Source organism: Variovorax beijingensis, from assembly GCF_007828835.1.
In the GTDB taxonomy this organism is placed as follows: domain Bacteria; phylum Pseudomonadota; class Gammaproteobacteria; order Burkholderiales; family Burkholderiaceae_C; genus Variovorax; species Variovorax beijingensis_A.
Genome location: NZ_VIVL01000003.1, coordinates 55,727 through 169,697, shown reverse-complemented (window position 1 = coordinate 169,697; position 113,971 = coordinate 55,727). Strand labels below are relative to the sequence as shown.

At 66.9% G+C, this 113,971-nt stretch carries 99 protein-coding genes and 2 riboswitches (2 of these 101 cut by a window edge); of the genes, 54 read left to right on the top strand and 45 right to left on the bottom strand.

The annotated features are described in order from the left end of the window. From FB547_RS11400 to FB547_RS11385, 4 genes are all read right to left on the bottom strand, one after another. Positions 1-590, bottom strand: the 5' portion of a protein-coding gene (locus FB547_RS11400; RefSeq protein ID WP_145742294.1) for an MFS transporter. 781 nt of this gene lie to the left of the window's left edge; the window shows 590 of its 1,371 coding nt (coding positions 1-590); the start codon lies at positions 588-590; the stop codon falls past the left edge of the window. A 105-nt stretch (positions 591-695) separates the two neighbouring features. Next, positions 696-1,388: a thioredoxin family protein gene (locus FB547_RS11395; RefSeq protein WP_186454149.1), complete on the bottom strand. Its 693-nt coding sequence runs from the start codon at positions 1,386-1,388 to the stop codon at positions 696-698. 93 nt (positions 1,389-1,481) lie between these two features. Next, positions 1,482-3,695, bottom strand: a complete 2,214-nt coding sequence (locus FB547_RS11390; protein WP_186454148.1) for a protein-disulfide reductase DsbD family protein — start codon at positions 3,693-3,695, stop codon at positions 1,482-1,484. Between the two features lie 52 nt (positions 3,696-3,747). Continuing rightward, complete coding sequence (locus FB547_RS11385) at positions 3,748-4,497, bottom strand: alanyl-tRNA editing protein (protein ID WP_145742290.1); 750 nt, start codon at positions 4,495-4,497, stop codon at positions 3,748-3,750. 162 nt (positions 4,498-4,659) lie between these two features. Here FB547_RS11385 and FB547_RS11380 point away from each other — a divergent pair, with 162 nt between their 5' ends. Next, entirely contained in the window at positions 4,660-6,015 is a 1,356-nt protein-coding gene (locus FB547_RS11380; protein ID WP_145742288.1) for a PQQ-dependent sugar dehydrogenase, read from the top strand. 10 nt (positions 6,016-6,025) lie between these two features. Here the strand turns inward: FB547_RS11380 and FB547_RS11375 are convergent, their stop codons facing one another. Both FB547_RS11375 and FB547_RS11370 read right to left on the bottom strand, forming a co-directional pair. Next, the gene (locus FB547_RS11375; RefSeq protein ID WP_145742286.1) at positions 6,026-6,592 is read right to left on the bottom strand and encodes a GNAT family N-acetyltransferase; all 567 of its coding nucleotides are present in this window, start codon (positions 6,590-6,592) and stop codon (positions 6,026-6,028) included. A 14-nt stretch (positions 6,593-6,606) separates the two neighbouring features. Beyond that, positions 6,607-7,617: a zinc-binding alcohol dehydrogenase family protein gene (locus FB547_RS11370; RefSeq protein ID WP_145742284.1), complete on the bottom strand. Its 1,011-nt coding sequence runs from the start codon at positions 7,615-7,617 to the stop codon at positions 6,607-6,609. 98 nt (positions 7,618-7,715) lie between these two features. Between FB547_RS11370 and FB547_RS11365 the strand changes: the two genes are divergently transcribed. Beyond that, positions 7,716-8,633: a LysR family transcriptional regulator gene (locus tag FB547_RS11365; RefSeq protein WP_145742283.1), complete on the top strand. Its 918-nt coding sequence runs from the start codon at positions 7,716-7,718 to the stop codon at positions 8,631-8,633. On the opposite strand, the gene FB547_RS11360 is transcribed toward FB547_RS11365, so the two are convergent. The 5 genes from FB547_RS11360 to pgaA form a co-directional block, all read right to left on the bottom strand. Then, positions 8,617-9,414: an SDR family oxidoreductase gene (locus tag FB547_RS11360; RefSeq protein ID WP_145742281.1), complete on the bottom strand. Its 798-nt coding sequence runs from the start codon at positions 9,412-9,414 to the stop codon at positions 8,617-8,619. The two genes, FB547_RS11365 and FB547_RS11360, sit on opposite strands and share 17 nt — an antisense overlap. A gap of 82 nt (positions 9,415-9,496) precedes the next feature. Then, positions 9,497-10,048, bottom strand: a complete 552-nt coding sequence (locus FB547_RS11355; RefSeq protein WP_145742279.1) for a PgaD family protein — start codon at positions 10,046-10,048, stop codon at positions 9,497-9,499. Continuing rightward, the gene (pgaC, locus tag FB547_RS11350; RefSeq protein ID WP_145742277.1) at positions 10,032-11,315 is read right to left on the bottom strand and encodes a poly-beta-1,6-N-acetyl-D-glucosamine synthase; all 1,284 of its coding nucleotides are present in this window, start codon (positions 11,313-11,315) and stop codon (positions 10,032-10,034) included. The genes FB547_RS11355 and pgaC overlap by 17 nt, the downstream gene beginning before the upstream one ends. After that, positions 11,312-13,351, bottom strand: a complete 2,040-nt coding sequence (pgaB, locus tag FB547_RS11345) for a poly-beta-1,6-N-acetyl-D-glucosamine N-deacetylase PgaB (protein WP_145742275.1) — start codon at positions 13,349-13,351, stop codon at positions 11,312-11,314. The genes pgaC and pgaB overlap by 4 nt, the downstream gene beginning before the upstream one ends. Next, positions 13,351-15,675, bottom strand: a complete 2,325-nt coding sequence (gene pgaA / locus FB547_RS11340) for a poly-beta-1,6 N-acetyl-D-glucosamine export porin PgaA (protein WP_186454147.1) — start codon at positions 15,673-15,675, stop codon at positions 13,351-13,353. The genes pgaB and pgaA overlap by 1 nt, the downstream gene beginning before the upstream one ends. Positions 15,676-16,015: 340 nt before the next feature. On the opposite strand from pgaA, the gene FB547_RS11335 reads away from it, so the two are divergent. Then, complete coding sequence (locus FB547_RS11335; protein ID WP_145742271.1) at positions 16,016-16,843, top strand: creatininase family protein; 828 nt, start codon at positions 16,016-16,018, stop codon at positions 16,841-16,843. Positions 16,844-16,846: 3 nt separating this feature from the next. Here the strand turns inward: FB547_RS11335 and FB547_RS11330 are convergent, their stop codons facing one another. The 10 genes from FB547_RS11330 to FB547_RS11285 all read right to left on the bottom strand — a co-directional run bounded on the left by FB547_RS11330 (position 16,847) and on the right by FB547_RS11285 (position 24,959). Then, on the bottom strand, positions 16,847-17,824 hold the full coding sequence (locus FB547_RS11330; RefSeq protein ID WP_145742269.1) for a threonine dehydratase: 978 nt from the start codon (positions 17,822-17,824) through the stop codon (positions 16,847-16,849). Between the two features lie 13 nt (positions 17,825-17,837). Then, positions 17,838-18,470 (bottom strand): LysE family translocator, encoded by a 633-nt coding sequence (locus FB547_RS11325; protein ID WP_145742268.1) that lies wholly within the window; start codon positions 18,468-18,470, stop codon positions 17,838-17,840. 1 nt (position 18,471) lies between these two features. After that, the gene (locus tag FB547_RS11320; RefSeq protein WP_145742265.1) at positions 18,472-19,164 is read right to left on the bottom strand and encodes a VOC family protein; all 693 of its coding nucleotides are present in this window, start codon (positions 19,162-19,164) and stop codon (positions 18,472-18,474) included. 11 nt (positions 19,165-19,175) lie between these two features. Then, a complete protein-coding gene (locus FB547_RS11315) occupies positions 19,176-20,102 on the bottom strand; it encodes a PhzF family phenazine biosynthesis protein (protein ID WP_186454146.1) in 927 nt (308 codons plus the stop codon). Positions 20,103-20,107: 5 nt separating this feature from the next. Then, positions 20,108-20,749 carry a glutathione S-transferase family protein gene (locus tag FB547_RS11310; protein ID WP_145742261.1) on the bottom strand — a complete coding sequence of 214 codons (642 nt, stop codon included), beginning with the start codon at positions 20,747-20,749 and terminating at the stop codon, positions 20,108-20,110. Positions 20,750-20,756: 7 nt separating this feature from the next. Then, positions 20,757-21,428, bottom strand: coding sequence for a LysE family translocator (locus tag FB547_RS11305; protein ID WP_145742259.1), 672 nt, complete (start codon positions 21,426-21,428; stop codon positions 20,757-20,759). A 24-nt stretch (positions 21,429-21,452) separates the two neighbouring features. Further along, positions 21,453-22,085 carry a DJ-1/PfpI family protein gene (locus FB547_RS11300; protein WP_145742257.1) on the bottom strand — a complete coding sequence of 211 codons (633 nt, stop codon included), beginning with the start codon at positions 22,083-22,085 and terminating at the stop codon, positions 21,453-21,455. 23 nt (positions 22,086-22,108) lie between these two features. Next, positions 22,109-23,311: a PLP-dependent aminotransferase family protein gene (locus FB547_RS11295; RefSeq protein WP_145742255.1), complete on the bottom strand. Its 1,203-nt coding sequence runs from the start codon at positions 23,309-23,311 to the stop codon at positions 22,109-22,111. A gap of 30 nt (positions 23,312-23,341) precedes the next feature. After that, positions 23,342-24,298 carry a DMT family transporter gene (locus FB547_RS11290; protein ID WP_145742253.1) on the bottom strand — a complete coding sequence of 319 codons (957 nt, stop codon included), beginning with the start codon at positions 24,296-24,298 and terminating at the stop codon, positions 23,342-23,344. Between the two features lie 61 nt (positions 24,299-24,359). Beyond that, positions 24,360-24,959, bottom strand: a complete 600-nt coding sequence (locus FB547_RS11285) for a LysE family translocator (RefSeq protein WP_145742251.1) — start codon at positions 24,957-24,959, stop codon at positions 24,360-24,362. Between the two features lie 103 nt (positions 24,960-25,062). On the opposite strand from FB547_RS11285, the gene FB547_RS11280 reads away from it, so the two are divergent. The 3 genes from FB547_RS11280 to FB547_RS11270 all read left to right on the top strand — a co-directional run bounded on the left by FB547_RS11280 (position 25,063) and on the right by FB547_RS11270 (position 28,641). Further along, positions 25,063-26,478: a PLP-dependent aminotransferase family protein gene (locus FB547_RS11280; protein ID WP_145742249.1), complete on the top strand. Its 1,416-nt coding sequence runs from the start codon at positions 25,063-25,065 to the stop codon at positions 26,476-26,478. Positions 26,479-26,568: 90 nt separating this feature from the next. Then, on the top strand, positions 26,569-27,315 hold the full coding sequence (locus FB547_RS11275) for a PhaM family polyhydroxyalkanoate granule multifunctional regulatory protein (RefSeq protein ID WP_145742247.1): 747 nt from the start codon (positions 26,569-26,571) through the stop codon (positions 27,313-27,315). 45 nt (positions 27,316-27,360) lie between these two features. After that, positions 27,361-28,641, top strand: a complete 1,281-nt coding sequence (locus tag FB547_RS11270; protein ID WP_145742245.1) for an FIST N-terminal domain-containing protein — start codon at positions 27,361-27,363, stop codon at positions 28,639-28,641. 18 nt (positions 28,642-28,659) lie between these two features. On the opposite strand, the gene FB547_RS11265 is transcribed toward FB547_RS11270, so the two are convergent. After that, positions 28,660-29,961 carry a D-amino acid dehydrogenase gene (locus FB547_RS11265; RefSeq protein ID WP_145742243.1) on the bottom strand — a complete coding sequence of 434 codons (1,302 nt, stop codon included), beginning with the start codon at positions 29,959-29,961 and terminating at the stop codon, positions 28,660-28,662. A 91-nt stretch (positions 29,962-30,052) separates the two neighbouring features. Next, positions 30,053-30,159: riboswitch (glycine riboswitch) on the bottom strand. Positions 30,160-30,166: 7 nt separating this feature from the next. Then, positions 30,167-30,264, bottom strand: a riboswitch (glycine riboswitch). A gap of 116 nt (positions 30,265-30,380) precedes the next feature. Here FB547_RS11265 and rfbB point away from each other — a divergent pair. The 4 genes from rfbB to rfbC are packed head-to-tail and all read left to right on the top strand — an operon-like array spanning position 30,381 to position 33,842. Beyond that, a complete protein-coding gene (gene rfbB, locus FB547_RS11260) occupies positions 30,381-31,463 on the top strand; it encodes a dTDP-glucose 4,6-dehydratase (protein ID WP_145742241.1) in 1,083 nt (360 codons plus the stop codon). Beyond that, entirely contained in the window at positions 31,460-32,350 is an 891-nt protein-coding gene (rfbD, locus tag FB547_RS11255; RefSeq protein ID WP_145742239.1) for a dTDP-4-dehydrorhamnose reductase, read from the top strand. The genes rfbB and rfbD overlap by 4 nt, the downstream gene beginning before the upstream one ends. Before the next feature lie 44 nt (positions 32,351-32,394). Continuing rightward, entirely contained in the window at positions 32,395-33,297 is a 903-nt protein-coding gene (gene rfbA / locus FB547_RS11250; protein ID WP_145742237.1) for a glucose-1-phosphate thymidylyltransferase RfbA, read from the top strand. Beyond that, positions 33,294-33,842: a dTDP-4-dehydrorhamnose 3,5-epimerase gene (gene rfbC / locus FB547_RS11245; RefSeq protein WP_145742235.1), complete on the top strand. Its 549-nt coding sequence runs from the start codon at positions 33,294-33,296 to the stop codon at positions 33,840-33,842. Before rfbA ends, rfbC begins: the two co-directional genes overlap by 4 nt. On the opposite strand, the gene FB547_RS11240 is transcribed toward rfbC, so the two are convergent. The 7 genes from FB547_RS11240 to FB547_RS11210 form a co-directional block, all read right to left on the bottom strand. After that, positions 33,835-34,722, bottom strand: coding sequence for a GDP-mannose 4,6-dehydratase (locus FB547_RS11240; RefSeq protein WP_145742233.1), 888 nt, complete (start codon positions 34,720-34,722; stop codon positions 33,835-33,837). The genes rfbC and FB547_RS11240 overlap by 8 nt on opposite strands. Further along, positions 34,719-35,759: a GDP-mannose 4,6-dehydratase gene (gene gmd / locus FB547_RS11235; protein WP_145742968.1), complete on the bottom strand. Its 1,041-nt coding sequence runs from the start codon at positions 35,757-35,759 to the stop codon at positions 34,719-34,721. Before gmd ends, FB547_RS11240 begins: the two co-directional genes overlap by 4 nt. A 144-nt stretch (positions 35,760-35,903) precedes the next feature. Then, on the bottom strand, positions 35,904-38,993 hold the full coding sequence (locus FB547_RS11230; RefSeq protein WP_145742231.1) for a glycosyltransferase: 3,090 nt from the start codon (positions 38,991-38,993) through the stop codon (positions 35,904-35,906). Continuing rightward, positions 38,993-40,360 (bottom strand): FkbM family methyltransferase, encoded by a 1,368-nt coding sequence (locus FB547_RS11225; RefSeq protein ID WP_145742229.1) that lies wholly within the window; start codon positions 40,358-40,360, stop codon positions 38,993-38,995. Before FB547_RS11225 ends, FB547_RS11230 begins: the two co-directional genes overlap by 1 nt. A 74-nt stretch (positions 40,361-40,434) precedes the next feature. After that, positions 40,435-41,559: a glycosyltransferase family 4 protein gene (locus tag FB547_RS11220; RefSeq protein WP_145742227.1), complete on the bottom strand. Its 1,125-nt coding sequence runs from the start codon at positions 41,557-41,559 to the stop codon at positions 40,435-40,437. Beyond that, on the bottom strand, positions 41,556-43,802 hold the full coding sequence (locus FB547_RS11215; RefSeq protein ID WP_145742225.1) for a glycosyltransferase: 2,247 nt from the start codon (positions 43,800-43,802) through the stop codon (positions 41,556-41,558). The genes FB547_RS11220 and FB547_RS11215 overlap by 4 nt, the downstream gene beginning before the upstream one ends. Further along, a complete protein-coding gene (locus FB547_RS11210; protein WP_145742223.1) occupies positions 43,799-44,638 on the bottom strand; it encodes a hypothetical protein in 840 nt (279 codons plus the stop codon). Before FB547_RS11210 ends, FB547_RS11215 begins: the two co-directional genes overlap by 4 nt. A gap of 477 nt (positions 44,639-45,115) precedes the next feature. Between FB547_RS11210 and FB547_RS11205 the strand changes: the two genes are divergently transcribed. Continuing rightward, a complete protein-coding gene (locus tag FB547_RS11205) occupies positions 45,116-47,086 on the top strand; it encodes a glycosyltransferase family 4 protein (RefSeq protein ID WP_261380263.1) in 1,971 nt (656 codons plus the stop codon). A gap of 9 nt (positions 47,087-47,095) precedes the next feature. Here FB547_RS11205 and FB547_RS11200 read toward each other — a convergent pair whose 3' ends face one another. From FB547_RS11200 to FB547_RS11190, 3 genes are read right to left on the bottom strand one after another with little or no spacing between them, the layout of a single operon-like run. Further along, entirely contained in the window at positions 47,096-47,797 is a 702-nt protein-coding gene (locus FB547_RS11200; RefSeq protein WP_012745917.1) for an ABC transporter ATP-binding protein, read from the bottom strand. Between the two features lie 3 nt (positions 47,798-47,800). After that, positions 47,801-48,604 (bottom strand): ABC transporter permease, encoded by an 804-nt coding sequence (locus FB547_RS11195; protein ID WP_145742219.1) that lies wholly within the window; start codon positions 48,602-48,604, stop codon positions 47,801-47,803. Beyond that, positions 48,601-50,019 carry a mannose-1-phosphate guanylyltransferase/mannose-6-phosphate isomerase gene (locus FB547_RS11190; protein WP_145742217.1) on the bottom strand — a complete coding sequence of 473 codons (1,419 nt, stop codon included), beginning with the start codon at positions 50,017-50,019 and terminating at the stop codon, positions 48,601-48,603. Before FB547_RS11190 ends, FB547_RS11195 begins: the two co-directional genes overlap by 4 nt. A gap of 163 nt (positions 50,020-50,182) precedes the next feature. Between FB547_RS11190 and FB547_RS11185 the strand changes: the two genes are divergently transcribed. The 3 genes from FB547_RS11185 to FB547_RS11175 are packed head-to-tail and all read left to right on the top strand — an operon-like array spanning position 50,183 to position 54,016. Continuing rightward, positions 50,183-51,925 carry a glycosyltransferase family 2 protein gene (locus FB547_RS11185; protein WP_261380262.1) on the top strand — a complete coding sequence of 581 codons (1,743 nt, stop codon included), beginning with the start codon at positions 50,183-50,185 and terminating at the stop codon, positions 51,923-51,925. Continuing rightward, positions 51,922-52,926 (top strand): glycosyltransferase family 2 protein, encoded by a 1,005-nt coding sequence (locus FB547_RS11180; protein ID WP_145742215.1) that lies wholly within the window; start codon positions 51,922-51,924, stop codon positions 52,924-52,926. The genes FB547_RS11185 and FB547_RS11180 overlap by 4 nt, the downstream gene beginning before the upstream one ends. Before the next feature lie 31 nt (positions 52,927-52,957). Beyond that, a complete protein-coding gene (locus tag FB547_RS11175) occupies positions 52,958-54,016 on the top strand; it encodes a glycosyltransferase family 2 protein (protein WP_145742213.1) in 1,059 nt (352 codons plus the stop codon). Between the two features lie 3 nt (positions 54,017-54,019). On the opposite strand, the gene FB547_RS11170 is transcribed toward FB547_RS11175, so the two are convergent. Both FB547_RS11170 and FB547_RS11165 read right to left on the bottom strand, forming a co-directional pair. Beyond that, complete coding sequence (locus FB547_RS11170; RefSeq protein WP_145742211.1) at positions 54,020-56,071, bottom strand: acyltransferase family protein; 2,052 nt, start codon at positions 56,069-56,071, stop codon at positions 54,020-54,022. A gap of 85 nt (positions 56,072-56,156) precedes the next feature. Further along, positions 56,157-56,915, bottom strand: coding sequence for a glycosyltransferase family 2 protein (locus tag FB547_RS11165; protein ID WP_145742209.1), 759 nt, complete (start codon positions 56,913-56,915; stop codon positions 56,157-56,159). 45 nt (positions 56,916-56,960) lie between these two features. Here FB547_RS11165 and FB547_RS11160 point away from each other — a divergent pair, with 45 nt between their 5' ends. Both FB547_RS11160 and argB read left to right on the top strand, forming a co-directional pair. Continuing rightward, positions 56,961-58,058: a glycosyltransferase family 4 protein gene (locus FB547_RS11160; protein WP_145742207.1), complete on the top strand. Its 1,098-nt coding sequence runs from the start codon at positions 56,961-56,963 to the stop codon at positions 58,056-58,058. Between the two features lie 64 nt (positions 58,059-58,122). Next, a complete protein-coding gene (gene argB, locus FB547_RS11155) occupies positions 58,123-59,016 on the top strand; it encodes an acetylglutamate kinase (protein ID WP_145742205.1) in 894 nt (297 codons plus the stop codon). A 10-nt stretch (positions 59,017-59,026) separates the two neighbouring features. Here argB and FB547_RS11150 read toward each other — a convergent pair whose 3' ends face one another. The 3 genes from FB547_RS11150 to galE all read right to left on the bottom strand — a co-directional run bounded on the left by FB547_RS11150 (position 59,027) and on the right by galE (position 66,563). Then, on the bottom strand, positions 59,027-63,454 hold the full coding sequence (locus FB547_RS11150) for a class I SAM-dependent methyltransferase (protein WP_145742203.1): 4,428 nt from the start codon (positions 63,452-63,454) through the stop codon (positions 59,027-59,029). 63 nt (positions 63,455-63,517) lie between these two features. Continuing rightward, positions 63,518-65,152, bottom strand: coding sequence for a glycosyltransferase family 2 protein (locus FB547_RS11145; RefSeq protein WP_261380261.1), 1,635 nt, complete (start codon positions 65,150-65,152; stop codon positions 63,518-63,520). Between the two features lie 373 nt (positions 65,153-65,525). Further along, complete coding sequence (gene galE / locus FB547_RS11140) at positions 65,526-66,563, bottom strand: UDP-glucose 4-epimerase GalE (RefSeq protein WP_145742198.1); 1,038 nt, start codon at positions 66,561-66,563, stop codon at positions 65,526-65,528. Positions 66,564-66,684: 121 nt separating this feature from the next. Between galE and slmA the strand changes: the two genes are divergently transcribed. The 5 genes from slmA to FB547_RS11115 all read left to right on the top strand — a co-directional run bounded on the left by slmA (position 66,685) and on the right by FB547_RS11115 (position 71,412). Then, positions 66,685-67,338 (top strand): nucleoid occlusion factor SlmA, encoded by a 654-nt coding sequence (gene slmA / locus FB547_RS11135; protein ID WP_145742197.1) that lies wholly within the window; start codon positions 66,685-66,687, stop codon positions 67,336-67,338. A 97-nt stretch (positions 67,339-67,435) separates the two neighbouring features. Beyond that, entirely contained in the window at positions 67,436-68,959 is a 1,524-nt protein-coding gene (locus tag FB547_RS11130) for a catalase (RefSeq protein WP_145742195.1), read from the top strand. A gap of 149 nt (positions 68,960-69,108) precedes the next feature. Beyond that, a complete protein-coding gene (locus FB547_RS11125; protein ID WP_145742193.1) occupies positions 69,109-69,711 on the top strand; it encodes a DUF1326 domain-containing protein in 603 nt (200 codons plus the stop codon). Then, positions 69,708-70,532 (top strand): DUF2182 domain-containing protein, encoded by an 825-nt coding sequence (locus tag FB547_RS11120; protein ID WP_145742191.1) that lies wholly within the window; start codon positions 69,708-69,710, stop codon positions 70,530-70,532. Before FB547_RS11125 ends, FB547_RS11120 begins: the two co-directional genes overlap by 4 nt. Next, positions 70,525-71,412: a DMT family transporter gene (locus tag FB547_RS11115; protein ID WP_145742189.1), complete on the top strand. Its 888-nt coding sequence runs from the start codon at positions 70,525-70,527 to the stop codon at positions 71,410-71,412. The genes FB547_RS11120 and FB547_RS11115 overlap by 8 nt, the downstream gene beginning before the upstream one ends. Before the next feature lie 16 nt (positions 71,413-71,428). Here the strand turns inward: FB547_RS11115 and FB547_RS11110 are convergent, their stop codons facing one another. The 6 genes from FB547_RS11110 to FB547_RS11085 are packed head-to-tail and all read right to left on the bottom strand — an operon-like array spanning position 71,429 to position 77,788. Next, entirely contained in the window at positions 71,429-72,487 is a 1,059-nt protein-coding gene (locus FB547_RS11110; RefSeq protein WP_145742187.1) for a malate/lactate/ureidoglycolate dehydrogenase, read from the bottom strand. A 7-nt stretch (positions 72,488-72,494) separates the two neighbouring features. Next, entirely contained in the window at positions 72,495-74,021 is a 1,527-nt protein-coding gene (locus FB547_RS11105) for a UxaA family hydrolase (RefSeq protein ID WP_145742185.1), read from the bottom strand. A gap of 25 nt (positions 74,022-74,046) precedes the next feature. Further along, positions 74,047-75,441: a TRAP transporter large permease gene (locus FB547_RS11100; protein WP_145742183.1), complete on the bottom strand. Its 1,395-nt coding sequence runs from the start codon at positions 75,439-75,441 to the stop codon at positions 74,047-74,049. Positions 75,442-75,459: 18 nt separating this feature from the next. Beyond that, positions 75,460-76,017: a TRAP transporter small permease gene (locus FB547_RS11095; protein ID WP_145742182.1), complete on the bottom strand. Its 558-nt coding sequence runs from the start codon at positions 76,015-76,017 to the stop codon at positions 75,460-75,462. Positions 76,018-76,032: 15 nt separating this feature from the next. Beyond that, positions 76,033-77,028, bottom strand: a complete 996-nt coding sequence (locus FB547_RS11090; protein WP_145742180.1) for a sialic acid TRAP transporter substrate-binding protein SiaP — start codon at positions 77,026-77,028, stop codon at positions 76,033-76,035. 46 nt (positions 77,029-77,074) lie between these two features. Continuing rightward, positions 77,075-77,788, bottom strand: coding sequence for a FadR/GntR family transcriptional regulator (locus FB547_RS11085; RefSeq protein ID WP_145742179.1), 714 nt, complete (start codon positions 77,786-77,788; stop codon positions 77,075-77,077). A 139-nt stretch (positions 77,789-77,927) separates the two neighbouring features. On the opposite strand from FB547_RS11085, the gene FB547_RS11080 reads away from it, so the two are divergent. The 19 genes from FB547_RS11080 (at position 77,928) to FB547_RS10985 (ending at position 97,759) form a co-directional block, all read left to right on the top strand. Next, the gene (locus FB547_RS11080; protein WP_145742177.1) at positions 77,928-78,662 is read left to right on the top strand and encodes an SDR family oxidoreductase; all 735 of its coding nucleotides are present in this window, start codon (positions 77,928-77,930) and stop codon (positions 78,660-78,662) included. Next, a complete protein-coding gene (locus tag FB547_RS11075; protein WP_145742175.1) occupies positions 78,659-79,405 on the top strand; it encodes an SDR family NAD(P)-dependent oxidoreductase in 747 nt (248 codons plus the stop codon). Before FB547_RS11080 ends, FB547_RS11075 begins: the two co-directional genes overlap by 4 nt. Before the next feature lie 29 nt (positions 79,406-79,434). Beyond that, positions 79,435-80,283 (top strand): fumarylacetoacetate hydrolase family protein, encoded by an 849-nt coding sequence (locus FB547_RS11070; RefSeq protein ID WP_145742173.1) that lies wholly within the window; start codon positions 79,435-79,437, stop codon positions 80,281-80,283. A gap of 132 nt (positions 80,284-80,415) precedes the next feature. Next, positions 80,416-81,198 carry a GntR family transcriptional regulator gene (locus FB547_RS11065; protein WP_145742171.1) on the top strand — a complete coding sequence of 261 codons (783 nt, stop codon included), beginning with the start codon at positions 80,416-80,418 and terminating at the stop codon, positions 81,196-81,198. Between the two features lie 19 nt (positions 81,199-81,217). Next, entirely contained in the window at positions 81,218-82,420 is a 1,203-nt protein-coding gene (locus FB547_RS11060; RefSeq protein ID WP_145742170.1) for an ABC transporter substrate-binding protein, read from the top strand. Positions 82,421-82,709: 289 nt separating this feature from the next. Further along, a complete protein-coding gene (locus tag FB547_RS11050) occupies positions 82,710-83,582 on the top strand; it encodes a branched-chain amino acid ABC transporter permease (protein WP_145742167.1) in 873 nt (290 codons plus the stop codon). Next, positions 83,579-84,559: a branched-chain amino acid ABC transporter permease gene (locus tag FB547_RS11045; RefSeq protein ID WP_145742165.1), complete on the top strand. Its 981-nt coding sequence runs from the start codon at positions 83,579-83,581 to the stop codon at positions 84,557-84,559. The genes FB547_RS11050 and FB547_RS11045 overlap by 4 nt, the downstream gene beginning before the upstream one ends. Next, entirely contained in the window at positions 84,552-85,313 is a 762-nt protein-coding gene (locus FB547_RS11040) for an ABC transporter ATP-binding protein (RefSeq protein WP_145742164.1), read from the top strand. The genes FB547_RS11045 and FB547_RS11040 overlap by 8 nt, the downstream gene beginning before the upstream one ends. Next, positions 85,310-86,020 carry an ABC transporter ATP-binding protein gene (locus FB547_RS11035; RefSeq protein WP_145742162.1) on the top strand — a complete coding sequence of 237 codons (711 nt, stop codon included), beginning with the start codon at positions 85,310-85,312 and terminating at the stop codon, positions 86,018-86,020. Before FB547_RS11040 ends, FB547_RS11035 begins: the two co-directional genes overlap by 4 nt. Before the next feature lie 33 nt (positions 86,021-86,053). Further along, the gene (locus FB547_RS11030; protein ID WP_145742160.1) at positions 86,054-87,019 is read left to right on the top strand and encodes a tripartite tricarboxylate transporter substrate binding protein; all 966 of its coding nucleotides are present in this window, start codon (positions 86,054-86,056) and stop codon (positions 87,017-87,019) included. Beyond that, positions 87,016-88,305 (top strand): 3-isopropylmalate dehydratase large subunit, encoded by a 1,290-nt coding sequence (locus FB547_RS11025; protein ID WP_145742158.1) that lies wholly within the window; start codon positions 87,016-87,018, stop codon positions 88,303-88,305. Before FB547_RS11030 ends, FB547_RS11025 begins: the two co-directional genes overlap by 4 nt. Further along, positions 88,302-88,826, top strand: a complete 525-nt coding sequence (locus tag FB547_RS11020; RefSeq protein ID WP_145742157.1) for a 3-isopropylmalate dehydratase — start codon at positions 88,302-88,304, stop codon at positions 88,824-88,826. Before FB547_RS11025 ends, FB547_RS11020 begins: the two co-directional genes overlap by 4 nt. Further along, entirely contained in the window at positions 88,813-90,156 is a 1,344-nt protein-coding gene (locus FB547_RS11015) for an MmgE/PrpD family protein (protein ID WP_145742155.1), read from the top strand. Before FB547_RS11020 ends, FB547_RS11015 begins: the two co-directional genes overlap by 14 nt. Positions 90,157-90,186: 30 nt before the next feature. Further along, positions 90,187-91,155: a Bug family tripartite tricarboxylate transporter substrate binding protein gene (locus FB547_RS11010; RefSeq protein ID WP_145742153.1), complete on the top strand. Its 969-nt coding sequence runs from the start codon at positions 90,187-90,189 to the stop codon at positions 91,153-91,155. 2 nt (positions 91,156-91,157) lie between these two features. Further along, entirely contained in the window at positions 91,158-92,843 is a 1,686-nt protein-coding gene (locus FB547_RS11005; RefSeq protein WP_145742151.1) for a hydantoinase B/oxoprolinase family protein, read from the top strand. Further along, complete coding sequence (locus FB547_RS11000) at positions 92,840-94,894, top strand: hydantoinase/oxoprolinase family protein (protein WP_145742149.1); 2,055 nt, start codon at positions 92,840-92,842, stop codon at positions 94,892-94,894. The genes FB547_RS11005 and FB547_RS11000 overlap by 4 nt, the downstream gene beginning before the upstream one ends. Next, on the top strand, positions 94,891-95,487 hold the full coding sequence (locus FB547_RS10995; protein ID WP_145742147.1) for a cysteine hydrolase family protein: 597 nt from the start codon (positions 94,891-94,893) through the stop codon (positions 95,485-95,487). Before FB547_RS11000 ends, FB547_RS10995 begins: the two co-directional genes overlap by 4 nt. Next, entirely contained in the window at positions 95,484-96,899 is a 1,416-nt protein-coding gene (locus tag FB547_RS10990; RefSeq protein ID WP_145742145.1) for an FAD-dependent oxidoreductase, read from the top strand. Before FB547_RS10995 ends, FB547_RS10990 begins: the two co-directional genes overlap by 4 nt. Then, a complete protein-coding gene (locus tag FB547_RS10985; RefSeq protein WP_145742143.1) occupies positions 96,896-97,759 on the top strand; it encodes an oxaloacetate decarboxylase in 864 nt (287 codons plus the stop codon). The genes FB547_RS10990 and FB547_RS10985 overlap by 4 nt, the downstream gene beginning before the upstream one ends. Positions 97,760-97,768: 9 nt before the next feature. On the opposite strand, the gene FB547_RS10980 is transcribed toward FB547_RS10985, so the two are convergent. Next, positions 97,769-98,656 (bottom strand): substrate binding domain-containing protein, encoded by an 888-nt coding sequence (locus FB547_RS10980; RefSeq protein WP_145742141.1) that lies wholly within the window; start codon positions 98,654-98,656, stop codon positions 97,769-97,771. Between the two features lie 130 nt (positions 98,657-98,786). Here FB547_RS10980 and FB547_RS10975 point away from each other — a divergent pair, with 130 nt between their 5' ends. The 13 genes from FB547_RS10975 to FB547_RS10915 all read left to right on the top strand — a co-directional run bounded on the left by FB547_RS10975 (position 98,787) and on the right by FB547_RS10915 (position 112,316). Next, on the top strand, positions 98,787-99,545 hold the full coding sequence (locus FB547_RS10975) for an SDR family oxidoreductase (RefSeq protein ID WP_145742139.1): 759 nt from the start codon (positions 98,787-98,789) through the stop codon (positions 99,543-99,545). 131 nt (positions 99,546-99,676) lie between these two features. Next, positions 99,677-100,375, top strand: coding sequence for a TetR/AcrR family transcriptional regulator (locus FB547_RS10970; RefSeq protein ID WP_145742137.1), 699 nt, complete (start codon positions 99,677-99,679; stop codon positions 100,373-100,375). A gap of 58 nt (positions 100,376-100,433) precedes the next feature. Further along, a complete protein-coding gene (locus tag FB547_RS10965) occupies positions 100,434-102,230 on the top strand; it encodes an acyl-CoA dehydrogenase C-terminal domain-containing protein (protein ID WP_145742136.1) in 1,797 nt (598 codons plus the stop codon). A 40-nt stretch (positions 102,231-102,270) separates the two neighbouring features. Next, a complete protein-coding gene (locus FB547_RS10960) occupies positions 102,271-102,705 on the top strand; it encodes a DUF2147 domain-containing protein (protein WP_145742134.1) in 435 nt (144 codons plus the stop codon). Positions 102,706-102,741: 36 nt separating this feature from the next. Then, positions 102,742-105,141: a 3-hydroxyacyl-CoA dehydrogenase/enoyl-CoA hydratase family protein gene (locus FB547_RS10955; RefSeq protein ID WP_145742133.1), complete on the top strand. Its 2,400-nt coding sequence runs from the start codon at positions 102,742-102,744 to the stop codon at positions 105,139-105,141. A gap of 118 nt (positions 105,142-105,259) precedes the next feature. Continuing rightward, positions 105,260-105,619, top strand: coding sequence for an endonuclease domain-containing protein (locus FB547_RS10950; protein ID WP_261380260.1), 360 nt, complete (start codon positions 105,260-105,262; stop codon positions 105,617-105,619). After that, positions 105,616-106,812 (top strand): acetyl-CoA C-acyltransferase, encoded by a 1,197-nt coding sequence (locus FB547_RS10945; RefSeq protein ID WP_145742129.1) that lies wholly within the window; start codon positions 105,616-105,618, stop codon positions 106,810-106,812. The genes FB547_RS10950 and FB547_RS10945 overlap by 4 nt, the downstream gene beginning before the upstream one ends. 18 nt (positions 106,813-106,830) lie before the next feature. Then, positions 106,831-107,736 (top strand): alpha/beta fold hydrolase, encoded by a 906-nt coding sequence (locus FB547_RS10940; RefSeq protein ID WP_145742128.1) that lies wholly within the window; start codon positions 106,831-106,833, stop codon positions 107,734-107,736. A gap of 32 nt (positions 107,737-107,768) precedes the next feature. Then, positions 107,769-108,602: an acyl-CoA thioesterase gene (locus tag FB547_RS10935; protein WP_145742126.1), complete on the top strand. Its 834-nt coding sequence runs from the start codon at positions 107,769-107,771 to the stop codon at positions 108,600-108,602. Between the two features lie 6 nt (positions 108,603-108,608). Continuing rightward, entirely contained in the window at positions 108,609-109,358 is a 750-nt protein-coding gene (locus FB547_RS10930) for an SDR family oxidoreductase (protein WP_145742124.1), read from the top strand. Between the two features lie 256 nt (positions 109,359-109,614). Next, complete coding sequence (locus tag FB547_RS10925; RefSeq protein ID WP_145742122.1) at positions 109,615-110,208, top strand: 2-hydroxychromene-2-carboxylate isomerase; 594 nt, start codon at positions 109,615-109,617, stop codon at positions 110,206-110,208. A 41-nt stretch (positions 110,209-110,249) separates the two neighbouring features. Further along, positions 110,250-111,014 (top strand): enoyl-CoA hydratase, encoded by a 765-nt coding sequence (locus FB547_RS10920; RefSeq protein ID WP_124959754.1) that lies wholly within the window; start codon positions 110,250-110,252, stop codon positions 111,012-111,014. Positions 111,015-111,209: 195 nt separating this feature from the next. Further along, positions 111,210-112,316 (top strand): ABC transporter substrate-binding protein, encoded by a 1,107-nt coding sequence (locus FB547_RS10915; protein ID WP_145742964.1) that lies wholly within the window; start codon positions 111,210-111,212, stop codon positions 112,314-112,316. 6 nt (positions 112,317-112,322) lie between these two features. Here the strand turns inward: FB547_RS10915 and FB547_RS10910 are convergent, their stop codons facing one another. Next, positions 112,323-112,748, bottom strand: coding sequence for an acyl-CoA thioesterase (locus FB547_RS10910; RefSeq protein ID WP_145742120.1), 426 nt, complete (start codon positions 112,746-112,748; stop codon positions 112,323-112,325). A gap of 42 nt (positions 112,749-112,790) precedes the next feature. Between FB547_RS10910 and FB547_RS10905 the strand changes: the two genes are divergently transcribed. Beyond that, positions 112,791-113,971, top strand: the 5' portion of a protein-coding gene (locus FB547_RS10905) for an ABCB family ABC transporter ATP-binding protein/permease (protein ID WP_145742962.1). It continues 655 nt past the right edge of the window; the window shows 1,181 of its 1,836 coding nt (coding positions 1-1,181); the start codon lies at positions 112,791-112,793; the stop codon falls past the right edge of the window.

The following is a 113,971-nucleotide window of genomic DNA, read 5'->3' as shown; positions in this document are numbered from 1 at the left end:
AGCCAGTAGCCGAGCGCGGCCGCCACGATGATCGCCACCTGCTGGCTGGCCGACTGCCAGCTCACGTAGAAGCCCTTGCGCCCCGGCGTGGCCATCTCCGACAGATAGACCGAAACGCCGCCCAGCTCCACGCCGGCCGAGAAACCCTGCAGCAGCCGCCCGACCAGCACCAGCAGCGGCGCCGCGAAGCCGATGGTGGCGTAGGCCGGCACGCAGGCGATGAGCAGCGTGCCCACTGCCATCAGCGCGAGCGTGGCGATCAGGCCCTTGCGGCGGCCCACGCGGTCGACGTACGCGCCGAGGAAGATCGCGCCCAGCGGCCGCATCAGGAAGCCCGCGCCGAAGGTCATGAAGGTCAGCATCAGCGAGGCGAATTCGTTGCCCGCCGGGAAGAAGGCCTTCGAGATCTGCGTGGCGTAGAAGCCGAACAGGAAGAAGTCGAACATCTCCATGAAATTGCCGCCCGTCACGCGCAGCACGGTGGCGAATTTCGAGGAGGAGGAAGAAGAGGCGCTGGAAGAAGCGGTGCCTGAAGCGGCGCGGTCGGCGGCCGCGGCCGATGGTTGCGCGGCGGATTGCGCAGGATTCATCTCGTTGTCCCCTTGGGCGGTGTCGTTCACCCGAGGGTAGGCCGGGGTTCCCGACCACCGCCTGACCGCGCGAGTCAGGTACCTGTCACTGCCCGTGGGGCGTCGTCAGCTCTTGTACTTCACCGAGCAGCCGTAGGGCCGCGTCGAGGCCGTCGAGATCGGCTTGCCGCCGAAGGCCTCGCCGAGCGCCTGGTTCACGTAGTTGGTCGCGCTCTTGATGTCGTCCGGCCGCGCCGAGGCGATGCTGTCGATGCCGCCGGCATACACCAGCATGCCCTTGGGATCGATGATGAAGATGTGCGGCGTGGTGCGCGCGCCGTAGGCCTGGCCGATCACGCCGTCCTCGTCCATCAGCACCGCGGTGGGCGCGGCCTTCTGCGACTTCATCCAGGCGTCGAGCGCGGCGGGCTGCAGGTAGTCGCTGGCCGCGCGCTCGGTGGAATTGACCGACAGCCAGACCACGCCCTGGGCGGTGGCGGCCTTCTGCGTGGCGGGCATGTTGCCGCTGTTGTAGTGCTTGCGCACGAAGGGGCAGCCCGGGTTGGTCCACTCGAGCACCACGAACTTGCCGGCAAAGTCGGACAGCTTGTGCTTGGCGCCGCTGGTGTCCACCGCAACGAAGTCGGGCGCCTGCTGGCCCACGGCGGGCGCGGCGAAGGCATGGTTGCCCATCAGGAAGGTGGCGCCCAGCGCCACGGCGGCCGCCACCACGGCGCGGCGCGAGGCGCGGCTGAGGGCCGCGCGGGCGTGGCGCGCGGCACGAATGGAACGCGAGTCGGACGATGGCGAAAGTGTCATGGCCAGCTGGAACTCCAAAAGAAAAAACGAACAACGGCGACAGCTTAGGCCGCTTTGCTCATGTGGATGTGACAACCCATGTCACGCCGGGGGTCAAAGCGCGGCGAGCGCGGCGCGCACCTCGTCCTTGCCCAGGATCTCGGTCAGCACGACCGGCGCCTTGCCGGGCGCCTGCAGCACATACAGCGGCACGCCGCTGCGTCCGAGCGCGGTCAAGGCGGCGGTGATGGCGGGGTCACGGCGCGTCCAGTCGGCGCGCAGCATCGCGACCTTCCTGCGGTCGAAATCGGCCAGCACCTCGGCATCCGCCAGGGTGGCCTTCTTGTTGTACTGGCAGGTCACGCACCAGGCGGCCGTGAAGTCGATGAACACCGGCTGCCCGGCGCCCGTGAGCTCGGCCACGCGCTCGGCCGACCAGGGCTGCCAGCGCTGCCCCGCGGTGGCCGCCATCTTGGCCGGCTCCACCGTCTGCAGCACGTTGCGTCCGATGGCCGCGGCCAGCACCGCGGTGAAGGCGACCATCAGCGTGGCAATGACCAGCCGCGTGCGGCCGCGCAGCGTCAGTGCCCAGACGATGGCGGCCATGCACACCAGCAGCGCGAGCAGCGTGCCCGCGCCGTCGATGCCGCTTTGCTGGCCCAGCACCCAGACCAGCCAGGCCACGGTGGCGAACATCGGGAACGCCAGCAGCCGGCGCAGCGTGTTCATCCAGGGGCCGGGCCTGGGCAGCAGCAGCGCCACGGCCGGGATGAAGCCCGCGATCAGGTACGGCAGCGCCAGGCCCAGGCCCAGCGCGGCGAACAGCAGCAGCGCCTGGGTGGCCGGAAGCCCGATGGCAAAGCCGAGCGAAACGCCCATGAACGGCGCGGTGCAGGGCGAGGCGATCACCACCGCCAGCACGCCCGAGAGAAAGTCGTTGGCAATCGGATGCCGGGCCTGGGCCGAGCACAGCGACAGGGGCGCCGCGCGGCCGAACTCGAACATGCCCGCCAGGTTGAGCCCGATCAGCGTGAACAGCGCCGCCAGCGCTGCCACCACGGCCGGCGATTGCAGCTGGAAGCCCCAGCCGAGCTGGGCGCCGGCCGCGCGCAGCGCCAGCATCGCGCCGCCCAGCGCGAGCACCGAGAGCATCACGCCGGCGGTGTAGGCCAGGCCCGCGGTGCGGTGCGCGCGGTGGTTGCCGGCCTGCCGCGCGAAGCCCAGCACCTTGATCGCGAGGATCGGGAAGACGCAGGGCATGAGGTTCAGCAGCAGCCCTCCGAGCAGCGCACCGAGCAGCGCGGCCATCAGCGTGACCGTGGGTTGCGGCGGCAGTTCCGCAGAGGTCGATGAAGGAGCGGCGGCCGCATTGGCGGCAAGGGCCGCCTGCAGCGCGGGCGACACCTCCGCGCGCGGCGCAGCAGCGGCCGGCCAGCTGCCGCTGACGGGTGCCTCGACGCGCCAGGCCATGGGCTGGCCCGGCTGCCGGTCGGATTCGGCCAGCGCCACCACCAGCGGCAGGGTCGTCGGGCTGGCGCTGCGCTGGTCGGCCAGCGGCAGCGTGGCGGTCCAGGTGCCGCCTTGCCAGCTTTGCGTCCAGTCCTTGCCGGATTCGGCGGCAGTACGGATCAGCTCGGGCGTTTCGGGGAAGAAGCCCAGGGTCTTGCCGTGGATCGAGGCGGGCAGGCCTTCCAGCCGCACCTGCAGCGTGTTGCCGCTGACCTCGACGGCGCCCGGCTTGCCCAGCGGCTGCGGCTGCGCGGCCTGCGCCGCGTCGAACTCGGCCTTGTGCAGCGCGGTCGAGCCCTGCAGCGGCAGCGCCAGGGTGAATTCGCCTTCCTCGGGAATGCATTCCTTGCGGCACACCAGCCAACTGGCCTTGAGCCGGACGTCGAGCGCCGATGCGCCGGCGCCCAGCGCCAGCGGCGGCTTGAAGTTGCTCGACACCTCGAGCGGCACCGGCAGCAGCACCGTGCCTTCGTAGCCGTAGTTGGCGAGGTTGCCGACCGGGATCTTGCGCGGCACCGGCCAGGCGATCTCGCCGGCCGCCACGCCGCTCGGCAGCGTCCAGTTCAGCTCGGTGGGCAGGCCGGAATCGCCGGCATTCTTCCAGTAGGTGTGCCACTCGGGCTGGTGGGTGATCTGCAGCCCGACCCAGACCGGTGCGCCCGGCGCAACGCCCTCGGGCGCATGCGCCACCAGTTCGGCGCGCACGTGGGGGGTGGTGACCACCGCGCCCGGTTTTGATGCCAATTGGGCCGCAGCCGGCATGCAGGCTGCGGCGGCTGCTACCAGAAACGTAGCGATGTGAAAACGGGAAAAGATCATGCCGTCAGTCGGAGCAGGGGAGCGGTGCGAAGTTCCGGTCGATTGCGCGGGCTCAGGCGGCCCAGCCCAGCACCACGCGGCGGCTGTTGGCGCTCTTTTTCTCGATCTTGGTGACCATCACCGCGCCGATCTCGGCGGTGTTCGCAACATGCGTGCCGCCGCAGGGCTGGAAGTCGATCTGCGCCTCGCCTTCGCCGCCGATGCGGATGGTGCGCACCGTGCCCGTACCGCGCGGCGGCTGCACGCTCATGCTCTTGACCAGCGCGGGATTCGCGTCGAGCTCCTCGTCGGTGATGGCGCCCACGATCAGCGGATGCGCGGCTTCCACCAGCCGCGCGAGGCCGGCCGTCAGCGCTTCCTTGTCGAGCGGATCGGTCATGTGGAAGTCGATGCGCGCGTAGTCGGGCGTGATCGAGCAGCCGTTCACCGGCACCGGCACCAGGTGGCACAGCAGGTGGCTCGCGGTGTGGAAGCGCATCAGCCGGTGGCGGCGCTCCCAGTCGAGGCGCGCGGTCACTGCGGCGCCGGGTTCGAGCGCGGCCAGCAGTTCGGCCTGGCCCGGCGCGGGCACATGGACGACTTCCTGCGTGGGCTGGCCTTCCTCGTTCTTCGCCTTGCGGGTGTCGGCAATGACGATTTCGCGGCCGTCGGCCAGTGCCAGCACGCCGGTGTCGCCGGCCTGCCCGCCCCCCAGCGGATAGAACACCGTGCGGTCCAGCACGATGCCGGTATCGTCGATGCGCAGGATGCGGGCTTCGCAGGTGCGCAGGTAGGCGTCGGCGCGGAACAGGTCGTCGGTCATGCGGCCGATGGTAGCGGCGATGCGTGAATGGGGCGCGCCCACGCCCAAAAGCGCCCATGGCCGACAGCCCATGCGGGCACCGTCCTCATGATTTGCCGAAGAAACGGCGATGAAACGCCGAAAGAAAGGCGGCCCCTGCGCCGCAGCAACCAAGGAGCGCGAATGAAGATACCGAGCATCGCCATTTCCCCGCTGGCGGCGATGGCCGCCGTGGCTGCAGCGCTGGCGCTGGCCGGCTGCGGCGAAACCGCCAAGCTGGCGCCCGAGGCCACCATCGGGCCGCGCCCGCAACTGGCCGAACCCCACAAGACGCTGATTCCCACCGTCAACGTGGCTGCGGCGGTCGGCTGGACCGACACGGCCGCCCCCAAGCCCGCCCCGGGCCTGCGCGTGAACGCGCTGGCACGCGGGCTGGACCATCCGCGCTGGGTCTACACGCTGCCCAACGGCGACGTGCTGGTGGCCGAAAGCAACAAGCCGCCCAAGCCCGAAGGCAGCGACGGCGCCGGCGGCCTGATGGGCAAGATCCGCAACTGGGTCATGGGCAAGGTCATGGGCCGCGCCGGGGCCAACGTGCCCAGCGCCAACCGGATCACGCTGCTGCGCGATGCCGACGGAGACGGCGCGGCCGAGGTGCGGCAGGTGTTCCTGTCGAACCTGAGCTCGCCGTTCGGCATGGCGCTGGTGGGCAACGAACTGTTCATCGCCAACGCGGACGCGCTCGTCAAGGTGCCCTACACCGAGGGCCAGACCACGATCGGCGCAACGCCCACCGTCGTCACGCCGCTGCCCGCGGGCATCAACCACCACTGGACCAAGAACGTGATCGCCAATCCCGAGGGCACCAAGCTCTACGTCACGGTCGGCTCCAACAGCAACATCGGCGAAAACGGGATGGCCGCCGAAGAAGGCCGCGCCGCCATCTGGGAAGTGGACGTGAAGAGCGGCCAGAAACGCCTGTTCGCGGGCGGCCTGCGCAACCCCAACGGCATGGCCTGGCACCCGGAGGCCAAGGCGCTGTGGACCGTGGTCAATGAGCGCGACGAGATCGGCAGCGACCTGGTGCCCGACTACCTGACCTCGGTGAAGGACGGCGCCTTCTATGGCTGGCCCTGGAGCTACTACGGCAGCAAGGTGGATGCGCGCGTCACGCCGCAGAACCCCGAAATGGTGGCCAAGGCCATCGCGCCGGACTATGCGCTCGGCGCCCACGTCGCGGCGCTGGGCCTGGTGTTTTCGGACGGCCGCGGCATGCCGCCCCAGTTCGCGAGCGGCGCCTTCATCGGCGAGCATGGCTCCTGGAACCGCAAGCCGAAGTCGGGCTACAAGGTGGTGTTCGTGCCGTTCGCCGGCGGCAAGCCAAGCGGGCCGCCGGTCGACGTGCTGACCGGCTTCCTCTCGGCCGACGAAAAGGCGCACGGCCGCCCGGTGGGCGTGGCGCTCGACAAGAGCGGCGCGCTGCTGGTGGCCGACGACGTGGGCAACGTGGTCTGGCGCGTGTCGGCGCAGGCGAAGTAGCGCGCGGCCTTCATCGTTGTTGCGGCCGCGCGATGCGATAGAGCCGGTGCCGCCGCAACGCATGCCCCTCGGGCACGGCCGGGTGATCGAAGGCGCCCTCCAGGTCCTCGCGCATGCCCAGGCGCTCCATCACCGCCGCCGAGCGGTGGTTGCCGAGCGCCGTGAACGCCACGATCTCTTCGAATCCCAGCCGCTCGAAACCCATCTGCAAGGCGGCGCGCGCGGCCTCGGTCGCCAGCCCCTGGCCCCACCATTGGCGGGCGAAGCGCCAACCGACCTCGACGCAGGGCGAAAAGGGCAGCGCGGCCAGCGGCACGTTGAGGCCCGTGAAGCCCGCGAACTCGCCCGATGCCTTGTGCTCCACGGCCCAGAGGCCCCAGCCCTGCTCGGCGATGCGGGCGCTGATGCGCGCGGCCAGCGCATCGCTGTCGGCCCGCGTGGGCACCGGCAGCAGGAATTCCATCACCTGCGGATCGGCCGCGAGCGCGGCAAATGGCGCGAGATCGCTCTCGCGCCATTGCCGCAGCCGAAGGCGCGGGGTTTCGAATTCGATCGGGGGCTGGATGCTGTCGGCCATGCGGCCGATTGTGCTCAGAACCCCGCGAGCACCACCTTGCCCTGCGCCTTGCCGCTCTCGATCAGCGCATGCGCCTTCCTGAGGTTGGCGGCGTTGATGGTTCCGAAGCTGGCGTTCGCGGTGGTGCGGATGCGCCCCGCATCGACCAGCGCCGCCACCTCGGCCAGCAGCGCGCCCTGCTCGGCGATGTCCGGCGTTTCGAAGCGCGAGCGCGCGAACATCATTTCCCAGTGCAGCGAGATGCACTTGGTCTTGAGCGGCATGGCGTCGAGCGCCGGCAGGTCGTCGATCACCGCGAGCTGGCCCTGGGGCTTCAGGCTTTCGATGATCTGCGCATAGTGCTGGCCGGTCTGCGTGAGGCTCGCGACCATGTCGACCTCGCCGATGCCCGCGGCCTGGAGTTCGGCCGCGAGCGGCTTCGAGTGGTCGATGACCGCGTGGGCGCCGAGCGCGAGGCACCAGGCCCGCGTCTCGGCGCGCGAGGCCGTGGCCACCACGCGCAATTGCGTGAGCTGGCGCGCGAGCTGGATCAGGATCGAGCCCACGCCGCCGGCCCCGCCGGTGACCAGCAGCGTCTGGCCCGCGCCGCCGTTCTTCGGCACCTGGAGGCGGTCGAACAGCAACTCGTAGGCGGTGATGGTGGTCAGCGGCAGCGCCGCGGCCTGCGCATCGTCGAGGCTCGTGGGCGCGAGCGCCGCGATGCGCTCGTCCACCGCATGCAGTTCCGCATTGGCACCGGGCCGCACGATCGAGCCGGCGTAGTACACGCGGTCACCCACCTTGAAGTTCTTCACGCCGGCGCCGACGGCCTCGACCGTGCCCGCGGCATCCCAGCCCAGCACCTTGGCCTGGCCGGCTTCGGGCGCCATGTTCCTGCGCACCTTGGTGTCGACCGGGTTGACCGAGATGGCCTTCACGCGCACCAGCAGGTCGCGCGGGCCGGCCACGGGGGCGGGCAATTCGATGTCCTGCAGCGACTCGGGGTTGTCGATGGGCAGGGGCTGGTAGTAGCCGATGGCTTTCATGGGGAGGACCTTTCCTTTGTGTGTTTCCCGGACGATGGCTCGACTGTAGGATGGCAACCAAGAATTGATAAGACCGACTCGATGAGCAACACTTTCAAATGAAGATTGAAAATCTCTCGGACCTCCAGGTGCTGGTGCAGACCGCGCGCGGCGGCACGCTCACGGCCGCGGCCCATGCGTTGGGCATGACGCCGGCGGCGGCCAGCGCCACGCTCAAGCGGCTGGAAACGCAGCTCGGCGCCCGGCTCTTCGAGCGCTCGACCCGCGCCATGCGCCTGACCTCGCAGGGCCAGACGCTGCTCGACTACGCCGTACGCGCCTTCGAGCTGCTCGCCGAAGGCGAGTCGCTGGTCACGGCCGAGCGCGGCGAGCTGGTCGGCACCTTGCGCGTGGCCGCCCCCTCGGACCTCACGCGCAGCACGCTGCTGCCCTGGTTCGACGAATTCCTGGCGCTGCATCCGGGCGTGCAGCTGTCGCTGTCCGTCGGCGACCGGCTGCTCGACGTGACGCGCGACGAGGTCGACGTGGCGCTGCGCTACGGCGCGCTGGCCGATTCGCGGCTGGTGGCGCGGCCGTTCGCGCTGACCCATCCGCTGCTCACCGCATCGCCAGACTACCTGCGCCGCCACCCCGCGCCAAAGACGCCGCAGGACCTGGTGCATCACAACTGCCTCACCTTCGATCGCGGCGGGCGCCGCCATCGCACCTGGCGCTTCGCGCAGAACGGGCAGTGGACCGAAGTGCGCGTGAAGGGCGACCGCAGCGTGGACGACGCCTCGCTTGCGCGCGAGTGGGCGGTGGCCGGCCGCGGCATCACGTTGAAGTCCGCGCTCGACGTGCGCAACGACATCAGCACCGGCCGGCTGGTGCACCTGCTGCCCGAATGGGACACCGAGCCCTATCCGCTGCACGCCCTGCTGCCGAGCGGGCGCTTCGTGCCCGCGCGCGTGCGGGCGCTGGTGGATTTCCTGGCGCTGAAGTTCGAGGCGCTGACGGCCGTCAGATCATCGGCGTGACCGCGCCGTCCATCGCGACGATCGCGCCCGTCACATAGCTTGCCCTCGGCGAGGCCAGGAACACGACCGTGTTGGCAATTTCCTGCGGCGTGGCGATGCGCCCGAGCGGCAGGCGCGCCGTGGCGCGCTGCAGTGCCTCGTCGCTGCCGATGCCCTGCAGCTTCGCGTCCGCCTTCAGGCCTTCCTGCAGCCGCTCGGTCAGCGTGAGGCCGGGGTTCACCGCGTTCACGCGCACGCCCTTGGCCGCATAGGCCGCGGCCATGCCGGCGCTCACCAGCATCAGCGCCGCATTGGCCGCGCCGCCGGCCATGTGCACCGGGCTCGCCACCTTGCCGCCCTGGCCGATCACGTTGACGATCGCGCCGCGGCCGCGCCGGCCCATGCGCTTGACCACCGGATCGATCATGTGGATGTAGGTGAAGTACTTGGCATCCATCGCGTCGTGCCAGGCGGCGGCATCCAGCTCGTCGGGCGGCGTGCGGCGCGCGGCGCCGGCCGAATTGACCAGCACGTCGACCGGGCCGAAGGCCTGCTCGGCCGCATCGAGCGCGGCCACGGCGCTGGCCGGATCCTTGAGGTCGGCCGCATGCACCGAGACCCGGCCCCCGGCCTGCGCGAACGCTTCGGCCAGCGTCTTGCGGCCCCGCTCCAGGTTCTGCAGGTCGCGCGACACGAGGCTCACGCGCGCGCCCTCCTGCAGGAAACCCAGCGCGCAGGCCAGGCCGATGCCCTTGCTGCCGCCGGTGATGAGAACGTGCTGGTCCTGGAGCTGGAGATCCATTGAAAAATCCTTGAAGGGTTGCTGCGAACCCGGGCGATTGAATCACCGACGCGAAACCCCTGCAGCGATGCGGCCGTACCGGTCAGCGCGCGGCGGCGGCCGTTTGCAGCGCGGACTCCGGCAGGCCGCGGGCCGCGTCCTCGGCATGGCGCAGCTGACCGTCGCGGTCGTGGTGCACCAGCAATTGGCGGGCGCGCTGCCAGGTGGACAGGCGCGCCGGCGGCACCGCGATGTAGGAGGCCAGCGCGAACAGCGACGACTGCTCCTGGTCCGGCGGCGTCTCGCGCAACTGCTGCAGCCGGCGGAACGGCGCCATCAGCAGCATCGAGACCAGGATCACGCCGATCACGGTGGCATAGAGGCCCAGCAGGTGCAGCACCTCGGGCTGCGAGCGAGCGCCGAGCACGTAGGGCCATGCGTACCAGACTGCGCAGAACCAGATCGCCACCGTGACGGCCGGGCGCAGCACGCGCAGCCACAGGTACATGGCCAGCGTGCGCCGCGGCGAGCGGCCGCTGCCGAAGGCGCGCAGCGAAATGCGCGCGGCATCGATGATCGGCTCTTCTCCTTTGGGCTGGCCCCAGGAGCGGCGCCGTACCGGCGGCGGGGTGTGGGATTCAGGGTGGTGGTGCATCGGAAACTCCTCGGTCAGGGCTCGTCCACACCGCACGCTTGCCGCGGCGGCGCATCAGGGCTTTGGGAAGGGCGATGACGGTGGCCGCCATCGTGATGGTCCAGAAAGCGATCGGGTACCAGATCGTTCCGGCGAAATAGCGCAACAGGTCGCGGTCGTAGCGGCGATCGATCCACAGGCTCAGCAGCATCTGCAGGATGCAGGTCATGGCCAGCAGCGTGCCCTGCCAGTGCGGCAGCAGCGCCGAATGCCAAGCTGACGCCGCGGGCAGCCACGGCCGCAGGAAGCCGATGACAAGCACCAGCGCCATCGCATAAGCCCACACCACGCTGACCATGTACTCCGCATAGATCAGCCACATGCGCCATTGCCGCGGCCGCAGGATGCGCGTGGTGTAGCGCAGCATGGTCTGGATGCCGCCGACGGCCCAGCGCAGGCGCTGCTTCCAGAGGCCGCGCAAGGTCTCGGGCATGAGGATCCAGCACAGCGCGCGCGGCTCGAAGCGCAGCTGCCAGCCGCCGAGCTGGAGCTTCCAGCTCATGTCGATGTCCTCGGTGAGCACGTCGGGGCTCCAGAAGCCCACGTCGATCACGGCGCGGCGGCGGAACATCGCGATCACGCCCGACACCGTGAACAGCGTGCCCACCAGCTGCTGCGAGCGCTTGATGAGCCCGATGATCGAGGAGAACTCGCCCACCTGCATGCGCCCGAGCAGCGTGGTGCGGGTGCGGATGCGCGGATTGCCGGTCACGGCGCCGATGCGCTCGGACTCCAGCATCGGGTTCAGCATCCAGGCAATGGCGTTGGCGTCCACCAGCGCATCGCCGTCGATGCCCAGGATGTACTCGCCGCGCGCGAGCTGGCAGGCGGTGTTCAGGCCCACGGCCTTGCCCTGGTTGCTGGCGTTGTGGATCACGCGCAGGCAGCTGTATTCCTGCGTCATCGCATCGAGCAGCTCGCCCGTGCCGTCGGTGCTGCCGTCGTTGACCGCGATCACCTCGAAGTTCGGATAGCGCGTGCGCATCAGCTGCTCGATCACTTCGCGCAGGTGGGGCGCCTCGTTGAAGCAGGGCACCACCACCGTCACCAGGGGGCGCGACGCAAGCAGGTCCAGCGGATCGATTTCGACGTCGCGCCGGCGTTCGAACACCCAGGCATGCGACAGCCCGCCCGCCATCCAGACATAGGCCATGAAGAAGGGGTAGTAGAAGACAAAGCCGAACAGCAGCGGTGGCAGCGCCTCGGACAGGGCGTGGAGGGTGTTCATGGCGAGCGGCCTTCTTCGGGCGGCGGCGCCAGTGCGGGCAGCGCGCGCGGCAGCAGCGCGCGCACCGAGATCGCGCGGCGCACCACCTCGAGCGAGGGCTGGTTGGCGAGGAAGTCGTCGGGGTAGTAGCCCAGGTGCCGCACGCCCATGCGGTGCAGCAGCGCCCACTGGCGCGCGAGCTCCTCGTCGGGCACAGGCCGGCCGGTGCGCCAGTCGCGTGCCTGCAGTTCGAAGACGGTGCCGTCCAGGCCGCGCGGCGTGCCGGCCGCGCGGCGCGCAAGGCGTGCGAGCCAGGCCTGCGCATCGGCCTCGCGCTCCATGCGCGGCATGGCCATCAGCGCCACGTAGTCGTAGGCCGCGAGCGCGGCTTCGTAGTCCTGCGCGAACCATTGTTCCGCCGCGGGTTCGAGCATCGGCCGAGCATAGAGATTGCGCGCGGTTTCCAGGCCGGGCCGCCATGCGCCCGCGCGCGCGGCGAGCTCCTGGGTGAATGCCGTCAGGTACCGCGTCTTGGCACGGGTCCAGCGCGCCATCAGGGCCGGATCGGCACGGATGGCCGCGACATCGGCCGGCAAGCCCCAGCGACCGTATTCGGCGAGCGCGGGCGGGCTTGCGTCTTCGTCGTCCGACAGCATCGCGTCGTCGTGGAACAGCAGGCCCTCGAAGAAGGCATGGCGCGCGAGGTCTTCGTAGATGCCGCCGATCAGCGCACGCACTTCGGGGTCGAAGGGCGAGAGCCGGTGGTAGCGGTCCGCGGGTGTGCCGCCGTCCGCGGTGCGTACCGTATGCGCCGCGAGCGGGTTCGACGCCGGCAGGCGAAACGCCATCACCGGCATCCAGGCATAGACCTTCACGCCGGTGCGGCTACGCAGTTGCCAGGCCGCGCGGCCGAAGAGGTCGGCGCGCATCGGCAGCTGGCGGTTCGGAAAATAGAGCGCATCGGCCACGCCGTCGCCATCGGGATCGGCATAGGCCTGCAGGAACACGGCGCGCGGACGTATGGCCGCGACGCGGTCGAGCAGGGCCGAGAGGTTGCGCTCCTGCTGTGCCGGATCGGGGTCGTAGACGTAGTCCAGGTCGACGTGCATCACGCGGTTGACCGGCCGCAGCTCGCCGCCCACGGGGCTGCTCAGCAGACGGGCGTATTCGGGCGCCTCGTTGTCGTAGGCCACCAGCGCGCGGCGGATCCGCGACAGCGGCACCGAGGCCGTGTTCGGCCCGTCGTCGAGGGTGAAGGTGACGGGCATCCCCGCGCGCTCGGCGGCCTTCAATGCCGCGCTGTTGTAGGCGCCGTAGGGCCACACCATCGCGCGCACCCTGGCGCCGGTGCGGGCCTCGATGATGCCGCGGCTGCGGCGCAGGTCGGATTCGATGCGCTGCACGTAGGCGTCGTCGTCCTCGTAGCGGCCCGTGGCCGGGTCGTAGCGGTGCGTGGCGGCGGCCGGCAGCATGTTGCCTTGTGGATTGGCCTGCACGCCGTTGTGCATGGCATGGCTGTGGCTGGCCAGCTCGACCAGGCCGGAGCGCGCCATTTCGGCGGCCTCGCTCCAGCGCAGGAAGTCGCCGCGCGGCGCGGGCTTGTCGCCGTAGGGAACGCTTGCGCCCTCCGGCACGTCGAGCCAGCTGGTCACCAGCGCCAGCAGCGCGGGATAGCCGAAGCGCTTGAGCAGCGGGAAGACCTTGGTGTAGGCGCTGCGGTAGCCATCGTCGAAGGTCAGCAGCACGGGCTTGGGGGGCAGCGGCCGGCCGCCGGCGCGCGCATCGATCGCCTGCTGCAGGCTGATGGGGTGGTAGCCGTTGTGCCGCAGCCAGGCGAACACCTCGGCCAGCTTGCGCTCGTCGATGGCGGTGCCGTCGGGCGAACTCTCGAAGCTCGCGCGCACGTTGCTGCGCACGTCGTGGAAGGAGAGCACGCGAAAGCTCAGGCCGTCGTCGGTATCGGCGGGCGGCAGCGGCTGGGCCGCGCCGGGCAGCGCGAGCGCCAGCAGCAGCCAGGCCATGGCCGCGCGCAGCAGGGTGGTCAGGTTGGTTCGCATCAGGGCAGGGGCATCGAAAGATTCAGGAAGACGCTGCGCTGCCGTTCGCGCACGCCGTCATAGGGATGGCTGGAGATACCCAGCCCGTAGCGCAGGGTCAGCTTCGGCCCCAGGTTCCACTTGTGCTCGTAGCGCACGCTCCACAGCGGGCCAGTGCCGAAGCCGGCCTGGCGATAGCTGCCGCCGCCGATCTCCACGGCCTGGAAGAACTGCCTGTCGTCGCTTTTCCAGTGGAGCCATTGCGCGCGCACGGTGAGCAGGGCGCTGGCATCGCGGGGCGGGTTGAAGTACGCGGCCTCCTGCTGCCGGCCGCGGCTGGCGCCGGCGCCGAGCCGGGTCTCGAGCTGGAAGCGCGGCGTGCTGACCCAGCGTTCGCGCCAGGTGAAGTCGAGGCCGTTGCGCCGGTTGCCATCGCTGAAGTCGAGCCGCTGCCATTGCAGCTCGAAGCGGCGCGACTCGTCGACCACGTAGTTCACGCCCAGGCCGGTGTCGCGCGCGCCGATGCGTGCAATGCGTGCCTTCCAGGGCAGTTCCTTGCTGTCGCCGTCGAAGGTGGCCGAGAGCCGCCATGCGTCCCCGGCGCGGTAGTCGACGCGTGCGGCTGCGCTGGTGCGATAGGGCCCGGTGTTCGAATGCTGCACGGCGCCCTCGGCCAGCCAGCGGCCGCGCTGCCAGGCGAGTCCGATGCCGCCGCGTGCCCAGTTTCCGTTGCCGTCCGAAGTGTCTGCGCGGCCCAGCACCTGGTCGTAGAAGATGCGCCATTCGTCGTCGATCAGCCCCGAGCTGAGCCGGCTCGCAACGCGCCATTCGCGGTTCGCGATGGCGGCGGCGCCGGAGGCTGCCTCGGCATCGAGGTCGAGCCGCGGGCCGGTGGCTGCGCGCCGCTTGCGGGCCAGGTCGCGCACCTGGGCGGTGTCGGGTGCGTCGGCCTCGAGCGATTCGGCGCGGCGGCGGGCCTCGCGGAATTCGCCGGCATCGAGCAGCGCCTCGACATGGCCGGCGCGTGCGCCGATGTCGTGCGGGTGGTCGGCGGCCAGTGCTTCATAGCGCGCGAGCGACGCTTCGGGGTGGTCGCGCAGCCGTTCGGCCAGGCCTGCGCCGGCCGCGAACTCGGCGTTGAGAGGCGCTTCGCCGGTCAGCAGCGCGAAGCGCCGCTGCGCGAGCGCATGCCGGTCGCCGTAGAGCAGCAGCATGGCGCGCATGCTGTTCGCTTCGGTGTACTCGCCATTCGGCAGGCCCGCTTCCGGCGCGAGGCGCAGCGTGGCGGGCGTGGCGCCTTCGATGCGCGCGAGCAATGCATCGGCGTCCTCGAAGCGGCCGGTATCGAGGTAGGCGTAGGCCAGTCCCTGGTAGATCGGATCAGCCGCCGGCAGTGCCGGGCCGCTGCCGGCCACAGCCGCCTCGAACAGCGGCACCGCATCGACCGAGCGGCGTTCCTGCGCGAAGGCGCGGGCCGCGGCGCCGAGCGCATAGGGCGGCAGGGTCGATCCGTCGGCGCGCAGTGCCTCGAACAGCGCAATGGCGTCGGCCGGGCGGCCGCGCTCGACCAGCGCCAGCAGCCGATCGGACTGCAGCTGCAGGCGAACGGAGCGCCACGCATCGGCATCGGCAGGGTCGGCGTGCAGTGCCGATGCATCGAGCCGGGCCAGCGCGATCTGCTGCTGCGCCAGCACCTTGTCGAGCGCGGCCACGCGCGCCGTGCCGATGCGCTCGTCGCGCTCCAGCACGGCCCAGCGCAGTTGCTGTGCGAGCGCCTGCTGTTGCAGCGTGGACAAGACCAGCGCCATGAAGGTGCCGGGATTCGCGCGCTCCGCTGCTTCGGCCTCCTCGAAGGCCGCAGATGCGGCGCCGCTCGACGCCAGCAGCAGTTCGGCTTCGCGCTGCGCATCGCGCGAAGCCGGCAGGCGGGCGCGCCAGACGGCGATGGCCTCGCCCTGCAGCGCGAGGTCCTGCGTACGGCGCGCTGCCAGGGCCAGCGGGCCGAGCGCGTAGTCGTGCAAGCTGGCAGGCGGCCCCTGCCGGCCCAGGGCCGCGGCATCGGCGAACCGGCCGTCTGCAGCAGCGATCGCCACGGCGTCGGAAATGATGCGTTGCCGCTCGGCATGGCCCGGTGCTGCCGCCAGCCATGTTCTCAACTGCTGCAGCGCCTGCAGCGGCGCGATGCGATTCGCGCGATAGGCGTCAATCAATGCATCGTGTTGCTGCGGCGTATAGGAGGCCGCAGCGTGATCGGCCGCCGCGGGCGAGGCGATGGCAACCGGGGCCGCCGGTGCGGCGGAGGCGCCGAACGCCAGCAGGCAGACGACCGGAGGCAGCTTCCGCAAAGCCTGTGTGAGGTATCGAGGCCATGGGTCGGCCGGCGCCGCATTGCGTCCAGCCACGACCGTGCCTCCATCGTTCTTGTGGATTGACACTCTGCTCCCTTTGATAGCACTCCTGCACGGCGAATCGCCGTTCAGGGCAGAACTTCTCGAAGCCACGAAAGCTGTATTGAAAAGTTCCTAGAAAGTGACTCTATGGGAGTTTGTTAACAAACTACTCACAAGCGATGAAAGATGTGACCAGAGCGTGAACTGATTCGCAGATCAAGGGGCATCGAGGCTTCCACGTGCGCTTCGCACGGGCCATCTGGGCGCCGGCAGCGCCTCAGCCTAAGATCGCGAGATGCACGCACAACCGGCCTCCCTGCCCCGCTTCTGGTCCCAGCTCACCACGCGCGATTTCGCGGCGCTCGACGCGGCTGCCACGGTCGCGGTGCTGCCCCTCGGCGCCACCGAGCAGCACGGGCCCCATCTGCCGCTGGGCGTGGACACGGTGCTGGCCGACGGCATCGTCGCCGCGGCGCTGCCGCTGCTGCCGGCCGCGCTGCCGGTGCTGTTCCTGCCGACGCAGCAGATCGGCCTGAGCCCCGAGCACGCGCGCTTCGCGGGCACGCTCACGCTGTCGGCCGAGACCTTGATCCGCATGTGGAAGGAGATCGGCGCCGGCGTGGCGCATGCCGGCGTGAAGAAGCTGGTGCTGTTCAATGCGCACGGCGGCCACGTGGGCGCGATGGACATCGTGGCGCGCGAGCTGCGCGCGGCGCACGGCCTCATCGTCTACAGCGTGAGCTGGTTCAACCTGCCGCTGGGCGATGCGGGCGCGCAGTTCGGCGCCCACGAACACCGCTTCGGCGTGCATGCGGGCGAGATCGAGACCTCGATGATGCTGGCCCTGGCGCCGCAGCAGGTGCGCATGGGCGAGGCGAAGAATTTCCGCTCGACCTCCGAGCAGCGCGCGGCCGGCTACGCGATTCTCGGCAACGGCAAGAGCGCCAAGCTCGGCTGGGCCATGGAGGATTACAACGCGCAGGGCGCAGCGGGCAACGCCGCCGCCGCGACGGCGCCGCGCGGGCAGGCTGTTGTCGATGCGGCTGCGGAGCAGCTCGCACTGTTGCTGGCGGAGGTGTCTCGGCTGCCGCTGGATACGGCCCGTACGGGGCCGCTGCCGTAGCGTTCAGGCCGCCGCGTCAACGCCCCCCAGCACCTCGGCAAACATGCCGGAATCGACATTGCCGCCGCTCAGGCAGATGCCCACCGTCTTCCCGCGCCAGCGCTCCTGCTGCTGGAGCGCGCCCGCCAGTGCCGCGGCGCCTGCGCCTTCGGCCACGTTGTGCGTGTCGCTGAAGAGAATGCGCATGGCCTCGGCCACTTCGTCGTCGGTGACGGCGATCACGTCATCGGCCTCGCGCAGGATCACCTCCAGCGATTCAGGCACCGGTGTGCGGCAGGCCATGCCGTCGGCCAGCCGCGTGCCGGCCGGCGACTCGACGGGCCGGCCTGCGCGGAACGAATCGCGGTACGCCGTGGCATGCGCCGACACCACGCCGACGAGCCGGGTCGACACGCCGCAGTGCGCCCGCGCGGCGGCCGCGGCTGCGAAGCCGGAGCCCAGCCCGATCGGGATGAACAGCACGTCGGGCGGTGCATCTTTCAGTGCGCTGAAGAATTCGACATACGCCGTCGACACGCCGCGCACCAGCTCGCGGTGGAACGAGGGCACGCGGTGCATGCCGTCGCGTTCGGCGAGCAGGGCCGCATGCTCCGCGGCCGCCTGGAAGTCGTCGCCATGCTCGACCAGCTGCACGCCCAGCGCGCGCATCGCGGCGTTCTTCTCGACCGAGTTGCCGTGCGGCACCACGATGGTGGCCGCGAGCCCGTGGCGCCGCGCCGCAAAGCCGACCGACTGCCCGTGGTTGCCGCGCGTGGCGCTGATGGCATGGCGCACGCCGGGTTGCTCGCGCGCCAGCGTCTCGAAATAGGTCAGCCCGCCGCGGATCTTGAAGGCGCCCGCCGGCGTGTGGTTCTCGTGCTTGGCCCACACCGTGCAGCCGAGGCGCCGCGCGAGCAGCGGCCATGCATATTGCGGCGTCGGTGGCATGGCGGCGCCGACGGTGCGCTGCGCGTCTTCGATTTCTTCGCGGCTGAATCTCACGCGCTTTCCTTTTTCACTTGCGTTCCGTCAGCGCCACGCGCACCGCCAGTGCGGCCAGCACGCTGCCCATGACGTAGCGCTGCGCGCGCAGCCAGCCGGCGCTTTGCGAGAGCACGGCCGTGATGCTCGCGGCGCCGAGGATCATCACGGTGTTGACCGCGGCGCTGCTGGCCATCTGCGCGACGCCCAGCTGCATGCTCTGCAGCAGCACCGAACCGCGCTCGGGGTGGATGAACTGCGGAAAGAACGAGAGGTAGAACATCGCGACCTTCGGGTTCAGCAGGTTGGTGAGAAAGCCCATGCGAAACAGCTTGCCCGGCGGATCGGCCGGCAGCGCGCGCGCCTCGAAGGGCGCATTGCCGCCGGGCCTGACCGCCTGCCATGCGAGCCACAGCAGGTAGGCTGCGCCGGCCAGCCGAATGGCGTCGAACGCGAGCGGCACGGCCAGCAGCAGCGCGGTGAGGCCGAGCGCGGCTGCGAACAGGTGCGCAAGAAAAGCCATCATCACGCCGCCGAGCGAGACCAGTCCGGCGCGCCGGCCCTGGATCAGCGTGCGCGACACGCAATAGATCATGTTCGGCCCCGGCGTGAGCGCCAGCAGCAGCGAGGCGAGTGCGAACCAGGCGATTTCGGTCAAGCTCAGCATGTCAGAGTCCTTCGGATTGAAGCGTGACGGGGCCGCGGGGCGTGTCGAGCACGGCCGCCAGGTTGGGCGCGCCGGCCTGCACCGCCAGGCCGGCCATGCCGATGGCCGACAGCGCCGCAGAAAGGTCGGCCGCGCGCGGATGCGTGGCCTGCAGCGAGCGCATCGCCAGCCCCGAGGCCGGCATGGCGTCGGTGGGGTGCACCGGGCCCCACTGGATCAGCGTGGGCAGCGCGCCGTAGAAGAGGCGCTGGCCATCGTCGCGCACCGTGATCTGCCATTCGAGCCGGCCGGCGGGCGTGTCACGCGAGGCTTCGAGCAATTGGCCGCGGTCGATGTGCGCGTGCTCCTCGCGCGCCAGCGCCTGCAGCGCGGCGTGGGCGTCGGGCACGCGCGCGACGAAGTGCACCAGCCGCGGTCCGCGCCGCACAAGCCCGGCCTGCAGCACGGGGTCGTCGAGGTCGAACCAGCGGCGCGTGCCGGGGCGCGAGGGCCGCTTGCCGGGCTCGATCGCGATGATTTCGAGGTAGGCCTGCGGGAACGCCTCGGCCGCGATGTTCAGCAGCCGGTTGTGCGTGCCCATCAGCGGATGTGAGCCACCAGGGCCGGGCGTGACGCCCAGCGTGGCCTCGCACCACGCCACGCCCTCAGCCAGCGAGGCGGCGGCGATCACCAGATGGTCGAGTTGCGCGCGCATGGTGCTTTGCCTTACAGCGTGACCTGGCCGTCGATGCAGGTCACGGCATCGCCGCCGACCCACACCTTGCCGTCGGCGTCGCGCTCGATGTACACGCGCCCGGAACGGCCGAGGCACTGGCCCTGCGCGGCCGTGTAGCGCGCGGGCATGTGGCCGTCGGCAATCAGCCATTCGGCGAGGCTGGCGTTGAGGCTGCCGGTGACCGGGTCTTCCTCCACGCCGATGGGCGCGGCAAAGGCGCGCACTTCGAGGTCGATCTTCGGGCCGTCTTCGTCTCCGGTGGCAACGGCCTTGCCGCCGAAGGCGCGTGCCTCGCGGTTCGAGCGGCCGATCAGCATCGACGAGCCCTGCTCGGCGGGCATGCCCGCCACGCCGGCCTTCACGCCCAGCTCCTTGAGCATGCGGTGGTCGGGCACGAGCCGCAGGACCGTGTCCGCATCGCTCAGCAGCAGGCCGAACCACACCGGGCCGTTGTCGAGCACCTGGGCCGCGACCACCTGCTGCGCCTTCAGGCCCAGCGCGCCCGCCACCTTGGCCAGCAGCGTGGGGCTGGGCGCGCTGCGCTTGAGCGGCGGGGCCGAGAAGGCCAGGCGTTCGCCTTCATGGCGCAGCGGCACCAGGCCGGCCGCGCACTGCTGCACGATCCGGCCCGCCGCCTTGGGCTTGCCGCCGGCCTGCAGCCAGGCGTGACAGCTGCCGATGGTGGGATGGCCGGCAAAGGGCAGCTCGCCGCCGGGCGTGAAGATGCGCACGCGGTAGTCGGCCGTGGGCTGCGTCGGCGGCAGCAGGAAGGTGGTTTCCGACAGGTTGGTCCACTGCGCAAAGCGCTGCATCTCGGCGTCGTCGAGGCCACCGCCGTCGAGCACCACGGCGAGCGGATTGCCGAGGTAGGGCGTGGCGGTGAAGACGTCGACTTGTTTGAACGGGCGGGGTTTCATGTTTTTCATTCGAGCGGGAGATCGAGCACGCCGCGCGTGCCCGGCCGGGAGATCAGTTCGCCATACCAGCGTTCCAGGTTCGGCCAGCTGGGCCGCTGGTACTCGGCCGGCGGCAGGCCGAACCAGCGGTGCGCCTCGCAGCCGATGGGAATGTCGGCCATGGTGAAGCGGTCGCCGGCCATGAAGGGCTGGCGTGCAAGATGCGCATCGAGCATGGCGAACAGCGCCTCGCTCGCATGGACCGAGGCAGCGATCAGCGCCGGGTTGCGCTCGGCCGGCAGCGTGCGCACCCATTGCACGAAGGCGTCGCGGCTCGCGCGGTTGAGCGTGGTCTGCTGCCAGTCCATCCAGCGCTCGGCATCGAAGCGCGCGGGCAGCTCGCTCGGGTAGAACTTGCCATGCGAATGCCTGGCGCAGAGATAGCGCACGATCACGTTCGATTCCCAGAGCGTGACGCGATCGCTGCCTTCGCCGTCGTCGATGGTGGGCACCATCGCGTTCGGGTTGAGCGCCAGGTATTCAGGCGTCTGCACCACGCCGAAGCGGCCGCCGGCCTCGGTGCGTTGGAAGTCGAGCCCGAGTTCCTGCGCGCACCAGACGACCTTGCGCACGTTGATCGAACTGATGCGGCCCCAGATGTTGAGCATGGTGTTTTCAGCTTCCTTGGACAGGTGTGGCGGACAGGGCGGATGGCACGGCGGGACGGTCGAGCAGCAGCAGGCGGATCGCCAGGCCGACCATCACCAGGGCCAGCAGGCCGCGCTGGAACTTTTCAGTCCCCGGGCGCCGCTGCAGCCATCGGCCGACCTGCCCGCTGCAGGCGCCGAGCAGCGTGTTGAACGCGAGCGCGGCTGCCGACAGCATGACGCCGAGCTGCACCAGTTGCAAGGGCACGCTGCCGCGCGCCGGGTCGACGAACTGCGGCAGAAACACCATGAAGAACAGCAGCGCCTTCGGATTGACGAGGTTGTTCAGGAACGCCATGCGCACGATGCGTGCGAAGGCGGACGGCTGCGCACGCGTACCCGTGGGGAGGCCGCCGCCGCTGCGAACGGCCTGCACCGCAAGCCACAGCAGGTACAGCGCGCCCGCGTAGCGCAGCAGGTCGAACGAGGGCGGCCAGGCCGCCACCAGCGCGGTCACGCCGGTGGCGGCGAACAGCGTGTGCACCAGGTCGGCCGACGAAATGCCGAGCGCCGCCGCGAAGCCGCCGCGCGGGCCATGGGCCACGCCGTGCGAGAGCACGAAGGCCATGTTCGGTCCCGGCGACAGGAACAGCGCGAGAACGGCCAGCAGGAAGAGCGCGAGCGTGGCGAGGCTGATCATGATGAGTGTCGTGCAGCGCTTCCTTCAGGCCGCGTCGGCCGTGGCCGCCGCAACCGTGGGGAGATAGGGCGCGATGTTGCGCAGGGCGCGCGCCACGTAGTCTTCCTTCTCGCCCACCGGCGCAACATAGTGCAGCGCGCTCCTTGCGGCCTCGATGCCTTCGCTGCGTGCGATGAGCCAGGCCGCAAGGTAGGGCGCCGACAGGCAGCCGCCCGCCGTTGCCACGTTGCCGCGCGCGAAGAAGGGCTGGTTGAGCACCTCGACGCCGGCTTCCTGCACCCAGGGCTTGGTCGTGAGGTCGGTGCAGGCCGGCACCGCGCCCAGCAGGCCCAGCTTGGCCAGCAGCAGCGTGCCGGAGCACTGCGCGCCGATCAGCTGCCGCTTCGCATCGAGGCGGCGCAGCGCGCCCATGATGGCCGGATCGGCCGCGATCTCGCGCGTGCGGATGCCGCTGCCGACGAGCACCGCGCCGGCTTCGGCGGCCGCTTCGAGCGTGGAGCTCGCATGCACGGTGACGCCGTTCATCGAGGTGACCGTGGCGCTGGGCGCAGCCAGCGTCACGCGCCAGCCCGGCCTCTTGATGCGGTTGAGCACGCCGAGCGCGATCAGCGAGTCGAGTTCGTTGAAGCCGTCGAAAGTCAGGATGGCGATGTGCATGGTGGTCTGCCTTGTGCTGCGCCTCAGACGGGCTCGGGCGCGAGCCTGCGTTCGCCCAGCAGCGCCAGTTCTTCGCGCAGCGTCAAGGCCAGCGCGGCGATGGCGGTATCGATTTCCTCGACGCTGGCCGTCACGAACGACAGCCGCAGCGTGCGCGGATCGCCCTGGTCCGCATAGAAGGGCGCACCCGGCACGAAGGCCACGTTGCGCTCCACCGCCTTGGGCAGGAGCGCCACCGTGTCGATGCCCTCGGGCAGGCGCGCCCACAGGAACATGCCGCCCTTGGGCGCGTTGAACTTCACGTCCAGCCCGGCCATCTCGCGCGTGAGCGCGGCCATCATCGCGTCGCGCTGGCGCTTGTAGAGCGCGCGGATGGTCGGCACGTGGCGCTCGAGGAAGTTGTCCTTCATCACGGCCGAGACCATGCGCTGCGTGAAGATCGGCGTGTGCAGGTCGACCGCCTGCTTGGCCTGCAGCAGCTTCGGGAAGATGGCCTTCGGCGCCACCAGGAAGCCCAGGCGCAGGCCCGGTGCGAGCACCTTCGAGAACGAGCCCAGGTAGATGCAGCCTTCGGGGTTGCGCGCGGTCAGCGGTAGCGGCGGGGCTTCGTCGAACCACAGTTCGCCGTAGGGGTTGTCCTCGACGATCGGCAGGCCGGCGGCGGCCGCGGCGGCCGACACGGCGGCGCGGCGCGCCTCGGTCATGGTGCGGCCGGTGGGGTTCTGGAAATTGGGCAGCAGGTAGATGAAGCGCCCATCCTTCGCCTTGGCCACCAGGTCTTCGACGATCACGCCCTCGTCGTCGCTCGCCACGCTCACCGGGTTCGGCTCCATCGGGCCGAAGGCCTGCAGCGCGCCCAGGTAGGTGGGCGTTTCGACCAGCACCTTGCTGCCCGGATCGATGAGCACCTTGGCCACCAGGTCCAGGCCCTGCTGCGAGCCGGTGGTGATGAGCACCTGCGCGGGATCGACGTTCCACGGCAGCATGTCGGCCACGGCCTGGCGCAGCGGCGCATAGCCTTCGCTCGCGGCGTATTGCAGCGCCGCCTGGCCGTCGTTGTGCAGCACCTCGGCGCAGGCGTCGGCAAAGGCCTGGATCGGGAAGGTCTTGGGCGAGGGCAGGCCGCCGGCCAGGCTGATGATGCCGGGGCGCTCGGTGACCTTGAGGATTTCACGCAGCACCGACGGATTCATCTTGGCGGCGCGGGCGGCGAGTTTCCAGTTCATGGGGTTTTCTTTCAGGCGGGTGAGGTGAGATCAGGATTGTTCGGCATGCGCTGCACGCGGTGAAACGGCAGGAACGGGCTGCGGCTGCGAAAGGCGCTTGCCGAGCACCACCGTGCAGACCACGGCCATGGCAAAGCCCAGCGTGACCACGTCGAGCGGTTCGCCCAGCAGCGGAATGGATGCAAGGATAGAGAGAAAAGGCTGCAGCAGCTGGGTCTGGCTCACGCGCAGCGCGCCGCCCAGGGCCAGGCCGCGGTACCAGGCGAAGAAGCCGATCCACATCGAGAACACGCCCACGTAGACGAAGCCCAGCCAGGCCGACGTGGCGATGGGCTCCGTGGGCCACATGGCCAGCGTGGCGGGCAGCGTCACGGGCAGCGCCATCACGCAGACCCAGCAGATCACGCGCTCCGCGCCGAGCGACGGCGTGACCTGCGCGCCGTAGATGTAGCCGAACGACGCCGCGACCACTGCGCCGACCAGCAGCAGGTCGGCCCATTCGAAGCCGAAGCCATGGCCGCCCTGGCTCGCGCGCAGCACCGAGAACACCACCACCAGCAGGCTGCCCGCGATGGCGCAGAGCCAGAAGCCGAGCCGCGCGCGCTGGTGCAGCACCCAGGCCGCGACCGCCGCGGTCACGAGCGGCAGCAGCGCCGTCACCACTGCCGCGTGGCTGGCCGTGACGACGCGCAAGGCGTAGCCCAGCAGCAGCGGATAGCCGATCACGTTGCCGAGCACCGCCATGCCAAGCGGCTTCCACTGGTGTGGCGCGGGCCGCGGCGAGCGCGTGGCGAGCAGGAAGACCGCGGAGAGAATGCCCGCCAGCGCGGCGCGTCCGAGCGTGACGAACCAGGGCGACAACTGCGGCGCGTCCTGCGTGCCGGTGGCCAGCCGCGTCATCGGCAAGGTGACAGCGAACAGCGCCACGCCGATCACGCCCAGCCACATGCCCAGCGTCTCGTCCTTGAGGGGGAGGCGGCTGCTCATTGGATGACCTCCGTGCTTCGCACTGCGGTGCGAGCTTGCTTGGGGCGGCCCGGCGCGGCGCTCATACGCTCAGCATCCACCAGGCCGTGAGCACCAGCACGAGCCCCATCGCACGGTTGAACCACAGCAGGCGCTTGCCCTTGGAGAGCCATTCGCGCAGCAGCGCGCCGGCCAGCGCATAGGTGAAGTTGCTGATGAAGGCGTAGACCAGCATCACCGGCGCGACGATCGCAAAGCGCCCGATCGCATCGGGCTGCCCCGCGATCCAGCCGGCCACCAGCGTGAGCGCGAGCAACCAGGCCTTGATGTTGACGAACTGCAGCATCACGCCCTGGCCGAAGCCGACGTTCAGGCCGGCGCCGTCCGCGCGGCCGAGCGTGCCGCTGCCGCTCAGCTTGTAGGCCAGCCACAGCAGGTAGCCCACGCCCAGCGCCTTGATGGCCAGGCGCAGCGAAGGCACCGCCACCACCAGCGCGCCGATGCCGGCGGCGCACAGCACCAGCAGCAGCGTCCAGCCGACCGGCACGGCCACCACGAAGCGCATCGCGCGCGGCAGGCCGCCATTGGCCGCCAGGGCGGTGGAAAGCGTGGTGTTGGGACCGGGCGAGAAACTCATCGCCGTGGCCAACACCAGCAGCGCGGTGAATTCTTGCCAGTTCATTGCATACACTCTAAACTTTCACACCATTACAGTTCCGATACAGTTGGTCGAACATATACCAAAACTGTATTGGTCTTTCTTTCGACACAGAAGCCGGGCCCAGATGCTGACACGAACCTCCACCCAGTCGCTCACGGGGCAATTGGCCGACCGGCTGGCCGAACGCATCCGCACCCGGCTGCTGCCGCCCGGCGCACGCCTGCCCTCGGTGCGCGAATGCGCGCGCCAGCAGGGCGTGAGCCCCTACACGGTGGTGGCCGCCTACGACCAGCTGCTGGCGCAGGGCCTGGTCGAGGCGCGCCGCCAGCGCGGCTTCTACGTGCGCGATTCGGCGCCGGCGCAGGAGGGCCGCCCGCCCAATGCGGCGCCCATGGTCGCCCAGATGATGGCCTCGCGCGTGCCGGCCGATGCAAGCTCGCTCATCCGCAGCATGTTCCACCGGCCCAGCGACAAGCCGCAGCCGGGCATGGGCGTGTTCCCGCCCGAATGGATGTCCTCCACCTTCATGCCGACGGCCGTGCGCCGCATGACCAGTACAGCGGCGCTGCAGGAGCTGTCGCTCCAGTACGGGGAACCCTCGGGCGACGCCGCGCTGCGCCGCAGCCTCTCGAACAAGCTCGTGGGCATCAACGTGCCCGCCGCGCCCGACCAGATCGTGACCACGGTGGGCGCCACGCATGCGCTCGACATCGTGAGCCGCACGCTGCTGCGCGCCGGCGATCCGGTGATGGTCGAGGAGCCCGGCTGGGCGCTGGAGTTCGCGCGGCTCGAGGCGCTGGGCATGCGCATCCTGCCGGTGCCGCGCCGCGCCGACGGGCCCGACCTGGAGGTAATGGCGCAGTACTGCCAGCTGCACAACCCCAAGCTCTTCGTCAGCGTGAGCGTGCTGCACAACCCGACCGGCTACAGCCTCACGCCCGGCAGCGCGCACCGCGTGCTCAAGCTCGCCAACGAGCACGACTTCCACATCGTCGAGGACGACACCTACAGCCATCTCGCGCCCGAGCACGCCACGCGGCTCAGCGCCCTCGACGGGCTGCAGCGCACCATCTACGTCAGCGGCTTCGCCAAGATCCTGGCGCCCAATTGGCGCATCGGCTTCCTGGCCGCCTCGCCAGAACTGAAGGAGCGGCTGCTCGAGACCAAGCTGCTGGCCACGCTCACCACGCCCACGCTGTTCGAGCGGGCGCTTTCGTGGTGCATCGACCAGGGGCAGCTGCGGCGGCATGCCGAGCGCATCCGCATCCGGCTCGACGGCGCGCGCGGCCGCGCGGTGAAGCTCGCGATGGCGCACGGTTGCAGCTTCGCGTCGGAGCCGGCGGGCCTGTTCGGCTGGGTCGACACCGGCGTGGACACCGACGCGCTCACCCAGCGCATGCTCGACCAGGGCTACCTGCTCGCGCCGGGCTCGCTGTTCCATGCGCGGCGGCCGCCGAGCACGATGATGCGGATCAATTTCGCGACCTCGCAGGACGCGGCGTTCTGGAAGGTGTTCAGCAAGGTGCGCGCGGAACTCTGACGGCTCGAACGGGCGGGGCTGGCAGGCCCAAAACGGCGGTGCCTTGGAGTAAGCTGGCATCACAAGAAAACCCAACCCGGAGACCTCCGCATGAGCAATGCCAGCCAACCCTTCGACTTCAGCCAATTCGTCCCCGGATTCGATTTTCTGAAGAACCTTGCCGGCGGTGGCGCCGGCGGTTCGGCGGGCGGCGCGGTGCCCGGGTTGCCAAGCCTCGCGAGCTGGGTGGCCCCCACGCTGAGCGTGGAAGAGGTCGACAAGCGCATCCAGGAACTCAAGACGGTGCAGTACTGGCTCGAGCAGAACGGCCACGCGCTCAAGGCCACCATCCAGGCGCTCGAAGTGCAAAAGATGACACTTTCGACCTTGCGCGGCATGAACGTGCGGATGGAAGATATCGCCAGCGCGTTCACCAAGCAGGCGGCCGCCGTGGCGCCCGCTGCTGCTGCGCCGGCACCCGCACATGCGGCTGCCGCGCCGGCCGAACCGGAAGCCGAGCCCGAGGAAGAGGCTCCGGCGCCTGCGAAGAAAGCGCGCAGCAAGCCGGCTTCAGGCGGTGGTGGCGGCAATGGCGGCGCCGGCGTGATCGATCCGATGCAATGGTGGGGCTCGCTGACCGAGCAGTTCCAGCAGATCGCGAGTTCGGCGCTGCAGGATGCGGCCCAGCTCAAGGTGCCGGCCATGGCCCAGCCGATGGCCGATGCGGTGGGCAAGGCCATGGGCAAGCCGGCGGCGGCTCCCACGGCCTCGAAGCCCGCGGCCAGGAAGGCGGCAGCGCCCGCCGCCGCAAAGAAGGCATCGGCCGCCGCGCGCAAGCGAACGGCCGGCCGGCGCTGACGTCATACACACACATTTCTTGAAGAGAACGGGTTGGCACGCATCATGAAGCTGTTTCCTTCCGGCCATGCCACCCACCCGCAATGGCGCATGGCAGCCGGCCTCGTGCTGGCCCAGTTGCGCGCGCAGATGGCGCTGCCCGACTACGCGGCGTCGCCCACGCTCGGGCTGCTCTATATCACCGACCACTACGCGTCGGATGCGCAGGACATCCTCGACCACCTGAGCGCCGAACTGCCCGAGGTCACCGACTGGTCCGGCACGGTCGGCATCGGCGTCTCGGCCAACAATGCCGAATATTTCGACGAGCCCGGCCTGAGCCTGATGCTCTGCGCATTGCCGAGCGACCAGTACCGCGTGTTCTCCGGCGTGGCGCCGCTGGGCAATTCCGAGATGAGCGGCTTCGAGGCCCATACGGCGCTGGTGCACGCGGACCCCGCCACCCCCGACCTGACCGAACTCATCGGCGAGATGGCGGGCCGCACCAACACCGGCTATCTGTTCGGCGGGCTCTCGTCGGGCCGTGCGGGCGCGCTGCAGTTCGCGGTCGGCGGCAACGGCAACATCCGCGGGCACGGCGCCGCGGGCGGCGTCTTCTCGGGCGGCTTATCGGGCGTGGTGTTCGGCGAAGGCGTGCGGCTGGTGTCGCGCGTCACCCAGGGCTGCCAGCCGCTGCGCTCGGGCGCGGGGCGCGAGCGCGAGATCACCGAAGCCGACGGCAACCTGCTGCTCAAGCTCGACGGCGAGCCCGCGCTCGACGTGCTGCTGGCCGACCTGCAGGTGTCGCTCGAGCGGCCGCAGGAAGCCATCGACGCCGTGCGCGCCACCCTGGTGGGCCTCGCCGACGCCGGCAGTGACGGCATCCGCCGCACCGGTGACCTGGGGGCCGACGTGCTGGTGCGCCACATCATCGGACTGGATCCCACGCGCCGCGGCATCGCGATTGCCGACGTGGCGGAGGCCGGCATGCGCCTGACCTTCTGCCGCCGCAATGCGCAGGCCGCGCGCGCCGACCTGATGCGCATCTGCGCGGAAATCCGCGAGGAACTCGAGCCCGAGGAGCAGACGCTGGCCACCGCACGCGCTGTCGCGGCCGGGGAGGCTGAAGCCGCGCCGCATCCGGCGCGCCGCATCGCGGGCGCCGTGTACGTGAGCTGCTCGGGGCGCGGCGGGCCGCATTTCGGCGCGCCGGGTGCCGAGCTGCAGATCGTGCGGCACGCGCTGGGCGACGTGCCGCTGGTCGGCTTCTTCGCCGCGGGCGAAATCGCCCGCCATCACCTGTACGGCTACACAGGCGTGCTGACGGTGTTCACCAGCAAGGACTGAACCAAGCCCTGCCTGTATTCAGGCCGGTTGCAGCATGGCCGCTGCCGGCGCTGGCAGGCCGGTGAACGCAAAGTCCACCTCGGGCGCGAGCCCGCTCACGATGCGCGCGATCGACTTGCCCGAGCCGCAGGCGTGCGTCCAGCCGAGCGTGCCATGGCCGGTGTTCAGGTACAGGTTCGGCAGTTTCGTCTTGCCGATCAGCGGCACGTTGCTCGGCGTCGCGGGGCGCAGGCCGGTCCAGAACTGGGCCTGCGCGGTGTCGCCGGCGCCCGGAAAAAGTTCTTCGACGCGCCGCACGATCGCCTCGCAGCGCACGCGGTTCAGGTCGCGGTCGTAGCCGTTGAGCTCGGCCGTTCCGGCAATGCGCAGGCGGTCGCCCGAGGCCGAGGTGTAGCGCGAGAACACGAGCTTGAACTCGTCGTCGGTCAGCGAGACCTGGTGCGCCTTGGAGGTATCCTTCACCGGCAGCGTCACCGAATAGCCCTTGGCCGGATAGATCGGCAGCCGAATGCCCAGCGGCGCCGCGTAAAGCGGGCTCAGCGAACCCATCGCGAGCACGAAGGCGTCGCCCCGGATGCGCTGGAAGCGGCCTTCACTGTCGGTGGCTTCGACATGGTCGATGCTGCCGCCGGCCTCGCGCAGCGCCGTGACCGTGTGGCTCATGAGGAACTTCACGCCCGCTGCGGCCGCGCGCTTCGCCAGCTCGCGCGCAAAAAGGTTCGCGTCGCCGGACTCGTCCTCCGCCGTGTAAGTGGCGCCGGCCAGCTTCGGGCGGATGTGGGCGAGGGCGGGCTCGATCTTCACAGCCTCATCGGCCGAGATCACCCGCCGCTCGCAGCCGAGCGCGCGCATCTGCTCGGCCGGCTCCAGGGCGCCGTCGAACTCCTTTTGCGTCGTATAGAAGTGCAGGATGCCCTGCGTGCGCTGGTCGTAGTCCAGGCCGGTGTCGCGGCGCAGCTGCTGCAGCACGTCGCGGCTGTAGGTGCCCAGCCGCACGATCTGCTCGATGTTGTGCCGGGTGCGCGCCGGCGTGCATTCGCGCAGGAACTGCAGGCCCCAGAGCCACTGGCGCATGTCGGCGCGGATGCGAAAGAGCAGCGGTGCGTCTTCCCTGCCCAGCCATTGCAGCACCTTGAGCGGAGCGCTCGGGTTGGCCCAGGGCTCGGCATGGCTGACCGAGATCTGCCCGCCATTGGCAAAGCTGGTTTCGGCGGCCGGCGTGGCCTGCCGGTCGATCACGGTCACTTCGTGGCCGAGTTGCTGGAGGTAGTAAGCAGAAGTCACGCCGAGCAGGCCGGCGCCAAGAACGAACACGCGCATTTCAAGTACCTTTTGAAGATGGGCACCTGAACGGCGGACTTGGTGTGCTACTGATTCAATAGCAAGCAACCGGACGAACGCCGTCCAAGTTGCCGCTCCCCCTGTCCTTGGTACCTGAGAGATTCACCTGTTGCACCTTGCAACGGGTTTGCTCCTTCGGTGCATCGCGCGGGGCGATGGCTCTCCAGACGGCATTTGATGTGGTGCAGTACAGGCCCCTTGTTCGGGCCGACCTGAGCGTTTATGGGAGTTTGCGCCTTCGGTAGGGCAACCCGGGGTTGCCCGCTCTCCTGCAGTGGGGGCAATTGTAGGCGGTGCCTGCGGACAGGCCAACCCTTGAAACTGGCGCTGCGGGGCCGATGGGATAATCGCCCGTTCATTCGCCACAGGGCGATCGTTCGACAACAACAGGGGACCTCATGATCCTGGTAACCGGCGGCGCGGGCTTCATCGGCGCCAACTTCGTACTCGACTGGCTGGCGCAGAGCGACGAGCCTGTCGTGAATCTCGACAAACTGACCTACGCCGGCAATCTCGAGACGCTCGCGTCCCTCAAGGGCGACCCGCGGCACATCTTCGCGCAGGGCGACATCGGCGACAGCGCCCTGGTCGATCGCCTGCTGGCCGAGCACAAACCGCGGGCCATTGTGAACTTTGCCGCGGAATCACACGTCGACCGCTCCATCCACGGCCCCGAAGACTTCGTGCAGACCAACGTGCTCGGCACCTTCCGCCTGCTCGAGTCCGTGCGCGGCTACTGGAGCGCGCTGCCGGCCGAGCAGAAGGCCGCCTTCCGCTTCCTGCACGTGTCCACCGACGAGGTCTACGGCTCGCTCTCCAAGACCGACCCCGCCTTCACCGAAGACAACAAGTACGAGCCCAACAGCCCCTACTCGGCCAGCAAGGCCGCCAGCGACCACCTCGTGCGCGCCTGGCACCACACCTACGGCCTGCCGGTCGTCACCACCAACTGCTCCAACAACTACGGGCCCTTCCACTTCCCCGAGAAGCTCATCCCGCTGATGATCGTCAACGCCCTGGCCGGCAAGCCCCTGCCCGTGTACGGCGACGGCATGCAGGTGCGCGACTGGCTCTACGTGAAGGACCACTGCAGCGCCATCCGCCGCGTGCTCGAAGCCGGCAAGCTCGGCGAGACCTACAACGTCGGCGGCTGGAACGAGAAGCCCAACATCGAGATCGTCAACACCGTCTGCGCCCTGCTCGACGAACTGCGCCCGCGCGCCGACGGCCAGCCCTACAAGGCGCAGATCAGCTACGTCACCGACCGCCCCGGCCACGACCGGCGCTACGCCATCGACGCGCGCAAGCTCGAGCGCGAGCTCGGCTGGAAGCCCGCCGAAACCTTCGACAGCGGCATCCGCAAGACCGTCCAGTGGTACCTCGCCAACGGCGAATGGGTGCGCAACGTGCAAAGCGGCGCCTACCGTGCATGGGTCGAGAAGCAATACGACGCCGCCCCCGCGGCCCAGGCCGCGGCATGAAGCTGCTGCTGCTGGGCAAGGGCGGCCAGGTCGGCTGGGAGCTGCAGCGCAGCCTCGCGCCGCTGGGCGAGCTGGTCGCGCTCGACTTCGACAGCACCGACTTCCACGCCGACTTCAGCCGCCCCGAGCAGCTGGCCGACACGGTGCGCAAGGTGCGCCCCGACGTCATCGTCAATGCCGCGGCCCACACCGCCGTCGACAAGGCCGAGAGCGAGCCCGAGTTCGCGCGCAAGCTCAACGCCACCTCGCCCGGCGTGGTGGCCGAGGCCGCGCAGCAGATCGGCGCGCTCATGGTGCACTACTCCACCGACTACGTCTTCGACGGCAGCGGCAGCACGCCCTGGCAGGAAGACGACGCCACCGGTCCGCTCAGCGTGTATGGCCGCACCAAGCTTGAAGGCGAGCAACTGGTGGCCCAGCACTGCGCGAAGCACCTGATCTTTCGCACCAGCTGGGTCTATGCCGCGCGCGGCGGCAACTTTGCCAAGACCATGCTGCGCATCGCCAAGGAGCGCGATCGCCTGACCGTCATCGACGACCAGTTCGGCGCGCCCACCGGCGCCGAGTTGCTGGCCGACGTCACGGCGCACGCCATCCGCGCCACCTTGCAGGACCCGGCGAAGGCCGGCCTGTACCACGCCGTCGCCGGTGGCGAGACCACTTGGTGCGGCTATGCACGCTTCGTGCTCGAACAGGCCAAGGCGGCGGGCGTCGAACTCAAGGCCGGGCCCGCAGAGGTCGATGCCGTTCCCACCAGCGCCTTCCCCACACCCGCAACACGTCCGGCCAACTCGCGCCTGGACACGCACAAGTTGCAGTCCACCTTTGGCCTGGTGCTGCCGCACTGGCAGCAGGGCGTGGCCCGCATGCTGCGCGAGACCCTTTGACAGCAGCGCTAGCGAAGCACGCAAGAAGCGGAGAACACAACACAATGACCACCACAAAGACCACGCAACGCAAGGGCATCATCCTGGCCGGCGGCTCCGGCACCCGGCTGCACCCCGCCACGCTCGCGCTCAGCAAGCAACTCCTGCCGGTGTACGACAAGCCGATGATCTACTACCCGCTCAGCACGCTGATGCTCGGCGGCATGCGTGACATCCTGATCATCAGCACGCCGCAGGACACGCCGCGCTTCCAGCAACTGCTGGGCGATGGCAGCCAGTGGGGCATCAACCTGCAGTACGCGGTGCAGCCCAGTCCCGATGGTTTGGCGCAGGCCTTCATCATCGGCGACGAGTTCCTGGGCAATGCGCCGAGCGCGCTGGTGCTGGGCGACAACATCTTCTACGGCCACAACTTCGCGAGCCTGCTGGCCGATGCCGATGCGAAGCCCTCCGGCGCCACCGTGTTCGCCTACCACGTGCACGACCCTGAGCGCTACGGCGTGGTGGCCTTCGATGCGCAGGGCAAGGCCAGCAGCATCGAGGAGAAGCCGCTGAAGCCCAAGAGCAGCTATGCGGTGACTGGCCTGTACTTCTACGACAACCAGGTGGTCGACATTGCCAAGGCCGTAAAGCCCAGCGCGCGCGGCGAGCTGGAGATCACGGCCGTCAACCAGGCCTACCTGGACCGGGACCAGCTCAACGTGCAGATCATGCAGCGCGGCTATGCCTGGCTGGACACCGGCACGCACGAGAGCCTGCTGGAGGCCGCGCAGTTCATCCAGACCCTGGAGCATCGGCAAGGCCTCAAGATTGCGTGTCCGGAAGAGATCGCGTGGCGCAACGGCTACATCGACAGCGAGCAGCTGGCCAGGCTTGCCGCGCCGCTGCAGAAGAACGGCTACGGCAAGTACCTGAACCACCTGCTGGCCGAGGAGGTGCGCTCGTGAAGGCCACGCCGACCGCGATCCCCGAAGTGCTGATCATCGAGCCGAAGGTGTTCGGCGATGCACGCGGCTTCTTCTACGAGAGCTTCAACGGCAAGGCGTTCGACGAGGCCGTGGGGCGCCACGTCGAGTTCGTGCAGGACAACCATTCGCGCTCGGCCAAGGGGGTGCTGCGCGGCCTGCACTACCAGATCCAGCAGCCGCAGGGCAAGCTGGTGCGCGTGGTGCGCGGTGCGGTGTTCGACGTGGCGGTGGACATCCGCAGGTCGTCGCCGACGTTTGGCCAATGGGTGGGGGTGGAGCTCAGTGAGGACAACCACAGGCAGTTGTGGGTGCCGGAAGGGTTTGCTCACGGATTCCTTGTATTGAGCGAGACGGCGGAATTTTTGTACAAGACTACCGACTACTACGCGCCGGCGCATGAGCGCTGCATCAAATGGGACGACGCCAAGCTAGGAATTGCATGGCCAAGCGTCGACGCTCATCCGCAGCTATCGGCCAAAGACCAGGCCGGTGCCGCTTTCATCCAAGCTGAAGTCTTCAGTTGATTGACGCCGCAGTCCTGCCCTTGGCCGCCAGGAGCATTCGTGCGAGTGTTTCCTCGAGTGCAGGCTCGGTCAGAACAGCACCTTGCTTCGCCAGCAATACCCGGAGCTTGTTGGGGTTGCCGCACAGCCGATGCACCTCGTTTGCCCTGACGAAGGCCGGATTCACTTCAATTCGAGGACTGTGTGAGGTCATGCGGGCCAACGTCTCGATCACGTAGCGCAGCGCATAGGGGCGCCCCGAACATATGTTGTAGGCCTCGCCCGGCTCCCCATGGGCGAGCAGCAGCAAATAGGCATCGCAGACCATTTGCACGTCGTTGAACTCGCGCTCGACATCGAGGTTTCCAAGGGCAATCGATGGTGCATGCGCCGCAAAGTGCATGGCGAGTTTCGGAATCAGGAAATTCGCATCTTGTCCGGGACCGGTGTAGTTGAATGGGCGAGTGATCACCAGATTCAATCGATCTCGGTACGTTCGCGCCATGTACTCCATTGCCAGCTTGCTCATCCCGTAATGGTTGACTGGCGCTGGTGGCTGGTTCTCGTCGATGGGCGAACGTGCTGTGTTGCCGTAAATATTGGCGCTGCTGGCCAGAAGGACGCGATCAGGTCGTTCAGGCAGCTGCACAAGGGCATCCAGAAGGTTGGTGGTGCCGACCACGTTGACCGCATAAAACGCGGCATCGTTTTCGTGTCCCACGAAGCTTATGGCTGCCAGATGCACCACAGCCTCTGGTGCAACCTCCAGAACTTCCTTGCGGACTGCTTCGCCATGAGTCAGGTCCGACTGAAGCGGGATGATGGTGTGGCCAGCCGCTACAGCTCTCTTAGCGAACAGACGGCCAGTGAATCCCTCTGCGCCCGTCAGCAAAATCTTCAAAACGAAAACCCCTGCCCGTTGCGTCGAATGTCCGCCTCAACCATCATTTGGCAGAGCTGTTCCAAGGTTGTGGAAGGTTCCCAGCCGAGTTTTGCCTTGGCCTTTGCAGGATTGCCAATCAAGAGCTCCACTTCGGCCGGACGATAGAACTTCGGATTGATCCGCATGACAGTCTTGCCGGTCGCTGTGTCGACCGCAGACTCTGCCTCGCCTGAACCTTTGAATTCGACGGTGATGCCGGCGCCTTTGAAAGCCATGCTGACAAAATCACGCACCGTTTCCGTACGGTTGGTGGCAAGCACGTAAGTGTCGGGCTCGTCGACCTGCAGCATCCGCCACATACCTTCGACGTATTCCTTGGCAAAGCCCCAGTCGCGCTTGGCGTCGAGGTTTCCCAACTCCAGCACATCAAGCTTGCCCAACTTGATTTTTGCAACGCCGTCAGTGATCTTGCGGGTGACGAACTCACGGCCACGCAGTGGGCTCTCATGATTGAAGAGGATGCCGCTGCAGCCGAAGATATCGTAGCTCTCGCGGTAGTTGATGGTCATCCAGTGGGCGTAGAGCTTGGCGACGCCGTAGGGGCTGCGTGGGTAGAAGGGAGTGTCTTCTATCTGGGGAATGGCCTGTACCTTGCCGAACATTTCAGAGGTCGAGGCTTGATAAAAGCGAATCTTGGGATTGACCAAGCGGATGGCTTCGAGCAGGTGGAGCGCGCCGACTCCCGTGATTTGCGCCGTAGCGGCGGGCTGATTGAAGCTGACACCGACGAAGCTCTGGGCCGCGAGGTTGTAGACCTCGTCGGGATTTGCATCTTTGATCAGCGTGATCGAACTGCCCAGGTCCGTCAGGTCGTATTCCACGAGATGAAGGTCGGGATGAGCCTGAATGCCAAGCTCCTCGATACGCCAGAAGTTGACCGAACTGGTGCGGCGGTAGGTGCCGTGGACGATGTAACCTTTTGAGAGCAGTAGTTCGGCCAGGTACGCGCCATCCTGGCCTGTAATACCCGTGACAACCGCGCATTTCTTTTCCATGTGATCTTTCATTCCCCGGGGGATCGTTGCCCCTTGATTTAACTTTGAGCCAAGGCCGGTATTTTCCACCAGCCGCTTCTGGACAGCATTTTCCACCAACTACGTCCCGCACCAGATGCGCAGCGAGGCTGGGCAAGTCCCCCCTCAGTTGCGGCTCGATCGGAAAAGTGCATCTACGTCAATCAGAGACTTGAGAAAGGCCTTGGCTGCCTGCTCATCGGGACGGTCGTCAGGTGTGGTTGTTGGACTCAGGTAGAGCGGGTGAACCTCGACGTCCAGTGAATGCTGCCCAACCCTGCCACCGGGATTGGTAGCGATCTGGAAAAACCGAACACGCACGCCTGATTGGCGCAATTTTCGGTAGAACTCCGCGTGTTCGACGGTCGAGTCTGGCGAAGCAATGAGGACGGCAAAGAAATCCCCCGCACGAAAGTCGATCGGTTCGTCGGCGAGTGCGTCGGCGGGAAGCTTTCGAAGCGCGAGCGCATATCGTCTGGCATAGCAATAGTCCGGCTTGCCGCTCTCTGATGCGCAAACAGGTTCGACCCTGTAGCCCTCGAGATCGACGTCCAACGACCCTCGTATCAAGCAATCCAGCGTCTGCCGTGTTTGTGTGCCGTTCTCGGCCAAGCCGGAGACATCAATGAACAACTGCCGCCGTGACATTGGGAGCGGAAGGGTCTCGGCGATTGCCGAGGCAAGTTCGAGGGCTTCGTGATGACCGTCCGTGGATTGGACCAGAGGATCAGCCTCCCCAATAGCTCGAATCAATGCTGTGCGGCCAGTACTGGCGCGCTGCATGAAGCGCTCAATCACCTCAGCATAGAGCTTTGCACAGGTTGTTGGCGCATGCAGTGTCTCCACGATGGCCTGACCTTTTGCGCCCAATGCGAGGCGTCCGGCCAAATCGTGCCACTGGCTCTCGAGGGCTTCAATCAATTGAGCGTCATCGAAATCATCCTCGAGCATGAAGACGGCATCGCGAGGCAGAAAGGCCATGGAGCCATGGGCGTTGACGATGGTCGGTATGCCCCGACTCATCGTATCGAGCACGGCCGCAGAGGTTTCTCCTCGCGACTGTGCCCGAAGTTGGACCGCTAGATCAGCTGCTGCAAGATAACGGCGATACGTTTCGGAGGAAGCCCAACCCGTGATCTCCACGTCTTCGTCCCGGCCACCCTGCGCAATCTGTCGCAGCAACTCGGCGCCATACTCATCTGAGGGGTTCTCTCCCACGAAGCGCAGCTTGCAACGCGGGTCTTTCGCAAGAGAGGATGCTTGCCATGCTTGAAGCACTCGATGGGCCAGTTTTGCGGGGCCAAGGAGCCCGAAGCTGCAAACCAGAAAATCATCCGGTTTTAACCCCAGATCCTCGCGCGCCCGCTGCCGCTCGCCAGGATCCCTTGGTGCCGGTGCGCGCAGCAGCGGCACCATCTCCATATTCTCAGCAATGGAGCCATACCAGTTCCGAGCAAGGTCGATCGCGTGCGGCGAGTGCACGATCACGCCCTGTGCATATCGCAGGATGTCGAGGCTGCACGGATATTTGTAGATCGTGTCCTTGACATCATTAGTCCGGAACCGCTTGATGACTGCCGGATAGCCGTGCGAGCTGTAGAGTGCACGGACCCATGCATGCGGCTGTCCAGCGCCGAACTCTCTGAATGCCTGAGCCCCGCTCAGGTAGAAATCGTGCAAAACAACAACACCAGGTATTTCCTCCAAGAGGAGAAACATGTGCTCGTGAAATTCCGAATTTCCGAAGTGATAGAGCACTCTATCGAAGAGGGCTGAATGCCTTCGGAACCACTCGAGCGAACGAACAGGAAAGGATGTTGTCAGGTAGGCATCGGTCGTAGTGCCCAAGGCAGCCACGAGATCTATCTCGTAGTGTTGCGCCAAGGCTGGAAGTAATTCGGCGCTGTAGTCGGCTATGCCGCTTGGTTGGGGAGGCAGCGGCGAGAGAAAGGCCAATCGCGGACGGGGATGCTGCAGCGCTGGTGGTCCGGATGGCGCGCGGTTCGATGACCGATGGAGCGCCTCGAATCCTTCGATCGCGCGCCGAGCCGATTCATCCCAAGAGAACTTCCGGGCCTGCGTCAGCCCATGTTCTCTCAAGGCCGATCGGAATCCTTCATCGGTCAAACCTTGGGCCATCTTTGTAGCCATGGCCAAGTCGTTTCTCGGCTCGAACAGTGCATCTCGACGGCCAATGACTTCCGGAAGGCTTGACGTATTGGCTGCGATCACAACGGCACCGCAATGCATGGCCTCCAGTGCGGGGAGACCGAAACCCTCGTGCCATGAAGGAAAGACGAACAGGCTGCACAGGTTGTAGAGATCCACGAGATCTTGCTCCGGCACAAAGCCGGTGACAACGAGTTTGCCGCCTTCCAACCCCGATTTTTCTGCCAGTTCTAGCAGTGCCTTGCGATCTTCAGGGCGGGCAGAGCAGACGATCGCCAGTTGATGTCGCGCCACGATTTCGGGCGGGAGAAGCCCGAAAGCCCTTACGAGGCCTTCGAGGTTCTTTCGCACGTCGATGCCGCCCGTGTACATCACAAATGGTTGGTTTAAACCGTAGCGGTCGCGAAGCTCCTGCTCACGCTGCGCGGTTGGTCTTGCCATTTTGAAGTGGTCGTAGGCAGCAGTCGAAATATTGATGCAGCGGTCTCCCGCCAGGCCGAGATGATCGATGCCTTCCTGGCGAGAAGACTCCGAGATTGCCAACCACATGTCGGCGCGGCGGAGCGATTCGACTTTTCGCATATACCACGAGCGGATCCTGTCCTGCTCCAGATAGGGGCGGGCATTGATCAGGGGAATCAGGTCGTAGAGCGTGACGGCGGTGGGCTGACGAACGAAGCTGCCAATACTGGTGACGGCAGCATCATCCAGCCCCTCGAACAGGCTGGAGACATGCACCACATCCGGCTGGAGCGAGGCTAGAAAAGCTTCATAGAGTTTCTCTCTCGCCCTGCGGCTGCCGGGGCTCGCACGATCCGAATAGAGAGGAGGGTGCCAAACGCGAAAATTGCGCGGCTCGATTATTCCGTCGAATGTGGACTGGATCTCGTCAATGGCATCCGGAAAGCGTCCGTTCAATGCCAAGACAATTTCGTGATTCCGTGCCCGCCGGGCGATCGCCTGGGCTAATGAGGACGTATAGCGTCCGATGCCGCGTTTTCTGTTGCCCAGGGACAGGGCGCCCTGGAGATCGATGACGATGCGCATCAAGTGCCTTCCATGCGCTCTTGCTGCCGCATCAATTGGCGAAAGAGGACGCTGGCGTCCGGTGATAGCCGCGCAGGTAGTGCGTGCACTCCCTGGACTTCGTTCTTAAGCGGCGCTGTCGAAGGGGTGGTAGCGATGGCGCGCAAACGCTGCGCCAGCGGCGGAACCAGCGCCACCCCGCCAGCGGCCATGCGCCTGAGAGCAGGGTAGTGTGCAAGTGCCTTTATCGTCGTGCGCAAGAGTGTCTTGACGCGCCGCTTTAGGCCACTCGTGAGTCGGCCGTCGCGGATGGCTGATCCGAGCCGTGGAGCGAATTTTCCGGCGAGGCGCAAAGGGGCTGTGATACGCCATGATGTACTGCTCATGATGGCCTCGCCCTGCTGTCGGACAACCTCGAGTTGTGTCTCGACAAGCGCAGTCCGCGCCTCTGCTTGCGCCGCCTGTTCTGCGAAGGCGGCGGCTCGGGCTTGCGATTGCTCCTCACGAGACACCGCACAATGGAGCTGCATCTCGACGTCCGCAATCCGCTCGCGCAAGGCGGCCATTTCTTCCATGAGGGTTGCCTGTGCTTCTTGATGCCCTTCCATGAGAGCTGCTATGGCTTGTTGGTGCCCTTCCATGAGAGTCTCTTGGGCTTGTTGGTGCCGTGAGATCAGTCCTCTACACCAGAGGCTCGAAGCGGTGCCGCTGAGTTCGGCATTGTCGAAGACATTGGGAGGCAACTTCAGTTTGTCGGCCAAGTCCGCGTGCTCGGATGCCGTGTAGAAACGATTCAAGCCATCGAAATATACAAAGTGGTAGCCGGCATCGATCAACAGACTGTCGGCACCGGCATAGTTGAGTTCTTCTGAAAGAGGGATGGTCGCTTCGATCACTATGATCCAAGGGCGAAGGGCCTTGCTGTCCCAGCCTCGGAGCACTTGCTCTTCAAATCCTTCGACATCGATCTTGAGCCAGTGGACCTGCTGCCCGTTCAGCGACGCCAGAGCGGTCGACATCGGAAGCATGGGAACCTGAACGACTTCCGTCGCGAAGCCATGTTCCGACGAATGGGTGTTGGCATAAGCCTTCACCCCGGTGCTCAAACCAGTTCCAGCTATGACATTGAGGTCGAGCACGCCCGCGTGATCGGATAACGCCACCTGAAGCACCGTCTCGTCTGGCCGATCCTGCCGCAGTAACGCCGCGTAGGCGGGAACCGGCTCCACATGAACGCCACGCCAGCCGCGCTCGTAGAAGGCCTTGCTGACAGAGTCCACAACAGGATGCTGGGCCCCGACGTCGACGTACGTACCCTTAGGAATGTGCCCGAGCGCACGCCAAAGGATGACGTCCTCAAAATTCTGAGCGTAGGAAGTTGTGGTCATGAGGGCGCGTTCGAACTCATCGGAGAAAGAAGTCACGGCCACGGGCGATCCCGCATGGAAGCCGCCGGAATGTCCTACCTGATCGTGATGTTACGGAGCGTGCGTAGAAATGCCGGGCCGATGCGATCGGGTGAAAATCGACGCGCATACTCTCTGCCTGCGTCGGCGTACCGGGTATAGCTTTTCTCTCCTCGGCCTTCGCGCCAGTCGGCCGACTGTACCTGACTCATCACCGACTGCAGCGCATGCGCGAATTCTCCAATATCACCGGTTCGAACCATCGTACCGAACTTGCCCGCGACATCGTGGGTGTTCGAGTTGTCATAGACAACCACGCGACAGCCGCTCGCGATGGCTTCGATGATCGGAACGCAGAAGCCTTCGTGATAAGTCGGCAAGGCAAAGACATCGGCTTCGCTGAGGAGCCTGTGTTTCATTTCATCCGAGGCGCTCCCATGGATTCGAATCAACAAATTCGCACTATGTCGCTGATGGATGTCTGCAATCATCTTCTCCATGGTCGCGATCATGTCGGGATTCGAGAAGGCGAGGTTGCCGACGAAGTCCAACTGCACTGGTGCACTCATTTGATGGCTTGAGGCCAAGTGGTCGATCGCTGCGAGCAATTCGTGGGGGCCCTTGGACTGGGTGAATCGGCCGATAAAGACGATTCGCACAGTGCCATCGGAAAAACTCGGTTTTCTTTCCGGCACGCTGATCTTTGAATGAACCGCCAGCGGGACTATCGAGGCCGGCGTACTCAATCCGTGCGATCGCAAGACGTTGAGATTGGTATTGCTATCGCAAATGACATGATCGGCCCACCGAATGTTGTCGAGTTGAGCAATCGATTTATCAATGAGCCATCGATCTTTCTCGGGAACCAGGGCGCGGGGAGTGATATTGTGGAAGACAACGACTTTTTGCGTCTGCTTAGGAACGATCGGAAAAAGATTGAAAAGCGAATAGTAGATGCCAAAATGGAAAACGACGAGATCGCTTTTTAAGAAATGCGGATGGCTTGCGATATCGGCAACACTTCGGCAGAGTGTGAAAGGCAGTTCAGAGTGATCGCATTGGAATGCGAAGAGCCGAATGTCCTCGTGCCCCGCTTGCTTTAGGAAGCCGAACTCATCCTGAATTGCATTGGAAATCGCGTCATTTCGTACGCAGACGCTGTTCACGTACGATATTTTCATCGTTCGTTCTGTTGGGTGAGCCGGATGTTTCGAGCAGTCTTGTAGAGAGCGGCACTCTGTGCGGCCATTCGGGCTACAGAGAAGTGTTCACGGAATCGCTCATGACCCGCTTGGCCGAACTGCTGCCTGAGGGATTCGGATCGCACCAGCCGCAGGATGGCCTCTGCGAGTTCTTTGGTGTTTCCGGGGGGGACAAGCAGGCCACATACGCCGTCTTCGACCACCTCCGGCATGCCGCCCGCCGAGCATCCGATGACCGGTTTTGCCGCGCGCATTGCTTCGAGAAAAACCAAACCGAATGACTCGAATCGGCTCGGTGCCACAAAAACATCGCAACTCGCATAGGCTGAACTGAGCGTCGTCGCATCGACGTGACCCTCGAAACGGACCTGCGCGGCGAATTTTCTACCGCTCTCCGATGCAAGGAAGTCCTCGGCGTAGGTCTTCCCGGAAGGCGAGAGCTGGCTTTTGTCCCCGATGATCCTGAAAACCAGGGATGGGACCTCTTCGAGTACGCGCGGTATGGCGGCGAGTAGCACGTCGATGCCTTTGCGTGCTTCCAAGCGGCCTACAAAGAGAACGACGGTTGCGGCATCGTCTGTTGCCGTCTCGACGATCTTCGCTGGCTTCAATCCGTGCGGTATGACTTGGACTTTTGTATCGTCGAATCGGAAACCGTATGCCTTCTCGATTTCTGTACGGATCGCTCGGCTGTTGGCTCGAACCCCGTCGGAGTTCTCCATCAGCAATCGCTCGGCTTTCAGCAGCGGCGTACTGTAGGACGCCATCCACTCGGGATCTTGTCGCCGTTCTGGATGCGAGTCCAACCAGAAATGGTGCGTCGTATGAAGACTCGTGATCAGCGGCCACCGGCGGTCGAACAAGAAGGCCGCACCCTCGCAATCCCAGATCGGAGCTTCAACGACGTCGACTGTGCGATGCGTTGCGATCCGTGCGGTTTCGGCATGCGCACTCGCCGACCAGTTCCAGATGTCCTGGGGCAATCCAATTTCTGCGGACTCCGGTAAATGAAGGTGTTTTTTGGGAACGATGCGGTGGACCCATACCCCATTTTCGAAATCGACGCGATTGATGTCAGGGCTCTGAGCAATGACATGGACGATGTTGCCGCGCGCCGCATAGGCCTCCGCTAGGTCGCGACTGAAGGTGGCGATGCCGTGGCTGTGGTCCGGTGGGTAGCCTTTGGAAATCAGTACCAGTGTGCACTGATCGGCATCAGGCAATGGGGGGAATGGCATGAACTCCCCGGACCATGCGCTTCGCTTGGCCCCATCGATCATTGCATCCGGCTTCGGACCTTCTAGGCCGCGGCGCAGCCCGGTTTCGACCGCACGCTCGACATCCCGATTGAACGTTGCGACGTCTTCGGCGGAAACCAGACCTGCTTCGAAGGCCGATGCCATCTCCGTGCGCTGGTATTCGATGAATGTCGACTGCTCGCGCAACAGGACTTCGGGTGGATAGAACTCTCGCGCATGCTTCAGGATGAAGTAGATTTTGTTCTTGATGATCGGATAGCGATGGCGTGGTACCCGATTGACCCCGCGAATATTGCTCGGCGCGAACTTGTGATGAACGTACGCATTGGGGAGCTGTGCAATCAGATACCCGGCATCAACGATGCGCGCGCAAACGTCGGTTTCGTCGAGAAAATATTCGAACTCTTCGTCGAATCCCCCGATCTCGAGCAGTGCGGAGGTCTTGAACGACGAGTTCGCGCCAAGAAGGTGGGGGAAGCGCAGGCTCTTGGGATAGGACAGGTGCGGCATCGGCGTCCGGACTGAGGAGTCCCCATGGCCGAAGCGATCAATTACGCAATACTGAGCCTGAAAGTCGTATCCGGTGTGATCGAACACGAAGCCGCCGGCGGCACCGACTTGCGGATCTTCGTAGGCGGCCGCCAGCTGTTCCAGCCATTCCGGTTCGGGGATGGCGTCGTCGTCGATGAACGCGACGATCTCACCGCGCGCGAGACATATGCCGATGTTCCTTGAGACGGAGAGATTGGCAGCCGGACACCGTGCGGCCCGGACACGGCCTTTCCAGCGGGCAATGACTTCTTCGGAGTTGTCTGTCGAAGGACCGTTGACGACGATGACCTCGAAATCCCCTTGATAACGGAGCCACTGAAAGCTCTCGATGGTTGCGTGAAGGCTTGGCCCCCGGTTGAGGGTGTTGATGACGATCGAGATCGCGGGTTTCTTTTCTTGTCGAACCTTCATTGAAGAGCCTTCCCCTTCTGGGCAATGACCTCGAATTCCAGGTCGTTGCCATTGCGACGAGCTTCACCAACTAATTGGATGTTGGCAAAGCCTGCCTCCAGAAGCAACTGCGTCAACGTCTCTGCCGTAAACACATTGAGGCGAGGTCCATCATCTTCCGTGGTGTGCAGGCCGAAGAGCGAGTTGCGCAGATCGTCGTGCGAGATGGTGCCAAGTGAGTACCCGCGCATCATCGCCTCGGAGTCCAAAGCGGTTACATGAAGCCGTCCCTCGGGGGCGAGCAGTTTGTACAGGCGTGGCAGGAGCGACTCGCTCAACTGCTCGGGGGAGAAGCGCTCCAGAACGCGAGACGCGTAGATGTCGTGGACCTGGGCATTCTCGAGGGACAAGTTGTCGAGGTGAGAAACATTAGCGGTGTGCGGTAAGGGATAATCCATGATGAACTGCCCGTTCTGTGGCCCGCTGCCACTTCCTAGCTTGACTTGCCGATTTCTATCTGCAGGAGATGGCCTGTTAGCCGGCTGCACCGTAGACTGACCGGCCTCGGGCTTTAGTGCCTCAATCTCTCGACGGAGTGCTAGTACGTCACGCGTCAATTGTCGGAGTGTGATCGGTGCAGTTTTTGTGAGATTTTCTTGATCGCGATCAAGGTTGGCTTGACGATGATTGATATCGGACAAGGTGTCGAGCAGTTGCGGCAATTGCTGCGTCAAAAAGACCTGCTGTCGATCATTGGAGACGGGAAGGCGCACCACTGCGATGCCGATTCGCACAAAGCGACCGATACCAGGCTTCGAGGCTAACCAACGTGCAGCGCGTCTAAGTAGTTGCTTCATCTTCTCAATTTTTGAATGTTATGGGTTGCGCGCCGAGGAACCATCCTTGGTTCATGCATAGGGGGAGAGGTGGAAAAATTTGGCGATGGACTGCACTCTCTACTTTGATTGTCTACGAATTTCAACAGGTCAGATCGACGCGGTGCGGCTCGACGGCGGGAAGGATCAGGGACTGGTACTCGGTATCGTTGCCTTTTCACTCTCGATGTGCGGGGCGTGCTACATGTCAGAGTTCACTCCCATCCAAACTAGATTATCCGTTTGCCACTGATGAATCCAATAGTGACACAAGTAAGAGAAGTGTTTCGTTCGATCAGCCCCTACGTTCGAAAGGCTGCGAAGGCCATCTGGTGGATGCTGACGCCTTGGCGCCTTCCAAAGCGTTTTCGCTTTCTGCGAGAGCGATCGCTCCGGGAATTGCGGAATACTGCGTTGGCGAGATTCTTGGAGCGAGAGCGAGCCGCAGCGGAGCGGCGCTTGGCCGGCCTGTCGAATGAGCCGGCTAAAGAGGTCAACTGGTTCGATGACGTCGACGTCGCGGCTGCCGCGGGCCTCGCGTTGGAAGATGTCCTGTGGCCTCGTCAGACTGCAGCAACTATTGGCGACCGCTGGACCGCCGCTCGTTTTTGCATTGACTTGCTGCGCGCGCGCAGGAGCATATATGAGCAATTCCCATCCGCCCTGAGCGACGGCGCCGACAGCCCGTTCCTGGTGTGGTTGAAGAGGGTTGGGGTTTCGGAACTTGGGCTGACACCCGACGGTTTGGAGCAGATCACCGCGCTCCTAGGTTCGGACGTCGGAGCTCGAGCTCGCCGAGTCTTTCTCGACAACGACGAATTGCGACTCGTGATGCCGCATGGTTTGACGCCGGCGGGGCACAGAGGATTGTTTGGGTGGTTCATGCAGTTTGGTCGAACAGCGGGAGAGCTGCGACTTGAGGAAATATGGTGGTTGTTTCTGGTGGCGCGAGAGCAGGCCCCACTGGAACTAGCGCGGACGTATTGGTTTACGCCCTCGTGGCAGAGCCGCTTTCCGGATGGCTTGACGCATTTCGGCCGAGGGGCTTTCATTGCATGGTGTGAAAAGGCCTTCGGAATGCGCGGAGCGTGGTTGAAGGAGGTGTCATGGAGCGAACTGTTGCCGCCAGCAGACGAGCAGTTGCGAAACGCCTATTGGGCAAGGCCCGAGTGGCGTGATCTTCATCCACACGCCATGCAGGACGTCGCGGCCGCGCGCGCTTTCATTGAATGGTTGCGGTCGCCAAATGCCAGGCTTGCCCCCGAGGCGTCGATCTGGGTTCGGCAACTCGATGCGACTGCTCAAGCCGAGCAGTTGGCGGCGCTTGGCATCAACGTCGTCGGGCATTTCTGCTATCCGTCTGGGCTTCGTGTTTCCGCAGAGTCCATCGTCGAAGGATTGAGGCTTGCCGGCGTGCATACCTCGCTCCGTGATGTTCGAACCGATGTCGACGACGAACCCCGTCATATAGAGTTTCATGGCAGCGAGTGCCATGACATCACCCTTGTACACACGCAGCCGGAGCCGTTCTTCGAAACGGCCTATCGACGCGCCGATCTTCACGCACGCGCGCCTCGGACCTACCGTATTGGATACTGGTATTGGGAATTCGATTCGGTGCCGCCATCTTGGCAGACGCATGCTCAACAAGTCGACGAGGTTTGGACAGCCACGGAGTTCGTGGCGCGCGGGTTGCGAGAGCGTCTGTCTGTGCCTGTCAGGACACTATTTCCGGGTGTGCGTCTGGCGCCTTATCAGCGTCGCGAGCGGACGGCGTTTGGGTTGGACCCCGAAAGATTCACGTTCCTCTTTACCTTTCACATGATGAGCGTGATGGAGCGCAAGAATCCCTTGGGCCTTCTTCAGGCGTTCAAGCGCGCATTTGCCGAAGACGAGCCCGTTACACTGGTTCTCAAGACTTCTTTCGGCGATCGGCATCCCGAGCAGTTCGCGATGCTGGAGAATGCTGCGGTGGGCCGCAATGTTAGGTTGATCAACGAGGTCTACTCCCCAGATCACGTTCTGTCGCTGATGGACGCCTGTGATGCTTACGTTTCGTTGCACCGCAGCGAGGGACTGGGGTTGACGATGGCGGAAGCGATGCTCATGGGTAAGCCCGTCATCGCCACGAGATTCTCCGGCAACGTCGATTTCATGGACGATAGCAACAGCTTGCTCGTTTCATATGAGTTGGTCCGGCTCGACAAGCCAATCCCGCCTTATGACGTAGACCTTGAGTGGGCTGAGCCATCGGTCGAGCACGCTGCGCAACTCATGAGGCGCGTCTATGACAACCAAGTTTGGGCCCGTGAGTTGGGCCAAAGAGCCAAGTCGAGTGCCGAAGCCAATCTTTCGCTCGAGGTCGCAGGCCGAAGAATTGCGAAGCGTCTGGAGGAAATCAGAGCCCTGCGCAGGCATCCGCAGAGCTAAGCATGCGATCTATTGTTCGACGATTCGTCCATGCTCGAGATGGATTACGCGATTGCACTCCTTCGCAATCAACTCAGGTGAGTGCGAAGCGAGCACCAGAATGCCCGACTTGGACACTACGTCCCGCATCCGCTTTTCAGCTTTCTCTGTGAACTCTGCATCGCCGACTGATAGCCATTCGTCCATCAACAGGATGTCGGCCTCGACGCTAGTCGAAATCGAGAATGCCAGACGCATCATCATGCCCGTCGAATAGGTGCGCACCGGCATGTTGACGTATTCGCCCAGCCCACTGAACTCGCAGATTTCTGGCGTCAGCTTGTCGAGTTGCTTCTTGCTCATGCCCATGACGAGGCCGCGCAGCATGATGTTTTCGATGCCGGTGGCATCCATCTCGATGCCCAGCGATGGGTCAATCAGGCTCGCCACGGTACCTTGGCGCGTGAATTCGCCCGCGGATGGTTCGTAGACTCCGGCCAAGGTGCGCAGCAGCGTCGATTTGCCCGCACCGTTGTGTCCCACCAAGCCAAGCCGATCGCCGCTCTTGAGTTCGATGTTGACATCACTGAGCGCCTGCACGACTGTGACGCCGGTTTCCTTGCCGAAGCGGCCGCCTGTGACCGATGCTGCTAGCGTCTTCTTGAGCGACGCCGCGCCTGCCCCATAGATCGGGAAGTTGACTGCGACGTTTTTGAGGGAGATGAATGCCATGGGTCAGAGCCAATAAACGACGCGGCGACGGTATTTCGAAAAGAGGGCCGTGGACGTCGCGAGGCATACAACCGTCCAAACGAGGATGCCTAGCCAGCTGTGCAGTTCGGCGACGCCGCCCATCAACGGCGTACGTAGCAGGTCCAGCATCTGCGCAAAGGGGTTCCACAGGATGTACTGAGCACGCCCCGGAAGGCTTTCGGGAAGCCAGAAAACGGGCGTCAGGAACATCAGCATCTGCATCACGCTGGTCACGATCTGGGTCACGTCGCGGTAACGCGTGCAGATCAGGCCGAGCAGCAAGCCGAGGGCATGTGCGTTGATGACCAGGATCGCGAAGGCCGGCAGCACAAGTAGAGCCGACCATGACAGCGAAATGCCTGCCCAGAGCGCCACCGGGATATACAACACGATCTGGTGAGCGAACTGAATCAGGTTGCGCGCGATGCTGCGCCAGACGAACAGGCTGATCGGAAAGTAGCCTTGCTTGAGGTAGTTTGACGACCCGACGAAGGCGTTGCAGGCATCCGTGACTACGCTGGAGAAGAAGCCCCAGAAGATGATGCCCAGCGCAAGATGAGGAAAGAACTTGGAAAGCTCTGTGCCAAAAAGGGAGCTGTACAGCGGGCCCATGCCGCCGATCATTGCGCCCATGCTGAGCGTGAGCCACAGCGGCCCCAGCATCGAGCGCCGGTAGCGCAGAACGATATCGAACCAGGCCAAGGTCCACCAGATATCTGTTCGGCGGGTGCCTTCCCACCAGTCGGAGAGCGCACTTCGGTGAAGATTGGAATGAACTTGACTCATGCACGTCCGTAGGTGTCTGCGAGACGAACAATGTCGTCTTCGCCAAGGTAGTCGCCACACTGGACTTCGATGAGTACCAGCTCTTCTTGCCCTGTATTGGTCAAGCGGTGTTTCTCTCTCAATGGAATATAGCGGTACTGGCCGGGAAGGGTCTCATGCTCCACTTCGCCGATTTGCACGATGCCGCGCCCTCGAACCACAACCCAGTGTTCTGCGCGTTGATGGTGATACTGCAATGACAGCGATTCACCGGGTTTTACGGTGATGCGCTTCACTTTATAGCTGTCTTCTTCCTTCAGCGCAGCATAAGTCCCCCAGGGGCGATGGACCACTGCAGGCAGAGTGACGGCTTCGTGCTTTCGTTCTTTCAGAATGTCGACGACTTTCTTGACTTCCTGGGCGCTGCTTTTGTGGGCAACCAGCAAGGCATCAGGCGTGTCGACAATCACTAAGTCGTGCACGCCCAACGTGGCGACCAGCTTGGGGCCGTGGCTGTCGACTTGCACGTGGGTTCCCGTGGTGTCGATTGCAACAGCATCCGAAGGCATCGTGTTGCCGCTCGCGTCAGGGGTGTGCGCATGGGCAACTGACGGCCAGGAGCCCACGTCGCTCCAACTGAATTTGGCCGGTACCACATGAACGTTGTCTGCCGCTTCCATAACGGCATAGTCGATGCTGATGTCCGGTTGAAGTCCGAAGGAGTGCAGGTCGAACTGCATCGCGCCGTTGGCTTCCTGTGCCGAGTCGAGCGTTCTGCGCGCTGCCGCCAAAAGCTCGGGCGCATACTTTTCGAAGGCTGCGACGATGGCATCGGCCGTGAAGCAGAACATCCCGCTGTTCCAGTAATAGCGTCCGGTGGCCAGGTATTCCTGCGCAGTCTGGAGGTCGGGTTTCTCTACGAAACGCTTGACCGGCTGCGCTTCTCGCGAAACCTTGGCAACTTCGACATAGCCGAAGCCTGTGTCCGGACTGGTCGGGTTGATCCCGAAGACCACCAGGGCACCCTTTGTTGCGAGACGGAATGCCTGCTGCGCGCTGGCCACGAAGGCCTCGACGTCCGGCACCAGATGGTCGGCAGAGAGCACCAGCATGACCGTGTCGCCGCTGTACTGGCGGATGCATTGCAATGCCGCAAGAGCGATGGCCGGACCCGTGTTTCGGCCCTTGGGCTCGAGCAGCAGCGTCGTTTGAGGCGGGTCTACCATCTGGCCCAGCACGTCTTTCGTGAGGAAAAGGTGGTCCTTGTTGGTGACGATCATCAGGTCACCGGTCCCGCAGGCCTGACCGCGTTCGATGGCCTGCTGCAGCAGGGTCGACTCTCCAAGCTTCATGAACGGCTTGGGAAAAGCCTGCCGCGATGCTGGCCAAAGCCGGGAACCGGCTCCCCCCGAGAGCACAACTGAAAGGACGCGCATTTTTTATAGGTGTGTGAAGAAGAGGATAATTTTACCGGCTCCGGTTTCCGGGGCCGGTAACCAGTGGAAGCCGCTTCTTTCGTGATGACCTCGAGCAATGTCCAGTAAGCCCACGCTGCCAGCCGCGCAGCCCCATATCCGGCGACGCGGGCTTGAGGGCGGATTGAGCAGTGCGCAGCTTCAGCGCCAGATCGCGTTGCTCGAGCACGAGACAAAGTCCTTGAAAGCGCAGATGCAGGGGATGCAGCGGTCCACCAGCTGGCGCATCACGGCGCCGCTGCGCTGGGCGAGCCGGCATTTTCAACGCATCGTGCGGGGTGCGTCCTTGCCGCAGGTTGAGAAACGCGGAGACTACACCGATTGGGTCGAGCGCTACGACAGGATCGATGCGGCCGACTGCGATCGCAAGCACCGGGAAATCGATGCCTGGTCGAAGCGTCCGCGTTTGCTGCTGATGCCCGCGGGCGAATTGGGCGCAGGCTCGCTTGACGCACAGTTGTACAACGAATGGACGAGGCGGCCGGCCGGATCATTGCCCAGCGGCCTCAAGGCTGCGGCTAGCGCCGACTGGGTCATCTGGATTGAACCGGGCTGCACACTGCCGCCCCACGCGCTGCGGGCCATTGCCCAGCAGGTCGTTGCGCACCCCGAGGCTCGCCTGATCTATGCCGATGAAGACGAACTGGATGCGAACGGGCGGCGCATCAATCCCTTTTTCAAGCCCGACTGGAATCCGGACCTCTTCCTGGGGCGCAATCTCTTTTCCTCATGGGTTGCCATCGAGGCCCACCTGTTCGAGGAAGCCGGTGGAGTTCGTGCGGAGCTGCCGCCCCTCGAGCAGGGCTATGACCTCGCGCTGCGCTGTGTCGAGCGGGTTGGCAGCAAGCAGATACGCCACATCCCAAACGTGCTCGCCCACCGCAGTGCTTTCGAGGTCAAGTTCGCCGGCCGGCCGGAAGGCGTTGCGGTGCTGAATGCCCATTTCGAACGAACTGGCACCGCAGCCTGGGCCGAGGCCACGCAGTTTGGCTACCGTACCCACTATGCATTGCCATCTTCGCCGCCACTGGTCTCGTTGATCATCCCGACGCGCAACGCGTTGCCGCTGGTACGGCAGTGCATTGAAAGCATCGTGCTCGAGACGGACTACCCGAACTACGAAATCCTGCTGGTCGACAACGGATCGGACGACCCCGAAGCGCTGGCCTACTTCGCTGCGCTGGATGCGCAGCAGGGCATCACGGTCATCCGCGACGAGCGTCCGTTCAACTATTCGGTGCTGAACAATGCGGCGGTTGCAAGGGCGCGGGGCGAGCTTGTTGGGCTGCTCAACAACGACATCGAGGTCGTCTCGCCCGACTGGCTCGCAGAGATGGTGTCGATTGCCCTGCAGCCGGGAGTGGGTTCTGTCGGGGCGAAGCTGCTTTACCCCGACACGACTGTCCAGCACGGGGGCGTGATTCTCGGAGTCGGCGGCATTGCAGGCCACGCCCACAAGCACCTGGCGCGCTCGGATCCCGGCCACGGTGGGCGTGCGCAGCTCGCGCAGTCTTTCAGCGCCGTGACTGCCGCCTGCCTGGTCGTGCGCAAGGCGCTCTATGAGCAAGTGGGAGGGCTCGACGAGGCGCATCTTGGCGTCGCCTACAACGACGTAGACTTCTGCCTGCGTTTGCGCGAGGCTGGTTTCCGCAATGTCTGGACGCCCTGGGCCGAGCTGCTGCACCACGAATCGGCAACGCGTGGGCTCGAGGTGGCGGCCGAGTCGCGGAATCGGCTGGCGGCCGAGGCGGCGGTCATGCAGGACCGCTGGGGCAAGCTCATCGCGCACGATCCAGCCTACAACCCCAACCTGACGCTCGATAGCGAGGATTTCGATCTTGCGTGGCCGCCGCGTACATCCCTATGAACACCGCCCGTCCCCTCGAAGTCTCTGTCGCACTTTGCACGCACAACGGTGCTCGTTTTTTGCGCGAGCAGGTGCGCAGCATCTGCCTGCAGACCTTTCCGCCGGTCGAAATCGTGCTTTCAGACGATGCCTCCCGAGACGGCTCCGTAGAGGTAGTTCGCGCAACGGTTGCTGAATGCGCGGCCGAGCGACCCGGGCATCCCGTGGCGCTGCGGGTGTTCGAAAACGTCACCCCATTGCGGGTCGTCAAGAATTTCGAGCAGGCCATCAGTGCCTGCACCCGCGAACTGATTGCGCTGAGCGACCAGGACGACGTGTGGGCGCCCGATCGGCTTGCGCAAATGGCAATGCGCTTTCAGCAGGATGACAGTCTGCTGCTGTTGCACACCGATGCGCGCCTTGTCGACGCGGGTGGAAACGACCTTAACCAGTCCCTGTTCCACGCGCTCGAGGTCACCCGGTCCGAGGTCGAGCGTATCCATGGAGGCCGCGCTTTCGACGTGTTTCTTCGACGGAATCTCGTCACCGGAGCGACGACGGTATTTCGCCGGTCGCTGCTTGCAGACGCCTTGCCGTTGCCGGTCGAATGGGTCCACGACGAGTGGCTGGGCATCGTGGCATCGGCGGTGGGGCGAGTCGATTTTCTGGAGGAGCCGCTCATCGACTATCGGCAGCATGAATCCAACCAGATCGGTGCGCGGCGCGATACCTTCGTCGGCAAGGTCCGCAAGGCGCTCGCGTCGAGGGGAGATACGCATATCGAGCGTGCCATCAAGGCCGAGCTTCTCCTTGCGCGCCTGCTGCAGCTTGGCGACCGCGTCTCGCCAGAAATCATCGCCAAGGTCCGCAGCAAGATCGAGCATCAGCGTTTTCGGGCCGCATTGCCCGCGTCGCGGCTCGCGCGGTGCATCCCCATCTTTCGCGAAGCCATGACGGGCCGCTACGACAAGTTCGGCCGCGGCGTACGCGGCGTGGTTCGCGACCTTTTCGAATCTGTGTAGGCTCGCCCCAACAGAGTCAAGCCAAAAAACAATGACCCCAACGAACGCCCCCGCCGTGCCCGCCGTCGACTCCATGCCCCTGTGGCCCAGCGTGGTGGTGATCATCCCGTTCTACAACGGCGCCGATTTCATCGAGCGTTCGGTGCGCAGTGTGTTCGAGCAATCGGTACCTGCGGCCGAGGTGATCGTGGTGAACGACGGTTCGCGGCCGGAGGAGCGCGCGGCGCTCGACGGGCTTGCAAAGCGCTATCCCTTCCGCATCCTGGACAAGGAGAACGGAGGCCAGGGCTCCGCGCGCAATGCCGGAGTGGCAGCCTCCACCTCCGACTTCATCTGCTTCCTGGACCAGGACGATTTCTATCTGCCCAATCACATCGAGACGTTGGCGTCCTCGATCCCGCAGGACGACCGGCTGTTCGGCTTTGTCTATGCCGACCTGTATGAAGCCGACGCCGATGGAAACGTGATCCGTACCGGCGTTGTGAAGGAGCATGCGACGCATCCCAAGCGAAACATCAACGACCTGCTGCGGCACGACATGTTCGTGCTGCCCTCGGCCACGTTGATCAGCCGCAAGGCTTTCGAGGCGGTGGGTGGATTCGACTCGCAATTCATGGGCTTCGAGGACGATGACCTCTTCCTGCGCGTGTTCCGAAAGGGCTACAGCAACTACTTTGTCGACAAGGCCGTGACGGTGTGGTGCATCCATACGGCAAGCACCTCGTTCGGCATTCGCATGATCCGCAGCCGCTTCAAGTACTTCAAGAAGCTGGTGCAGATGTTCCCCGACGAGCACCAGCGCGGACGCTATTACTTCCGCGACTGCCTCGTGCCCCGGTTTCAGCCGTACTTCGTCAACCATGCGATCGAGTCGATCAAGAACGACGACCAGTACCGCGAGGAAATGACCGCGATCCTCTTCGAGTACGGCGCGATGGTGCTGGCCAACCCCTATGTCGGCCGCAAGAAAAAGCTGCGCCTGCGGGCGACGCTCTTTTTGCTGAAGCACAGCTCGCCCGGCATGGTGCGCCTGGTCGGGGCGATCACGCGGCTGCCGGGCGTGCGCAGCCTGCGAAAGCTCTATTCCTGAGCTCTAGCGCCCTGTGACCGGCACGGTTGCGGGTGTTTGCTGCTGCTTCTGCGTGCTCATCGCCACGTCGATGTACGTAGCAAACTTGCGAACGTACTCGGCCCGCAAGTGCCCCGCGTCCTTGTAGATCGGCGTGGCGTCGGCGTCCGCCCGGGTGCACTGGTTGCCTTTGCAAAGCGTCGGAATCGGGTCGATCACGATGGCGCCGCTGCGTATCGCGATCTGGCGCATGCGTTCGTGAAGGGCCCTTTGTGCTGAAACCCATTCCGTCGTGGGCGACATCGGCGCCACGCTCATGTTGCCGAGCCGCCCTCCCTTCACGAATTCTTCCGGCCCATACCCTTCCCCCACCGGATTGTCCAGCACCAGATAAACCTGTTTGTGCTTGGCAAGATTCGTCATCACCGCCTCCAGCATGTTGAGCGCAAGGTCCACGCCGCCGCCGCCCATGAAGCGGTGTTTGGTCTTGCCGTCGGAGTAGTAGTAACGGTCCGCGTCAGCGTTCGCGGCATTGGGCTTGCCGGTCTCCGAGAAGTAGCAGTTCCAGCAGCCGCCGAACACCACCGCATCGAACTTGTCGCTGATGGCCAGGCGCATGGCGCCATCGCGGCGCTCGCCGCACAGGTTGTTCTTTTCGTCGACCACGTTGGGAATGGGCGGGCAGGCGCCCCAGGTGGCGAAGGAGAGCGAATCGAGCGTGTCGGGCGCGATCTTGCTCAGTTCCACGGCGCGCGGGCCGTATTGCTCGATGTGGCTGTCGCCGAAGAGCAGCACCCGGCGCTTGCCGTGGCCGATCTGCTGGAGCACCTCGCCGTCGACCTTGATGGGGCTCAGCCCGTCCGGGTAGCCCCAGTCCTTGGCGGCCGCGGCCGTCTTGTTGAAGTAGGGGTCGCTGTGCCGCCCCACGTAGTAGCGCGTGGCCGCCAGGGTGCCCAGCACCACGAAGCCCACCATCAGCGCCACCAGCACCGAGATGACGGTGTCGTTCTCGCTGCGGCGCGTGCCGCGCTCGACGAAACGGTAGGTCAGCCAGGCCAGCACGACGGCCGCCAGCAGCATCAGCGCGCGCAGCCCGTTGGAGGGCAGGTCGCCCTCGACGATGCGCGCATACACCAGCAGCGGCCAGTGCCAGAGGTACAGCGGATAGCTGATCAGGCCGACCCATACCATCGGCTTCGAGGCGAGCACATAGCGGTTGAGCACGCCGGTCGGGCCGGCCGCGATGCAGTAGAACGCACCCAGCGTGGGCAGGATGGCCCAGAACCCCGGGAATGCCTTGCCGCCGCGGATGAACGCGAGGCCCAGGCCGATCAGCACCAGGCCGGCGATCGACTGCGCATGGCGGCCCCAGCCTGGCTTGGGCAGGGGGCGGTGCAGCCGCATGTACGCCAGCATGCCGCCGATCATCAGTTCCCAGAAGCGCGACAGCGGCGAATAGAAGGCCGCCGTGCGGTGGCTGTGGATGGTCGTGACGTTGAGCAGGAACGACAGGGCTGCCACCGTGCCCACCACCGCGAGCACGCGCCACTTGCGCTTCCAGGCCAGGCCCAGCAGCACGGGCCAGAAGATGTAGAACTGCTCCTCGATGGCCAGCGACCACAGGTGCAGCAGCGGCTTGGTCTCGGCCGCGTTGTCGAAGTAGCCGGCTTCGCTCCAGAAGGCGAAGTTCGAGACGAAGCCGGCGCCCGCCGCCACGTGCTTGCCGAGCTGCTCCCACTCGTGCGGCAGCAGTGCATACCAGCCGAAGGCAAAGGTGGCTGCCAGCACCAGCACCAGCGCCGGGAAGATGCGCTTCACCCGCCGGGCGTAGAACTCGCGGTAGCTGAACCCGTCGCCCTCGAAGCTGCCCAGGATGATGGTGGTGATCAGGAAGCCCGAGATGACGAAGAAGATGTCGACCCCGATGAAGCCGCCCTTGATCCACTGCGGAAACGCGTGGTAGCCGAGCACGGAAAGCACGGCGACGGCGCGCAGGCCGTCGATGTCGGGTCGGTACTTGGGATGGAGCAGGTGGGCGTGTTCCTGCGGGGCTGTCGGGCTGCTCGTGGTCGTCATCGTCGTGGTTGGGAGGGGACGGCGCCTGCGGTCTCTGCTGGCTTCCCGGCCCCGGATTGTCGGCGCAAACGCGGGGGCGGCTTTTTCAGGTCCCGCGGGAGCGGGCCCGCAGGTAGCGCCAGAACGCACCCGAGGTCCACACCTTGAACAGGCTGGTCACGTGCCAGTAGAGATGTTTTCTGCTGGTGCGGCTGGCGCGCTGGGCCTCGTGGCGCGCGAGCAGGTCTTCGCCCACCTGCAGCTTCCAGCCCGCCAGCTGGGTGCGGGCGCAGATGTCGAAGTCTTCGCCGTACATGAAGAAGCGCTCGTCGAAGCCCCCGATCTGGCGGTAGGCCTGGCTGCGGAACAGCATGAACAGGCCCGGAATCCAGTCCGGCACCGCCGGGCGCACGTACCCCGGCTTGCGCCGCGTGAGGATCTCGAGCGGCGTGATGATGGCGCGGTGCTGCTCGGGCGTGCTGCGGCCGGGCTCGAGGATGCGCGGCGTCAGCAGGCCGGCATCGGGCGCGGCCTGGGCCATCAGCGGCGCCAGCACGTCGCCGTCCAGGCGGATGTCGGGGTTGAGCACCAGGAACCACGGCGTATCGCAGTGCCCGAAGGCCTGGTTGTGGTTGGCGCCAAAGCCCTTGGGGCTGGCGTTTTCGATCCGCTCGACCGCAAAACCCCAGTCCAGGCCGGCCAGCACGTCGGGTTCGGGGATGTTCAGCGTGAGCACGACCTTGGCGGTCGAACTGCGGCAGAAACGGTCCAGCTGCTCGAGCAGCGGGCGCACCAATGCCAGCTGGCCGTGGCTGACGATCGAAATGGTGATCGGGGGGGAAGAAGAGGAAGGAGGCGCTGGCATGGTCTAATTTCGCTCGGGAATTCTAGGGTTCCCCAACACCCACACATGATTGCTCTGATCGTCATCAGTTTCTTCGTCTCCGCCTTCGGGGTCCAGGTGTTCATGCGCCGCGCGCGCAGGCACGCCCGGCTCTATGGCGCCGACATGCCCCAGCGCTTCCACAAGGGCCACGTGCCGCGGCTCGGGGGGGCGGGCATCCTGCTCGGCATGGGCGTGGCCTGGATGGCCTCTGGCATCACCGGCACCGACCCGTTCAACGTGTCCTGGCCGCTCAAGACCTCGATGCTCACGCTGCTGTGCATCGCGCCGGCGGTCCTCGGCGGCATCGTCGAAGACGTGACACAGAACGTCAAGGTGCGCTGGCGGCTGGCGCTGACCATCGGCTCTGCGCTGCTCGCGTGCTGGGTGCTGGGCCTGGGCCTGTCGCGCACCGGCATCGAGGCGGTCGACGGCTGGTTGGCCATGGTGCCGTACGGCGCCGTGCTGTTCGCGGCTCTGGCCATCGGCGGGCTGCCGCATGCCTTCAACATCATCGACGGCTACAACGGGCTGGCAGGCACGGTGGCGGTGCTGGTGTGCCTTGCCATTTCGCACGTGGCGCTGCAGGTGGGCGACCGCCAGCTCGCGGCCATGATGGTCTGCCTGGTCGGCGCCACCATCGGCTTCCTGATCTGGAACTATCCGCGCGGCAAGATCTTTGCCGGCGACGGCGGCGCCTACGTGTGGGGCATGGTGATTGCGCTGGCCTGCGTGACGCTGGTGCAGCGCCACCGCGTCGTCTCGCCGTGGTTCCCGATGCTGCTGCTGATCTACCCGGTCTGGGAGACGCTGTTCTCCATCTACCGCAAGCTGGCGCGCGGGCAGTCGCCTGGCACCGCCGACGCGCTGCACTTCCACCAGCTGATCTTCCGGCGCATCGTGCGTGTGGCGTTCGCGGACGACGAGGCGCGCCAATTGCTCGCCCGCAACAACCGGACCTCGCCCTACCTCTGGATGTTCGCCGCGCTGTCGGTGGTGCCGGCCGTGCTGTTCTGGAACAACACGATCGTGCTGATGCTGTTCTGCCTGCTGTTCGTCACGACCTACGTGGGCGCCTACCTGATGATCGTGCGATTCAAGGTGCCGCGCTGGCTGCGCCCGTGACGGCTTCCTTGCTGCAAGAATTCCTTCCTCCCATCGTCCTCACCGTTTTGGAGCCCGCCCGCCCATGACCGATCCCGTCCTCAACATTCCCCCGCGCGACAAGGCCGAGATCCTGGCCCAGGCGCTGCCGTACATCCGCAAGTTCCACGGCAAGACCATCGTCATCAAGTACGGCGGCAACGCCATGACCGATCCAGCCCTGCAGGCCGACTTCGCCGAAGACGTGGTGCTGCTCAAGCTGGTCGGCATGAACCCGGTGGTGGTGCACGGTGGCGGCCCGCAGATCGAGGCGGCGCTCAACCGCCTGGGCAAGAAGGGCAGCTTCATCCAGGGTATGCGCGTGACCGATGCCGAGACCATGGAGGTGGTCGAATGGGTGCTGGCCGGCGAGGTGCAGCAGGACATCGTGGGCCTGATCAACCAGGCCGGCGGCAAGGCCGTGGGCCTGACCGGCCGCGACGGCGGCATGATCCGCGCGCAGAAGCTCAAGATGGCGGACCGCGCCGACCCCACCCTGCACCACGACGTGGGCCAGGTGGGCGACATCGTCTCCATCGACCCCAGCGTGGTCAAGGCGCTGCAGGACGACGCCTTCATTCCCGTGGTGAGCCCGATCGGCTTCGGCGAGGAGAACGAGAGCTACAACATCAACGCCGACGTGGTGGCCGGCAAGCTTGCCACCGTGCTCAAGGCCGAGAAGCTCATGCTCCTGACCAACACGCCCGGCGTGCTCGACAAGGACGGCAATCTGCTCACCAACCTGAGCGCGCGCGAGATCGACGACCTGTTTGCCGACGGCACCATCTCGGGCGGCATGCTGCCCAAGATCGAGGGCGCGCTCGATGCGGCCAAGAGCGGCGTCAACGCCGTGCACATCATCGATGGCCGCGTGCCGCACGCGATGCTGCTCGAGATCCTGACCGACCAGGCCTACGGCACGATGATCCGCGCGCGCTGAGGCCGCAGCCTCAGCCGTTCACGTTCACCCTCCCAACCGCGGGTTTCCGGCCCAGGAATTCGAACCCCGCGGCGCCCACCTCCTGCACCGACTGCGGCAGCTTCTCGAAATCGGTCCAGAGCGGCGTGCCGCGCAGCGACGGATCGCGCCACAGGTCCACGAGCTCGCCCGCGGGGGCCTCCCGGAAGCGTTCCGCGGCCTCGTCGGACACGTTGGCGCGCAGCGCCTGCTCGCACTCCGACGCCAGCCAGCTGACGGAGTGATTCGGCGCGAAATTCTCCGACACCCGCACGCGCTCGGCCTCGAACTCGCGGAACCACTGCTCCAGCCCGTAGCGGGTGCAGTTGAAGAAGTGCCAGGGCCGCTCGTGCAGCGGCTGCATGAAGGCCGTGCGCACTAGGATGCGGCCGCCGGGCTTGAGCACCCGCAGGAGCTCCGCCGCCACCTTCTGCGGTTCGCGGTAGTGCTCGAAGGCGTTCATGACGATCGCCGCATCGAAGACCGCGTCGTCGAACGGCAGCACGTGGGCGTCCGCGACCACGTCGGTGTGCCTGAACAGGCTGTACTCGACTTCGACCAGGTTCTCGATCTTTTCCTGCGAGCCTCCGCCGCTGAGATTCAGCACCCACCCCTTGGTGCTCTTTGCGAGCTTCAGGGCTTCGGGCGGCAGCGCATTGCTGACGTGCTCGGCGGGCTTGACCTCAGGCTCGCCGATGTCCTCGCAAAGAACCGCCCGGCCCTGGACGACGGGCCAGCGCCGCCAGCCGTCCACGGTCACCAGCGCGCCGCTTGCCGCATCGGCCGTCAGCTTGAGCCCGGTCTTGGGGCAGCGAAGAATCGGCAGCAGCGCCTGGAGCCGCGACTTCGCGCCGTCGTCGCTCAGCGCCACCTGCAGCGCCGGCGGCTTGCGCGCGAGCCGCTCGTCGATCAGCGACACCCAGGGATACTGGGCCTTGAAGTTCTCGATCAGCCGCTGGTAATTCTGCGGGACCGTCGTCTCGGCCTTGAGCATCGAGCCCGCATGCACGCGGTAGTCCGCGAGCGTTTGTGCCTCCCACACGCCGCGCTGGCCCTGCTCCGCGAGCCGGCACCAGAAGTCGAAGTCTTCCCAGCCGTGGCGAACGTGGTTGTAGCCCCCGACGATCGCCCACGCCTCCTTCGAGACCAGCGCCATCGCATCGATGTAGTTGCCGGCCACAAAGCGCTGTGGCTCGTAGCGGGAGTCGCCCAGCAGCGCACTGGAGGCGCCGAAGTGCTGGATGGTCGGGTAGGCGAAGGCCACGCGCTCGGTGCGGATGGCGCGGCGCAGCTCCTCGCAGCATTTCGGGCGCAGCCGGTTGTCCGCATCCAGCGGCAGCACGTAGGGGCTGTCCGCGAGGTGGAAGCCTGCATTGCGCGTGAGGCCCAGGCCGCTGTTGGCCTCATGCCGGGCAACTGCCACGCGGTTGAAGCGCCTGGCGTGCTGCCGGACCCATGCCAGCACGGCGTCCAGCGAGCCGTCGGTCGAACAGTCGTCCACCACCACCAGGTCCAGCACCGCGAGCGTCTGGGCACACACGGATTCCAGCGCCTCGACGATGAACTGCTCGTAGTTGTAGAGCGGAATGACGACCGTGACATCCGCGAGCTCGACCTCTTCGGCCCGGTGCTCGAACAGCACTTCCAGTGGCATCAGCTGGGGCCGGCGGATTGGCGCAGAACGCACGCGCGCATCGAGCGCGAAGGCCCGCGCGGCCAGCGCATCACCTTGCAGCTGGTCGAGCACCCGGCCGAACTGCGCGGCCCGCTGCAGCGGGCCGTACGAGGCCATCGCGCGCAGGAACGCGGCCGAGCCGATGCTGGCCCTCAGCGCAGGGTCTGACGCCAGCGCCGACAGATGGTGGTACCAGTCGTCGGCGCTCGGGGCCAGAAAGCCCGACACGCCGTGCTCGATCGCCCGCGTGAACGGCCCGGTCGGCGATGCGATGGTGGGAACGTCGACCAGCGCGGCCTCGAAGAACTTCAATTCGCTCTTGGCCTCGCAGAAGGGGTTGCCGAATTCCAGCGGAGCGATGTTGATGTCGAAGCGCGCAATTTCGCGCGGCAGTGTCTCCAGGGTCTGGAAGGGCCGCCATTCGATGCGGTGCGCCAGGCCGGCCATCACCGGATATTCCTCCACGTCGACCAAGCGCATGCCGGACTCGGTCTGGAACAGCACCAGACGGCACAGCTCGTTTTCGCGCAGCACGCGCGCGATCGCCTCGATGGCCAGGCCCAGGTCGCGCTGGTGCGTCCGCGATCCGCCGGCATAGCCGATGCGCACCAGGTTATCGGTGCGCGCGCTGCGCCACTGCCTCGCACTGCGGCGCGACAGCTCGAAGGTCTGGTCGTCGAAGCCGTTGAACAGCACATGGGTGGACTTGCCCGCCCAGCGCATGTGGTAGGCCAGTTCCTGCGTGCTGGCAATGCAGACGTCGGCCGCGAGCATGGACCTGCGTACGCTCGCGAAGAGCTCGCGCACCGCGGCTTCCGGATGGGCGTTGGAGCGGATGCCGTCGATCACCTTGGTGTCGGCCAGGTCCGGCTCGATCATCAGGTCGTCGATGTCAAACACTACCTTCTTGCCCTGCGCATGCATCAGCCCGATGGCTTTTTCGAGGGCGGAGCTCCACTGGGTGCGCCAGAGAATCATCACGTCGTGCCGCGAGGTCAGCTCGAGCCGCGCCTCCAGCTCTTCCTGCCGGACCCATTCCGCCGGCACGCCGTTCATCCGCGCAGCCTCGATGTAGCGCGCCACGCGGTACAGATGGCCGGGCGTATCCGCCTCGCCCGAGACATAGAAGATCGAGAACACCCGGCTCGGCAATACAGGAAGGGGCGGCGGCTCCGTGTCGTCGCTGCCGAGCAGGCCGGCGCGCCGCCCCTCTCGGGCGCCGACCAGCATGTAGTGAAGCAGCGGGTTGAAGCCCGCCGCGTCCCCGTAGCGCGCTGTGTATTCGGTGCCCGAGAACCACGGGCCGGGCTGGCGCCCTTCGGCCGCGCCGTGGGTGACGTAGTGCTCCGCGGGGTCCGTGCCGGCCGATGCGACGTCGGAGTAGGTCTTCAGGTACCACTCGCGATCGAAGTAGGGCGAGAACCGGACGATCTCCACCGCGCCCAGGTCCACCCGCTTGCCGGCAAGGCGGCGGGCAAGCAGCCGCAGACGCCTGCGCAGCTTGGCCTTGACGCTCAGGGACGGGTCCACCCGCAGGCGCGTGAAGCGCTCCATCAGCGATTCGACCCGGTCTTCCTTCCGGTCGGCGAGGTTCTTCCAGGCCAGCGCGGTGCGCTGCTGCAGGCTCCTGGCGTCGCTGGTCTCGTTCAGGTCATCGCGGGTCTTGTTCAGGTCGGAGGCCAATTGCGCCACGACATTCCGCAGCTCCGCCACGCGCCGGTTCGCCTGCTCGTGGGCGAAGCCGGTTGCGCGGGCGGCGGCTTCGGCCTGGGCGGCCTTCGCCTGCGCATCGCTGGCCTGCCGGTTCAGGTCTTCCAGCTGCGCGGCCTTCTCGGCCACCTCGTGGGCCAGGGCGTCCAGCTTGCCTTCGGCGCTGGCGCGGGCCTCGGCCTCGGCCGCGCGGGCGGCCGCCACCTGGGCCAGTTCCGCTTCCACCGGCGCGCGCTGGGCATGGGCCTCGTGGATGCGCTGATGCAGTTCGGCCGAACCGAGCTGTTCGCGCGTGGTGACGAACCAGCGCGCGCCCAGATGCGAGAAGCGCGACCTGGCGGCGTCGGCGCGCTCGGGCTCGAGGTTGCACAGCGCCATGGCGGCGGCCGGCGCGCGGTCGCCCACGGCCAGCACGCCGAGGCCGTGGCCGTGCAGGAATTCGAACGAGGGATAGTGCCGCGCCTGCTCGGCGAAGAAGCGGAAGACGCCGAAATTGCCGCTGCGCACATTGGTGTCGTGGAACAGCACCACGGCCTTGTCCGACAGCTTGGGAAGCCAGGTCTCGAAGTCGTGCTTGACCGCCTCGTAGGTGTGGAAGCCGTCGATGTGCAGCAGGTCGACGGAGCCGTCGGCAAAGTACGGCAGGGCGTCGTCGAAGGTGGACTTGAGGAGTTCGGAGAAGGCGCTGAAGTGCTTGTCGTGGAAGTCGCGCAGCTCGTGGTAGACCTGCGCGTCGAAGTGCCCGGCATGCTCGTCTCCGGCCCAGGTGTCCACGGCGTAGCAGCGCGTGGCCGACTTGAGCCGCGCGACGGCCTCGCAGAACGCCGCGTACGACACGCCGTTGTGCGTGCCCAGTTCCACCAAGAGGTCCGGCTTGCAGGCGGCCACGATCCAGAACGCGAACGGCGTGTGGGTCCACCAGGCGCTGGCCTTGCCGAGCAGGTGCGGCGTCCAGAAAAGCGGATCCAGCACCGGGTGCGTCAGCACGTCGAGCGACCTGTCGACCGTCGGAAGAATGAGGGTGGGTTCTTTCATTTGTATTCCTGCCCGGACGAGTCCGGGCCTCCGCTAGAAAGTCGATGAAACCGCCGCGCCGCCTCAGCGCGCGAGCTGCCAATGCTGGCAGGCGCTGGGGGCCAGGCGCGCGCCGGTGACCCAGTCCAGCTGGACATTCGGGTTGTGATAGGGGTCGTGCTCGAAGCGATCGATCCACTTGGCGCTGGCATGCGCCTGCTCGCGCGCTGCCCGCTGCTGCTTCTCTTCGGAAACATGGTCGTGCCCGCGCGAGGCGCTCTCCAGGTGCAGCAGCGAGGCAAACGGCGTGCAGATGTTGCGGTAGCCCGCATCGTTCACCTTCAGGCACAGGTCGATGTCGTTGTAGGCCACCGGCAGGTGCTCGCCGTCGAAGCCGCCCACCTGCTCGAACACCGAGCGCCGAACCGCAAGACAGGCTCCCGTGACCGCCAGGTAGTCGCGCGTGCCGGCGAGCCGCCCGTCCAGGCCGGTGTCGGCGGCGCCATCGGTGCGGCAGACATGCATCGCCAGCGGGCCGTGCTGCAGCATGACGCCGGCATGCTGGACCGTGCCGTTGCCGTACAGGAGCTTGGCGCCCACGCAGCCGATGTCCGGCCGCATGGCTTCGCCGACCATCTCCCTGAGCCATCCGCCATCGAGGATCTCGATGTCGTTGTTCAGGAAGAGCAGCACCTCTCCGGTCGAGGCTTGCACGCCGGTGTTGTTGATGGCCGAGAAATTGAACGGGCCAGGCACGCGCAGCACGCGCACGCGAGGGTCCGCGGCCAGCTCGGCGAAGAGGGACAGCGTCGCCGGCTCGACGCTGTCGTTGTCGAGGATGAGGACTTCGAAATCCGGATAGTCGGTCTTGCGCAGCAGGCCGTCCAGGCAGGTCCTCACCAGATGGGCGCGGTCGCGCGTCGGCACGAGCACGCTGACCCGTGGCGCGGGGCTGGGCAGTGGGCGGCGGACATGGTTGACGAACTCCGCGATCGGCGAGGGCCGCACCTCGGCCGCCATACCCGTCTGCCGGAACGCCGCTTCAGCCGCCACTCGCCGGGCCGCCGCTGCATAGGCCTCGACGGCCTGCCGGGTGTCGCTCGCATCGATGATCGGCGGAACCTGCCGGTGGTACAGCACCGAGGGAATATGGCGCACCTGGCTGCAGGGCAGCGGCATCGCCACCCTGCAGTGCAGGTCGTAGCTGGCGGCCGGCTCGAATTCGGCGCGAAAGCCTCCGGCCTCCAGGACGTTGGCGCGCTTCATCACGCACAGGCCGTCCAGCAGGTCGAAGCCGAGCTGGGCCTCGGGGTCCCATGCCGACTTGAAGCGCGGCTTGCAGCGGGCCTGGCCCTCGGCGCTCCAGTCCTCGTCCGCATAGATGACCGCCGCATCGGGCCATTTCGCGAGCGTGAGCTGGATCGACGAAACGGCCTGCGCAGCGAGCCGGTCGCCCGCGAGGATCACACCGAACCAGGGTTCGGCCGTGTGCGCGAGCGCGAGCTTCTGCAGTTCGAGCCGGCTGGCCGGCGCGCTCGCGGCCACCAGCCGCACGTTGATCGAATCGCGAACGAACAGGAGCGCACGGGCGGCCGCTTCGGCGCGCGAAGGCTCGCAGGCCACCACCACGTCGAAGCGATGGCACAGTTGCGCGGCGAGCGAAGCCAGCGTGTTGCGCAATGCCTCGTCGCTGCCGCTGTCGGCAACGGCGAAGGTCAAGCCCTCGCGGTACGGAAGATTCTCCAGCTCAGAGCGAAGCGCCGGCTGTTCTGCCTTGTGGCGGGACGCTTCTTCGCGTGTCCACGCGCTGTAGGCGGTGTCGGTGAAGGCAGAGAACCGGCACGCCGCGGCCCATTGGGCGTATCGCGCTTGATCAATCGGCAAATCATTCCCCCTACTCTGCAAAGAGATGGCACAACCCTCGGGGCTTGCCGGCATGCAGAGCCCCCCATCAATTCAGAATAGCGAGGCGAAAGATTGCTTTGGGTAACAATCGACTTAACATTTGTTGCGGCCGGGTTCCGGGGTGTGCATTCGTTACATGCCCGGTGGCACCTGAGGGCCTTCTTTCCGGGGAGGCCGGCAGGCCCGGTCAGCCGGCGGTCAGTGACCTTTCGTAGCCGTTCGGATTGCCCTGCTGCCAGCGCCAGCTGTCGGCGCACATCTGGTCGAGCCCGCGGTGCGCGCGCCAGCCGAGCGTGGCTTCCGCCAGCGAGGGATCGCCCCAGTAGGCGGGCACGTCGCCGGGCCGGCGCGGACCGATCTCATAAGGCAGCGGACGCCCGCTCGCGCGCTCGAAGGCATGCACCACCTCCAGCACCGAGGCGCCACGGCCGGTGCCGAGGTTCAGCGTGACCAGGCCCTCTTGGCCTTGCGCATGCCGAAGCGCCGCCACATGCCCCTCGGCGAGGTCCATCACATGCACGTAGTCGCGCACGCCGGTGCCGTCGGGCGTGGGGTAGTCGTTGCCGTGGATCAGCAGCTTGTCGCGCTGCCCCACGGCCACCTGGCACACGAAGGGCATCAGGTTGTTCGGCTTGCCCTGCGGGTGTTCGCCGATGAGCCCGCTTTCATGCGCGCCGACCGGGTTGAAGTAGCGCAGCAGCGCAATGCGCCAGCCGGGCTGCGCGCGCTGCAGGTCGGCCAGCGCCTCTTCCACCATGCGCTTGGAGCGGCCGTAAGGATTGGCCGGCCTGCAGGGCGCGTCTTCCGGAATGGGCGAGTGGTCGGGTTCGCCGTACACCGTGGCCGAGGACGAAAAGATCAGCGTCCGCACGCCCGCCTGCTGCATGGCCGAGGCGAGCACGAGGCTGCCGTGCACGTTGTTGTCGTAGTAGGTGAGCGGGTCGGCCACCGAGTCGCCCACGGCCTTGAGGCCCGCGAAGTGGATCACGGCCGAAAAGCCTTCTTCGCCCAGCACGCGGTCGAGCAGGGCCCGGTCGCGCACGTCGCCCTCGATCAGCCGCGGCGCGCTGCCGGTGATCTGCCGCAACCGCTCCAATACCCGGATGTCGCTGTTGCCCAGATTGTCGAGAATCACCGGTGTGTATCCGGCGGTGGCCAGCGCGACGCAGGTGTGGCTGCCAATGAAACCTGCACCACCCGTCACCAGAACGCTTTTTGGGGCCATGAGAACTCTTGCTTGGTTGGATGGGCCGATTCTGTACGAGCTTTCCCCGGGGCCGGTTTGCGCGCGCTCACTGCGCGGCCCTGTGCGAGAATCAATTGATTACATCTTTGCACGCGCTTCCATGCAGAACGAAGAGACAAGCCATCCCGGCACAGAAACCCCTACCGAGACGTCGACGCCCGTCGCGCCGGTCCGAAAGCGTCCCAAGCCCGGGGAGCGGCGCGTGCAGATCCTGCAGGCGCTGGCCGCCATGCTCGAGCAGCCCGGCGCCGAGCGGGTGACGACCGCGGCACTGGCCGCGCGGCTCGACGTCAGCGAAGCCGCGCTCTACCGCCACTTCGCGAGCAAGGCCCAGATGTTCGAAGGCCTGATCGACTTCATCGAGCAGAGCGTCTTCACGCTGGTGAACCAGATCCTCGAGCGCGAAGGCGCGACGGGGGCCCAGCAGGCCGCAAAGATCCTCACGCTGCTGGTGCAGTTTGCCGAGCGCAACCCCGGCATGACGCGCGTCATGGTGGGCGACGCGCTGGTGTTCGAGAACGAGCGTCTCCAGCAGCGCATGAACCAGTTCTTCGACAAGATCGAAGCCACCCTGCGCCAGGTGCTGCGCGGGGCAGCCGCCGCGGACGGCTCGGCCACCCCGAGCGTCGATGCGCAGGTGCGCGCCGCCGCGCTCACGGCCTTCGTGGTCGGGCAGCTGCAGCGCTTCACGCGCTCGGGCTTCCGCCGGGCGCCGTCGGAGCACCTCGAAGCCACGATCGCGCTGATCGTCTAGGTCGGCCGCCTATCGAGGCGATAGCTCAATGTGATGCAGCAGGGCTGCGTCCATTGAGAGAATGCATGGGCTCATCAACTCAAGAGGAAGCCCACCCATGACCGATTCCCGCAAGCTCACCACCGAAAACGGCGCGCCCGTCGAGAACAACCAGCAGTCGCAGACGGCGGGCCCCGGCGGCCCCGTGCTGATGCAGGACCACCACCTGATCGAAAAGCTCGCTCGCTTCGACCGTGAGCGCATTCCGGAGCGCGTGGTGCATGCGCGCGGTTCGGGCGCCTTCGGCACCTTCGAGGTCACGGCCGACGTGTCGAAATGGACCAAGGCCAGGTTTCTGAGCCAGGTCGGCAAGAAGACCGAGGTGCTGGCGCGCTTCTCAACCGTGGCGCTCGAACTCGGCTCGGCCGACACCGTGCGCGACCCGCGCGGCTTCGCCCTCAAGTTCTATACCGAAGAAGGCAACTACGACCTCGTCGGCAACAACACGCCGGTCTTCTTCATCCGCGATCCGCTCAAGTTTCCCGACTTCATCCACTCGCAGAAGCGCGATCCCTACAGCCATGTGCAGGAGCCCAACAACGCCTGGGACTTCTTCTCGCATTCGCCCGAGGCCACGCACCAGTTCACCTGGCTGTTCGGCGACCGCGGCATTCCGAAGAGCTACCGCCACATGGACGGCTTCGGCTCGCACACCTTCCAGTGGGTGAACGCCAAGGGCGAGGCCTTCTGGGTCAAGTACCACTTCAAGACCAACCAGGGCATCGAGACCTTCGTGGCCGAAGAGGCGCAGCGCGTGGGCGGCGAAAACCCGAACCACCACCACCTCGACCTGCTGCATTCGATCGAGCGCGGCGAGTTCCCGAGCTGGCGCGTCCAGGTGCAGATCATGCCGGTGGCCGAGGCGCAGACCTACCGCTTCAACCCCTTCGACCTGACCAAGGTCTGGTCGCACAAGGACTATCCGAAGATCGACATCGGCATCCTCACGCTCAACCGAAATCCCGACAACTACTTTGCCGAGATCGAGCAGGCCGCGTTCAACCCGGCCAACTTCGTGCCCGGCATCGGCCCTTCGCCCGACAAGATGCTGCAGGGCCGGCTGTTCAGCTACGGCGACACGCAGCGCTACCGCCTGGGCATCAACCACACGCAGCTGCCGGTGAACCGCCCGCACGCCACCACGGCGCAGAACTACGGCCGCGATGGCGCGATGCGCGGCGACGGCAACGGCGGCCGCGGTCCCAACTACGAGCCCAACAGCTTCAGCAACGCACCCAAGCAGAGCAACGAGCCGGTCTACGCACCGCTCGAGATCCATGGCTGGACCGGCAGCCACCAGTGGCAGAAGCACCCCGAGGACAACGACTTCGTGCAGGCCGGCGACCTCTACCGCCTGATGGACGAAGCCGCCAAGGAACGGCTGGTGAACAACATCGCGGGCGGCCTGGGCGCGGTGACGCGGCAGGACATCATCGACCGTTCGGTGAGCTACTTCCGCCAGGCCGATGCCGACTACGGCGCGCGGCTCGACAAGGCCATCAAGGCCGTGCAGGCGAAGCTCAAGGGCGAGGAAGTGAGCGTGCAGGTCGGCAAGCCGGCGCACGACGCGAGCCGCAGCTGATCCGAGGCGGCAATGGGGTACCCAGGGGAGGGCGCGGGGCGCGGCATCGCACTCGACTTGCTTCATCGCGAAGCGTAGGATCAGCGCCCCCTTGCCGCTGAGTCGCGGCGACAAGCCTGTGTTCGTGTGGCTTCTGAACGGAGGTTCGTATGAGCTATCACCTGGAAGGTCGCCTGCTCGAGGTATGCAACTGCAACGTTCTGTGTCCCTGCTGGATCGGCGAGGATCCTGACAACGGCACCTGCGACACCATCGTCGCGTGGCGCATCGACAAGGGAACCATCGACGGCGTCGACGTCGGCGGCAACACCATCGCGGCCGTGGCGCATGTGCCCGGAAACATCCTCGAAGGCAACTGGACGGCGGCGATCTTCGTCGACGAAAACGCCTCCAAGGCGCAGGAAGAGGCGCTGCTCAAGGTCTACACCGGGAAGGCCGGCGGACCCATCGCCGATCTGGCCGCCCTCATCGGCCAGGTGGTGTCGGTCGAGCGGGCGCCGATCCGCTTCACCGTGAACGAAGGCAAGGGCGAGTTGGAAATCGGCAAGGACTACTACGCCGAACTCGAGCCCTACCGCGGCGCCACCGGCGGCCAGACCACGCTGTCGGACACCGTGTTCTCGACGGTGCCGGGCGCGCCGGTGTTCGTCGGCAAGGCGCCAACCTACCGCTCGAAGAACCCTGCCCTCGGCATCGATCTCGACATCAAGAACCACAACGCCCTGCAGAGCACCTTCGTCTTCGACGCATGAGCCTCCGCCCGGCCGTTCCGAAGGGGGCTGCTCGCACTGCCGTGAGCCACCGACGCGTGTTCCTGCCGGTTCTTGCCGCGCTGGTCATGCTCGCGTGGGTGGTGTTGTGGGCCTGGGCGCGCAGCCCTTACGGACGCTATCTCGAACACGGCGACTGGACCGCCTCCGGGCCGGCCGCGTTCCTGTGCCAGGCCATTCCCGCCGGCGGCGTGGTCGTGCCTGCTGTGCTCTATGCCTTTGCGTGGATCCTCATGACAATGGCCATGATGCTGCCGACCACGCTGCCGCTGTTCAACGCCTTCGACCGCCTGACCGCGGCGCGCTCGGACCACGCGCGCCTGCTCGTGATGCTGGGGCTCGGCTATATGGCCGTGTGGGGTGCCTTCGGGCTGCTGGCGCACGGGCTCCACAGCGCGGTGCTGGCGCTGCTCGCGAGTGCGCCCACGCTGGCCTGGCACGGCTGGGTGATCGGCGCCGCGACCATCGCGCTGGCCGGCGCCTTCCAGTTCAGCAGCCTCAAGCACAAGTGCCTCGAGAAGTGCCGCACACCGCTCGGCTTTGTCATCGAGCACTGGCGCGGCCGTGCGCAGGCCCGCCAGGCCTTCGCGCTGGGCCTGCACCACGGCCTGTTCTGCGTCGGCTGCTGCTGGGCGCTGATGCTGCTGATGTTCGCGCTCGGCACCGGCAGCCTGGGCTGGATGCTTCTGCTGGCCGCGGCCATGGCGCTGGAAAAGAACGTTCCCTGGGGCCATCGCCTGAGCGCACCGATGGGCTTCGCGCTGCTGGGTTGGGCGGCTTTCATGGTGGCGACGCATGTCTGAAGCCATCTCCGAGGTGCGCCGCGCGCCGTCCACCCTGCAGACCGTCGCGCTGACCGCGGTGGCCATGGTGGCGTTCGCGGCCAATTCGCTGTTGTGCCGGCTGGCGTTGCAGCAGCGCGGCATCGATCCGGCCAGCTTCGGCAGCATCCGGCTGGTGTCCGGTGCGCTCACGCTCGCGCTCGTCGTGCAGTTCCGGGCGCGGCCTGCTGTGCCCGGCCGCGCCGACTGGCTTGCGGCCGCCATGCTGTTCGCCTACGTCGCGTTCTTCTCCTTTGCCTACCTCAGCCTTTCCGCGGGCACGGGCGCGCTGATCCTGTTCGGCGCTGTGCAGCTCACGATGCTGGGCGCGGGCCTGGGCTCCGGCGAGCGCTTCGGGCCCGTGGCATGGCTCGGCTTCGTGCTGGCGGCCGGCGGGCTCGTCTACCTGGTGCTGCCGGGCGTCGCGGCGCCGCCGCTGCTCGGCGCCGTGCTGATGGCCATCGCCGGCGTGGCATGGGGCGTGTATTCGCTGCGCGGCCGCGGCGTGCCCGATCCACTGGCCGCCACCGGCCGCAACTTCATGCGGGCCGTGCCGCTGGCGCTGGCGCTGAGCCTTGCCTTCATGATGCGCGCCCATGCGGATGCCACCGGCATCGCGCTGGCCGTGGCCTCCGGCGCATTGACCTCGGGCCTCGGTTATGTCGTCTGGTATGCGGCGCTGGCGCGCCTGTCGGCCATGCAGGCGGCCACCGTGCAGCTGTCGGTGCCGCTGCTGGCCGCGTTCGGCGGCGTGCTGCTGCTGTCGGAGGCGATCACGCCGCGGCTGGCGGCCGCCTCGGTGGCCATCCTGGGCGGCATTGCGATCGTGCTGAGCCAGAAGTCGCGCAACGCGCGCCGGTAGACACCAGCGCCCTTTGCTACGCGACGGCCACGCCCACCTTGGCCCCGGCCGCGACGATCTCGCTCCACGTCGCATCGTCCAGCCAGATGCCGTCGCGCTCGCGCGCCACGCGTGCGGCGCGCTCCGGCTCGCCCGCGATCTGCACCTGGTCGAAACCGGCGCCCGGCGGGCTCTGGCGCAGCCAGTCGACGAAGGCTGTCGCTTCCTGCGCGAAGCTCTCCTGGGTGCCGAGCCTGGCGGGGTCGATCAGGATCGTCAGCATGCCGTTGAGCACCGTACGCGCCGTGTCGGCCGGGCGGTGCCAGGTGCCGCCGCCGGTGAGTGCGCCGCCCAGCAGCTCGCAGGCCATCGCCATGCCGTAGCCCTTGTGTTCGCCGAAGGTCATGAGCGCGCCGAACAGGCCATTGGACTGCGGCACTACGACCACGCCCGGGTCGTTGGTGGGCGCGCCGCGCTCGTCGATCAGGTAGCCGTCGGGCACGCGTTCGCCCTTGTTGTGGGCGACGCGCATCTTGCCCTGCGCCACGCGGCTGGTCGCGAAGTCGAGCAGGAAGGGCTCGGCGCCCGCCAGCGGAATGCCGATGCAGCACGGGTTGGTGCCGAAGCGTCCGTCGCCGCCGCCCCATGGCGCCACCACGGGCCGCGACAGCACGTTGACGAAGTGCATCGAGACCAGGCCCTCGGTCGTCGCCATTTCGGCGAAGTGCCCGATGCGGCCCAGGTGGTGCGCATTCGCGAGCGTGAAGATGCAGCTGCCGTGTTGCTTCGCCCGCTCGATGCCGAGCGCCATCGCCTGCACGCCGACGATCTGGCCGTAGCCATGCTGGCCATCGAGTGCGAGCAGGGTGCCGATGTCGGTGTTGACCTTGACCGCGGCATTCGGCACGAGCCCGCCTTCGGCCACGGCGTCGACATAGCGCGGCAGCATGCCCACGCCGTGCGAGTCATGGCCGCTCAGGTTGGCCAGCACGAGGTTCGCGGCCACCTGCGCGGCTTCGGCCGGCGTGCTGCCGGCGGCTTCGAGGATGCGGGCGCATTGCGATCGCAGAACAGAGGCGGGAAGGGTTTGGGACATAGGTTCCTTACATGACTGCGCCGACTTGCCACGGCACGAATTCATTTTGGCCGTAGCCATGTTTCTCGCTTTTCGAGGGTTCGCCGGATGCCGTGGCCAAGACCAGTTCGAAGATGCGCTGCCCCATCTCCTGGATCGAACTGGTGCCATCCACGATCTCGCCGCAGTTGATGTCCATGTCCTCTTCCTGCCGCTGCCACAGCGCCGAGTTGGTCGCGAGCTTGAGCGAGGGGGAGGGCGCGCAGCCATAGGCCGAGCCGCGTCCGGTCGTGAAGCAGATGAGGTTCGCGCCGCCCGCGACCTGCCCGGTGGCGCTCACGGGGTCGTAGCCCGGCGTGTCCATGTAGACGAAGCCGTGCGCCGTGACCGGCTCGGCGTATTCGTACACCGCCTCGAGGTTGCTGGTCCCGCCCTTGGCCACCGCGCCGAGCGATTTTTCGAGGATGGTCGTGAGGCCGCCGGCCTTGTTGCCCGGCGAGGGGTTGTTGTTCATCTCGCCTTCGTTGATTGCGGTGTAGTGCTCCCACCACTTGATGCGGTCCACCAGCTTCTGGCCGACCTCGCGCCGGACGGCGCGGCGCGTGAGCAGGTGCTCGGCGCCATAGACCTCGGGCGTTTCGCTCAGGATGGCCGTGCCGCCGTGCGCCACCAGCAGGTCGACCGCTGCACCCAGCGCCGGGTTGGCGCTGATGCCCGAATACCCGTCCGAGCCGCCGCACTGCAGCCCGATCGTGATGTGCGCCGCGCTGCAGGGTTCGCGCTTGACCGCATTGGCGCGCAGCAGCATCTCGTTGATCAGCGCGATGCCTTTGTCGACCGTCTTGCGCGTACCGCCGGTGTCCTGGATGTTGAAGGTGCGGAAGTTCTCGCCTTCGGCCAGGTGGCCGGTCGCGAGCCAGGCATTGATCTGGTTCGCCTCGCAGCCCAGGCCCACCACCAGCACGCCCGCGAAGTTCGGGTGCGTGGCATAGCCCGTGAGTGTGCGCTCCAGGATCTGCATGCCCATGCCCTGCGTGTCCATGCCGCAGCCCGTGCCGTGGGTGAGCGCCACCACGCCGTCGACATTCGGGTAGCCGGCCAGCGCCGATGGATTGGTCTTGCGCGAGAAGTGGTCGGCAATGGCGCGCGCCGCGGTGGCCGAGCAGTTCACGCTCGTGAGCACGCCGATGTAGTTGCGCGTGGCCACGCGGCCGTCGGCCCGCTTGATGCCCATGAAGGTGGCCTCGCGCTTCGCGGGCGCAGGCTTCACGTCGGCGCCGAAGGCGTAGTCGCGCTCGAAGTCGCCCTTGTCGGGGCCCATGTCGAGGTTGTGCGTGTGCACGTGCTCGCCGGCCGCGATCGGCTTGCTCGCGAAGCCGATGATCTGGTTGTAGCGGCGCACCGGTTCGCCAACGGCAATGGCGTGCGTCGCCACCTTGTGCCCGGCGGGAATCAGGCCGCGCACGGCAAAGTCTTCGACCTTGGCGCCGCCGACCAGCTGGCTGCGCGCGATCACGACATCGTCGGCCGGATGCAGGCGAATGAAGGGATTCATCGTGGAACTCGTGTTGTGTTGGGGATCAGAAGAACATTTTCGGCAGCCAGAGTACCAATGAAGGTACATAGGTGATCACCACCAGTGCCAGCAGCAGCGGGATGAGCCAGGGAAGAATGGCCATCGTCGTGCGCTCGAAGCTCAGGCCCGCCACGCGCGCCAGCACGAACAGCACCATGCCCATCGGCGGATGCAGCAGGCCGATCATCAGGTTCAGCACCATCACCAGGCCGAAGTGGATCGGGTCCACGCCGAGTTGCGTGGCAATCGGCAGCAGGATCGGAACCAGAATGGTGATGGCGGCCGTCGGCTCCAGGAAGCAGCCCACGAACAGCATCAGCAGGTTGGCCAGCAGCAGGAACACCCAGGCTTCCTTGGTGAAGCCCAGCACCCAGCTCGCGATGTCGGTGGTCACGCCGGTGGCGGTGAGCATCCAGCCGAAGATCGACGCGGCCGCCACGATGAACAGCACGGTGGAGGTGGTCTCGATGGTGTCGAGGCAGACCTTGACGAACATCTTCCACGACAGCGTCTTGTACCAGCCAAAGCCCAGGATCATCGCCCACACGCAGGCGGCAATCGCGCCCTCGGTGGGTGTGAACAGGCCCGTGCTCATGCCGCCGATCAGCAGCACCGGCGTCATGATGGGCAGCAGCGCCTCGAAGCGGAAGATCCGGTCGAGCACGAACAGCGATGCGAGGCCCGCCAACACCGTGAGCTGCGGCGGCGTGCCCAGCTTGGCCACCAGCAGCCACATCAGCAGCGGCCAGGCGATCACCACGGCGAGCTCGCACATGGCCTTGAAGAAGCGCGTGCTCGAGAACTTGACGTCGCCGCCCCAGCCGTTGCGGTGCGCAAAGTAGGCCACCGTGAGCATCATCAGGATGGCCAGCAGTGCGCCGGGCAAGATGCCCGCGAGGAACAGCGCCCCCACCGACACATTGGCCATCATCCCGTAGATCACGAAGGGCAGGCTGGGCGGAATGATCGGGCCCAGCGTGGCCGAGGCGGCCGTCACGCCTACCGCGAACTCGGTCGAATAGCCGTGCTCCTTCATCGCCTTGATCTCGATGGTGCCCAGGCCCGCGGCATCGGCAATGGCGGTGCCGCTCATGCCTGCGAAGATCACCGAGCCGAGCACGTTCACATGGCCCAGGCCGCCCTTGAGCCAGCCCACCAGCGCGAGCGCGAAGTTGTAGATGCGGGTGGTGATGCCCGCGTTGTTCATCAGGTTGCCGGCCAGGATGAAGAAGGGCACCGCCAGCAGCGGAAAGCTGTCGATGCCGCTCACCATGCGGTGGATCACGACGAAGGGCGGCAGGCTGCCGCTCGCGAGGATGTAGGCCAGCGAGGCACCGGCCATGGCCACGGCCACCGGAATGCCGCCCGCCATGAAGACAAGGAAGAATATTTTCAGCATGCAGATGTTCTCGGGGGCTCAGCGGTCGGCGAGCGTGGACTCGGGGCGTTCGAGCACGCTGTAGCCGCGTTTCCAATGGACGCGCGCGACCTGGACCGAGCGCCAGGTCATCGCGACGAAGCCGAACAGGCACAGGCCGTAGACGATGTTCATTGGCGCATCGACGATCGTCATGCGCGTGGTGTTGCCGATCTTCAGCATCATCTGCACCGTCATGACCACGGCCGCGGCAAAGAAGGCAGTGCGCAGCACATCCACCGCGCGCGAGATCCAGCGGCCCATGGCCGCCGGCATGTGGCGGTAGAAGAAGTCGACCTGGATCTGGTTGTTCTTCGCGACCCCGATCGCGGCGCCGATGAAGACCACCGCGATCAGCATGTAGCGCGCCACCTCCTCGGTCCATGCGGCCGAGTCGTTCATCACGTAGCGCGTGACGAACTGGTAGAACACCGTGAGCGCGAGCATCCAGAAGATCGCAAGCGAGATCCAGCCTTCGGCGATGGTGTGGGAAAGGTCGACGGCCTCGTCTTCTGCGTGGAAGTGCCCTTCGTCGTCGATGATCTTCGGTTCAGTCATGCCGGCGCCCTGGGTTTACTTGATGCTCGTGATGCGGTCGTAGTCCTGCTGGCGGTAGCCATGGTCCGTGGGCTTGGTGTTCTTCAGCACGGCTTCGCGGAACGCGGCCTTGTCCACCGTGATCACGTTGTTGCCGCGCTTCTTGAACTCGTCGACCAGGCGGATTTCCGAGGCGATGATGTCGCGGCCGGTCTTTTCGGCGGCCTCCTGCATCACGTCGGCGAAGATCTTCTTCTCGTCGGCCGAGAGCTTGCCCCACAGCTGGCCGGAGACCACGGTCAGCAGCGAGTCGACGATGTGGCCCGTGAGCGAGATGTTCTTCTGCACCTCGAAGAACTTCTTGGCCTCGATGGTGGGCAGCGGGTTCTCCTGCGCATCGACCGTGTTGTTCTGCAGCGCCAGGTAGACCTCGGCGAACGCGATGGGCGTGGCGTTGGCGCCCAGCGCCTTGGGGAAGGCCAGGTAGGCCGGTGCGTCGGGCACGCGGATCTTCAGGCCCTTCATGTCTTCGGGCTTGGCCACCGGCCTGGCGGCGCTCGAGGTGACGTGGCGCGCGCCGTAGTAGTTGAGCGCCGTGATGTGGTTGCCGCTCTTCTCGTCGTAGCCCTTGGCGAGCTCCTGGAACACATCGCTCTTGGCGTACTTCAGCAGGTGCTCCGCATCGCGGAAGATGAACGGAAAGTAGGTCACGGCCAGCGGCTTGTAGGTGTTGCCCGCGAAGCTGGCACCGGTCAGCACGATGTCGACGGTGCCCAGCGTCAGGCCCTGGTTGATGTCCGACTCCTTGCCCAGGCTGGAGGCCGGGAACACCTGGATGTCGTACTTGCCGTTGGTGCGCTTCTTGATTTCTTCCGCGGCCCACACCGAGTACTTGTGGAACGGCTCGGAGGTTTCGTAGACGTGTGCCCACTTGAGCTTGGTCTGCGCGCCGGCGATGCCGGCCGTGCCCAGCACGGTGGCCGCCAGGGCGCAGGCGGCGATGGCCTTGAGGGTGTTGCGTTTGCTGTTCATCGGTTTGTCTCCGTTGGTGTGATGTGTTGAAGAAGTCGCTGGCGGTTCAGGACGAGGCTTTCCTGGCGCGGCGCCAGCTCGCGCTGAACCGCTGGTGCGAGTTGTCCATGTGGGCGTGCATGGCGGCGCGCGCGGCCTCGGCATCGCGTGCGGCCACGGCGTCGCGGATGGCCTCGTGCTCGGCAATGGCGGAGCGCCAGGAGGCCACCGTCTCGAAGTAGCCGCCCAGCCGCGTGAAGATCGGTCCGTTGCGCGAATCCCAGAAGCTCTGCACCGTTTCCACCAGCACGGCGTTGCCGCTGGCATTGACGATGGCCACGTGGAATGCGCGGTCGCCTTCGAGCGGCAGTATTTCGCGGTCGGCGAGCCCGCGCATCGTTTCGATGGCGCGGCTCATGGCGTCGATGTCCTTGCGCTTGCCCACCGCGGCTGCAATGGCGGCAGTCTCGCCCTCGATCACGCGGCGCGCGCGAATCAGCTCCAGAGGCCCCCATTCGGTGGGCGCCACCGGCTTGCTCGCGCGATGCGAGCGGTCCAGCACGTAGACGCCCGAACCGGTCCGGACCTCGACCCAGCCCTCGACCTCGAGCGCGATCAGCGCCTCGCGCACCGAGGGCCGGCTCACGCCGAGCTGCTTGGCCAGGTCGCGCTCGGCCGGCAGCCGCGCGCCGGCCAGGAACTCGCCCTTGCCGATCAGTCCTCGGAGCTGGTCGGCAATCTGGCGATAGAGGCGCTGGGGTTCGACGGTCTGGAGCGGCACGGCGGGGGGGGGTTAAGGGTTGTCCTGAATTGGACAAGTGGTAAGGCCAATTCAGAATACGATCCGCACTGCGCCGCTGCCATCGGGCCAAACCCTGAACGCCCGGCAGCCAGCGCCCCATTTTTCCAAGGAGACATGCATGAGACTCAAGGGCAAGACCGTGCTCGTGACGGCGGCCGGACAAGGCATCGGCCATGCGAGCGTGCTCGCGATGGCCGCCGAAGGCGCGCAGGTCTGGGCGACCGACGTGAACGAGAAGTTGCTCGAGCGCTACACGGGCGTCGCCAACGTGCGCACGGCCCGGCTCGACGTGCTCGACAAGGACGCGATCGTCGCCTTCTTCAAGAGTCTTCCCGCGCTCGACGTGCTGTTCAACTGCGCCGGCGTGGTGCACAACGGCACCGCGCTCGAGGCCACCGACAAGGACCTCGAATTCGCGTTCGCCCTCAACGTGCGCGCGCAGTTCTGGACCATCCAGGCCGCGCTGCCGGGCATGCTGGCCGCAGGAAGCGGCAGCATCATCAACATGGCGAGCGTGTGCTCGAGCATGAAGGGCCTGCCCAACCGCTTCGTCTACGGCACCACCAAGGCCGCGGTGCTGGGCCTGACCAAGAGCGTGGCGGCCGACTTCGTGGCGCGCGGCATCCGCTGCAATGCCGTGTGCCCCGGCACGGTCGACACGCCCTCGCTCGGGGAGCGCATCAATGCCAACGAGGACCCCGAGGCGGCGCGCCGCGCCTTCATCGCGCGCCAGCCCATGGGCCGGCTCGCGCAGGCCGAGGAAATCGCGCCCGTGGTGGTGTTCCTGGCCAGCGACGAATCGGTGTTCGCCACCGGCCAGGCCTTCACGGTCGACGGCGGCATCACCATATGAACCAGCTCGATTTCGCGGGCCGCCACGCAGTGGTGACCGGCGGCGCGAGCGGGCTGGGCTACGGCATCGCCGAGCGGCTGATCGCGTCGGGCGGCAGCGTCACGCTGTGGGACCGCGACGCAGCGGCCGCGCAGAAGGCCGCAGCGGCTCTGGGCGGCAAGGCCTTCGCCGTGACGGTTGACGTGGCGCAGCAGCCTTCCGTGGCCCGGGCAGTGGCGGCCACGCTGGCGCATGCGCCGCGCATCGATGCGCTGGTCAACAGCGCCGGCATCACCGGCCCCAACACGAAGCTGTGGGACTACCCGGTCGACGACTGGCGGCAGGTGATGGAGGTCAACATCAACGGCGTGTTCCTGTGCTCCCGCGAAGTGGTGGCGCAGATGCGCGCGCAAGGCTACGGACGCATCGTCAACATCGCCTCGGTGGCCGGGAAAGAAGGCAACCCCAACGCCAGCGCCTACAGTGCGAGCAAGGCCGCCGTCATTGCGCTCACCAAGTCGCTCGGCAAGGAACTGGCCGACACCGGCATCCGCGTCAACTGCGTGACGCCCGCGGCGGTGAAGACCGCCATCTTCGACCAGATGACGCCGGAGCACATTGCGTTCATGCGGTCGAAAATACCGATGGGCCGCTTCGGCACGGTAGAGGAAGTGGCCGCAATGGTCGGCTGGCTCTGCACCGAAGATTGCTCGTTTTCCACCGGCGCCGTGTTCGACCTGTCCGGCGGCCGCTCCACTTACTAGATAGTCAGTCTCCCCCAAGAAAGGACCACATGAAACTCGTTCGCTATGGCAATCCCGGCAAGGAAAAGCCCGGCCTCATCGACGACAACGGCCAGCTGCGCGACCTGAGCGCGCTGGTCAAGGACATCGGGCCCGAGCAGCTCGGCGACGCCGCGCTGGCCAAGCTGCGCAAGCAGAAGGTCGACAAGCTGCCGCTGGTCAAGGGCAAGCCGCGCTTCGGCAGCCCGGTGGCCAACGTCGGCAAGTTCATTGCCATCGGCCTGAACTATGCCGACCACGCGGCCGAGTCCGGCCTGCCGATTCCGAAGGAGCCGGTGGTCTTCATGAAGGCCACCAGCTGCATCCAGGGCCCGAACGATCCGGTCATGCTGCCCAAGAACTCGGTCAAGAGCGACTGGGAGGTCGAGCTCGGCGTGGTCATCGGCGCGCGCGCGCGCTACGTCTCGCAGAAGGACGCGCTCAACTTCGTGGCCGGCTACTGCACCATCAACGACGTGAGCGAACGCGAGTTCCAGATCGAGCGCGGCGGCACCTGGGACAAGGGCAAGGGCTGCGACACCTTCGGCCCGATCGGCCCGTGGCTCGTGACGCGCGACGAAGTGCCCAACCCGCAGAAGCTGTCGATGTGGCTCGACCTCAACGGCAAGCGCATGCAGACCGGCAGCACCAAGACGATGATCTTCAGCATCGCCAAGATCGTGAGCTACCTGAGCCAGTTCATGACGCTCTTGCCCGGCGACGTCATCACCACCGGCACGCCGCCCGGCGTGGGCCTGGGCATGAAGCCGCCGCTCTACCTGAAGAAGGGCGACGTGATGACGCTGGGCATCGAAGGCCTGGGCGACCAGCGCCAGGAAGTGATTCCGTTCAAGCTGTAAGCGGCAAGCGAGCAGCCCCAAACGGCGCGGCGGGCATTGGCCCGGCGCGCCGTTCTTCTTTGTGCCGCTGCGGTTTTAAATGTCCCATTGACAGAACATTGAAACTGCAAAAACATCAAAGGCATGTCGCAGATGCCTTTGCCGAAGTACCACCAGATCTACCTGGTCCTGCGTGAGCAGCTGCACGAAGGCCGATTTGCGGAGGGGCTGCCCGGCGAGCTCGCGCTCATGGCGCAGTTCAACGTGGCGCGCGTCACGGTGCGGCGCGCGCTCGAGCAGCTGTCTTCCGAAGGCCTGATCGCGCGCAACCCGGGGCGCCGCACGCGCGCGCTGCCGCCCGTGCCCGCGGGCGAAGCGAACAGCGGCAGGAGCATGGAGCGTGCCAATCTGCGCGGCCTGCTCGAGAACCTGGTGACGATGGGCCTGCACACCTCGGTGAAAGTGATCGAGGTCGCCACCATCACGGCCTCCACCCAGGTGGCCGAGGCGCTGCAGCTGCAGCTGGGCGACCCGGTGCAGAAGGCGGTGCGCGTGCGCTCCACCAAGGAAGGCCCGCTTTCGCACATCACCACCTACGTGCCCGATTCCATCGCGCGCCGCTTCGGCCGCCGCGAGCTGTCGAAGAAGCCGATCCTCGTGCTGCTCGAGGAGTCGGGCGTCAAGGTCGGGCGCGCGCACCAGACCATTTCCGCGCGCCTGGCCGACAGCCTGATCGCGCAGCACCTCGACGTGTCGGTCGGCTCGGCCCTGCTCGCGGTGCGCCGCCTGATCTACGACGAGGACGAGCGGCCCGTGCAGTGGCTGCACGGCCTCTACCGCCCCGACCGTTACACCTACGAGATGCAGCTCTCCCGCGTGGGCGGCATCGACGCGAAGGTGTGGGTCAGCAAAGACGTGTCAGCCAAGTTCAACTGAAGAGAAAAAGGAAAGCCCCATGCAGAACCGCCGCAGTTTCGTGTCGCAGTCCGCCGCCCTGGCGACCGCCGTCGCCTTCCCGCTCGTGGCCGGCGCGCAGCCCAAGACCGTCAAGGTCGGCGTGCTGCATCCGGTCACCGGGGCGCTGGCCTACTCGGGCCAGCAGTGCCGCCTCGGCGCGCTGATGGCCATCGAGGACATCAACGCCGCCGGCGGCATCAAGTCGCTTGGCGGTGCGAAGCTCGAGGCCCTGCTGGGCGACGCGCAATCGCAGCCGCAGGCCGGCGCGGCCGAGGTCGAGAAGATGAACGAAGCCGGCGTCTCGGCCATCGTCGGCGCCTACGCCTCGGCCATCTGCCTGGCGACCACGCAGGCGGCGGCCAAGTACAACCTGCCGCACGTGGTCGACGTGGGCGTGGCCGACCAGATCGTCGAGCGCGGCCTGAAGAACACCTTCCGCTTCGGCCCCGGCTACAGGAAGTCGACCGAGGTGGCCATGGCCAACCTGCTGGTGCTCAACAAGGCCGCGGGCAACCCGGCCAAGACGGTGATGATCATCCACGAGGAGTCGCTGTTCGGCGCCGGCACCGCGCAGCTGCTCTCGCGCGAACTGCCGGGCTACGGCTTCGAGGTGAAGGAGGTGGTGAAGCACGCCAACCCCACGCGCGACTTCAACAACATCGTGCTGCGCATGAAGTCGGTCAACCCCGACATCGTGATCCCCGCCAACTACTACAACGAGTACGCGCTGCTGGTGCGCACCATGCAGCAGCAGAAGGTGGTGCCCAAGGCGATCTTCTCGGTGCTGGGCGGCGCCGCGTCGAGCTACAAGTTCGTGAAGGAGTTTCCGGACGCGGCCAACGGCATCATCGACTGCAACCACTGGTTCAACCCGAAGGACAAGCGCTCGCAGGAGCTGCGCAAGCGCGTGGAGGCCAAGGGCCAGTTCTTCAGCTACGAGGTCTTCATGACCTACACCTCGATGTGGCTGCTGGCCGATGCGCTGGAGCGCGCGAAGTCGGCCGAACGCGCCGCCATCGTCGATGCGCTGGAGAAGAGCACCTTCTCGAATCACATCATGCCGTACGGTCCCACGAAGTTCGTCAATGGACAGAACGAGGGCGCACAGCCGTTGATGACGCAGGTGGTGAAGAACGACATCAAGGTGATCATCCCGCGCGACTACCGCGAGGTGGAGCCTGTGTTTCCGCTCAGGGCATGAACACGTTACCGCATGGTGTGGGCACGCTGCGGGTGCGCCCTTCGTATTCCGGCCGCGCCTGTTCCACCCTGGAGCCCGGTATGCGGTGCGGGCCGGGCGATCCCCTCTGCGCCGCCGAGGAGCGCAGCGTTTCGCGGATCAGGGCTCGCAGCTGTTTGAGCGAAGCGAGTTCTGCGAGACCCCGCGAAGCGCGAGCACCGCAGGGCAGCCCGAAGGGCCGGCGCAGTGGGGTCGCACGGCCCGCACCGCATACCGGGCGGACCCAATAAAAACGCAGCGTCCCACGCAAATGCTCGACTTCAACATCCTCTTTCCCTCGATTCTGAATGGCCTCACGACAGGCGCCGTGTACGCATTGATCGCGCTGGGGCTCACGCTGATCTATGGCGTGCTCCACATCATCAACTTCGCCCACGGCGCGAGCCTGATGCTGGCGCTGTACGCGGTGTACTTCCTCAAGGAGCGCTGGGGCATCGACCCGTACATGGCACTGCCCATTGCGGTGGCAGGCATGTTCGCGCTCGGCTACGCGCTGCAGCGCGTCGTCATCAACCGCGCGGGCCACGGCAAGGACGAGAACATCCTGCTCGCCACGCTCGGCATCGCCATCGTCATGGAGAACCTCGCGCTGCTGTTCTTCAAGTCGGACACCCGCAGCATCGACACCGCCTATTCGCTCAGCACCGTCGCCATCGGCCCCGCGATGATCGCCGTGCCCAAGCTCGTGGCCTTCGCGGGCGCGCTTGTCGTCTCCGGCATCCTGTTCTGGATCATGGGCCGCACCGATCTCGGCCGCGCCATCCGCGCCGTCGCCAAGGAGAAGGAAGGCGCCAAGCTCATGGGCATCGACGTCGACCATGTCTACGCCATGAGCTTCGGCATCGGCCTGGCGTGCCTCGGCGCGGCGGCCTGCTTCCTGCTGCCGGCCTATTACGTCAACCCGCAGGTAGGCGGCGGCTTCGTGCTTGTGGCCTTCACCATCGTCGTGCTCGGCGGCATGGGCAGCTTCGTCGGCGCGCTCGCCGGCGGCTTCCTGGTCGGCGTGGTCGAGTCGCTCGGCGGGCTGTACCTCGGCGAATCGCTCGGGCAGATCGGCATCTTCGCGATCTTCATCGGCGTGGTGCTGTTCCGGCCCCAGGGCATGTTCGGAGCCAGGGCATGAGCAGCGCGCACAGACAACTCGCGGGCATCGCGCTCTTCGCGGTGCTGGCCGGCTGCGTGCCGCTCGTCACGAAGTCGGGCTTGACGCTGAACTTCGTGATGATGGCGCTCTACGCCACGCTCATCGCGCAGGCCTGGAACATTCTCGGCGGCTTCGGCGGGCAGTTCTCGTTCGGGCATGCGCTGTTCTTCGGCACCGGGGCCTACATCCAGGCCATCGCGCAGCTGCAGGGCGGCATCAACGCCTGGGTCGCGCTGCCGCTGGCGGTGGCCGGCGCCGCACTGGTCGGGCTCTTCGTCGGCGCGCTGAGCTTCCGCTACGGCCTCAAGGGTTCGTATTTCGCGCTCGTCACGCTGGCCTTCGCGGAAGTGTTCCGCATCCTCGCGCTGTCGGTGAACTTCACGGGCGGCGGCGTGGGCCTGATGGTGCCGCTGCGCGAATCGGCGGCCAACCTGCAGTTCGCCTCGCGCGCCGGCTACCTGTGGGTGGTGCTGGCCATGGTGGTGCTGGCGCTGCTCGTGACCTGCTGGCTGCGCAACGGCCGCTTCGGCGCCTACCTCCAGGCCGTGCGCGACAACGAGGATGCGGCGCGCGCCGTGGGCGTGAACCCGTTTCGCGTCAAGCTCGCGGCCATCGGCATCTCGGCCGCCTTCATGGGGGCGGCCGGCGCCTTCTACGTGCAGGTGTTCCAGTACATCGACGCCGGCATCGCCTACGGCCCGGCCGTGTCGGTCGAGGCGCTGGTGGCAGCCATCGTGGGCGGCATGGGCACGCTGTGGGGCCCGGTGCTGGGCGCGGTCGTGCTGCACCTGCTGTCGGACCTCACGCGCAACCTGTTCGGCGAACTGCCGGGCATCAACATGGTGATCTACGGCACGGTGCTGGTCGTGATCGTGATCTTTTTGCCGCGCGGCGTCGCGGGGCTGGGGCTGTCGGTGCGGCAGCTGTGGAGCGCGAAGGGAGGCCGCCATGACTGAGGCGCTGCTGGCCGTGGGCGGTCTCTCGCGTTCCTTCGGCGGACTGAAGGCCGTGCAGGACGTGAGCCTGTCGGTGAGGGAGGGCAGCCTGAGCGCGCTGATCGGCCCCAACGGTGCCGGCAAGACCACGCTGTTCGCGCTGATGTCGGGCTTCCTCAAGCCCGATGCCGGCAGCGTGCGCTTCGCGGGCCAGGACATCACGGGCCGCGAGCCGCACCGCAATGCGCTGCTCGGCATGACGCGCACCTTCCAGATCGTGAAGCCCTTTGCGGCGCAGACGGTGCGCGAGAACATCGCGGTCGGTGCGCACCTGCACCTGCGCGGCCGCCGCGAGGCGCTGGCGCATGCCGAGGCCATCGCGCTGCGCGTGGGCCTCGCGCCGCAGCTCGACAAGCCCGCGTCGGACCTCACCGTGGCCGGCCGCAAGCGCCTCGAACTGGCGCGTGCGCTGGCCACGCGCCCGCGCCTGCTGCTGCTCGACGAAGTGCTTGCCGGCCTCAACCCGCAGGAGATCGCCGAGATGATGCCGGTGGTGCGCGGCATCGCCGACAGCGGCGTGACCGTGCTGATGATCGAGCACGTGATGCAGGCCGTGATGCACCTGGCCGAGCATGTGTGGGTGCTGGCGCAGGGGCAGCTGATTGCCGAAGGCAGCCCGGCGCAGGTGACCTCCGACGACAAGGTCGTCGAGGCCTACCTGGGCCATGGCACCGCGGCGCGGCTGCGCAAGGCCGCTTCGGGAGCTGCCGAATGACCGCGTTGCTGGATATCCAGGGCCTGCGCGGCGGCTACGGCCGCGTCGAGGTGCTGCGCGGCGTCGACCTGCAGGTGAACGCCGGCGAAATGGTCGCGCTGCTCGGCAGCAACGGCGCGGGCAAGTCCACCCTCAACAAGATGGTCTGCGGCCTGTGCCCCGCCTGGAGCGGCAATGTGCGCTTCGACGGCAAGGACCTGAGCGGCGCGCACTACCGCGACGTGGTCAAGGCCGGCCTGATCCAGGTGCCCGAGGGCCGCAAGGTGTTTCCCAACCTCAGCGTGCTGGAGAACCTGGAGCTCGGCTCCTTCACGCGGGCGCGCGAGCGCCGCGCGGCCAACATCGAGAAGATGTTCCACATCTTCCCGCGGCTGCGGGAACGCATGGCGCAGCACGCCGGCACCATGAGCGGCGGCGAGCAGCAGATGCTGGCCATCGCGCGCGGACTCATGGCCGAGCCCGTGCTGCTGATCCTCGACGAGCCCTCGCTCGGGCTCTCGCCGCGGCTGGTGGAAGAGATGTTCTCGCTGATCCGCGAACTGCGCGAAGGCGGCCTCGCGGTGCTGCTGGTGGAGCAGAACGTGGGCCAGTCGCTCGAGATCGCGGACCGCGCCTACGTGCTGGAGAACGGCAGCGTTCGTTTTTCGGGCCTGCCCGGCGAGCTGCTCGGCAGCGACGAACTGCGGCGCGCCTACCTGGGGCTCTGACGTGCCCTCAAAAAAAATGAGCCAGGAGACTTCATGAAACGCCGCGACATCCTCATTTCGTCCACCGCGCTGGCCTCGCTGGCCATGGCCGGCGGCGCACGCGCGCAGATCGGCAATGCGCCGGTCCGCATCCTCGTCGGCGCACCCGCCGGCGGCTCGACCGACACGCTGGCCCGTTCGCTGGCCGTCAGCATGGGCCCGGCGCTCGGCCGCACCGTGATCGTCGAGAACCGGCCCGGCGCGGGCGGCAACATCGCAGCCGATGCCGTGGCCAAGGCCGCACCCGACGGCAACACGCTGCTGATGAGCTTCACCAGCCATGCGATCAACGCCACGCTCTATCCGGCACTGCCTTTCGATCCGGTGAAGGACTTCACCGCGCTCACCTGCGTGGCGACCTCGCCCTCGATCCTCGTCGCGCATCCGTCGGTGCCCGCGAAGGACGTGCGCGAACTCATCGCGCTCGCCAAGGCGAAGCCGGGCCAGCTCAACTTTGCGATCGGCGCGGTGGGCTCGTCGCTGCACATGGCGGGCGAGGCCTTCAAGATGCAGTCGGGCGTCGACATCGTGAACATCCCCTACAAGGGCACCTCGCCCGCCGTGCAGGACGTGCTCGCAGGCCAGGTGCAGCTGATGTTCGCGGCCGTGGGCAACGTCAAGGCGCACATCCAGGCCGGCAAGCTCAGGGCACTGGGCGTGACCACGGGTAAACGGCTGCCGGCCTTTCCCGACGTGCCCGCGATCGCCGAGGCGCTGCCGGGCTACGAGTCGAGCGCATGGTTCGGCCTCTTCGGCCCGGCCCGCATGCCGGCGGACCGCGTGAAGCAGATCGGCGACGCCGCGCGCCATGCGCTGCAGCAGGCCGACATGCGCCAGCGCCTCGACACCGAGGGTGCGATACCGGTGGGCAACTCGTCCGAGCAGTTCGCCGCCTTCGTGCAGAGCGAGATCACGCGCTGGGCCAAGGTCGTCAAGTTCTCGGGAGCCAAGCCGGAATGACCTTCAACGCTTCAGACCGCGCGCCGGCGCAGCAGACGCTGGCGCAGAAGCTCATCGCGCGCGCCAGCGGCCGCGCGCAGGTGGCGGTGGGCGAGATCGTGACCTGCGGCGTCGACATGGCCATGTTCCACGACTCCTCGGGTCCGCGCCGGCTGCAGCCGATGCTCGAGGAGCTCGGCGCGCAGATCTGGGACCGCTCCCGCGTGGTGCTGGTCATGGACCACTACGTGCCCGAGCGCGACGACGACTCGCGCCGCATCGTGCGCATCGCGCGCGACTGGGCGCGCGAGCAGCAGCTGCCGCACGTGTACGACAGCCAGGGCATCTGCCACGTGGTGGTGCCGCAGCACGGCCACATCCGCCCCGGCATGCTGTGCGTGGGCGGCGATTCGCATTCGCCCACGGGCGGCGCATTCGGCGCCTACATGTTCGGCATCGGCAGCACCGAGATGCTGGGCGTGATGGTCACCGGCGAGATCTGGCTGCGCGTGCCCGAGACCATCCGCATGTGGTGGGACGGCGCGTTGCCCGCCGGCGTGACTGCCAAGGACATGATGCTGCACATGATCGGCCGCTTCGGCATGAACGGCGGACGCTACCAGGCGGTGGAGTTCGCGGGTCCGGCCGTCGCCGCGCTGTCGATGCAGGAGCGCATGACGCTCTCCAACATGAGCGCCGAGCTGGGTGCGCAGGCCGGCCTGATCGCGCCCGATGCCACCACCGCCGCGTTCCTCGCACAAGCCGGCGCCCCGCCGGTCGACATGGCACCCTGGTTCACCGACGAAGGCGCCGCGCTCACGCACCACCGCTTCGACGCCGCCACGCTCGAGCCCTACGTCGCCGCGCCGCACAGCCCGGCCAACGCGCACGGCGTGAGCCGGTACCTGGGCACGCATGTCGACGTGGCCTACATCGGCGCCTGCACCGGCGCCAAGCTCGACGACCTGCGCGCCGCAGCCCAGGTGCTGCGCGGCCACAAGGTGGCGAGCGGCATCCGTCTCATCGTGGCGCCCGCGAGCCTGCACGACCAGGAGCAGGCGCGCGAAGAGGGCGTGCTGCAGGTGCTGATGGACGCCGGCGCCGAACTGTTCCCGACCGCGTGCGGCGCCTGCTCGGGCTACGGCGATCCGATGGGCGACGGCATCACGGTGATCTCGACCACGGCACGCAACTTCAAGGGCCGCATGGGCTCGCCGACCGCGCAGGTGTACCTGGGCTCGCCCTACACGGTGGCGGCGGCCGCACTGCGCGGCTGCGTGACCGATCCGCGCGAGGTGCTCGCATGACCGCCGACATCCTGCACCGCCCGCATCGGGTCTGGCGCCTGGGCGCCGACATCGACACCGATGCGCTCGCGCCCGGCCATGCGATGAAGCACGGCATCGACGTCATCGCGAAGCATTGCCTCGAAGCCATCCGCCCCGAGTTCGCAAGCAAGGTGCAACCGGGCGACGTGATCGTGGCCGGCCCCAACTTCGGCATCGGCTCGTCGCGCGAGCAGGCCGCGGCCGTGCTCGTTCAGCTGGGCGTGGCCGCGGTGATTGCGCCTTCATACAGCGGCCTGTATTTTCGCAATGCCTTCAACGTGGGCCTGCTGCTGCTGACCTGCGCCGAAGCCGAGTCGCTGCAGGACGGCGAACGCATCGCACTCGACACCCGCACGCCCGCCGTGCGCACCGCCGATGCGCGCACGCTCGCCTGCGAGCCCGTGCCGGGCTTCCTGATGGAGATGGTCGATGCCGGCGGCCTGCTGCGGCTGTTGCGCCGGCGCATGGCCGCGAGGAAGGAAGCCGATGCACAGCACTGACACTGATCACGATCCGCAACGTGCCGTGCTGCAGGCCACGGTAGCGCTGCACGCGGCGCAGCCGGCCACCGCCGAGGCCGCGTCGCAGGCGCGGCGCCTGCTGGTCGACACGGCCGGCTGCGCACTCGCGGGCCGGCATGCGAGCGAGGTGCAGCGCCTCGAAGCCGCGCTCGCGGCTTGCGAGCCCGGCGATTTCGCTTTCCCCGGCGGCCCGCCGATGGCGCTGCAGGCCGCCGCGCAGGTGCTGGCCATGGCCGCGACCTGGGACGAGGCCTGCGAGGGCCATGCACTCGCGCACGGCAGGCCCGGTGTGCCGCTGGTGGCGGCGCTGCTGCCACTTGCGCTGCGGCGCGGCGCCAGCCTTGGCGAGTTCATCGATGCCTTCGTGCTCGGCTACGAGGTCGGCGCGCGCTGCGGCGCCTGGCTGCGCATCCGGCCCGGCATGCATGTCGATGCGAACTGGCCCGCGCTGGGCGTCGCGGCCGGCGTGGCGCGACTGCTCGCGCTGCCGCCAGCGGGCATCGTGCAGGCCATCGACATCGCGGCCTGCCAGCTCGCGACCAGCCTCTACTTGCCGGTGCAGCAGGGCCGCACCGCGCGCAACACCTACCTCGGCCACAGCGCATCACTGGGGCTGCAGGCGGCCTTTGCCAGCGCAGCGGGCATCGACGCGCCGGACGGTGCGCTGGCTCACTACGCACACACGCATTCGGCCGCGACCGCGCAGCCGATGCCCGGTGCGGCGACGCCGCTGCTGCGCGATGCCTATCTCAAGCCCTTCGCGGCCGTGCGCCACGTGCACTACGGCGCGGCTGCCGCGCGCCAGGTCCGCGAGCAGCTGGCCCGGGACACCACCGGCATCCAGGGCATCGTGCTCAAGATATACGAAGAGGCGATCGTCTACTGCGGCAACCGCGCGCCGCGCACGCCGATCCAGGCGCAGTTCAGCCTGTCTTTCGGCGTCGCGGCGATGCTGCGCTTCGGCGATGTCGATCCCTCCGTTTATGCCGTGCCGCGTTTCGACGACCTCGAACTGCGTCGGCTCGAAGCCCTGGTCGTGCTCGAAGCCGATGCCGGACTGACGGCACGCGGGCAACGCGGTGCCACGCTCCGGGTGTCGCACGCGGGCGGCACGCTCGAGGCAGCCGTCGGCACCATCGCGGGGGACGCTGCCCGTCCGCTCGACCGCGCGGCGCTCATCGCCAAGTTCGCGCACTACGCCGCGCACAGCGTGCCGGGCCCGAAGGCCGCGCGCTTCTGCGAAGGCGTGCTGGACGCGCCCGCAGGCACCAGTCTCCGCGAGCTGTGGCAGCAGCTTGCCGACGCCTGAACCACTCATCACTCTCACCACCTACCCACCATGAAACTCCTGCGCCATCTCGCGAGCACGCTCCTTGTCTGCCTGCCGCTGGTCGCCGCCGCGCAGGCGGGCGATTTTCCGAACAAGGCGATCCGCATCGTCGTGCCGTTCCCGCCGGGCGGCGCCACCGACGCGGCGGCGCGGCTGGTTGCCGTGAAGATGGGCGAGCACTGGGGCCAGCCGGTGGTGGTCGACAACCGTGCGGGCGCGGGCGGCAACGTCGGCTCCGACCTCGTCGCCAAGGCGCCGGCCGACGGCTACACGCTGGTGATGGGCGTGACCGGCTCGCATGCGATCAACACCTCGCTCTACAGCAGGATGCCCTACGACCCGGTGGCCGACTTCGTCGCCATCAGCCAGGTGGCGGTGGTGCCCAACGTGCTGGTGGTGCATCCCTCGGTGCCCGCGAAGAACCTGGCCGAGCTCATGGCGCTTGCGAAGAAGGAGCCCGGCAAGCTCAACTACGCCTCGCTCGGCAACGGCACGGCCGCGCACCTGGGCATGGAAATGCTCAAGTCCGAGGCCGGCGTCGACATCACGCACGTGCCTTACAAGGGCAGCGCGCCGGCCGTGTCCGACCTGCTCGCGGGGCAAGTGCAGATGATGGTGGACGGGCTCCCGTCGGCGCTGCCGCACGTCAAGGCCGGCAAGCTGCGCGCCATTGCGCTCACCAGCCTGCGCCGCGCGCCGTCATTGCCCGACTTGCCGACCATCGCCGAGACCTACCCGGGCTTCTACGCCGATGCATGGTCGGGCCTGTTCGCGCCCAAGGGCACGCCGCAGCCCGTGGTGGACAAGCTCTCGGCCGAGGTGCAGCGCATCCTGAAGCTGCCCGAGGTGCGCGAGAAGCTGACGGCGCTGGGCGCGGAGCCCGTGGGCTCCACGCAAGCGGAATTCGCCGCGCACGTGAAGCGCGAGATCGACAAATGGGCCAAGGTCGTCAAGACCAGCGGCGCGAAAGTGGACTGAACATGAACGACACCCTCGACCCCGTCACGCTCGTCGTGCTGCGCGGCCGCCTCGAACAGGTGGCCGACGAGATGGACGCCACGCTCTACCGCAGCGCGTTCAATCCCATCATTGCCGAGGCGCACGACGCCTGCCACGGCCTCTACGACGCCACGACCGGCGACACGCTGGTGCAGGGCAAGTCGGGCCTGCCGGTGTTCGTGGGCGCGATGGCCTTCGCGGTGCGCGCCACCGCCAAGGCGGCCGCGCCGCGCGGCGGCATGAAGGACGGCGACATCTGGATCAGCAACGATGCCTACGACGGCGGCACGCACGCCAACGACTTCAAGCTGGTCAAGCCCTTCTTCCGCAACGGCAAGCTGTATTGCTACATGGCCTCGGCCGCGCACTGGCACGACGTGGGCGGCGCGGTGCCCGGCAACTACAACCCCGCGGCCACCGAGTGCTGGCAGGAGGCGGTGCAGATTCCGCCGGTGCGCATCGTGCAGGGCGGCGTGCTCGATGCCGACGTGCTCGCCATCCTGCAGGCCAACACGCGCCTGCCCGACAGTCTCTGGGGCGACCTCAACGGCCAGCTCGCCGCGCTGGAGCTCGGTGCGAAGCGGCTGCACGGCCTGCTCGACGAATACGGCGACGGCCTGGTGCTGAATGCGCTCGGCGAGCTGCGCGGCCGCGCGCTGCGCCTCATGCGCTCGCACATCGCCTCGCTGCCCGACGGCCGCTACAGCTTCGAGGACGTGCTCGACAACGACGGCATCGTCAACCAGCCGCTCACCATCGCGCTCGACATGACGGTGGCCGGCGACCGGCTCACGCTCGACTTCTCGCGCACCTCGCCGCAATGCGCGGGGCCGGTGAACATTTCGCGCGCCACGGCGGTCGCGGCCTGCTACGTCGCGCTCAAGCACCTGTTCCCCGACGTGCCCGCGAACGCCGGCGTGCTGGACGCGGTGGACTTCGTGATTCCCGACAAGCTGGTGATCAGCGCCGAGCGCCCGCGCCCGGTCGGCGGCTACACCGAGACCATCCTGCGCATGATCGACGTGATCTTCAGCGCCGCCGCGCAGGCCGACCCCACGCGCGCGGTGGCGCAGGCCTACGGCACCATCAACGCGCTGTCGATCGCGGGCCACCGCAGCGACAAGGGCCGCGAAGGCCAGCGCTGGGTGATGTTCAGCTTCTTCGGCGGCGGGCACGGCGGCCATTCGGGCGGCGACGGCCTGTCGCACGGCAACGCGCCGATCTCGACCGCGACGATTCCGCCGCTCGAAATCCTCGAGGCCGCCTACCCCGTGCGCTTCACCGAATGGTCGCTGCGCGCCGACTCGGGCGGCGACGGCCGGCACCGCGGCGGCCTCGGCGCCGTCTACGAGATCGAACTGCTCGAGAAGGATGCCGAGGTGTTCGTCTTCGGCGAGCGCGGCACCTCGCCGCCCAAGGGCATAGCGGGCGGCGGACCGGGCGCCCTCAACGTGTTCCGCTACGAGAACGCGGGCGAATGGCACACGCCGCCCATGGTGTCGAAGATGCGCGGCATCCAGCTCGCGCGCGGCGAGCGCGTGCGGCTCGAAACGCCCGGCGGCGGCGGCTGGGGCCGTTCCGGCGAGCGGCCCGCTTCGCAGCGCGAAGCCGATGCTGCCATGGGCTACGTCACGGCCGCTAGCGGCGGCAAGAAAGCATCCGAATGAGCACCACAAGCAAATCCCTGGTCGTCGGCGTCGATGTCGGCGGCACCTTCACCGACCTGTTCGTGCTCGATGAGGCCAACGGCAGCGCGCGCATCGTCAAGGTGCCCTCCACGCGCGGCGAGGAAGCGCGCGGCTTCATGAACGGCGTGGCGCGCGTGGCCGATTCGGCCGCGGCCATCGCCACCATCGTGCATGGCACCACCGTCGGCACCAATGCGCTGCTCGAACGCAAGGTGGCGCGCACCGGCATCATCACCACGCGCGGCTTTCGCGACGTGCTCGAGATGCGCCGCCGCGACCGGCCCGAGACCTGGGGCCTGCGCGGCAGCTTCGTGCCCGTGGTGCCGCGCGACCTGCGCCGCGAAGTCGACGAGCGCGTGCTGGCCGACGGCACGCTGCACACGCCGGTCGACCTGGACCAGGTGCGCGCCGAAGCACGCTCGCTGCTCGAGGCCGGTTGCGAGGCCGTCTGCGTATTCTTCATCAACACCTACGCCAACCCCGAGAACGAACGGCTCGCCGTGGCGGCCGTGCGCGCGCTCTGGCCCAACCCGCACGTCACCTCGGCCAGCGAGGTGCTGCCCGAGATCCGCGAGTTCGAGCGCTGCTCGACCGCCACGCTCAATGCGGCGCTGCAGCCGGTGGTCGGCAGCTACCTCGGCCGCCTCGAAGCCGACCTGCGCGCGCAGGGCTTCGCGGGCGAGCTGCTGGTGGTGCAGAGCAACGGCGGCGTGATGTCGCGCCAGACCGCGAGCGACCTGCCGGTGCGCACCGCGCTCTCGGGCCCGGCGGCCGGCGTGATCGCCTGCGCGGCCATCGCGCGCGCCGCGGGTTTTCCGAATGCGATCACCGGCGACATGGGCGGCACCTCGTTCGACGTGTCGCTGGTGGCCAACGGCGAGGCTGCGCTGGCCGCGCAGACCGCGATCGAGTTCGGCATGGTGATCCGCTCGCCGATGATCCAGATCGAAACCATCGGCGCGGGTGGCGGTTCCATCGCTTCCGTGGATGCGAGCGGCATGCTGCAGGTTGGCCCCGAGTCCGCCGGCAGCGTGCCGGGACCGGCGTGCTACGGGCGCGGCAACATGCGCCCGACCGTGACCGATGCCAACGTGCTGCTCGGCCGCATCGCCGCCGACCGGCCGCTCGGCGGCGGGCTGCTCGCGGCGTTGGACGCAGAGAAGTCCCGGCAGGCCATCGAGGCGCACGTCGCGCGCCCGCTGGGCCTCGATGTGCACGCCGCGGCCGAGGCGATCCTTACCGTGGCCAATGCGCGCATGGCGGGCGCGATCCGCCTCGTGTCGATCGAGCGCGGGCACGATCCGCGCCGCTTCGCGTACATGCCCTTCGGCGGCGGCGGTGCGCTGCATGTGTGCGCGATGATGCGCGAGGTGGGCGTCGCCACCGGCATCGTGCCGCGCTATCCCGGCGTGACCTCGGCGCTGGGCTGCGTGATCGCCGACATGCGCCACGACGCGGTGCAGACCCTCAACAGGCCGCTGGCCGAACTCGACGTGGCCGACCTGCAGCGCCGCATCGACGAACTTTCGGCCGCCTGCCAGCAGCGCCTCGACTCCTCGGGCGTGCGCTTCGACGAAGTGCGCGAAGTGATCGCGCTCGACATGCTCTATACGGGCCAGACCCACACGCTGCCCGTGGTGCTGGCCGATGCGGGCCGTACGCCGATCACCGCGCAATCCATTCGCGCCGCATTCGAGGCCAGTTACAGCGCCGCTTTCGGCCGGGTGCTCGACGGCATCCCGATCCGCGTGATGAACCTGCGCTATGCGCGCATCGGCGTGCGGCCCAAGTTCGACCTGAAGGTGCTGGCCCCCGAAGGGCAGGGCAGCACCGCGCCGCTGGGCACGCAGCGCGTGTTCCACCATGGCCAGTGGCACGAGGCCGTGCGCTACGCGCGGCTCGAACTGCCGGTGGCCGCGCGCATCGAAGGGCCTGCGATCCTCGAGCAGGCCGACACCACTGTGTGGCTCGAACCCGGCTTCCACGCCGAGGTCGATGCGCACGGCAACCTGCTGGTGAGGCCGTCATGAGCGCAGCGAAGACGGCGCTGGTCATCATCGACCTGCAGAACGACTTCCTCGATGCCAAGGGCGCCTATGCGCGCGGCGGCGACACCAACCCGCCGGCCTTGCTTCTGCCGGTGCGCGTGGCCGAAGTGGCGCGCGCGCTCAAGGCCGCGGGCGGCCTCGTGGTGGCCAGCCAGTTCACGCTGTGGCCCGATGCGGCCGGCGAGCCGATGGTGTCGCCGCACCTGAAGGCGCTGCGTCCTTATCTGAGGAAGGGCGACTTCGCGCCCGGCAGCTGGGGCCAGGCGAATGTCGATGCGCTGGCCGGACTCGTCGACGTGGCGGTCAGCAAGGTCGCGTATTCGGCCTTCTTCAACACCCAGCTCGACTGGGTGCTGCGCCGCGCGGGCATCGACACCGTGGCGGTGTGCGGCATCGTGACCAACGGCGGCGTGGCCAGCACCGTGCGCGATGCGCACATGCGCGACTACCGCACGCTGGTGCTGGCCGACGGCTGTGCGGCCTTCGGCGAAGAGCGCCATCAGACCTCGCTGGCCGATATGCGCAACGTGGCCGAGGTGACCGACTGCGCGGCTTTCATCGCGCTGCTCGCATGACGGCAAGCCCTTCGCGCCTCGTCCGCCGCGCAGCGCAGCTCGAGGCCGATGTGCAGGTGCCGGTGGCCATCGTCGGCGGCGGTGCCTGCGGGCTCACGGCCGCGCTGATCCTGGCCGATGCGGGCGTGGACTGCGTGGTGCTGGAGCGCGATGCGTTGCCGAGCGGCTCGACCGCGCTGTCCTCGGGCTTCATTCCCGCGCCCGGCACGCGCACGCAGCGGGCGCATGGCGTGCAGGACGACAGTGCCGAGCGCTTCGCCGCCGACATCCAGGCCAAGGCCCATGGCCGCGCGGCGCCCGCGCTGGTCGAGGCCTATGCGGCCGCCATCGGGCCGGCGCTCGATGCGCTGCAGGAGCGGCACGGCCTGCAATGGATGCTGCTCGACGGCTTTCTCTATCCGGGCCACAGCGTGCATCGCATGCACGCATTGCCGCAGAAGACCGGCGCATCGCTGATGGCGGCGCTGCAGACGGCCGTCGAGGCGGCGGGCATTCCCGTGCTGACGCAGGCGCTGGTCGACACGCTGGTGCTCGACGACGAAGACCGCGTGATCGGCATCGACTGTGCGCGGCCCGGCGGCAGCCGCGAAACGCTGGGCTGCGGCGCACTGCTGCTCGCCTGCAACGGCTTCGGCGGTAATTCGGAAATGGTCCGCACGCTGCTGCCCGAGATGGCCGAAGCCACCTTCGGCGGCCATGCCGGCAACGACGGCAGCGCGATCCTCTGGGGCGAAGCGCTGGGCGCACGCCTGCGCGACCTGGGCGGCTACCAGGGCCATGGCTCGTGGGTCACGCCGCAAGGCGCGCTGATGTCCTGGGCCGTGATGATGGAGGGCGGCGTACAGCTCAACCGCGAGGGGCGGCGCTTCCACGACGAGACGCAGGGCTACTCGGAAGCCGCCGTGCACGTGCTCGCGCAACCGGGCGGCATTGCATGGAACGTGTTCGACACGCCGCTGCTTGCACTGGCGCGGGGCTTTCCCGACTTCTGCGAGGCCGAAGCGGCAGGTGCGCTGCGCCGCTGCGAATCGGTGGCTGCGCTGGCGGATTGCATCGGCTGCGAGCCTTCCGCCTTGCAGGGCACGCTCGACGCCATGCGCGCCGGCACGCCGCCGCCCGATGGCCGCGTGTTCGCACGCGCACTCGAAGTGCCGTACTTCGCAGTAAAGGTCACGGGTGCGTTGTTCCACACCCAGGGCGGCCTCGACACCGCGCCCGACATGCGCGTGCTGCGGCACGACGGCACGCCCTTCGCCAACCTGTTCGCCGCCGGCGGCGCGGCGGGCGGCGTGTCGGGCGATGCGGTGTGGGGCTATCTCTCCGGCAACGGCTTGCTGAGCGCCGTGGCCGGCGGCTACATCGCGGCGCGCACGGCGGCCGCACTGATCCAATCGACGGAAGCATCCGCATGACGAATCCATCCTTCAAGACCCGGCTCGCGCGCAACGACATCGTGCTCGCACCCGGCGTGTACGACGCCCTCAGCGCCCTCGTGGCCGAGCAGGCCGGCTTCGAGGCGCTGTACCTCTCGGGCGCATCGATCGCCTACACGCGGCTCGGCCGCTCCGACATCGGCTTGACCACCTTCACCGAGGTGGCCGACACGCTCGCGCGCATCACCGAGCGCGTGAACCTGCCCGTGATCGTCGATGCCGACACGGGCTTCGGCAACGCGCTCAACACGCAGCGCACCGTGCGCGGATTCGAGCGCGCGGGCGCGGCGATGGTGCAGATCGAGGACCAGACCTTTCCCAAGCGCTGCGGCCACCTCGACGGCAAGACCGTGGTGCCCGAGCGCGAGATGGTCGGCAAGTTGAAAGCCGCGCTGGACGCGCGCACCTCGAGCGACACGCTGATCCTCGCGCGCACCGATGCGGTCGCGGTCGAAGGGCTGGAGGCCGCGCTCGACCGCGCCGAGGCCTACCTCGCCTGCGGCGTCGATGCGCTCTTCATCGAGGCGCTGCGCTCGCCCGGGCAGATGGACGCCGCCTGCCGGCGCTTCGGCGACCGCGTGCCGCTGCTCGCCAACATGGTCGAAGGCGGCAAGACGCCGATCCAGGATGCCGATGCGCTGCAGGCCCATGGCTTTCGCATCGCGATCTTTCCGGGCGGCACCGCACGCGCCGTGGTCCACACGCTGCAAGGCTACTACGCGAGCCTGCACCGGCACCGCACCACGCAGCCGTGGCGGCCGCAGATGCTGGACTTCGACGCCCTCAACGAGGTGATCGGCACGCCGGAGCTGATGCGCACCGGACAGAAGTACGACTGACCTGCCACCTCAGCGCAGCACGCGGACCAGCTCGTCATACACCAGCCGCACGCGCGCCGGCACCGGCGCGCGCTGCGAGCGGTAGACGTGGATCGGCCAGGGCTCGGGGGCGTCGGCCTCGAGCACCGCCACCAGCTCGCCCGAGGCCAGCAGCGGCTCGGCCAGCGGCCCCACGAGCTGGCCGAAACCCAGGCCCGCGCGCACCGCGGCGCATTCGGCATCGACGTCGTCGGTGACGAAGGCCGGCGCGGCGACCGGCACCTGCCGCCCCTTGCTGAAGAACCAGGACCAGGGGCGGCCCGAGCTGCGGTCCATCAGCGCGGTGAGCGGAAAGCCGGACAGCATGTCGAGACTCTTCGGGATGCCGGTGCGCTCGACCAGCGCGGGCGCGGCCACCACGTGGAGCCGCATCTTGCCGACCGTGCGCGCAACGAAGCGTGCATCGCGGATCGGGCCCGCGCGCACGCCGATGTCGATCTGTTCGTCGACCACGTCGGCATGCGCCTCCGACAGCCGCAGGTCGAGCACCAGGCCCGGATGCGCGGCCAGCATCGGCGCGAGCGCTTCCGGGATCAGGCGCCGGCCGAACACGTTGGGCGCGGTGACGCGCACCGTGCCCGCGTGCTGCGACAGCGCGCGCCGGTCGGCGCGGTGGAACAGCGCATCGACGCCGCCGACCGCGGCACGCGCGCGCTCGGCGAGCTGCCGGCCGAAATCGGTGAGCTGCACGCCGCGCGTGCTGCGGTGGAACAGCGGCTCGCCCAGTTCTTCTTCCAGCTCGCGCACCGCGCGCGTCACGACCTGCGGCGAAACGGACAGGCGCGCGGCGGCCTCGCGGAAATTGGCAGCGGCGGCGGCGGTGCAGAACACGCGCAGGGCTTCGAGACGGTTGGCCATGGGGGGCTTTCAAGAGAAGGTGTATTCCAGGTCAAGGAATTCTGAAGTCGCCAGAGTTTCATTTACGGGAACGCGTGGATTTTCCACACTGCATGCACTTCTTCAACAACACATCCGAAAGGAATTTCCCATGACATCCGTTCAAGACAACATCCGCGGCAAGGTCGCCATCGTCACCGGCGCGAGCAGCGGGCTCGGCGAATCGACAGCGCGCCACCTGGCCGCGCGCGGCGCCAAGGTGGTGCTCGCGGCGCGCCGCACCGACCGGCTGGAGAAGGTCGTCGCCGAGATCCGCGAGGCCGGCGGCGAGGCCATCGCCGTGGCCACCGACGTGGCCAAGCGTGCCGACCTGGAGCAGCTTGCCGCAGCGACGGTCGAGGCCTTCGGCCGCATCGACGTGCTGGTCAACAACGCGGGCGTGATGCCGCTGTCGCCGATCGAGAAGCTCAAGGTCGACGAGTGGGACCGCACCATCGACGTCAACATCAAGGGCGTGCTCTACGGCATTGCCGCGGTGCTGCCGCGCATGCAGGCCCAGGGCGGCGGCCACATCGTCAACGTCGCGTCGATTGCGGGGCTCAAGGTGTTCACGCCGATCGGCACCGTCTACAGCGCGACCAAGCATGCGGTGCGCGCCATCTCCGAAGGGCTGCGCGTCGAGATGGGCAACAGCGGCGTGCGCGTGACCATCGTCTCGCCCGGCGCGGTGGAGTCGGAGCTGAAGTTCGGCAGCACCGACGCCGAGAGCGCGGCCGGCGTGAAGGCGTTCTACGAGGCCAACCAGATTCCCGCCGATTCGGTGGCGCGCGCGGTGGTCTATGCCGTGGAGCAGCCCGCGGACGTGGACATCAACGAGGTGGTGCTGCGGCCGGTCTCGCAGGAGTTCTGATTCGGGAGGGCGGGGCTTGGCGGCCCCGCTGCGCACCCATTAACCTTCAACCGTAGAAGGTCATTGCCAGCCAAAAGTGCAAAGCCCCTGCAAAATAGAACGACCGTTCGTTTTATTCCGGAGCTTTCACGATGTCTGTCAATGCCGTTCCCGCCAAGCCGGCCCGCGCCGCCCAGAAGGGCCAGCAGACCAAGGCCGTGATCGTCGACGCCGCGCTGGCGCTGGCGGCGCAGATCGGGCTCGAGGGCCTGTCGATCGGTGCCGTGGCCGAGCTCACCAAGATGAGCAAGTCGGGCGTGTTCGCCCACTTCGGCTCGCGCGAGGAACTGCAGATTTCCGTGGTGCGCGAGTATCACGCACGTTTCGAACAGGAAGTGTTCTTTCCCGCCCTCGAGGCGCCGCGCGGCCTGCCGCGCCTGCGCGCCATGTTCGCCAACTGGATGAAGCGCACCTCGGCCGAGATCGACTCGGGCTGCATCTACATCAGCGGCGCCTCCGAATTCGACGACCGTCCCGGCCCGGTGCGCGATGCGCTGGTGGAGTCGGTCAGCATCTGGCAGGCGGCCGTGCTGCGCGCGATCGTGCAGGCCAAGAGCGAAGGCCATCTGCGCGCCGATGCCGATGAGCGGCAGCTGGCCTTCGAGATCCACGGCCTGATCCTCGCGCTGCACTACGAAGCGCGCTTCCTGCAGGTACCGGGTTCCATCGGCCGCGCCAACGTCGGCTTCGACAACATCCTGGCGCGCAGTGCCACGCCCGATGCGCCGCCCGCCGAAGCCGCGGCAGCGGCCAAGCCCGCCGCCTCCCGCCGGCTCAAGCCGGTGCGCTGAGCGGCCCCGTTTCCCTTTTTTCTTTTTCCCTTTCAGTTTTCGACCAGGAGAGTCCCGGATGCCCAGCTACAACCCACCCTTGCGCGACATGCAGTTCGTGCTGCACGAAGTGCTCAACGTCGCCGACGAACTCAAGGCGCTTCCGGCCCATGCCGAGACCGATGCCGACACCATCAACGCGGTGATCGAGGAGGCCGGCAAGTTCGCCGCCGAGGTGACTTTTCCGCTCAACATCAGCGGCGACGAAGAAGGCTGCACGCTCGACAAGGCCACGCATGAAGTCAAGACGCCCAAGGGCTTCAAGGACGCTTATGCCAGGTACGTCGAAGGCGGCTGGCCCGCGCTGTCGTGCGACCCGGCCTTCGGCGGCCAGGGCCTGCCCTTCGTGGTGAACCAGTGCCTGTTCGAAATGCTCAACAGCGCCAACCAGGCCTGGACCATGTACCCCGGCCTCTCGCACGGCGCGTACGAAGCGCTGGTGGCCCATGGCACCGACGAACAGAAGAAGACCTACCTGCCCAAGCTCACGAGCGGCGAATGGACCGGCACCATGTGCCTGACCGAGCCGCACTGCGGCACCGACCTGGGCCTGCTGCGCACCAAGGCCGAGCCGCAGGCCGACGGCACGTACCGCATCACCGGCAGCAAGATCTTCATCTCGGCCGGCGAGCACGACATAGCCGACAACATCATCCACCTGGTGCTGGCCCGCCTGCCCGATGCGCCCAAGGGCAGCAAGGGCATCAGCCTGTTCGTGGTGCCCAAGTACAAGGTGAAGGCCGACGGCTCGCTCGGCGAGCGCAACCCGATCTTCTGCGCCGGCCTCGAGCACAAGATGGGCATCCATGGCAACGCCACCGCGCAGATCGTGATCGAAGGCGCCGCCGGCTCGCTGGTGGGCGAGCCCAACAAGGGCTTGCAGGCCATGTTCGTGATGATGAACGCCGCACGCCTGGGCGTGGGCAACCAGTCACTCGGCCTGACCGAAGTGGCTTACCAGAATGCGCTGGCCTACGCCAAGGACCGCATCCAGATGCGTTCGCTCTCGGGCGTGAAGGCCAAGGACAAGGAAGCCGATCCGATCATCGTGCACCCCGACGTGCGCAAGATGCTGCTCACGGCCAAGGCATACGCCGAAGGCGGCCGCGCGCTGCAGATCTTCTGCACGCTGCTGCTCGACAAGGCGCACAACCATCCCGACGAGAAGGTGCGCAAGGATTCGGACGAACTGGTGGCGCTGCTGACGCCGATCGTCAAGGCCTTCATCACCGACAACGGCCACATCGCAACCAACGCCTGCATGCAGGTGTTCGGCGGCCATGGCTTCATCAAGGAATGGGGCATGGAGCAGTTCGTGCGCGACAACCGCATCAACATGATCTACGAGGGCACCAACACCATCCAGTCGCTGGACCTGCTGGGCCGCAAGGTGCTGGGCAACAACGGCGCGTCGCTCAAGAAGTTCGGCAAGCTGGTTGCGAAGCTGGTGGAGGAAGAAGGCGTGAACGAGAAGATGGCCGAGTTCATCAACCCGATCGCGGGCCTGGGCGACCAGCTCACCAAGTTCACCACCGAGATCGGCTTCAAGGGCTTCCAGAACCCCGACGAAGTGGGCGCCGCCGCGGTCGACTACCTGCGCGTGGCCGGTCACTTCGTGTTCGGCTACCTGTTCGCGCGCATGGCGCAGGTCGCGCTGCGCCAGATCGCGGCCGGCAACACCGACCCGTTCTACGTCGCCAAACTGCAGACCGCGCGCTTCTACTTCGCCAAGCTGTTCCCCGAGACCGCGACGCTGATGCGCACCGCGCGCGCCGGCAGCAAGGTGCTGATGGATACCGACGCGGCGCTGGCCTGAGGCCTTCGTCCTTTCTTCATCGTCCGACCGGGAGCCGCCCATGAAATCGACGCTTGCAGCCATCGTCCTCGCCGCCACTTCCGCCGTGGCCGCGGCCCAGACCACGCCGGTGGGGCTGTGGCGCAACGTCGACGACAAGACCGGCGAGGCCAAGGCCGAGATCCGCATCGGCGAGGCCAACGGCGCGCTCATCGGCCGCATCGAGAAGTCGCTCAAGAAGGACGCCAAGCCCGACGCGATCTGCGACGAATGCAGCGACGACCGCAAGGGCAAGCCCATCACCGGGCTCGACATCATCCGCGGCGGCAGGAAGGCCGAGGGCAAGGACGTCTGGGAAGGCGGAAAGATCCTCGACCCCGAGAACGGCAAGGAATACCGCGCGAGCTTCACGCCGATCGAAGGCGGCAAGAAGCTCGAAGTGCGCGGCTACCTGGGCCCCTTCTGGCGTACCCAGACCTGGAATCGTGCCCAGTAAACCACCGCACTTTCAATCCAAGAAATACCAATCAACATGTCCCGATTCCAAGTGAAGAAAGTCGCCGTGCTCGGCGCCGGCGTGATGGGCGCGCAGATCGCGGCCCACCTCGTCAACGTGCGCGTGCCCGTGGTGCTGTTCGACCTGGCCGCAAAGGAAGGCCCGAAGAACGGCATCGTCTCGCGCGCCATCGACAACCTCAAGAAGCTCAAGCCCGCGCCGCTCGGCGACGTGGCCGACGCGGTGCTCATCGAGCAGGCCAACTACGAAGACGACCTCGCCAAGCTCGGCGAGTGCGACCTCGTCATCGAAGCCATTGCCGAGCGCATGGATTGGAAGCTCGATCTGTACAGGAAGATCGCGCCCCATGTCGCCAAGCATTCGATCCTGGCCTCCAACACTTCGGGTCTGTCGATCACCAAGCTCAGCGAGGCGCTGCCTGAAGCGCTGAAGCCGCGCTTCTGCGGCATTCACTTCTTCAACCCGCCGCGCTACATGTTCCTGGTGGAGCTGATCAACACGCCCACCACCGAGCCGCAGGTGCTCGACGACCTCGAGGCCTTCGTCACCAGCACGCTCGGCAAGGGCGTGGTGCGCGCGCACGACACGCCCAACTTCATTGCCAACCGCGTCGGCATCGCCGGCATGCTGGCCACGCTGAAGGAAGTCGAGAAATTCGGCCTGACGCCCGACGTGGTGGACGACCTCACGGGCAAGAAGCTGGGCCGCGCGAGCTCGGGCACCTTCCGCACCGCCGACGTGGTGGGCCTGGACACCATGGCGCACGTCGTGAAGACGCTGCAGGACAACCTCAACGCCGAAACCGATCCGTTCTATGCCAACTTCTCGACGCCGTCGGTGCTCGCCAAGCTGCTCGAGCTCGGCAACCTGGGCCAGAAGACCAAGGCCGGCTTCTTCAAGAAGGTCGGCCGCGACATCCTGCGCTTCGACCTCCAGAGCGGCGAGTACGTGCCCGCCGGCGCCAAGGCCGACGAGGTGTATGGCCGCATGCTGAAGAAGCCCGCGGGCGAACGCCTGAAGCTCTTGCGCGAGAGCGAGGGGCCGCAGGGGCAGTTCCTCTGGGCCATCCTGCGCGACGGGTTCCACTACGCCGCGGTGCACCTGGCCGACATCGCCGAGAGCGCGCGCGACATCGACTTTGCGATGCGCTGGGGCTTCGGCATGAAGCAGGGCCCGTTCGAGCTCTGGCAGGAAGCCGGCTGGGCGCAGGTCGCCAAGTGGGTGCAGGAAGATATCGACGCCGGCAAGGCGCTGAGCACGGTGCCGCTGCCCAAGTGGGTGTTCGAAGGCCCGGTGGCCGAGGCCGGTGGCGTGCACACGCCCGAAGGCTCGTGGAGCGCGTCGCAGAACAAGTTCGTTCCGCAGCGCAAGCTGCCGGTACACGGGCGCCAGCTGTTCCCCGAAAGCGTGCTCGGCGCGAACGCGGCGGATGCCAACACGGCCGGCACCACCATCAGCGACGAAGGCGATGTGCGCGTGTGGACGCTCGACGGCGAAGTGCTGATCGCGAGCATCCATTCGAAGATGCATGCGATCAGCCCCGACGTGGCCGAGGCGCTGGGCGCCGCGGTCGACCTGGCCGAAGCCGAATACAAGGGCCTCGTGATCTGGTCGCCCGATGAGATGTTCTCGGTCGGCGCCGACCTGCAGGCGATGCTGCCGGCCTTCGTGGTCGCGGGCATCGGTGCGGTCGAGGGCGCGGAAGAAGAGCTGCAGAACGTGATGCTCAAGATCCGCTATGCCAGCGTGCCGGTGATCTCGGCCGTGCGCGGCATGGCGCTGGGCGGCGGCTGCGAGCTGGCCATCCATTCGGCCAGGCGCGTGGCCGCGATGGAGAGCTACATCGGCCTCGTCGAAGTGGGCGTGGGCCTGATTCCGGGCGCCGGAGGCCTGACCTACATCGCACGCCGCGCGGCCGAGAACGCCGCGGCCTCGACGGGCACCGACCTGCTGCCGTTCCTGACCGAAGGCTTCACGGCCGCCGCGATGGCCAAGGTGGGCACCGGCGCGCTCGATTCGAAGAAGCTGGGCTATCTGCTCGACAGCGACGTGATCGTGCCGAACAAGGACGAGCTGCTCTACGTGGCGCTGCAGCAGGCGAAGGCCATGGCCGATGCCGGCTACCGCCCGCCACTGCGCCGCAGCTTCCGAGTGGCCGGCCGCAGCGGCGCCGCGACGATCAAGGGCCAGCTCGTGAACATGCGCGACGGCGGCTTCATCAGCGCGCACGACTTCCACATCGCGAGCCTGATCGCGAACGTGGTGACCGGCGGCGACGTGGACGCGGGCTCGCTCGTGACCGAGGAATACCTGATGGCACTGGAACGCAAGGCGTTCTGCTCGCTCATCGTGCATCCCAAGACGCAGGAGCGGATCATGGGGATGCTGAGCACGGGGAAGCCGTTGCGCAACTGACGCAGTCCTTCTCTTCCTCCTTCCCCCTCTGGGGGAAGGCCGGGATGGGGGCACGCAGCCGATGCAGAACCAATCCACTCCCAACGCGCAAAAGAATGCTCGCGTTCTCCGACGCGAGATGACCGACTCCGAGCGCAAGCTGTGGAGCGGGCTGCGCAGCGAACAACTGGGGGTGAAGTTCCGTCGGCAGCACCCACTCGGGAACTACATCGCCGACTTCGCTTGTCTCGATCCGAAACTGATCGTCGAACTGGATGGATCGCAGCACCAAGCGCAAGAAAGCTATGACGCGCGACGCGATGCCTTCTTGCGTGGGCAGGGATTCGAGGTCCTGCGTTTCGGATCGAACGATCCATTTGTCAATTTTGAAGGGGTGCTTCAGGCCATCGTCAATCGACTTGCCGAATTGAAGGCCGCTTGCCCCCATCCCAACCTTCCCCCAGAGGGGGAAGGAGCCAAATCCAGGAGCTATCCATGAAACAAGTCCAAGACGCCTACATCGTCTCCGCCACCCGCACCCCCATCGGCAAGTCGCACCGCGGCTACTTCCGCAACTACCGGCCCGACGACCTGCTCGCGACCACGCTCAAGGCCGCACTCGCCGCCGTTCCCGGCCTCGATCCCAAGGCCATCGAGGACATCATCTGCGGCTGCGCGATTCCCGAATCGCAGCAGGGCCTGAACGTGGCGCGCATCGGCGCGGTGCTGGCGGGCCTGCCGACCAGCATCGGCGGCATCACCGTCAACCGCTTCTGCGCCTCGGGCCTGTCGGCCGTGCAGATGGCAGCGGACCGCATCCGCGTGGGCGAGGCCGACGTGATGATCGCGGCCGGCGTCGAAAGCATGAGCATGGTGCCGATGATGGGCAACTCGCCCTCGCTGTCGCCCTCGATCTTCGAGCGCGAGGGCGACGTGGGCATTGCCTACGGCATGGGCCTTACGGCCGAAAAGGTCGCGCAGCAATGGAAGGTGAGCCGCGAAGCGCAGGACGCGTTCGCGCTCGCCTCGCACCAGAAGGCCCTGGCCGCGCAGAAGGCCGGCAAGTTTGCCGACGAGATCACACCCATCGAAGTGACCGACCGCACGCCGGACCTGGAAACCGGCGAATCGATTGCCAAGACGCGCACCGTGAATCTCGACGAAGGCGCGCGTCCCGACACCAGCCTCGAAGGCCTGGCCAAGCTGCGCACCGTGTTCGCCGCCCGCGGCACGGTCACGGCCGGCAACAGCTCGCAGACCTCCGACGGCGCGGGCGCGCTGATCCTCGCGAGCGAAAAGGCGGTGAAGCAGTACGGCCTCACGCCGCTCGCGCGTTTCGTGAGCTTTGCCAGCAAGGGCGTGCCGCCGCACATCATGGGCATCGGCCCGATCGAGGCCATTCCGGCCGCGTTGCGCTATGCGGGGCTCAGGCACGAGGACATCGATTGGTTCGAGCTCAACGAAGCCTTCGCCGCGCAGTCGCTCGCCGTGATCGACACGCTGGGGCTCGACCCGAGCAAGGTCAACCCGATGGGCGGCGCGATCGCCCTGGGCCATCCGCTCGGCGCGACCGGCGCAATCCGTGCGGCCACGGTGGTGCATGCGCTGCGGCGCGAGAACCTGAAGTACGGCATGGTCACGATGTGCGTGGGCATGGGGCAGGGCGCCGCGGGAATTTTCGAACGCGTCTGAGCGTTCCACCCCTGCCGCATGCAAGCGCACCAGCACCAGAAACTTCGGGTGGACGACGAGACGCAGCTCGCCGTGCGCCGCTATGAGCCGGCGGGTGAGGCTCGTGCCAGCATCGTCATCGGCGGTGCGATGGGCGTGCGCCAGTCGTTCTACGAACCCTTCGCGCAGTGGCTCGCGCAGCAGGGCCTGCGTGTCTGGACCTTCGACTACCGCGGCTCGGGCGATTCGCGCAACGGCGCCTCGCTGCGCGGCTTCGAGGCCGACCTGTTCGACTGGGCGCGCGACTACGAAGCGGTGATCGACGCCGCCAAGGCCGCGCTGCCCGAACAGCCGCTCTACCTCCTCGGCCACAGCCTGGGCGCGCAGCTGCCGGGTTTCCTGCGGCGGCCTGAACAGGTCGACGGCCTCGTCAGCATTGCGGCCGGCAGCGGCTACTGGCGCGAGAACGCGCCCAAGCTCAGGCGCAGCATCCTCTACTTCTGGTTCGTGCTCGTGCCGCTGGCCACGCGGCTGTGCGGCTACTTTCCGGGCCGCCGGCTCAAGAAGGTGGGCGACCTGCCGCGCGGCGTGATCCTGCAGTGGCGGCGCTGGTGCCTCCACCCGCGCTACAGCGTGGGCGCCGAAGGCGATCTGGCGCTGCAGAGCTACGGGCGCGTGCGCTTCCCGGTGCTCGCGCTGTCGATCACCGACGACGAGCTCATGACGCTCGCCGGCACCGAAAGCCTGCTGAGCTTCTATGCCGGCGCGCCGCGCGCCATGGAGCGCATTGCGCCGGCCGACGTGCAGGCGCGGCGCATCGGGCACTTCGGCTTCTTCCGCGAACAGTTCAGCCAGAGCCTGTGGCCGAGCACGGTCGAGAAGCTGCACCGGCTGGCCGCGCTTACCGCAGTGCAGCAAGCCGGCGTCCCGCACACGACTGCGTGACGCCATCCACCGGAGGCACACTGCAAATCATCATGAGCATGCAACACCCCTTCGACAAGGCCATGGCCCTGCAGCACAGCGACATCCGCGTGGGCCATTTCACCGGCGCCACGAGTCCGGACTACTGGAACATGGTCGGCCCGTTCGGCGGCGCCACCGCGGCCATCGCGCTGCAGTCGGTGATGCAGCATCCGGATGTGCTGGGCACGCCGATCGCGCTGACCGTCAACTTTGCGGCCGCGCTGGAGGCCGGCGCATTCGACGTGCAGGCCACGGCGGTGCGCACCAACCGCTCGACCCAGCACTGGACCGTGCAGATCACGCAGCCCGGCGCAGGCGGCGCGCCGAACATGACCACCACTGCCACCGTGGTGACGGCCGCGCGCCGCGACACCTGGGGCCAGAGCGACCTGCCGATGCCCGAGGCGCCCCGGCCCGAGACGGTCGAGCGCCTGAGCATCGGTCCGTCCGGCGTGGCCTGGCTCGACCAGTACGAGATGCGCCTGTTCAGCGGCCGCATTCCCGCGAAGTGGGACGCGAGCCTGCATCACAGCGAAAGCCGGCTCTGGCTGCGCGACGCGCAGGCGCGGCCGCTCGACTTTGCCTCGCTGGCCGCCATGAGCGACGTGTTCTATCCGCGCGTCTGGCTGCGCCGCGCCAAGCATGTGCCGGCCGGCACGGTGTCGATCACCACGTATTTCCATGCCGGTCCGGCGCAGCTGGCCGAGGTCGGCACGGGCTACCTGCTGTGCCGGGCGGCGGGGCAGCAGTTCTTCAACGGCTTCTTCGACCAGGCGGCGCATCTGTGGAGCGAGCAGGGCGTGCTGCTCGCCACCTCGAACCAGATCGTCTACTACAAAGAATAGCGATCGATGACTTCCATGCAAAAGACCGCACTCATCGTCGGCGCCGGCGACGCCACCGGCGGTGCCATTGCCCGCCGCTTCGCACGCGAAGGCTATGCCACCTGCGTCACGCGCCGCAGCCTCGACAAGCTGCAGCCGCTGGTCGCGCAGATCGAGGCCGCGGGCGGCCGTGCCCCCGCCTTCGGCTGCGATGCGCGCAAGGAAGAAGAAGTGGTGGCGCTCGTCGAGCAGATCGAATCGACGATCGGCCCGATCGAGGTGATGGTGTTCAACATCGGCGCGAACGTGCCCGAGAGCATCCTGAGCGAGACCGCGCGCAAGTACTTCAAGGTGTGGGAGATGGCCTGCTTCTCGGGCTTTCTGAACGGGCGCGAGGTGGCCAGGCGCATGGTGGCGCGCGAGATGCCGAAGAGCGGGCATCGCGGCACGATCATCTTCACGGGCGCCACGGCCTCGCTGCGCGGCGCGGCCAACTTCGGCGCGTTTTCGGGTGCGAAGATGGCGCTGCGTGCGCTGGCCCAGTCGATGGCACGCGAGCTCGGGCCGCAGGGCATTCACGTGGCGCACGTGGTGGTCGACGGCGCCATCGACACCGAGTTCATCCGCAGCAATTTTCCCGAGCGCTATGCGCTGAAGGAAAGCGACGGCATCCTGAACCCCGAGCACATCGCCGACAGCTACTGGATGCTGCACTCGCAGCCGCGCGACGCCTGGACGCATGAGCTCGATCTGCGGCCTTGGTCGGAGAAGTTCTGAGATGACTTCGTGCTGTTCGATTCGTCGTGTTGTGTTTGAAGTTCTTCGTTCAGGGCGCGCTCCCGCCGACGGGGTACCTTGCTCCGCGAATGTCCTCCGGCCTGCGGCCTCCCCCTTTATTTCGCTGCGCAAGGCACCCCATCGACGGGAGCGTTGGACAGAGCGGTCGTTGATCGCAAGATCATTAGCAGCGTGCCCTGTGCACGCGCCCTGAACAACAGCGCCAAGAACAAGAGCACCTCATAAGGAGACCCCAATGACAAAAACAGTCGAGTTCTATTTCGACTTCGGCAGCCCCGCCGCCTACCTGGCCGCCACGCAGTTGCCGCACGTGTGCGCCGACACCGGCGCCGAGCTGGTGTGGAAGCCCATGCTGCTGGGCGGCGTGTTCCAGGCCACGGGCAACCGGTCGCCGGCCGAGGTCGTGCCCAAGGCGCCGTACATGACGATCGACCTGCAGCGCTTTGCTAAACGCTACGGCGTGCCCTTCGTGCACAACCCGCACTTTCCCATCAACACGCTGCTGCTGATGCGCGGCGCCACCGGCATCCAGATGAAGGAGCCGGCACGCTTCGGCGCGTATGTCGATGCCGTCTTCCATGCGATGTGGGTCGAGCCGAAGAACATGAACGACCCGGCCACCGTGGCCGCCGTCTTGCAGAATGCGGGCTTCGACGCCGCCGCCTTGCTTGCGCTGGCCGGCACGCAGGACGTGAAGGACCGCCTGAAGGCCGTCACGCAGGAAGCGGTGGCGCGCGGCGTGTTCGGCGCGCCCACCATGTTCGTCGGCGACCAGATGTTCTGGGGCCAGGACCGCCTGGATTTCGTGCGCGAAGCCCTCGACGCCTGATCGCGCCGCCATCAAAACCGTTTTATCCAAGGACCATTCCCATGAGCGACATCCTCGTCCACACCGAAGCCGGGGTGATGACCCTCACCTTCAACCGCGTCGACAAGAAGAACTCCATCACCAGCAGCATGTACGGCGAACTCGCCGATGCACTGGCCGCAGCCGAGGGCGATGCGGCCGTGCGCTGCGTGCTGATCCAGGGCGACCCCACCATCTTCAGCGCGGGCAACGACATCGGCGACTTCCTGAACGCGCCGCCCGCCGGCAAGGATTCGCCGGTGTTCCGCTTCCTGCGCGGCATCGCGGCCTTTCCGAAGCCCATCGTCGCGGCCGTGTGCGGCCCGGCCGTGGGCATCGGCACCACGATGCTGTTCCATTGCGACCTCGTCTATGCGGGCGACAACGCAGCGTTCTCGATGCCTTTCGTGAACCTGGGCCTGTGCCCCGAGGCGGCGTCGAGCCTGCTGGTGCCGCAGATGCTGGGTTACCACCGCGCGGCCGAGGCACTGCTGCTGGGCGAGCCCTTCATGGCCGAGGCCGCGCTCGAAGTGGGCCTGGTCAACCGCATCGTGCCGCCCACCGAAGCCAATGCCATCGCGCAGGTGCAGGCCCGCAAGCTCGCGGCCAAGCCGCTGAGCGCGCTGGTCGAGACCAAGCGCCTGCTGAAGAAGGCGCAGATGCCTGCCGTGCTCGAACGCATGGACGAAGAAGGCGCGAGCTTCGGCCGCATGCTGCGCGAACCCGCCGCACGCGAAGCCTTTGGCGCGTTCATGGAAAAGCGCAAGCCCGATTTCTCCAAGGTTTGAGGCGCGTTTCGCGCTTGCCCGCAAACGGTGCATGCGTACACTGTCGCCGTGCAAGTTTTCGAGACAAGATCGCCGGCAACGCCCACCCAGCGCACGAATGATGCTACTGAAAAAGTAGCAATCGACACCACGCGCAGGCGTACTTTAGGCCTGCTCGCAGGCACCCTGGCCGCGCCTTCGCTGGCCTTGGCCCGCGTGCGGCCGCTGCGCATCGGCCTCATCGGTTCCTGGTCCGGCCCCTATGCCGCCGGCGGGCGCCAGTTCGATGCCGGCATGTCGGTCTGGCTCGCCGCCCATGACCAGCGCATTGCGGGGCGTCCGGTCGAGCTGCTGCGCCGCGACGTGCCCGGCAGTGCGCCCGAGCAGGCGCGCCGCCACGCGCAGGACCTGGTGGAGGGCGAACGCGTGGACCTGCTCGCGGGGCTGGACTTCAGCTCCAACGCCTATGCCGTGGGTGCCGTGGCCACGCAGGCCAAGGTGCCGCTGCTGGTGATGAATGCGGCGTCGTCGGGCATCACGGCGCGTTGCCCGTTCGCGGTGCGGGTGTCCTTCACCATCGCGCAGGTCACGATGCCGCTGGCGCGCTGGGCGATCCAGCAAGGGCTGCGCGACGTCTGCACCGTGGTGGCCGACTATGCCTCGGGTGTCGATGCCGAGAGCGCCTTCGTCTCGGCCATCACCGCCGGCGGCGGGCGCGTCGGCGCGATGCTGCGCGTGCCGCTCAACACGCTGGACTATTCGGCCTACATGCTGCGGCTGCGCGAGCTCAGGCCGCAGGCGGTGTTCTTCTTCCTGCCTTCGGGCCAGATGCCCGCGACCTTCCTCAAGTTCTGGCGCGACCGCGGCATGGCCGACACCGGCATCCGCCTGCTCGCGACCGGCGACGCCACCGACGACCACTACCTCGAAGGCATCGGCGAGCTGGCCGATGGCCTCGTGACCAGCCACCACTATTCGTTTGCCCACGAGTCGGCGGCCAACCGCCGCTTCACCGGCGTCTTCGAGGCCGAGTACGGCAGCCACCTGCGGCCCGGCTATTTCGCTGTGGCGGCGCACGATGCGCTCGCGGCGGCCGATGCCGCGATGAGTTCGCCGGCCGCGCGCAGCGGCTTGAGCGGCGAACGGCTGGTGGACGCTTTCCGCGGCCTCCAGCTCGAGAGCCCGCGCGGCCCGATCGAGATCGACGCCCACACGCGGGACATCGTGCAGGCCGTCTACATCCGCCGCACCGAAAGGCTCGACGGGCGCTGGGTCAACCGCGAGTTCGAACGCTTCGAGCGGGTGCGCGAGCCGGCGCTGTGAGCGCGCTCAGGGTTGCTGCTCGATCGGCCGGGGCCGGCCGTTGTCGTCGATGGCCACGTAGGTGAAGGTGGCTTGGGTCACCTTGACGTATTCGCCCTGCGCCTTGAAGCGCTCGGCGAAGACCTCGACCGTCACCGTGATCGAGGTGCGGCCGATGCGCACCAGCTTCGAATAGAAGGACAGGATGTCGCCCAGCCGCACCGGCTGCTTGAAGATGAATTCATTCACCGCGACGGTGGCCATGCGCCCCCTGGCGTAGCGTGCCGGAATGACCGAGCCGGCCAGGTCGCACTGCGCCATGACCCAGCCGCCGAAGATGTCGCCGTTGGCATTGACGTCGGCCGGCATCGGAATGACCTTGAGCACCAGCTCCATGTCGGCGGGCAGGCTCTTGAGGGTTGCGGCAGCGGCGGTGCTGGAAATGTCGGACATGGGCACAATCTGGAACAAACGAAGCAACCACGATTGTCCCTCATGCGCCGCAGCGGCGAAGCCCTACCTCCTCCCCCCCACAGCGCCACCGGCCATGCGCCGGCGCGCAGCGACCGCTCCGACTGGGCGACGCTGCGCCGCCTTTTCCCCTATCTCTGGCAGTACAAGTGGCGGGTGATCGCCGCGCTCGGCTTCATGGTGGGCGCCAAGGTGGCCAACGTGGGCGTGCCGGTGCTGCTCAAGAACCTGATCGACACGATGACGCCCAAGCCGGACATGGCGCAGGCGCTGCTGATCGTGCCCATCGGGCTTTTGCTGGCCTACGGGCTGCTGCGCTTTTCGACCGCGCTGTTCGGCGAACTGCGCGAGCTGATCTTCGCCAAGGCCACCGAGGGCACGGCGCGGCGGATCGCGCTGGAGGTTTTCGGGCACCTGCATTCGCTGAGCCTGCGCTTCCACCTGGAGCGCCAGACCGGCGGCATGACGCGCGACATCGAGCGCGGTACGCGCGGGGTGCATTCGCTGATCTCGATGTCGCTCTACAGCATCGTGCCGACCCTCATCGAGCTGGCGCTGGTGCTCACCATCCTGGGCGTGAAGTTCGATTCGCTGTTCGTCTGGATCACGGGCGCGGCGCTGGTGCTCTACATCACCTTCACGGTCACGGTGACCGAGTGGCGCACCCAGTTCCGCAAGACCATGAACGAGCTCGACTCCATGGCCCAGAGCCGCGCGGTCGATTCGCTCTTGAACTACGAAACCGTCAAGTACTTCAACAACGAGGAGTTCGAGGCCAGGCGCTACGACGCCAGCCTGGACCGCTACCGCAAGGCCGCCATCAAGAGCCAGCGCACGCTGAGCATGCTCAACACCGGCCAGCAGCTGATCATCGCGACCAGCCTGGTGCTGATGCTGTGGCGCGCGACCTCGGGCGTGGTGGAAGGGCGCATGACGCTGGGCGACCTGGTGATGGTCAACGCCTTCATGATCCAGCTCTACATTCCGCTCAACTTCCTGGGCGTGATCTACCGCGAGATCAAGCAGAGCCTGACCGACCTCGACAAGATGTTCGTGCTGCTGGAAAAGGAGCGCGAGGTGCGCGACGCGCCCGGCGCGCCGCCGCTCGCGGGCGCCGACTCCACCGTGCGCTTCGAGGACGTGAGCTTTGCCTACGAACCCGCCCGGCCCATCCTCAAGCACGTGAGCTTCGAGATCCCGGCCGG

Excerpts from the sequence above, each read along its gene's own strand:
- FB547_RS11395 (WP_186454149.1), bottom strand. The coding sequence starts at position 1,388 with ATGACACTTTCGCCATCGTCCGACTCGCGTTCCATTCGTGCCGCGCGC.
- FB547_RS11390 (WP_186454148.1), bottom strand. The coding sequence starts at position 3,695 with ATGATCTTTTCCCGTTTTCACATCGCTACGTTTCTGGTAGCAGCCGCC.
- FB547_RS11385 (WP_145742290.1), bottom strand. The coding sequence starts at position 4,497 with ATGACCGACGACCTGTTCCGCGCCGACGCCTACCTGCGCACCTGCGAA.
- FB547_RS11380 (WP_145742288.1), top strand. The coding sequence starts at position 4,660 with ATGAAGATACCGAGCATCGCCATTTCCCCGCTGGCGGCGATGGCCGCC.
- FB547_RS11375 (WP_145742286.1), bottom strand. The coding sequence starts at position 6,592 with ATGGCCGACAGCATCCAGCCCCCGATCGAATTCGAAACCCCGCGCCTT.
- FB547_RS11370 (WP_145742284.1), bottom strand. The coding sequence starts at position 7,617 with ATGAAAGCCATCGGCTACTACCAGCCCCTGCCCATCGACAACCCCGAG.
- FB547_RS11365 (WP_145742283.1), top strand. The coding sequence starts at position 7,716 with ATGAAGATTGAAAATCTCTCGGACCTCCAGGTGCTGGTGCAGACCGCG.
- FB547_RS11360 (WP_145742281.1), bottom strand. The coding sequence starts at position 9,414 with ATGGATCTCCAGCTCCAGGACCAGCACGTTCTCATCACCGGCGGCAGC.
- FB547_RS11355 (WP_145742279.1), bottom strand. The coding sequence starts at position 10,048 with ATGCACCACCACCCTGAATCCCACACCCCGCCGCCGGTACGGCGCCGC.
- pgaC (WP_145742277.1), bottom strand. The coding sequence starts at position 11,315 with ATGAACACCCTCCACGCCCTGTCCGAGGCGCTGCCACCGCTGCTGTTC.
- pgaB (WP_145742275.1), bottom strand. The coding sequence starts at position 13,351 with ATGCGAACCAACCTGACCACCCTGCTGCGCGCGGCCATGGCCTGGCTG.
- FB547_RS11335 (WP_145742271.1), top strand. The coding sequence starts at position 16,016 with ATGCACGCACAACCGGCCTCCCTGCCCCGCTTCTGGTCCCAGCTCACC.
- FB547_RS11325 (WP_145742268.1), bottom strand. The coding sequence starts at position 18,470 with ATGCTGAGCTTGACCGAAATCGCCTGGTTCGCACTCGCCTCGCTGCTG.
- FB547_RS11320 (WP_145742265.1), bottom strand. The coding sequence starts at position 19,164 with ATGCGCGCGCAACTCGACCATCTGGTGATCGCCGCCGCCTCGCTGGCT.
- FB547_RS11315 (WP_186454146.1), bottom strand. The coding sequence starts at position 20,102 with ATGAAACCCCGCCCGTTCAAACAAGTCGACGTCTTCACCGCCACGCCC.
- FB547_RS11310 (WP_145742261.1), bottom strand. The coding sequence starts at position 20,749 with ATGCTCAACATCTGGGGCCGCATCAGTTCGATCAACGTGCGCAAGGTC.
- FB547_RS11305 (WP_145742259.1), bottom strand. The coding sequence starts at position 21,428 with ATGATCAGCCTCGCCACGCTCGCGCTCTTCCTGCTGGCCGTTCTCGCG.
- FB547_RS11300 (WP_145742257.1), bottom strand. The coding sequence starts at position 22,085 with ATGCACATCGCCATCCTGACTTTCGACGGCTTCAACGAACTCGACTCG.
- FB547_RS11295 (WP_145742255.1), bottom strand. The coding sequence starts at position 23,311 with ATGAACTGGAAACTCGCCGCCCGCGCCGCCAAGATGAATCCGTCGGTG.
- FB547_RS11290 (WP_145742253.1), bottom strand. The coding sequence starts at position 24,298 with ATGAGCAGCCGCCTCCCCCTCAAGGACGAGACGCTGGGCATGTGGCTG.
- FB547_RS11285 (WP_145742251.1), bottom strand. The coding sequence starts at position 24,959 with ATGAACTGGCAAGAATTCACCGCGCTGCTGGTGTTGGCCACGGCGATG.
- FB547_RS11280 (WP_145742249.1), top strand. The coding sequence starts at position 25,063 with ATGCTGACACGAACCTCCACCCAGTCGCTCACGGGGCAATTGGCCGAC.
- FB547_RS11275 (WP_145742247.1), top strand. The coding sequence starts at position 26,569 with ATGAGCAATGCCAGCCAACCCTTCGACTTCAGCCAATTCGTCCCCGGA.
- FB547_RS11270 (WP_145742245.1), top strand. The coding sequence starts at position 27,361 with ATGAAGCTGTTTCCTTCCGGCCATGCCACCCACCCGCAATGGCGCATG.
- FB547_RS11265 (WP_145742243.1), bottom strand. The coding sequence starts at position 29,961 with ATGCGCGTGTTCGTTCTTGGCGCCGGCCTGCTCGGCGTGACTTCTGCT.
- rfbB (WP_145742241.1), top strand. The coding sequence starts at position 30,381 with ATGATCCTGGTAACCGGCGGCGCGGGCTTCATCGGCGCCAACTTCGTA.
- rfbD (WP_145742239.1), top strand. The coding sequence starts at position 31,460 with ATGAAGCTGCTGCTGCTGGGCAAGGGCGGCCAGGTCGGCTGGGAGCTG.
- rfbA (WP_145742237.1), top strand. The coding sequence starts at position 32,395 with ATGACCACCACAAAGACCACGCAACGCAAGGGCATCATCCTGGCCGGC.
- gmd (WP_145742968.1), bottom strand. The coding sequence starts at position 35,759 with ATGGAAAAGAAATGCGCGGTTGTCACGGGTATTACAGGCCAGGATGGC.
- FB547_RS11230 (WP_145742231.1), bottom strand. The coding sequence starts at position 38,993 with ATGCGCATCGTCATCGATCTCCAGGGCGCCCTGTCCCTGGGCAACAGA.
- FB547_RS11225 (WP_145742229.1), bottom strand. The coding sequence starts at position 40,360 with ATGACCACAACTTCCTACGCTCAGAATTTTGAGGACGTCATCCTTTGG.
- FB547_RS11220 (WP_145742227.1), bottom strand. The coding sequence starts at position 41,559 with ATGAAAATATCGTACGTGAACAGCGTCTGCGTACGAAATGACGCGATT.
- FB547_RS11215 (WP_145742225.1), bottom strand. The coding sequence starts at position 43,802 with ATGAAGGTTCGACAAGAAAAGAAACCCGCGATCTCGATCGTCATCAAC.
- FB547_RS11210 (WP_145742223.1), bottom strand. The coding sequence starts at position 44,638 with ATGAAGCAACTACTTAGACGCGCTGCACGTTGGTTAGCCTCGAAGCCT.
- FB547_RS11200 (WP_012745917.1), bottom strand. The coding sequence starts at position 47,797 with ATGGCATTCATCTCCCTCAAAAACGTCGCAGTCAACTTCCCGATCTAT.
- FB547_RS11195 (WP_145742219.1), bottom strand. The coding sequence starts at position 48,604 with ATGAGTCAAGTTCATTCCAATCTTCACCGAAGTGCGCTCTCCGACTGG.
- FB547_RS11190 (WP_145742217.1), bottom strand. The coding sequence starts at position 50,019 with ATGCGCGTCCTTTCAGTTGTGCTCTCGGGGGGAGCCGGTTCCCGGCTT.
- FB547_RS11180 (WP_145742215.1), top strand. The coding sequence starts at position 51,922 with ATGAACACCGCCCGTCCCCTCGAAGTCTCTGTCGCACTTTGCACGCAC.
- FB547_RS11175 (WP_145742213.1), top strand. The coding sequence starts at position 52,958 with ATGACCCCAACGAACGCCCCCGCCGTGCCCGCCGTCGACTCCATGCCC.
- FB547_RS11170 (WP_145742211.1), bottom strand. The coding sequence starts at position 56,071 with ATGACGACCACGAGCAGCCCGACAGCCCCGCAGGAACACGCCCACCTG.
- FB547_RS11165 (WP_145742209.1), bottom strand. The coding sequence starts at position 56,915 with ATGCCAGCGCCTCCTTCCTCTTCTTCCCCCCCGATCACCATTTCGATC.
- FB547_RS11160 (WP_145742207.1), top strand. The coding sequence starts at position 56,961 with ATGATTGCTCTGATCGTCATCAGTTTCTTCGTCTCCGCCTTCGGGGTC.
- argB (WP_145742205.1), top strand. The coding sequence starts at position 58,123 with ATGACCGATCCCGTCCTCAACATTCCCCCGCGCGACAAGGCCGAGATC.
- FB547_RS11150 (WP_145742203.1), bottom strand. The coding sequence starts at position 63,454 with ATGAAAGAACCCACCCTCATTCTTCCGACGGTCGACAGGTCGCTCGAC.
- galE (WP_145742198.1), bottom strand. The coding sequence starts at position 66,563 with ATGGCCCCAAAAAGCGTTCTGGTGACGGGTGGTGCAGGTTTCATTGGC.
- slmA (WP_145742197.1), top strand. The coding sequence starts at position 66,685 with ATGCAGAACGAAGAGACAAGCCATCCCGGCACAGAAACCCCTACCGAG.
- FB547_RS11130 (WP_145742195.1), top strand. The coding sequence starts at position 67,436 with ATGACCGATTCCCGCAAGCTCACCACCGAAAACGGCGCGCCCGTCGAG.
- FB547_RS11125 (WP_145742193.1), top strand. The coding sequence starts at position 69,109 with ATGAGCTATCACCTGGAAGGTCGCCTGCTCGAGGTATGCAACTGCAAC.
- FB547_RS11120 (WP_145742191.1), top strand. The coding sequence starts at position 69,708 with ATGAGCCTCCGCCCGGCCGTTCCGAAGGGGGCTGCTCGCACTGCCGTG.
- FB547_RS11115 (WP_145742189.1), top strand. The coding sequence starts at position 70,525 with ATGTCTGAAGCCATCTCCGAGGTGCGCCGCGCGCCGTCCACCCTGCAG.
- FB547_RS11110 (WP_145742187.1), bottom strand. The coding sequence starts at position 72,487 with ATGTCCCAAACCCTTCCCGCCTCTGTTCTGCGATCGCAATGCGCCCGC.
- FB547_RS11105 (WP_145742185.1), bottom strand. The coding sequence starts at position 74,021 with ATGAATCCCTTCATTCGCCTGCATCCGGCCGACGATGTCGTGATCGCG.
- FB547_RS11100 (WP_145742183.1), bottom strand. The coding sequence starts at position 75,441 with ATGCTGAAAATATTCTTCCTTGTCTTCATGGCGGGCGGCATTCCGGTG.
- FB547_RS11095 (WP_145742182.1), bottom strand. The coding sequence starts at position 76,017 with ATGACTGAACCGAAGATCATCGACGACGAAGGGCACTTCCACGCAGAA.
- FB547_RS11090 (WP_145742180.1), bottom strand. The coding sequence starts at position 77,028 with ATGAACAGCAAACGCAACACCCTCAAGGCCATCGCCGCCTGCGCCCTG.
- FB547_RS11080 (WP_145742177.1), top strand. The coding sequence starts at position 77,928 with ATGAGACTCAAGGGCAAGACCGTGCTCGTGACGGCGGCCGGACAAGGC.
- FB547_RS11075 (WP_145742175.1), top strand. The coding sequence starts at position 78,659 with ATGAACCAGCTCGATTTCGCGGGCCGCCACGCAGTGGTGACCGGCGGC.
- FB547_RS11070 (WP_145742173.1), top strand. The coding sequence starts at position 79,435 with ATGAAACTCGTTCGCTATGGCAATCCCGGCAAGGAAAAGCCCGGCCTC.
- FB547_RS11065 (WP_145742171.1), top strand. The coding sequence starts at position 80,416 with ATGCCTTTGCCGAAGTACCACCAGATCTACCTGGTCCTGCGTGAGCAG.
- FB547_RS11060 (WP_145742170.1), top strand. The coding sequence starts at position 81,218 with ATGCAGAACCGCCGCAGTTTCGTGTCGCAGTCCGCCGCCCTGGCGACC.
- FB547_RS11050 (WP_145742167.1), top strand. The coding sequence starts at position 82,710 with ATGCTCGACTTCAACATCCTCTTTCCCTCGATTCTGAATGGCCTCACG.
- FB547_RS11045 (WP_145742165.1), top strand. The coding sequence starts at position 83,579 with ATGAGCAGCGCGCACAGACAACTCGCGGGCATCGCGCTCTTCGCGGTG.
- FB547_RS11040 (WP_145742164.1), top strand. The coding sequence starts at position 84,552 with ATGACTGAGGCGCTGCTGGCCGTGGGCGGTCTCTCGCGTTCCTTCGGC.
- FB547_RS11035 (WP_145742162.1), top strand. The coding sequence starts at position 85,310 with ATGACCGCGTTGCTGGATATCCAGGGCCTGCGCGGCGGCTACGGCCGC.
- FB547_RS11030 (WP_145742160.1), top strand. The coding sequence starts at position 86,054 with ATGAAACGCCGCGACATCCTCATTTCGTCCACCGCGCTGGCCTCGCTG.
- FB547_RS11025 (WP_145742158.1), top strand. The coding sequence starts at position 87,016 with ATGACCTTCAACGCTTCAGACCGCGCGCCGGCGCAGCAGACGCTGGCG.
- FB547_RS11020 (WP_145742157.1), top strand. The coding sequence starts at position 88,302 with ATGACCGCCGACATCCTGCACCGCCCGCATCGGGTCTGGCGCCTGGGC.
- FB547_RS11015 (WP_145742155.1), top strand. The coding sequence starts at position 88,813 with ATGCACAGCACTGACACTGATCACGATCCGCAACGTGCCGTGCTGCAG.
- FB547_RS11010 (WP_145742153.1), top strand. The coding sequence starts at position 90,187 with ATGAAACTCCTGCGCCATCTCGCGAGCACGCTCCTTGTCTGCCTGCCG.
- FB547_RS11005 (WP_145742151.1), top strand. The coding sequence starts at position 91,158 with ATGAACGACACCCTCGACCCCGTCACGCTCGTCGTGCTGCGCGGCCGC.
- FB547_RS11000 (WP_145742149.1), top strand. The coding sequence starts at position 92,840 with ATGAGCACCACAAGCAAATCCCTGGTCGTCGGCGTCGATGTCGGCGGC.
- FB547_RS10995 (WP_145742147.1), top strand. The coding sequence starts at position 94,891 with ATGAGCGCAGCGAAGACGGCGCTGGTCATCATCGACCTGCAGAACGAC.
- FB547_RS10990 (WP_145742145.1), top strand. The coding sequence starts at position 95,484 with ATGACGGCAAGCCCTTCGCGCCTCGTCCGCCGCGCAGCGCAGCTCGAG.
- FB547_RS10985 (WP_145742143.1), top strand. The coding sequence starts at position 96,896 with ATGACGAATCCATCCTTCAAGACCCGGCTCGCGCGCAACGACATCGTG.
- FB547_RS10980 (WP_145742141.1), bottom strand. The coding sequence starts at position 98,656 with ATGGCCAACCGTCTCGAAGCCCTGCGCGTGTTCTGCACCGCCGCCGCC.
- FB547_RS10975 (WP_145742139.1), top strand. The coding sequence starts at position 98,787 with ATGACATCCGTTCAAGACAACATCCGCGGCAAGGTCGCCATCGTCACC.
- FB547_RS10970 (WP_145742137.1), top strand. The coding sequence starts at position 99,677 with ATGTCTGTCAATGCCGTTCCCGCCAAGCCGGCCCGCGCCGCCCAGAAG.
- FB547_RS10965 (WP_145742136.1), top strand. The coding sequence starts at position 100,434 with ATGCCCAGCTACAACCCACCCTTGCGCGACATGCAGTTCGTGCTGCAC.
- FB547_RS10960 (WP_145742134.1), top strand. The coding sequence starts at position 102,271 with ATGAAATCGACGCTTGCAGCCATCGTCCTCGCCGCCACTTCCGCCGTG.
- FB547_RS10955 (WP_145742133.1), top strand. The coding sequence starts at position 102,742 with ATGTCCCGATTCCAAGTGAAGAAAGTCGCCGTGCTCGGCGCCGGCGTG.
- FB547_RS10950 (WP_261380260.1), top strand. The coding sequence starts at position 105,260 with ATGACCGACTCCGAGCGCAAGCTGTGGAGCGGGCTGCGCAGCGAACAA.
- FB547_RS10945 (WP_145742129.1), top strand. The coding sequence starts at position 105,616 with ATGAAACAAGTCCAAGACGCCTACATCGTCTCCGCCACCCGCACCCCC.
- FB547_RS10940 (WP_145742128.1), top strand. The coding sequence starts at position 106,831 with ATGCAAGCGCACCAGCACCAGAAACTTCGGGTGGACGACGAGACGCAG.
- FB547_RS10935 (WP_145742126.1), top strand. The coding sequence starts at position 107,769 with ATGAGCATGCAACACCCCTTCGACAAGGCCATGGCCCTGCAGCACAGC.
- FB547_RS10930 (WP_145742124.1), top strand. The coding sequence starts at position 108,609 with ATGACTTCCATGCAAAAGACCGCACTCATCGTCGGCGCCGGCGACGCC.
- FB547_RS10925 (WP_145742122.1), top strand. The coding sequence starts at position 109,615 with ATGACAAAAACAGTCGAGTTCTATTTCGACTTCGGCAGCCCCGCCGCC.
- FB547_RS10920 (WP_124959754.1), top strand. The coding sequence starts at position 110,250 with ATGAGCGACATCCTCGTCCACACCGAAGCCGGGGTGATGACCCTCACC.
- FB547_RS10910 (WP_145742120.1), bottom strand. The coding sequence starts at position 112,748 with ATGTCCGACATTTCCAGCACCGCCGCTGCCGCAACCCTCAAGAGCCTG.